Raw genomic sequence first — 100,819 nt, forward strand, 5'->3', positions numbered from 1 at the left:
ATTGCATAGCACGATTGGATATGTGTCACCCTTTGAGTTTGAAAAGCGGTATTATGATAATTTAACCCTGTCAGGCATCGCTGCCTGACTCAAGTAAATCACTCTCCGATAAAGTCGGGGCGGTTCAATATCAAATGGGCTCGAATAGAAGAGGAGGCTTGACAGTCAAAATGATTGAGCTTTATATTACCTTTAAGTTTTTTGACCACTTGTTCTGGTTCTAGAATGTCAGGCAGTGCTTCAATGAATGGATTCCCTTTATAAGAACCAAAGCTTTCTTTATAAACTGCATTAATCATTACTGTCTCCAACATTCTATAATCAGTCATCTTCAGATAAAATATTATGATAAATTGGGAACTTAAGCGCTAGCTCTTCATCATCAAATTCAGTTTGACTTTTCGTGATTTTTTTGGTCGTAGACAGTTGAATTAACTCACCTTTTTTAAACTTATTTCTCTGCCTGTCCTGTCGCTCCTTATCTTTAGCTAACCTTTTGTTATCATTAATATTAGCTAACTGAGCTGACTTACTTTTAAATGCTGTTCGTTTAGCCTTAATAGCTTCTTTTATGATTTTTTCATTTTCTCGTTCAAGGGTTTCTAATGCGAAACTACTTTTAAGCTCCTGATTAGCAGCTGTTTTTTTCTGCTCTTCTTGTATTTGCCACACTTCCCAAAAACTACAGCCTTTAAACTCTCTTGATCTATCGGATAAATGGGCTTTCCAGTAATTGAGGCTATCTTGTTCATAAAAGATAAAAATTGTATTCGCATCTAAAGGATCGTAAGCAACTTTAATCGACTTAGGTCTATTGATTGTGTTTTTCCGATGAAGCCAGCCTTTTTCTCTTATTTCAGCACAAATATAGTAATTACCAAAAAGCTTGACACCTAAATCTGAAATGGTGGCTTTTTTTCGAGGTAATAGCGCTATGTATAAAGCATCCGCTGAGACAGCACGAAGCCTACCCGTTCGATGTTGTAATCCCCAATTCCATAATTCAATAGGAACTAAAGGTAAGTCAGACGGCATATCACTATCTCTATCATAGTGACTTAATTGATGAGCATTGTTATGCATCAAAATTGAATTAATAATAATTTTTTTGAAATCTGAAATTGTCAAAGCAGCATCTAGTCGATAGTCTTTGCCACCTTTTTTCTTCTCTTTAACCTCTGTGACTACTCCTGGCGCAAATGGTTTGAACTTTGCCTGCATCGTTTTAAAGTAACGCTCCACAATAGGTTTTAAGTCGCCACGATAAGGAGGTGTATTCTCTACTCGAACTGAAAAGCTTTTTTCCAAGGTCTCAATTTGATGACCTAGTAACTCTCCTCGATCTGCGAGAATTGCATCTGGCAAGCCTATACATGGCCAATCATCAGCTGTGATATTAAGGCCATAATTTTTACAGTGACTTTGTTTATCCGCTACCGCCATCTCTAAGGCTTGAACACTCGTGACATAGGAAGGATTTTCAAATCCAATATAAAAACCTGCTACCATGCGGCTAAACACATCTGTAACGAAATAAATAACTGGACGACCTACAATACTTTGTCTATCTGAATCAGATACTAGATAAATATCTGCAATAGTAGCATCGATCTCATAGCGTGAGCCAGGTCCAAGAACTTGAGTATTAACAGTCGATCTTAACTGTCTCACATCTTTGTTATAACTAATTTTGTTATGTCTCGCTTTGAGTTTTTGAACAGAAGTAAAGTTCTTGTCATAAAAGTATTTAAACTGCCAGATACTAGGAAAGTCTTCTTCTTTAACATCTGGATTTAAAGAGCGATAGATTGTTTTAAACTTTCGGTAAGCATAGATGACTGTATGCTTGCTATCGTTTAATAAGTACTTATTTATAGTAATTGAGAAGAGCCTTTCTACATCTTCGTTAATAACGGCAGCAACGCCTTCCTTATAAAGCCTAGGCCTACCTAGCTCTTTATCTTTAGCAATACGCTTTTTTCCTTTCGCTCCAGAATTCTTATAGTTCGGAAGTAGAGCATTAGGTACTTGGCCTTTTTGCCAATACCTACGAAGTAACCGATATAGCGTTTGTTTTGTACTTCTTTTAGAGTCAACAATCTCATTAATGAACTTTGCACGTTCCTCTGGAAGGTAATATAAAGGGTGACTTACAATAGGCTTAATAAGCTCATAACTTTCATCTCGTTTTAACTGAGCTTTACTGCCATCTTTTGGAGTTTGTAACAGTAAACTCTGATGAGGGTCGTCAGTGATATAACACACATCCTCTTCAATCAGATTTACTAAATCCTTAATAAGTACAAGTTCAGGCAATGCGGATGTACGATCAATCTCAATCCAAACAACTTGCTCTGGTAAAAGGCTTAGTATTCTATACGTTGAACCTTGATTACTATAAACATCATTGATTCGCAACATATCCAAGCTCCTCAGTCATCAAGTCCCAATAATGAGAGTTACTTATTTGAATGTCGCTACACTTTAGCTTTCTAAAGTCTATGCGAAGGTCGAATATGAAGAACCTTAGCCCTAATAATGTTCTCAACTCATTAAGCGAACTGCCTATCTCACTGAAATATGCAGTATCAATATCTTTGCACACAGCAATAATGCTTTTTTTAGGATATTTGGTAAATTCCTTAGCGTAAAAATTCAGACTGTCTTGAGTATCAATTGACCTATTTAGAGTAGTTTCTGGATATAGCCATTTAATGTTATTTTGAACGGCTATAGGTATGTCTTTTTCAGTGATTATCTGCCACGAAATACCTTTAGAGTGCCAGTATCGACGCTCTATCTCTAGTTTCTCTATAGTTCTGGGCTTCATTAGGTCTTTTGAATATTTTGCCTGCAAAACAAATTGGCTAAGCTCTTTATCAGAGCTCACAACATAAAAGTCTGATGTCATAACATGAGTATTGCCTCTAATAGCAGGGTGCTTTACTTGCATATTCTCTGCAATCTGAAGAGTTTCATCAAATTTAAGAGGAAATTGCTCTCGAATATCTATGATTTCTTGACTCCATTCAAGAAATAGAAATGTTGCTAGCTCTAAATCAGACATTAAATGATGAGTACGTCTTGTTTTGTGACCGAAAACTCTATGGGAGCGACCTGACGACGATATATCAGATATTTTTATCCAAGGTTTATAATCGGCAAACTCCCCCTGACCTCTACCTTCTTTAAGCCACTTTTCTTGTTTTTTTGAAAGCATAAAAAACCCCTTGCTAAAGTTATATAAACTTTAGCAAGGGGTGATAGCGGAGTCAACAGTATGACTCTTTATTACTCAGTATGATTCTTTATTACTTAGTATGTCACTTTATTACTCACGTACAAGGAGCTGTCGTAGAGTAATTCTTCTTATTCTACCGTGACTGATTTTGCCAAATTGCGTGGCTGGTCGACGTCTGTGCCACGCATCACTGCTACATGGTATGACAACAGCTGCACAGGCACGCTGTAGACGATAGGGGCAAGCGTCTCGCAAACATCGGGTACATATACTAAGTGTAGTCTATCTTCCGCGACCATTTGACTGGCTTCGCTAGCGAATACAAATAGCTCGCCATGACGCGCATGCACTTCTTGCATGTTGGCTTTTAATTTATCAAACATACTGTCTTTGGGCGCTAGTACGACGATGGGCATGTCTTTATCGACCAATGCCAATGGACCGTGTTTAAGCTCGCCTGCCGCATAACCTTCTGCATGAATGTAAGAGATTTCTTTTAGCTTTAGCGCGCCTTCTAGCGCAATCGGGAACTGTAGCCCGCGACCTAAGAATAGACAGCTTTTCTTATCTTCAAAGCTTTCACTCATGGTTTTGATAGGAGCATCAAGGTTTAAGCTGGCGTAGAGTTGTCCTGGTAATTGATGTAACTCACTTAATAACGTATTTAACTGCTCGTCAGTCATGCGTTTCTGCGTGACACCAATTTTTAATATCAACAATATCAAGGCCACAAGCTGCGTGGTAAATGCTTTGGTAGAGGCGACGCCAATCTCAGGCCCTGCCAACGTCGGTAAGAAAATATCTGTTTCACGTACCAGCGATGACGTCGGTACATTACATAATGCCAAGCTGACTAAGCCTGCTGGTGTTTGCTTCTGGATATCACGTAATGCTGATAAGGTGTCAGCCGTTTCACCAGATTGAGAAATACAGATGACCAAAGTATTATCGACGACGACAGGATTGCGATAGCGGAATTCGCTGGCAACCTCGACGGAACAAGGTATACGGATAAGGTTCTCAAACCAGTATTTTGCGACCATACCGGCATGATAACTGGTACCACAAGCAATCACTTGTACATGACGAATACCTGACAACAGTGTCTCATGACGCTGTAAAAAATCGTCGCGTAGTTTAGTCGTTTCACCATTGTCCAAAGCCATCTCGATCGTACGAGCGACGGCATCTGGCTGCTCGTAAATTTCTTTGAGCATATAATGCTTGAACTCGCCTTTATCTGCATTATGCTGGGTTGCATCAATCTCATGTATCTGACGTTGGATTTCAACACCATCTGCATAAACTTGAATGCTATTGCGAGTTAATTTGGCGATATCGCCTTCTTCTAGATACATAAAGCGGTTAGTCACTGGCAGCAAAGCCAACTGATCTGATGCGATAAAATTCTCACCGATACCAACACCAATCACTAAAGGTGAGCCTAGACGTACAGTAATGAGCTCATCAGGGCAATCTACGTGTACGATACCCAATGCAAAAGCACCGTGCAGTAACGGGATAATGGTGCGTACTGCTTCTAACAAGTCAGGTGTCTTTTTGTAGATATCATGGATTAGATGCGCCACAACTTCAGTATCTGTCTGTGAAGTAAACACGTAGCCTTTGGCTATTAGCTCTTCTTTTAGTTCAGCGTAGTTTTCGACGATACCGTTATGAACGACCGCAATTTTGCCTGACACGTGTGGATGCGCATTACGTTGTGCTGGCTCGCCATGGGTTGCCCAGCGCGTATGAGCAATACCGATATGACCATCAAAAAACTCTGGATTGATAGCGACGGCATTAACTAGTGCCTGTACTTTACCCACTTGGCGCTCACGGTGTAGTTCACCATCACGAATAACGGTCAGACCAGCCGAATCGTAGCCCCGATATTCTAAACGCTTTAGGCCTTCAAGCAAGATATTCGCAATATTGCGTTCAGCAACGGCGCCTACAATTCCACACATGGCTATTCCTTAGATTTAAATTTTAGTAGTTCAATATATAATGGTGCAAGATCAAAAAATTTGGTTGGTCACTAATGATGAATCATCAACAGATAAATATGATGAAGCAGCACCACAAAGATTGCCGTACTGCTTAGGTTTATTCAAAAATGACTGAGGTTGGCTAAACCACCAATGAGCAATTATTTTTTAGTTGGTCTTTGAAAGTCGTTTTTTTGTACTTGACGCGCACGACCAAACGCTAAGGCACTACAATCAACGTCTTTGGTAATCACAGAACCAGCGGCAACGGTAGCTGTATCGCCAATCGTCACTGGAGCGACTAAGCTAGCATTGGAGCCGATAAAAGCATTGTCTTCAATGATGGTTTGCGATTTATTAGCACCGTCATAATTACAAGTAATGACACCAGCACCGATATTCACGCCTGTACCGACAGTTGCATCACCGACATAGCTTAAGTGATTTACTTTACTGCCTTGACCAATAGTTGATTTTTTAATTTCGACAAAGTTACCAACTTTGCTGTTATCAGATAGTATGGTATCAGGACGCAAATGCGCAAAAGGCCCGATATCAACACCAGCACCAATATCAGCGCGATCGATCACACAGTAAGGTTTGATGTAGCAGGCATTACCAATCTTGGCATTTTTAATAACACAGCCTGCTTCGATATAGACGTTGTCACCTAAGGTACAGTCACCTTCAAATACCACATTAACGTCAATAAATACATCTTGACCAGCGCTTAACGTACCACGGATATCGACACGAGTAGGGTCGGCAAACTGTACGCCAGCTTCTTGTAAGTCAGCAACTAGCTTACGTTGCCAAGTGCGTTCTAGACTAGCAAGCTGTTGACGATTATTAACCCCTTCAATTTCAAACGTATGCTCAGGCTCAATTGTCGCGATAGTAATACCATCGGCAACAGCCATTTTGACGATATCCGTCAGATAATATTCTTGCTGTGCATTGTCGTTAGAAAGCTCAGGCAAATATTTGTGCAGTAATGCATTATCGACGCAGTAGATACCGCTGTTAATTTCTTTAATACTTTGCTCTTCAGCATCGGCATCTTTTTGTTCAACGATGGCTTCAATATTACCTGCTTGGTCGCGTTTAATACGACCCAATCCAAATGGATTATCAACAGTCAATGTCAGCATCGACATACCATCAATATTGGCAGTTTTTAATGCTGTCAATGTCTCACAGCTGACCAATGGCACATCACCGTAAAGAATGAGACTTTGTCCTGATTTAGGTAAATCAGACAGTGTCACCTTGACCGCATGGCCGGTTCCCAATTGCTCAGTTTGAGCAACCCAAGTAATCGATGCTTGTGTATATTGATTGGTAATTTCTGACTTTACTTGATCACCACCAAAGCCATGAACAATGATGGTTTCATCAACAGTAAGCTGATGGCACGTATCTAGTACATGGCCTAATAAAGACTTCCCAGCCAATGTCTGCAATACCTTTGGCTTTGCCGATTGCATACGTGTGCCTTTACCGGCAGCTAAAATAATTACAGAAAGAGGAGATGTCATAATAGGCTCGCAAATGTAACAAAATATAATATTGGATTATAGCGCAAATGTTCAGTTAGAAAAACACTGTGATGTGCAGGCTTTGTAATTTGAATACCAATAACTTAAGTAAGTAAAATCAAATATATAAGACAGCTAAAACTGTAGTAAATATTTCTGTGCGCTAATATCAAAAAGACATGAACATCATCGCAATGACGTAAATAACCAACCAAATGACCGCTGCCATGATGCCTGCAATAATATCATCTAACATTACCCCAAGACCGCCAGCAACTTTTTTGTCTGCCCAGCCAATCGGTGGCGGCTTTAAGATATCAAATACGCGAAATAGGATAAAGGCGGTCGGTAGCCAGCCCCAAAACATAGGCATCATCATTAACGACAATGTATTTTCAGGCTTAGGAAATAAATAAGACAAAATGTAAGATAACGGTAATAAGGTAATCCACATGCCTGCCCATTCATCCCACACAATATGTGGATCATCGTGCACCTGCATTAATTCAGAAGTACGCCCACAGATCCAGATACCAACCAAACAAGATAAAATAGTCAGCAGTAAAAAAGGAATAAAACCTAGACTCATGAGGGGCACGCCCACAATCAGCCCACCAACGGTACCCCAAGTACCAGGTGCACGGCGTGGTAAACCACTACCTAAACCGATACCAAGCCAATAGACTGCACGGTCAAGCATACTGGCACCGACCGGTAGCGGTGGGCAGTCATTTGCTTTACGGATGTCAGGCTTAGATAAGTCGTGATCAGTCATGGATTAGCCTGTAAAGTGTTGGTAACCAGTAAGATTGGGCCACGTTAAAAACGGTGCGGGCTGAGTTGGCGTCACTGGCTGATTTTGATAAAACAGTTCAAGACGTGAGTTATTAGAAGACTTGGTATCTGTCGCTATAGGATCTGCTAATGCAATTACCTCGCCGATACAGGTGACAGGTGTATTGCAAGTAGGAGGTTTGATATGCGCAGGTAAGGTAAATGCCAATTCATAATCATCGCCGCCCGCTAGCTGACCTAATAAGCAATCAGACAAATCGACAGTAGATAATGACTCGCTACTCGGTAGCTTATCTAAATGGATGCGCATGCTGACAGAGCTTTGCTGACAGATATGACCAAGATCTTGATAAAGGCCGTCGGAGATGTCTATCATCGCTGTTGCCCCCATTTTTGCCAATGCTGCACCTAGCGCAATACGCGGCGTCGGCATATGTAGACGATGTGCTAACTCGATACCTTGTGCGCTGTCAGGATGCTGCAAGGCAAAAGCGGCATCACCAAGTGTGCCTGAAACATAAACCTTATCACCCACTTGTGCACCTGAGCGATAAATGGCTGGTGTATCTGCGGATAGCAATCCTTGCGCGCTGATGCTAAGTACTAAACGCTCACTGCGAGTCGTATCACCACCTATCAGCGTCACGCCAAACAGCTGGCATGCATGAAACAGCCCTTTGGCAAACTCAGTGAGCCATGCGTGATTTGCTAAACGTTCAGGTAATGCCAGCGCTAGCATAATGCTATGCGGCGTCGCACCCATAGCAGCGATGTCTGAGACATTAACGGCCACGGTTTTATAGCCAATCGCAAATGCTAATTCGTCGACTCTTTGCCAGTCAGCATGAAAGTGACGACCTTGAACCAGTGTATCAATACAGCTAACCAAGCGTGATCCTGCTGGCAATGCCATCACAGCCGCGTCGTCACCGATACCTTTTTCGATACCAGTTAATGGCGCATGCGTGGCCTGCATCTGTGAGAATATACGCTCAATCAGCTCAAACTCGTTCATGGCTAGTCTTAGTCTTAATCTTTAGTATCGTTAGCGTTTTTCTTGCTCGCCTTAAAGTCACTGATATTTGCACTGGCTTTACTGGCACTACTGCGTTTAACGTTAGCTTTGTTAGCACTGATACGCGGCTTATTTGATGCAGTCGGCTCATCGACGATAGCGCTTTCAGTTTCAGCAGCAGTTTCGATATTATCGGCTGGATTTGCTTCAGACTGTTTAGCCGCCGCTTTTTGTGACGTACGTAGATTGGCATTGGTATCTGCTTGCACCTCTAAAGCGCGCAGCTCACCAGCCATTTTATCCAGTACCGCATTAATCAACTTATGAGCATCAGTCGCCCCAAAGTGATTGTTTAGCTTCATCGCTTCATCAAGCACGACTTTATAAGGAATCTCTACACGGTTTTGCAGCTCATACGCGCCAATCAACAAAATAGCGTGCTCAACCGTATCTAGCTTATCAACCTCACGATCGAGATGCTGACTGATAAGCGCATCGAGTGCTTCAATCTGCTCTGGGATGTCACGCATCATTTCATGATAATAACCGATATGGACGGTATGCATGGCATTGGTTGCACGCGTGCGAGCAGCAATATCGTGCGGAGCATTGGCTTTCCAGCCAAGCTTACCATCTACATCAAAGCGGCGATCAGTGACGAGCCATTCGTATAGGCCTTGCATCGCAAAGCGACGTGCCTTACGGATAGCAGTGTGACTGGTCTTGTAAGAAGACTCACTCATATCGAATGTTTGATCACCCGCACTACTGCTCGCTATACGGGTAGCTTCAGCTTGTCCATCATTGGCTTGTGCGGTTTTCGCAGCGCTAATAGCGCGCTTGAGTTGGTCAGTCATAGGGGGTCTGTACCTAAATTTTTGAGATGATACCCAGTCAAAATATAAATTAGCAAAGTAGTTTTTTAGCTATGCTGATTCAAATCTTTGAAGGGTATAGAAATACGGCGAAAATTCAAAAAATAGCCAATTATTTTGATAGCTGGCTAGTGCTATAAGGTGTTGTTATTACTAAATAGCAGCACCAGTTAAACTAATAAATTTGAGCTTTAAAGCTTACGCTTCATCAATATCATCGATATCAAGTTGTGACAAAACAGCGATCATTTCTAGTACAACCATCGCAGCTTCAGAACCTTTGTTACCCGCTTTAGTACCAGAGCGCTCGATAGCTTGCTCGATGCTATCAGTAGTGATGATACCGTTAGCAACAGGGATATTATAATCCATTGCCACAGCGCTCAAACCTTTGGCAGATTCGCTAGCTACAATATCAAAGTGTGGAGTGCTGCCACGGATGATTGCACCCAGTGCCACAATCGCGTCAAAACGATCTGATTCAGCAGCACGTTGGGCCACAAGTGGTAGCTCAAATGCGCCAGGCACACGAACAACAGTAATGTTGCTACCCAATACACCATGACGGAGTAGGGCATCGATTGCACCATCAACTAATGACTCAACGACAAAACCGTTAAAACGACCAACAACGATACCAATGCGAGCATCAGCGTTTTGATGGAGGTTGCCATCGATATGAGTCACGTCGTTGCGCTGCTGTTGTAAATTCGACATAAAAAATCCTTTGCTTAATAAGCATTCAATTGAAATATAGGCGTCAATAAATAGCTAAATAGTCTGATGCGTTCAATCGACTTGGCCGCCTATTATTTTGGCATTGCCCTAGTTAATTGAACGAAAATAAATGGTTAGCGCTATGATAGCATTTTTTTGGGTTTTATTTGTATATTACGAGCGTACTAAAGACGCATCTGTATCCCTTGTGCTGCCATATACTCTTTGGCCTCCAATACCGTGTACTCACCGAAGTGAAAAATACTGGCGGCAAGTACGGCATCTACGCCGCCTTCTAGTACGCCTTCTGCTAAATGTTGCAGGTTACCAACGCCACCTGAGGCGATAACGGGTACATTGACGCGGCTCGTAATTTGCTTCATCAATGCCAAATCATAGCCTTTTTTGGTGCCATCACCGTCCATCGAGGTGACCAGTAATTCACCAGCGCCCAGCTCTGCCATTTTGCTCGCCCAAGCAACGGCATCGATACCGGTTGGTTTACGACCGCCGTGAGTGAAAATCTCCCAACGCGGTACGACAATACCATCAACATTGATATCAGCGACACGTTTGGCATCGATGGCAACGACGATACACTGGTTGCCAAATTTCTGCGCGGCTTCACCAACGAACTCCGGCGTAAATACGGCTGCTGAGTTAATCGCCACTTTATCCGCGCCCGCATTGAGCAAATTGCGAATATCAGCGATTTTACGCACGCCGCCGCCAACAGTCAGCGGAACGAATACCGTTTCCGCCATGCGCTCAACAGTATGATAAGTGGTATCGCGCTCATCATTGGTCGCAGTAATATCCAAAAAAGTAATCTCATCAGCGCCTTGTTCATTGTAGCGGCGGGCGACTTCGACAGGATCGCCTGCATCTTTGATATCGACAAACTGCACGCCTTTGACCACGCGGCCATTGTCAACGTCCAAGCAAGGAATGATACGCTTTGCTAACATAGGGTCTTTCACCTTATAATCAATTCATAGGCGCTAGTCTAGCAAAATCACTGCTATTTCAGGCAGGTTTTCGCAAGATTATTACGCTTTTTACCATCGTTTGATCATGCGCGGTACAATTGCTGTCATTACCGCAGAAATTTATCCTATTTAACTTCTTATCCAATTGCTATAAGTGAGATGTCATGTCCGTCTATACCCAGTTAACCGATGATCAGTTTGCCGCCTTTTGCCAAAGCTTTGGCGTATCGTTTGCCCGCGCGATTCCGATCACTCAAGGTATCAAAAACTCAAACTGGTTTATTCAAACGACTGACGATGTAGACGGCACCTACTCTTACGTGTTTACTTTATTTGAAGAGCGTCCGCCCGCTGATATCGAAAAAATGGCCGTTATCCTCAATCAGTTAAATGGCAAGTTACCAGTCGCTGCGCCGCTAGCTGTTATTGAATCAACTGGTTCGCAAACGGATGGCGATGATAAACGCTATGTCATCCATTATGAAGACAAAGCGATTACGCTAGTGCCGTGTCTAGCAGGCTCACATCCGGAGCAAACCACGCAAGCAATGTGTCATGATATTGGTGCGGCATTAGCGATGCTGCATGAGACACTCCAAGCACTGCAACCCAGCGAGCAGTACGGCGTGCCTTTGTATCCATGGAGCGAGGTGCGTGACCGTGAAATGCAGTTCATGCCAGGTGACGAAGCCAAGCTGATGAGCGATATTTGGCGCGCTTATTCAGAATTACCACTGGCAACTTTGCCAAAAGGTCTGTGTCATTTAGATATGTTTGCCGACAATACCTTATGGAATCTACAAAAACGCGAAGCGCGTTTGACAGGTCTACTAGACTTCACCGAAGTCAGTGTCGAGCATTACGTGATGGATATTGCCATTACTATCAATGATTTTTGTACCACGTGGGGCGTTGCAGAACAAGGCGAATCCGTTAACTTTGACCGCAGTAAAATGGCAGCGTTCTTACAAGGTTATGAATCGATTCGCCCGCTAAACAGTGATGAAAACCGTGCACTACCTGTTATGCTGGCAAAGGCCGCGGTGATCTTCTGGTTATTACGCCTCAATGTGATTCATTACAACCGTACCGAAGGCCGTACGGGTGATAACATCATGGTCAAAAACCCTGACTTGATGAAACGTCTGGCCGCTTACCATTGGGCGCATGTTGAAAAGTCGCAAAATACCGTATTTGTACTATTAAACAAACCAGACAATCAAATAGTCGGCGTGTTTAGCAGTATCACCCAAGCTGAGCAAGCGCAGGAAACATTAAATAGTAGTGAGTTTGCAATCAAAGAATATACGCTAGATCAATTATCGTAAGCGTTGCTTATTCATTTATTCTAGTACCAATGCTAGTACTAATTTTAGTACCGAAACCTTAGAGGCGACCCCATGACCGATCAAGTTGATAACTGGCACAAACTGGCGCGCTTTGATACCAATATGCAAGGCGAGCTGCATGCCAATCTATTACGTAATAACGGCATAACCGTGTCCTTGCAGCCGCTCAGTGCGATCCCTGGTATGAACTCTGGTATCGTTCTGTGGGTAGAAGACACCGACTTGGCAGAAGCTCAGCGCATTTTGAATACCATCCCAACTGATGGTGCCGCTTTGCTTGATGAGATGAGTGATGCTGACTTTGATGCGCTATCTGCCACTCAAAGCAATGCTACTCAAGGTAACTCAATAATAGACGACAATAACGGCGGTACTTTATAAATGTGTCAACTCTTAGGAATGAACTGTAATACCCCAACGGATATTGGCTTTAGCTTTGCAGGATTTCGCAAGCGCGGCGGGATGACGGACAGTCATGAAGATGGATTTGGTATTGCATTTTTTGAGCGCAGCGAATGCAGCAATAATGACAAAGCTAACGATGAGACGGCAAATGACTCAACGGGTCTGCGTCTGTTTCATGATAATCGTCCAAGCCATCTATCGCCAGTCGCTGACTTGGTCAATAATTACCCAATCAAAGCCATGAATGTCATTGCGCATATTCGCAAGGCGACGCAAGGGCAGAACTGCTTGGCAAATACCCATCCATTCGTCCGCGAAGTCTGGGGCGAGCAGTGGGTATTTGCGCACAATGGACAGATGAATAGCGAATTTATCAAACGCTGTCAGCGCTTGCAGGACAACGGCAATGCCGCGCATTGTCAGCCAGTCGGTTCAACTGATTCTGAAATGGCATTCTGTTATTTGGTTAATCGTCTAAAGAGCAGCTTTAAATCACGTCCTGATGACAAGACGCTGTTTAATTTTTTGACCACGCAATGTCGTTATCTATCGGCCAATGGGCTATTTAATTGCTTAATATCCAATGGCAGGTGGCAACTGGCTTATGCAGGTAGCTTACTGTTTTATCTTACGCGCAAAGCACCATTTGGTGAAGCCAAACTCGCTGATGATGATATGGCGATTAATTTTGGTGATGTGACCACAGACACAGATAAAGTCACTATTTTAGTCACCGTTCCATTGACTGAAAATGAGAAATGGCAACAATTGGCAGTTAATGAATGTTTAATTTTTCAAGATGGTGATGTCATTTATAAAGACAGTCCAAGCCAGCGTAAATTTTTGACCGTTGATGAAGGTATTGCAATTGCACGAGCCGTTGGAGCGAGTGTTTAGCGGTTAATGAATATCCAATACTGTTTAAATATAACTCCCACAACACCGCTTAAACTTCTCACCAGACCCACAAATACACGGTTGCTTTTGGCTAACAGTCATCGCAATCGTCGGATCTAAGAAATACCAGCGCACATCGTTATTAGCCTTGTCTTTTACCTTCACGAAGGTGGACAGCTCATGATGCGCTTGTACTTTTACTGCTAAACCACTTGTTGTTTTCTCAGAACTTTTAAAATAAGCCTTAAACTCAACCTGTGCATGACGTTTACCCAGCTTTGGTTTGTGCGCTACAATCTCTAATCCTGCCCAGTCCGTTTCCTTCGCCCAACTTTCAATCGCTACAACATCAAGTAATGCTTGCTGCGCAGGTACTGTGGTCTTGACGATATAGTCTGGTTTCACGAGTACAAACGCACTATAGCGCGTACGCATGAGCCGTTCGGCTGTCTCCGCTTTTATACCATCTGCTTTGTCAACCTCATCATTATAAAACGCACCATTATAAAAAGCATCATGATAAGGCCGGCAGCAGTCTTGATAGGATAAAGTAGAGCTTGTCGTCTCTGCTGTTGGATTGATCTGGCACGGGCAAGTATCTGGGTAAGATTGCATGTTTTACTCTAATTTTTGTTTGGGCTTATTCGTTTAGGCTCAGTGGTCTTTTGATAACTTTATTGCAGCATGCTTTTTATTAATTCTGGCAATATGCCGACTTTGAGCTGCGCCCATGCTGAAGGATCACTTAGTCGTGACCAAAACATCTCAAAAGGTGGGGCGGCATACACCAGTAGCCCCAGAATAGTATATAAAAGCAGATACCACCATTTGTCTTTTGGCTGATAAAATTTCATTGCCGTGCCCGATGAACGTTTCATTTTCATATTGGACAGATTGACGCTATACAGCTCGTCCAATGATAAGTGCACCATCGCGCCCCCAAATAAAAACAGACCATAAAACCAGCTAGTCGTCAGTGGTAGGTGCAAGCCATAATAACTTAGGCACGTCAGACCCAATCCCAGTATCGCCATATACGGCACAGAGTGGATGACGCCGCGATGCACCGTCATAGTAGTAAAAATATGAAAAACCACGTAGCGCATGAAACCGTAGCCTGCTAGCCACAATACTATCAATGCCAGTAAGCTCAAGTCACTACGCCAATGCATGACCAGACCAAAAGCAAATATGAACGAGGTGATATTAAAACCGAGCTTAATCGGTGTTGAATTATCAGAATCCAAGTCTGGCAGCAATCCACCGATAGTACCAAGCGCTACGCACACCAAAAACCCTGAATCATCAATCAATCCAGCTTTATAAACCGTCAAACTCAGTGTGCCGCTGACCATAAAGGCGACATTTAAGTGGGTATTAAAATTTGCCATAAAACTCATTCATCCATAGCGCTCAAAAAGTCCTTTCGAGCGGTGTATCTAGCAGTAAAAAAGCGCACCATGATACCATAGACCGTCCATACGTCTAATAGAGATAGCCTGTAAGAGAGAGAGCTTCTATGCCTGCCAGTGATTTACCTGCCACACTTAATTCCGTTACTTATACTAAGCAGCTGTCTGTAGTAGAAGGTAAGCTTGATAACAGCTTTGTTGATATTGATTGGCAAGCGCCTTGGTTGTCGCATATTACTCAGTTGAGTTATATCAACAACACGATTGAACGCCTTAGTCGCTCGAAATCACAGAGAAATAGCTTGGATGGTTCGAATGACTCAGAAGGTTTGGATGATGCAAAAAGTCTAAATAAGCACGATATAAATGCTTCTGACATCAATACGCCTGACACGGTTGCCAAAGTCTTAAAAACGGCGATGACGCAGCAGGCTGATCACTTACAACAGCCGTTACCGCATACCAAACCTACTCATGACCACAAATCTCAGAAGCTACAGTTCGTCTCTCAAAATGCACTGCCTGAAGGGGAAGCCTATGAGCATTTCATCGGCACAACTGGCAATATCCCAACGCGTGATAACTTGCATGACTTATTTAACGGCAGTATCTGGCTGACGTTTCCCAAGACCAAAGCGGTGCTGAATTATTACCACATGCTGGAAATCGCCAAACAAGGCATCAGCGAGCATCGAGGGCATGTGCGCGACACTATTACTGTGTTTGATGAGAATGGCGCAGTGCTAGTGACTTCTGATGCTAGTATCGGTGAGGCATTAGTCAATTTTGACTGGCAGGCAAGTTTGGTGAAACCACGTGCTAAATGGGACAACCCAACCCAGCCTGATGACAGTGCTCAAGCCGCAGTTTATATCTTTGGCCATGCATTGCTTGAGCAGTTGGTACACCCACGCAAACCTCTATGCGCTCACAGCATTATCATTCATGTTGCACAAGAATTCTTTACCTTATCGTTAGCTGGACGTATGAGCTATTTGGATGACAAGGTTGCCGAATACATGGACACATTACTGTCAAAGGATGACGTGACACCGCGCCAGCTTGCGCCGCTTCCTATTTTAGGCGTGCCGCATTTTTGGGCAGAAAATACCAATACTGACTTTTATGAAGACAGCTATGTATTTCGCAGTGGACGTCGTCAGAAAAATAAGAAATAAATAGGAATGAGTCACTTAGGATTGGTTAGCCAAACCTTTGTTACGTTTACGATTGTGCCACGATTTGACAACGTCCAGACGTTAACAAAGACTCATATGTTTGTTATGGTAAAAGGACGTTTCTGTTAAACAGGAAAGAGATGGTTATCTCTTTTGTTAACACAGAGTCACATCAGACAGTTTTATTAAACTGCTTTGCTGATTAAAGATATATCGATCATCTATTGAGCCACCCGTTATACATAAACTTATAATAATTTATGTCTAGGATCTATAACAACGATAAGGAAGCTATCATGAGTGATATTTTTAATGTAAAAGACACCCTTTCAGTTGCGGGCAAGGAACATGCCTACTACAGCCTGCCCAAACTTACCGAAACTTACGAGCATATCAAAACGCTACCATTTTGTATGAAGGTCGTGTTAGAGAATCTATTGCGTAACGAAGACGGTGGTCAGTCAGTCGGCAAAAACCATATCGAAGCGGTTGCCAATTGGGATGCAGGCGCTGAGGCGTCAAAAGAAATCGCCTTTATGCCAGCGCGCGTGGTGTTGCAGGATTTCACTGGTGTGCCTTCAGTCGTTGATTTGGCTGCGATGCGTGATGCAGTGGTCGAGCTTGGCGGCAAAGCGGAACAGATTAACCCATTTATCCCTAGTGAGCTGGTCGTCGATCACTCTGTACAGGTTGATGCTTATGGCCGCGAAGATGCGCTAGATTTGAACGAAAAAATTGAATTTAAGCGTAACAATGAGCGCTATGAATTTTTGCATTGGGGCAAGCAAGCCTTTGAAAACTTCGTCGTGGTGCCACCAGCGACAGGTATCGTGCATCAGGTCAACCTTGAGTATCTAGCCCGTGTCGTGATGGCAGCAGACGTCGATGGCGAGCTGACAGCTTATCCAGATACAGTATTTGGTACAGATAGCCATACTACGATGATTAATGGTATTGGCGTGCTTGGTTGGGGTGTGGGCGGTATCGAAGCTGAAGCTGCGATGCTAGGCCAACCGTCATCAATGCTGATTCCACAAGTGGTCGGCTTTGAGCTAAAAGGCAAGCTAACTGAAGGCGTCACGGCAACCGATTTGGTACTACGTGTGGTTGAAATGCTGCGTGCACACGGTGTGGTAGGTAAGTTCGTCGAATTTTATGGCGAAGGCTTACATAGTATGCCGCTAGCGGATCGCGCCACCATTGCCAATATGTCACCAGAGTATGGTGCGACTTGTGGTATTTTCCCAATTGACCAAATGGCGATTGATTACCTGCGTCTATCAGGTCGTGATGAAGAGCAGATTGAGCTGGTTGAAAAGTATGCTAAAGCGCAAGGATTATGGCACGATGCCGATACACCTGCGGCAACTTATTCAAGTAAATTAGAGTTGGATCTGTCTTCAGTACAGCCAGCACTTGCTGGTCCGAACTTGCCACAGCAGCGTATCAATTTGTCTGATATGCATGAGAAGTTTGGTGAAACGCTAGAAAAAATGACCAAAGATCGCAAGTCAGAAGTAGAAGGCAAAGTACGCTTTGATCAAGAAGGCGGCGAGCAAGAGCAAGCTGAACACTTGGCGGCTGAGCCGAATATCGAAGTTGATACTAGTGATGATAATGCAGGTTATGCGCCAGCAAACAATGTCTTCTCAAATGTCAGCATCAATGACAAACAACACAAGTTACGAGACGGGTCGGTAGTTATTGCTGCTATTACTTCTTGTACCAATACTTCCAATCCAGCAGTAATGATTGGTGCAGGTCTAGTGGCCAAAAAAGCTGTTGCCAAAGGTCTTAAAGCCAAGCCTTGGGTTAAGACATCGCTTGCACCGGGTTCTAAAGTGGTCACCGACTATCTTGAGAAAACTCATCTGATGGATGAGCTAGAAAAAACGGGCTTCTATTTAGTAGGTTATGGGTGTACCACGTGTATCGGTAACTCAGGGCCATTATCAGAAGAGATCGAAAAAGGCATTGAAGAAAACGACTTAGTCGCAGCAGCGGTACTGTCTGGTAACCGTAACTTTGAAGGTCGTATTCACTCGCATGTCAAAGCCAGTTACTTAGCCTCACCACCATTGGTCGTTGCCTATGCATTGGCAGGTACTGTTGATATTGACTTGACGACTCATCCGCTCGGACAGGATCAAGATGGCAATGATGTATTCCTAAAAGACATCTGGCCGACTTCGGAAGAAATTAACGAGCTGATTGCCAACAATATCGATGCTGATATGTTCCGCAAAAACTACGGCGAAGTGTTCGACGGTAGTGCAGCGTGGAACGCAATTAGTTCAGCGGATAGCCAACTATATCCATGGGATGAAGGGTCAACGTATATCAAAAACCCACCGTTCTTTGATGGTATGACCATGGAACCAGAAGGTATCCCTGATATCGAAGGCGCGCGTATTCTAGGTCTATTTGGTGATTCAATCACCACTGATCATATCTCACCAGCAGGTAATATCGATCCGGACTCACCAGCAGGTAAGTACTTGCAAGAGCGCGGTGTGATGGAAGCAGACTTCAATAGCTATGGCTCGCGCCGTGGTAACGATGCAGTCATGACTCGTGGTACCTTTGCCAACATCCGTATCAAAAACACCATGATGGGCGGTAAAGAAGGCGGTTATACCTATTACTTCAAAGATGACAGCGCTATGTTACAAGATGGCGAAGAAATGCCTATCTATAACGCAGCGATGAAGTATAAAGAAGATAAGCGTCCGCTCGTCGTACTTGGTGGGGCAGAGTATGGTTCTGGCTCTAGCCGTGACTGGGCAGCTAAAGGTACAATCCTGCTAGGCGTAAAAGCAGTATTGACCAGCTCGTTTGAGCGTATTCACCGTTCAAACCTCGTCGGTATGGGTGTACTGCCATTGACGTTTAAAGATGGTCAAAATGCAGAAACCTACAAACTAGATGGTTCTGAAGTGCTGAGCATCACAGGTCTGGACAATGGTGAGAGTAAAACGGCCACGGTTACGGCTACACGTGCTGATGGTTCGGCAGAAACCTTTGAGGTAAATGTCGGTCTACAAACGCCAAAAGAGCGCGAATATGTGCGTCATGGTGGCGTATTGCACTATGTACTACGTCAATTGGCTGCTGAGAGCAAAGAAGCTGGCTAGTAGTTAGTTAAGCTTTATATGGCAAAAAGCCCAATCCCCTACTTTGCAGGGGATTGGGCTTTTTTATGGAAGACGTTTTTTCTCTTGTTACACTACTCTTTAACCCTTCTCAGTCAACAGCTTAATTCCTAGCCCCATAAATACGACACCACTTATTTTATTCATCATGGATTCAATTTTTGGATTCTCTCTTAGTTTTTTGCTGAACTTTGACGCCAGCAGCGCCAAACTCAAGCACCATATAAAGCCTGTGGTGGCAAAAGTCAGCCCTAACATCAAAAATGACAGCATGCCATAAGCATAACTAGCGTCGATAAACTGAGGGAAGAACGCCAAGAAGAATAAAGCGACTTTTGGGTTAAAAGTATTGGTCAATACACCTTGCTTATATATTTGCCAACCATCTACAGCCTTTCGGCTAGTCACGTTCTGATCTTTGGATAAATTGCTTGCAATCAGGTTAGAGTTTTTGCTCGTCAGCATCTTAAAGCCTAAATAACACAAATAGCTGGCTCCAATATATTTAACAATCATAAAAGCGGTAGGGGAGTTGGTAAGTAATACGGACAATCCTAGCGCTGCCAATAACGTATGTACCAAAATACCCGAAGTAATGCCAAGAACAGAATAAAACCCTGCTGTTTGCCCCTGTGAAATACTACGGGTGATGATGTACATGCTATCCGTACCTGGCGTTAGGTTTAACAAAATAGCTGCCAAGATAAACCCCAGATAATTCTCGATACCAAACATCGCAATCACTTCCCTTTAATCACGCCAAGCCCCATCATTTCTAGTATGGGGTTGTATTTTATCAATACGTCTGTCAGATCGATATTAACGAGTATTAGATAGGTTGGCAATAGTGCTATCAACAGTAAGCTAGCAGCTATTAATAATAAGCTAACGACAATAGAATAGAGGATGTTGAAAAACGACAGACATAAAAAAGCCCAGTCACCGGATGATGACTGGGCTTTTTTATTGTTCGCTTATTAGTCTAACCTGATGCTAAGCAAAAGTGCTAACAAGTGACGCCGAATAGTGGCGTCCCCAGGGGGATTCGAACCCCCGTTACCGCCGTGAAAGGGCGGTGTCCTAGGCCTCTAGACGATGGGGACGCATAGAGTGTTATAACCAGTGGTTACAACGGTACTTCACAATATCAGATAGCTTGTTAAATAAGCATTGCCTAGGTGCTGATATCGTCCTACTAGCGAGTATTTATTATTACGTTTCAGTAATACTGAGCGTTGCTATAAATAAGTATGGTGGAGCTAAACGGAGTCGAACCGTTGACCCCTTGCATGCCATGCAAGTGCTCTACCAACTGAGCTATAGCCCCTCGCTAAGAGTGTGCGTATTTTATGTAAGAGCGACAGTCTTGTCAACACCTATTTCAAAAATAATTCATAAATATGCAAAAAAAAGTGATTTAGCCTATTTTAAAGGCTCAGCAAGCCCAAATTAGCGTGGATTTTGCTTAAGTGCGATCTCTTTGATGGCTTTATCGGTATAAAACTCTTCTTCGCTACCATCAGAAAAAATAATCGCACAGCATTCAGTTGGTATATATTGACCGCCTTTTTCTCGGATCGTTCTTATGCCTTTGACGCCGATGATGTCATATTCGCCCAATTTATCTAGATTATGTTTGGTGTAACCGCAGTAAGTGCTGTATATCCATTTTAAATCTTCGAAGTCTTGGCCCTTGGTCAGGGTCAAAGTTGCATCAAAAAGCTCCTTTACAATGCCATCATAGTATTTCTGTGCTTCTTTTAGGGTATTAAAGACATAATCTTTGCTTTCTATTGTGACGGTTTTGGCGGCCATATTTTTTTCCAATTAAAATATTTAATAAAAGACGTTTAATAATACGAGGGTAGTTGTACTTATTAACAACGAAAAAAGGGCCAGAGATGGCCTGACCCTTTTACATTCGACAAGTTTAGCTAGTTAACTGTTTAGCAGATAAGTTATTCAGCTTCTAAACTACTCAGCAGCAGCCAAAAAATCTGGCAGTTCTGACGCTTGTTTCTCAAGTTTTTTCAGTTTCTTTTTACCGAGGCCGCCTAATACATCAACTGCATGACGCAAGCGAGTCAATGTCATGTCAGCGCCGATAATCGCCATAGAGTTCATGACTGGCGTCGATGAGGTGCTACCAGCGATAGCAATAAAGAACGGCGCCATAAAATCACGCATCTTAATATCAAGATGAGCAGCAAGGCCTTTTAGCGTGGCATAGATGTTTTCTTCTGACCACGTCGGCAAGACTTCTAATTGCCAAAGCGCTAATTGCAGCATCTCGATAATTTGCTCAGGGGTGAGCGATTTATGAGTGAAGCTCTCAGCATTGATGTCAGGTAGGTTTTGGAAGTAGAAACCACCCCAATTAACCGCATCAGACAATAGCTCGATACGTGGCTGAATCGCCGCTGCGATCGCGGTCAGTTTGTCACTGTTGCTGGCCCATTCAAGGATTTTATTCTTTAATTCTTCAGGGCTAAGCGCACGTAGCCATTCTGCATTGAGCCAGTTTAGCTTTTCGATATCGAAGATAGGGCCACCAAGCGACACACGCTGAATATCAAAGTTGGCAATCATTTCTTCTAGCGTAAACTGCTCAGCATCATTGGGCATTGAGTAGCCCATACGACCGAGATAGTTTAACAGCGCTTCAGGTAGCACGCCTGCATCACGATAGTAGGTGATAGAGGTTGGGTTTTTACGCTTAGACAGCTTTGACTTATCAGGGTTGCGTAGGAGCGGCATATGGCAAAGGGTCGGCATCTCCCAACCAAAATAATCATATAGCAGTTGATGCTTAGGCGCAGAGTTCAACCACTCTTCACCACGCATCACATGAGTGATTTCCATCAAGTGGTCATCAACGACGTTGGCTAGATGATAGGTTGGCATGCCGTCTGTTTTTAGCAGTACTTGCATATCGACTTGAGTCCAAGGAATCTCAACGGTGCCACGTAGCATGTCTTGTACCTGACAAGTGCCTTCGGCCGGTACGCGCATACGAATCACGTGCGGTTTGCCCTCGCTTACCAATTGCTCGGTTTTTTCTGGAGCAAGATGAGCACAGCGACCATCATAACGTGGGGTCTCGCCATTGGCCATTTGCTCAGCACGCATAGCGTCTAACTCTTCACTGGTACAAAAACAGCGGAACGCATGGTCTTTTTCTATGAGTATCTCAGCGTGCTTTTTGTAGATATCGCTACGCTCGCTCTGACGATAAGGGGCGTGTGGGCCACCAATATCTGGGCCCTCGCTCCAATCCAGACCAACCCAGCGTAAGGCGTCCAAAATCATTTGTTCTGATTGCTCAGTCGAGCGAGTTTGATCAGTGTCTTCGATACGTAAGATGAATTCGCCGCCGTGAGCTTTGGCAAAGGCCAAGTTAAACAGGGCAATATAGGCAGTGCCTACGTGTGGGAAGCCAGTTGGCGATGGGGCGATACGCGTGCGCACAGGGCGCGTGCTGTCAGTAGAGGTTTGCATGGTAAAAGTCTCAAAGTTTGCTATCGATATAAGCTATTAGTATAAATAGCGATGAAAGATATGAAGTCGATGTTAAGAAATAGCGTAAAATATAGCGCTAGTATAACAGAGACATGTGATATTTTTAATGAAAAGCCCTTCTAGTGCTTGACTACAGGTGTATCCTTGCGATAATAATGCTAAGCAAGTCATAACTTGTTTATTTTCATCTAATTACTGGCCAGTACGGTCGTCATCTATTGAGTTGTTTGTGTCCCTATCAAAGTCTAAGCCAAAATCGAAAGCCAGTCCTTCTGCCGCCGCTGATCTCTCTGAGTCAGTGTCCAATCCTTCTGTTATAAAGGATGCGTCTACGCAAGATGTCGATCTGGATGTTACTCACGCCCGTCATGAGGGCGATATCACGTCTGATGAATTGAGTTTTGTCCATGATGCGGTGCTGCTGCAAGAGACTGTCGCTGCGGTGCTCGGCGTAAAATCCTTGCCCAAGCAAACAGAAGGTGACCAAAATAGCTTAAATATAAGTGGTATCTACGTTGATGCAACTTTTGGCCGTGGTGGCCATAGCCGACTGCTATTAAGTCAACTTGCCGATGACGCCACACTGATTGTCTTTGACAAAGATCCGACAGCCATTAGTGTGGCGCAAGAGCTGGCAAGCAAAGACAGCCGCGTGCGTGTGGTTCACGATAGTTTTGCGACGTTGACCGACAGTCTGGCTGCTATGGGTATCAGTGAAGTTGATGGCTTAATGGCAGATTTGGGTATTTCATCACCGCAGATTGATGATGGTAGTCGCGGCTTTAGTTTTATGCGCGACGGGGCAGTAGACATGCGTATGGACACCAGCCGTGGCCAGTCAGTTGCCGAATGGCTTGAGAAAGTCGATGATGAAACGTTGGCCAATGTGCTTTATGAGTTTGGCGAAGAGCGTCATAGTCGCCGTATTGCCCGCGCTATCAAACAGATGGAGAGCTATGAGTCTACGCTTGAATTGGCAGAAGTGATCAAAGTAGCGCATCCTAACTGGCAACGCGGTAAACATCCAGCGACGCAAAGCTTTCAAGCCATGCGTATTTTTATTAATAATGAGCTGGGCGATGTTGATGACTTTTTAGCGCAAAGCATTCCTATCTTAAGGTCAGGTGGGCAGCTAGCGGTCATTAGTTTTCACTCATTAGAAGATCGCCGTATCAAGCAGTTTTTGCAGCGACATAGCAAAGGGCAGTATCCAGAAGACGAAAACCTGCCAATGCCGCCGAATCGTCCACGCTATTTTAGCAAGCCAAAACGTGTTGGCCCAAGCAAAGCTGAGACTAGTCAAAACCCGCGCGCGCGTAGCGCATGGTTGCGTATGGCAACGCGTACTGACACAGCTTATGAGCAGACAACAGGGTTATAGAAGAACATCACGACGCCACAAGTCATAGTCGAATATGATTAGTGAGTTGCCTGAGGTTGCTAATGTTTGTCTAAATGATGCGCAAATGTCCTAATGGCTACGCCACTGTTAAAAATCTGTAAATATTGTCTGTTAGGCTCAGCAGTTGGTTTTTATCTGCTTAATAGTTGAATGGTTTTATATAGTATAGCCATTCAACGTGTTTGGTTGTGGTATGACATATTGATAGCCATGAGTTGTGATGATTTATGGCTCCTGAGTAAATTGGCTATTGGATGTGTTTTTTACGTTCGTTTTTTAAGTGTGGTTTTTACACTTATAAGTGTCTTTGGTTTTATATTTATCGATGGTATGACCGAATAATGACACGTTCATCTTTCGCAATCCGTTATCTACTCTATCGTTTACGTTCACCTTTTTGAGATCGTCATGGCAATATCTGACAAACCTGCGAATCGCCGCACTGCTACACTTTATAATACCGATGTCGGCGAGCTGTTCGTGCGCCGGTTTAATGTGGTGAGCATTTATGTGGTCGTCCTACTGCTATTGGCAGCCACGATTGTATGGAGTGGTATCAAAACTGCCGAAGAAGTTCAGCAGTATCATCAGGACTACAAAACCTTGCAAGACATGAAAAAACAAGAACGTAAGCTACAAGTAGAGCATCAGCGTCTATTGATTGAGCAGCAAACCTTTAGCGCCACTCCGCAGATTGCCAGTCGAGCGGTTGCTGAATTGGGCATGTATTCACCAACATTAAAGGATAAGCTGATTATCCAGCCTGGTGTCGCTACTGCATTGGTGCCAGTGGTTACGGAAGACTCAGATGAAGATTTGACTGACGTGATTGGGCCACGTGCCTCTACCGACATCTCTCCTGAAGAACCAGCGACGGAGGTAGGACAATGAGTGAAAAAAAGCCTAAATCCACCGCAAAAAATACTAGCAAAAAACCAGCCAGCGGCAAGGTAACCAAACCTCTACGCCGAGCCAGTGCGGCTAAATCTGGTCAGACGAGTAGTAAGCCTGATAAAGCTGCAAGTAATCGTAAGGCCAAATTGTTTGGTCGCATCAAAAAAAGCGATACCCAAGGCGCTTATACCAGTGTAAAAAACCGCAAAAGCAAAATGGTTTTTTCGAGCAAAGCGTCAGGTGCTTCTGCTCTTGGCGGTTTTGAACAAGACAAAAACCGTTTTCGTATGGTCTGGGGTCTAGCGCTGATCATATTAGCGCTACTGATTAGCCGCGCCTATTATATTCAGGTTGCCAACGCACAGTTCTATCAAGACAAAGGCAATGAGCTCATTACCAGTGAGCGTACCCAAAAGTCTTATCGCGGTATGATTACCGATCGTAATAATCTACCGCTTGCAGTCAGTGCGCCGCTCGCGACAGTTTCGTTTAGTCCGCATGATTATTCTCGTGAATATTACGAGCTAAAGCGCATTATCATTACCAATCCTAGCAGTCCACAATTACAGGCGCGTATGCAAAAGCGTCTAGATAATATGGATCTGACAAAGCTAGCCGCTGCTGCCAATATCTCGGTCGATGAGTTGAAAAAAGTCACGGCTATTAATGACAGTATCGATGTGACCGATGAGAAAGCCGTAAAAGCTGCTTTGCCATCTGGCGCAGGATCGCACTATTTGCCACTGCTTAATAAGGTCACACCTGAGATTGCCCAAAGCGTCAGTTCGCTTGATTTCCCTGGCGTCTACGAAAAGAATTTCTTTCAGCGTTATTATCCGCAGCCACAGTCTAATGCGCAGCTGCTGGGCTTTATGGGTCAAAACGCCAAAGATCCTGAAGGCGGTTACGAAGGCCGTGCTGGTATTGAGCGTCAGTACGAAAAAGATCTGGCAGGTGATGATGGAAAAGTTTTAGTTCTAAAAGACGCCAAACAAAACAGCCTAAAAGAAATTAAGCAGATCGAGCCAGAAGTACCTGGCAAAGATGTGGCGTTGACGATTGATTCACGCTTACAGTATTTGCTATATAAAGAGCTAGAAAAGGCTGGGCGTTTGCAAAAAGCACGTTGGTCAACGGGTATGATCGTTGACGTACAAACTGGTGAAGTATTAGCACTATCAACATGGCCGTCGTTTAACTCGAACAACCTCAATGAGATGACGGGTGAAAACCAGCGTAACCGCGCACTGTTAGATGTGTTTGAGCCAGGTTCGGTGATGAAACCGTTTACCGTGGCGGCAGCGCTAGACTCGGGTAAATATACGCCAACAACTTTGATTGATACCAATCCTGGTTCGATTCGTGTACGCGGCTATACCATTCGAGATCATAATAATTTGGGCATGATTAACATGGCCACGCTACTACAGAAATCTAGTAACGTTGCCTCCACCAAGATTGCGCTATCACTGCCAGCCGATGCTATTAGTAATATGCAACGACAGTTTGGCTTTGGCTCAAAAACACCTTTGCAGTTCCCAGGTGAGGGCAGTGGTTTAATCGTCACGCCAAAAGAAAAAGAAACCTCGCGCCGTGCAACGGTTAGTTATGGTTATGGTCTACAAGTGACATTAGCACAGGTTGCACAGGCGTATTCAGCCCTAGCAGCAGGTGGAGTCATGCATCCATTAACTTTAATTAAAGATGACAAGTCGCAGCCAAGCAAACGCATTATGGCGCATGAGCAAGCAATGTCGATTGTACAGATGCTTGAGAGCGTAACTGAGCCCGGTGGTACGGCGAAAGCTGCTGCCATCGATGGATATCGGGTGGCAGGTAAGACAGGTACGTCACGCCGTATCAATCCAGATGGTGGTTATTATACCGACCAGTATCGTAACGTCTTTGCTGGTATGGCACCTGCATCCAATCCAAAGCTGGTGGGCGTGATGCTTATCGAAGACCCGCGCGGTCAGATTTATGCTGGTCTAACGGTTGCCCCTGTCTTCCATAATGTGATGAAAGAAGCATTGCGATTGTATAATGTGCCTTTGGATAAGCCACTAAAAACGGAAGCGCAGTAAGCGTTCAATTATTTTAAATGTCCAGCTCTACTGAGCTGACACGTTTTAACTGTTTAGGATTTATCTATGACTATATCATCGCTAGATAGCGCTACTGTTACTTTACAACAGCTTATAGATGCCAATAAAAGCCAGCAGCAAAAACTGGCTGAGCAGCTTACAGCGATGATAGCAGCATCGATTCAGGAAGCATCCAATCAGGCGGGTTTAGCTCAAGCCCAGTCTATTGCCCATATTCCGTTTCAACAATTTCGCTTGGACAATCGCCAATTGGAAGTGAACGACGTATTTGTCCTGTTAAAAAGCCAAACAGCCAATTCTGAAAAAAGTCGCGATTATTTACTGCAAGCCGCTGAACAAGCCGCGTTTATTCTCTCAGAGATTGACCCTGGTATTTTGCTTAGCGAAGCAACAAATCCCTCAAATACCAGTAGTGAACCGCAGATAGATATTATTGCTAATGCACCTCAGCAACTAGCAGCGTTGCCATGCCCTGTCTTATACGTTTCTAATATTCGCGACTTTTTGGGTAGCTTAATTCAAGCACGCCTTCAATATCAGCAGCAAGTGACTCTACCGACCGTGGTTGCGGTGACTGGTACAAATGGTAAAACAACCATCAGTCAATTAGTAGCACAGCTTACTCAATTGATGGGTCAGAGTAGCGCAGTGATGGGTACGGCAGGTAATGGTAGACTTGGTGCTCTGGTGCAAGCCAGCCATACCACGGGCGATGCGTTAGCTGTCCAGCAGTTCCTATATCAGATGGGAACAGAGCAAGCAGAAATGTTGGCATTAGAGGCCAGCTCTCACGGGTTGGACCAACAACGTCTACAAGGTATGCCAGTCACTGTAGCGATTTATACCAATTTGAGTCGTGACCATTTAGACTATCATGCCGATATGGCAGAATATGCCGCTGCCAAAGCAAAACTGTTTGATAAAGCCCATTTTCCAAATTTGACCCATGCCATTATCAACATCGATGATGAGCACGCTCAGGTTATGTTAGATACGGCAAACGCCAGCGGTTTGACGGTATGGACATACAGTTTGGATTCATCAAAAGCTGCTACTTTCGTTGCCGCTGATATTACGCCAAGTCTGCAAGGCGTCAAAATAAAACTGCGTACTGATTTTGGCGATGAGAAAGCTGACAACATAGAGATTGTTAGTCCACTATTAGGTCGCTTCAATGTAGCCAATTTGCTCGCAGCGATAGCAGCTGTCGTAGCACTTGATGTTGACTTGGCTATGAATATCGAGCGTATTGTGCCTGCTGTTGCACAGTTGCAAGGTGCGGTTGGGCGTATGCAGCGTGTACCATCAAATGATGGCTGCTTTATCGTTGATTATGCGCATACCCCAGATGCGCTAAGCCAAGTGCTAGCAAGTTTAAAAACCCACTGTAAAGGTCAGCTATGGGCAGTATTTGGTTGCGGCGGAGATCGCGATGCAGGCAAGCGACCGTTGATGGCGCAAGCAGGTCTGGCAGGTGCTGATCAAGTTGTTTTGACTGCGGATAATCCACGTACCGAAGATCCCAATATGATTTTGCAAGATATGCAGGCTGGTATGACCGCTGAGCAATATCAACGAACCCATATCGAGCCTGCCCGCCAAACCGCTATTGAATATGCAGTTAGTCACTCAGGTGTAGATGATATCGTTGTCATCGCAGGCAAAGGTCATGAGACCTATCAAGAGATTAACAACGTTCGCTATGATTTCGATGACAGTGTTGTTTTGCAGCAGGCATTGAATCAAGCTGGCCGTGTGTAGTTAATTGGCTTTCGATACATGTATTAGTAAAAATTGATCATTAAATATAAAAATTAAGTAGTCATCATATAAGGTAATCATTATGACAGCCGACACCGATAATACTGCCCAGTCGCAAGGGCTCTATGTCTGGCAAATGGACAATCTGCTCGCAGCGACCACGTCGCTCGATGGGCATTGGCAACTACCACAAGGCCATGCAGCAGAACAGACGGCCTTGTCCAGTAAACGTATAGCCACCGATACCCGTACGATAAAGCCAGGCGATATATTTTTGGCGCTCAGTGGCGATAATTTCGATGGTCACGATTATATCGACACAGCAATATCAAAAGGCGCTGTTGCCGCTGTTGTCTCGCATCCTATTTCGTTGTCCGGCCCAAATGCTATTCCGCAATTGGTGGTCAGCGATACTCGTTTGGCGCTAGGTCAATTGGCAGCATATCGTCGTCAGCAGCACAAAGATTTAACCGTGATTGCTATTACGGGTTCTAGCGGCAAGACCACTTGCAAAGAAATGCTAGGCAGTATTTTTGGTAGATTGGCACCGACCTTAATCACTCGTGGTAACCTCAATAACGATTTGGGTGTGCCAATGATGCTTCTTGAGCTATCAGACCATCATCGCTATGCTATTTTAGAGTTGGGTGCAAACCATATTGGCGAGATTGCTTATACGACTGAAATCGTTCAGCCTGACGTGGCCTGTATCTTAAACATCGGTACAGCCCATTTGGGTGAATTTGGTAGCCGTGAAGGTATCTGCCAAACCAAAGCAGAGATTTACCATACGTTGACGGACGCGCAGTTTGCGATTGTTCCTGATAAGGATGATTTTACCAATCAGCTACGCCGTATCGCTGAAAAGCACACCTCACATGTGATTGGCTTTGGTAATACGGATGTAAGCGCAAGCCATCTAGACGTAGAGCCTGAGCGTAGCGAATTTAAGCTACATATCGGTAACCAAGTCCATGATATCAACTTACCATTGGCAGGTGAACACAATGTCAATAATGCCTTGGCCGCTGCTGCCTGTGCGCATGCGCTGAATATTGAGGTGAGTGATATCGTCATTGGGCTTGAAAATGCGCGTCCTGCTAAAGGTCGTCTAAATAGCCAGATACTTGGTATGCATCGTCTTATTGATGATACTTATAATGCTAACCCGCATTCAGTGCGTGCCGCTGCCAAAGTATTGGCTGCGCAAACAGGTACGCAGGTCATGGTACTGGGCGATATCGGTGAGCTAGGCGAGGCGGCTATCAGTGAGCATCAGAGCTTGGGCCGTACTATTGCGACCACAGGTATCAACGTGCTGCTTTGTGTTGGCGAATATGCCCCTTACACCGTTGCGGGTGCACAAGAAGTGTCTGATATTAGTGCTCACGCTTTCACCGACAAAGACAGTTTATTACAGTATTTACAGCCGTATTTGCAAGCGCAACAAGCTAAGCCTTGTACTGTGTTGTTCAAAGGCTCTCGTTCCATGGGAATGGAAACACTTATTCATGCGCTAGTAGAGGAGTAGGCGGTGTTAGTTTGGTTGTTCGGCTGGCTTGGCCAGTATTATTCGCCGTTTTCTGCGGTTTCTTCGTTGACACTGCGAGCATTGCTTGCCGTTGTTACCGCCCTTGTATTTAGCATGATGTTTGGTGGCCGTGTCATTCGGCACTTACGATCGCTCAAATATGGTCAGGCCATTCGTAATGATGGGCCTCAGTCGCATTTGGCCAAGACTGGTACACCAACCATGGGCGGGGTATTGATCCTAAGTGCGATTGGCATATCGACGCTACTATGGGCACGACTAAACAATCCTTATGTTTGGATTTTGCTCGTGGTTATGGTTATCTTCGGCGCCGTAGGTTGGGCAGATGATTGGCTGAAAATTAAGTACAAAGATCCAAAAGGCTTAATCGCTCGCAAAAAGTATTTTTGGCTATCTATGGGCGCACTGTTTGTCGGTGTGTCTTTGTACTATATCGCCACATTACAACCCGATATCAACACCACGCGTGAGATGCAGGATCTGCTATTGCCAGTATTCAAGGACTGGATGATTCCATTTTCAGCAGTGCCATTTGGTATTGGCTTTATCATCTTTACTTACTTTGTGATTAACGGTGCTTCTAACGCAGTCAATCTAACCGATGGTTTGGATGGTTTGGCGATTTTGCCAGTCGTTCTCGTCGCTGCAGGTTTGGGCGCGATGGCCTATGTATCAGGCGATGTACGCTTTGCTGATTACTTGCATGTGCCTTATATTCCTTATAACTCTGAGGTCATCATCGTCTGTGGCTCAATGGTCGGAGCAGGTCTTGGTTTCTTATGGTTCAACGCACATCCAGCACAAGTATTTATGGGTGATGTTGGCGCACTAGCACTAGGTGCAATGCTAGGTACTATCGCCGTGATGACCCGCCAAGAAATTGCCTTTGCGATTATGGGTGGTTTGTTTGTCGCAGAAGCGCTATCAGTTATGTTGCAGGTTGGCTCGTACAAACTGCGCAAAAAACGCGTCTTTCGTATGGCACCGCTGCATCATCATTTTGAGGAAATTGGCTGGAAAGAAACGCAAGTGGTGGCGAGATTTTGGATCATTGCCATTATCCTTGTCATCCTTGGGCTAATGACGCTAAAACTGCGTTAAGCTATAACCGCCAAATATCTATATGGATATCAATTTGCAAAAATCCAAAAAGCCGTTTCAATCATGATTGAGACGGCTTTTTGTCGCTCAAGGCCCATGAATTTTGTTAAAATGCGAAGCATATTGCTATCACTTTGAGATGCCCGTGTCGTTATTTATTTGTCCACTTTGTCAGTCACCACTACAGCCTGCCGCAGATACTTGGCGCTGTGATGGTAGTTTGCACCCTAAGCAAACTTCACATCCCTTTGATGTGGCGCGTCGAGGCTATGTCAACTTACTACCAGTACAACAGAAAAAGTCTAAAGCCCCCGGGGATAGCCAAGAATCTATCGATGCGCGTAAACGGTTTTTGAATCATGGTCATTATGCACCGCTCCAAAAACTAATTAGCCAAAAAATGACAGAGTTGCTGTCTAACGATGAGTTAATAGATAAGCAAGATAGCAAACCGGTCAATTGGCTTGATATTGGCTGCGGAGAAGGCTACTACACGCAGGCAATGGCACAAATGGGAACGGATGTTATAGACACGTTGATAGCCGCTGACATCAGTAAGCCTGCAGTGGTTGAGTTGGCTAAAGTCAGTAAAATAGCAGGTCGTCTATGGTATCAGCCGCGCAAAGAAGATACTGCCAAGACGACAGCAGTCTATCCATTAGTGACCAGTGCTGCACATCTACCATTACGCCCGCATAGTATGACGGGTATTAGTAGTATTTTTAGCCCTATTTTGCCCGAGGCGTTTGATAATGTATTGATGGATGGTGGCTATCTGATTATTGCCAAACCTGATGTCGGGCACTTGGCAACGATGCGTGATGCGCTGTTTGATGATGTGCGTGAGCATGATTCTGATAAATTTTTGCAAGAATTGGCACCGTATTTTACGTTGGTTGAGACCTGCCTTGTCAGTACAGAACTGACATTATCCGCAGAGGATTTGGCTGATTTGATGACGATGACACCTTATGCGTACCGTGCTCGCAGCGAAAAAAGGCAAGCACTATTGGCTGCCGTAGAAACAGTAGCATTTAGCACAAAGGCAAAGTTTGTGGTTTATATTTTGCAGAAAACGTCTGTTTAGCACATTTAGAGCATAGCAGTCTGGAGTATTGCTATGTTCGCTTTAAACATTAGCCATTAACTTCTAATGAGTTAGGTTTTTCGAATAGCAGAAAGGTCGATACAGAAGTTTTAGCTTAACCGCCTCCGTATTTGCATTTTTCATTAATCAGCTAGTCATTCGCGTTTCTATAAATATCCTGTTTACGATGCTTACCGATAAAGCGTAAATGCGCTGTCATTTAACCAAACATTACGCCAATACCTAACATGCCTTTGATTGTGCATGCCCTCGTAACAATCGCAACCTTTCTTCAAGTTTCATAAATCTACTTAATACTAGAATCATTTATCATTCTCTTTGTCGATAGAGTAAAGCTTTATCACGATAGTTCATTTAACACTAAATGCATTATCTATAACTACTCTAAATATGAATTCAAAGGAATAAAATGATGAAAAAGATACTAGTTAGCTCGATTCTAGCCGTTACTGCTTGTTTGTCGATGGTTGGTCAGGCCAATGCCGCACCTAATTTTGATAAGCATCATACAGCTCAAGTACAGCAACAAAAACACAGCAGCAATAAAGCGAGTAATAACTATAAGCAAGCCAAAGCTAAGGCAGCAAAGTCACATCACAAAGCGAACGTAGTGGCTGCTAAACACAAAGTAACAGCCAAAAATGTCCATGCTAAATACAGCCATGATAAAAACAATCATGACAAAAATAACCATGATCGTCGCTCGTAAAAATACAATCCTACCATCCAAAAATAGCGCCTTAATTAGGCGCTATTTTTTTGTTTTTATATGACACTATTGATCGTTACTAATTGAGCAAATGCTACTGACTGATAAACGTCATTGATTTGGATGTGCCATTTTTACTGGGCTGAGTGAGTGTGACTTTACTACTCAAAACATCGCCTTTGGCATTGATTTTATAGCATTCTGACGAAGTACCTGCAGCATCAGAAGTCAAAAGTAGATTGCCTGAGGTTTCTATACAGAGCCACGCCGTGTTATTTGTATCTTGTGTGAGGGACCAGTCCTGCTTATAGGTGGCGGTTTTCTGACCCATACTGCTGTCAGCATATACGTTTTCAGTGATGAGCTGATTTGAGTCGCCCACCGTAGCTATCTTAGGGATACTTGTCGTTTGGTTAGCGATTGAATACTCACCCGTACTATCCGTAAAACCATGGAACACCAATGGGTTTAGCGTAAAGTAATTGATAGCGACGGACTGATCCGTAATCTGCTGATTCACTGTGTTGATTGTGCTGACTTCTGCGCCTTGTACCATCTTATTATTAAAGCGCATGCTGCCTTTAGGGGTGATTTGAATATCTGCGGCTACGCTTTGTCCGCCGACAGTAGCGACCAGTTTTTCACTACGTTGTTTGGTATAGATATTGAGTAAGGCAGTCTCAACTGGGTATTGAGTGATCACTTTATCAGAGTTGTTATTTTGATTGGTATTACCTGTTGCCATGCCGCCTATGCCAGTCGTGCAAGCACTCAATCCGAGTCCTGCTACGATACACATTCCTAGTGTTTTCATCGTTGTATCCTTTAGTTTATTTAAATAAATACTACCGATATCTACTATAATCCAGTTTTTGGACAATGGCATCTGCCGAGTATCAGTGACTCTACTGTTATTACATTTTTGTACGGTATAGCAATGATGGTAAATATAGATATAAAGCTAGATTGAGCACCACAGAAAAAATCAAAGCCTTTTCGTATAAGGGTTTAGGGATAAAATTAAGCTGATAGTAAAACGAATCGTAATAGAGTATCTACTCATTTAAAGGTAGTTTTATACGGCCAAATACGACTGAAAAAATTATTATAATCTGCACGACTGTAAAAAAATCTATTCAAAAAGAGATAAAGACTAAGTTTGCTAATACGACTCGGCTTTATTCGAATGCGTGAAAATAGGTTACAATAGCTATCCAAGAACATATATCTCTAGTACGTCGTAAATAAGCCACTTTAAGTGGCTTATTTATTTGGTAAAAGTAAAAGAATGCAAAAAGATTAGATGGTTTTTCGCTGTCCAAAAGTTGATAGCGCGTATCAATGCCAACGTCGGTATATCAATACATACTCTCAAAGGGAAAAATAAATGTCAGTTAATGAAGCATTATTAGATGAAGTCAAACAATGGCGCAAACAGATTCATAGCCAGCCTGAGCTTGGATTCAAAGAATTTAAGACCTCTTCATTCATCGTAGATAAATTACAGTCTTTTGGTATTGAAGTTCATCAAGGCTTGGGTGGCACTGGTGTGGTTGGCACTTTAAAGAACGGTGAAGGCCCTACTATCGGTATAAGAGCCGATATTGACGCGTTACCAATCGCAGAACAAAACGACGTTGAGCATAAATCTACCCACGCAAACTGTATGCACGCTTGTGGTCACGATGGTCATACCTCTGTTCTGCTAGGAGCGGCAAAACACTTAAGCCAACATAAAGAGTTTAACGGCACCATTCACTTTATTTTTCAGCCTGCAGAAGAGGTGTTAGGCGGCGCCAAAGCCATGATTGATGATGGCTTATTTGATAAATTTCCGATGGATGCCGTTTATGGCTTGCATAATTGGCCTGGGCTGCCAGTAGGAGAAATCGCTGTAAACAATGGCCCTATGATGGCTTCTTTTGATACTTTTGAGATTACGTTAACCGGCAAAGGCACACATGCTGCCATGCCGCATTTGGGCGCTGACCCTATAGCCGCAGGTGCTGCACTAATCACTAATATCCAATCTATTATCTCTCGCCGCGTCTCGCCATTGCAGTCTGGCGTTATTAGCGTGACGCAAATGAACAGCGGCGATACCACCAACGTGATTCCAGATGTCGCCATCTTAAAAGGTACGGTTCGTAGTTTTGATATGGATGTACGCCAATCTATGCAAGAGATGCTAACAGAAATGGTCGCCACTCTGCCGCCTTTATATGGTGTCAAAGGCGAGATGAATTACCACATTCGTTATCCAGTAACCACCAACGACAGTCAGGCTTACCTTGAGATTAAAGAAGCGGCTACTAAGGCGTTGGGCGTTGATAAAGTCAATACCGATGTAGAACCTTCGATGGCTTCTGAAGACTTCTCATTTATGAGTCAGGTAGTTAAAGGCGCCTATTTTTGGTTGGGCGTTGATGGCAGCATACCTTCTAAGCCGCTGCACAATGCCTCTTATGATTTCAATGATGATGCTATCGAGACCGGTATCAAAGTATGGGTTTCTTTGGTTGAGTCGGAGTTACCAAAGAGTGCTGAATAAAATTTTATTATCGACAGATAAAACTCAACAGACCAAGTTCAATCAATAGAGTCACATCACACTCAAAGGGAATTCATATGAACAACAATAGCGTGCTGTCACCTACTATGACAAAGCACCTGCTTGATTGGAAACTGCATTTATTAGTGATTGCGGTATCGTTATTAGCGGAATGGATAGGCATTATCAAAATCCCTATTGGTATTGGCATTTTGGTGTTACTGCCATTACTTTATGCTTTTATCTTTGCGATTTTATTAAACCCTAATGTCGTGCCTTCGATGAAAGCGGTTATAACCAAACAACGAGCCAAGTTCGCCAGTTATGCCATTCTGTTAAGTATTATGCCTTTCATCGCCAAATTCGGTGTTGGCGTTGGTCCAAATATCGAAGAAATCATTGCTGCCGGTCCAGCACTACTATTGCAAGAGTTAGGTAATGTAGCGACCGTTCTGATTGCCCTACCAGTTGCAGTGCTTGTCTTTGGCATGGGCCGAGAAGCTATCGGTGCCACGCACTCTGTTGCTCGTGAACCCAACGTTGCTTTGATTGCTGATAAATATGGGTTACAAAGCCCAGAAGGAATCGGTGTAATGGGCGTCTATGTCATGGGTACTTTGTTTGGCGCGATTTACTTCTCATTAATGGCCGGTATCATTGCCTCGATGGACATTATGGATGTACGCGCACTTGCTATGGCATGCGGTATTGGTAGTGGTAGTATGATGGGTGCTTGTTCAGCAGCATTGGCAGAGACGGTGCCTGCCCAAGCAGAAACCATTACTGCATTTGCGGCCACTTCTAACCTGCTAACGTATGCCACTGGCTTATTCGTTAGTTTATTTGTGGCGCTGCCTTTTACAGAGTTCTTGTATAAAGTAGTCAGTAAATTTAAGAAGAACCAACAAACAGTCGCTACGACAGAAACCAATTTTGATGCAGTCATGGAAGAGCCTGCCAGTCTTTCAATCATGCAATCTTTTATTTTATTGGCTGTGATTTGCGTGGTCTTGCTACTGAGCAACTGGGTAGGGCAGGGTGTAAATCCATTAACGGCATTACCTGCCATGCTCATTTTGTTTGCCTGTTGCGTAATTGGTATGTTGTTAAAACGATTTATTCCAGTCAATGTACCGGCGATTGCTTGGATATCTATTGTAGCTATTTTAATCTCTCTACCACAGTTTCCATTTAATGCTTATGTTTTGGAGGAAACCGCCAAACTGGGTGTTCTGCAATTATTAACACCAGTACTTGCTTATGCTGGTTTCGCTATCTCGCAAATGGAAGTTGATTTGTTTAAGAAGTCTGGCTTTAAAATCGCCATTGTTGCGATATTAACCTTTACAGGTACCTTCATCGGATCAGCGATGATTGCGCAAGCCATGCTCTAAAAGTTAGGTGGGTATTTGAAGATAATAAAAAACCCCAGTTGACCAACTGGGGTTTTTATTGCTTGCTCTTATAGAAGAGCAGATAGTTATCTTGTGTTATAACTCTTATATGAGTCACTCTCAGTCCATGATACGAGTTTTTGAACTTGGCCAATAAACGTGGTATTCAATTAGATATATAGTTATTAAATCTTATACGACATATGAAATTAAGGCTAAACAGAAATATTTCAGACAGCAGTAGAGGATGAGTATAGACTGAAAGTCTTACTGTTAAACTGTTAAAAGATATAAAGAATATTTAGGAAAGGGTAGAACAGGATGAAAAACAAAGGTTTTGCTTAAGCAGAATAAGATTGGCGGTGAAGGAGGGATTCGAACCCTCGATACGCTATGAACGTATACACACTTTCCAGGCGTGCGGTTTCAGCCACTCACCCACTTCACCGTTTTTTGAACGCCTAAGTATAGCGGATACCATTTAAAATGTCACGACTTGCGCGCTATCTTTCTTTATTGGCAAGCGCCTGCTAGGATAGCAAGTATGTAACGGCAAGTATAAATGGTTGAAAGTTGAATGATAAGTTTTAGTAGGCTTAAGTACGGATGTAAGAATAGTGCGCTGATGGCAGTATTACTTGTCGCGACAGGTATTACCCAAGCACACGCTGATGATTTGACCCAGTGTAGCCAGTCTTTTTATGGGGGTGTTTATCCTGAATTTACCAATACCAAGCTAAAAAAAGACACACAAGCGCTATGCATGGATGGCTTTGCGGTTATGTATTCAGGAGTATCGCGTACACCGCTTTGGTCAGCAGAGCATCTCGATCGCACACGTCTGCAACAAGCTAAGCAGATCGATCGTGAAGATAGCTTTCACGAAGAGAGTAAACTACCAAAGTCAGCACGAGCCTCATTGTCTGATTATTCAGGTTCTGGCTATGATCGAGGTCATTTGGCACCCAATGCCAATATGGCCAATCGCAGCCAGCAGTATGATAGTTTTAGTTTAGCCAATATTGCCCCGCAGTCACCACGTAACAATCGCTACATTTGGCGTAATATTGAATCTGCCACTCGATATTTGACTCAGCAATACGGTGAGGTGTATACCATCACAGGTGTGGCATTTACTAATAAAAAAACCAAGCAGCTCGCTAACCGTGTCCTTGTGCCCAGTCACTTCTTTAAAGCGGTATATATCCCAGCAACCAATCAAGCAGGCGTGTATTACGCCCCAAATGATGAGTCAGAACGCATCGACGTAATTAGTATCGATGAGCTGACTACTGAGATTGGTATCGATGTATTACCTATGCTAGATAGTCAGTCCAAATCTCAAGCGTTTGATTTACCATTGAAGGCGGGTGAGAGCTCAGATACCCCTGAGGCGCCTGTGGAGGAGCCTGAGTGGATGCTGTTTGTCTGGGCTATTTTAGAGTGGTTAATTGCACAATTGCAGGCTTAAGCTGAAAGTAAGCCCCTAAAATATCCACATTTCGAAAAATATAAAATGTTACTGATAATAAGGATAATCAAATGATTGAGCCATTCGCCAACGACCATCAAAGCATGCAGATTGGTGATCTTGTCATTGAAAATCAAAAAGACAAGATTATTATATATGGTGATATTGATCTCACTTTTGACGAATTAGGATACGACCAAGCCCAACAGCTACATGAGCTGTCGGGGAAAATCGTACAAGCATTTGCAGATAAAAATCTATATAGTAAGAATGATGCTAAGTCAAAGGAAAATGATGACCAATTAGATAAAGATATCGACAATCCTTTCCTATAAGTCTTTGATATGGTTTTATTTTTACAGAAATAAGAAACTGTAAAAAAATTACTAGGCAAAACCTAAAAATTGCTTATAATGAGTTAAGACATCGCTTGTATCGCTCGAATCTTTAACCAAAAGCTTATAAGTTGTAATGGTAACTATCATTTAAAAAGGTCGAAACCGTAAAGCTCGTAATGAAAGGTTCTAGCAAAGGATAAGCATAGGACAACAGAAACATAACGTTTCGAGTAATCATTGTATGAAGGGAGTCAATCTATGAAATTATTTACAAAGACCACTTTAGCAGTTGCTGGTATTGGTATTGCTAGCATGGCATTCGCCGCTGACCCATTAGCCAACACTACTTGGCAGACATATGATGAAGGCAAGCCAAAAGGTACGGTAAAGATCACTGAGTCAAATGGTGTGTTGACCGGTACTCTTATTGCTACTAACTCAGCTAAAGGCAAAAAGCACGTTGGTACGACCATTATTAAAGGTCTAAAAGCTGACGGTGGTGGTAAATATAGTGGTGGTACGATTACTGACCCTGAAAAAGGCAAAGACTATCGTATGACTGCAAGCTTAAGCGGCAACACGTTGAAGCTAAAAGGCTATATTGGCCCATTCTCTCGTAGCCAAGAGTGGAAAAAGAAATAAACTAAAAAATTAGTTTCAGCGTAATATATAAAAACCCGCGTTACCGAAAGGTCTCGCGGGTTTTTTGCGCTTTAGGTTCAAGCTTATAGTTTCAATAGGGGAGAGCTTTAAACACTAAAATTATAAACGCCGATACTACAGTGGGTAGTATCAGCGCATTTAACATCAATCTTTAGCTTACTTGAAAGGAGCTTATCTTATAAATTCTGGGTAAGCTTCCATACCACATTCTGCAATATCAGCACCTTCGTATTCGTCTTCTTCAGAGATACGTAGACCGATAACCAGCTTGATGATAGACCAAACCACTAGGCTGGCAATGAATACCCAAGCAAAGATGGTTGCAGCACCCACAATCTGACCGATAAAGGTAGATGCTGGGTTAGTAATAGGTACAATTAGCAGACCAAATAGACCGACCACACCATGAACTGAGATTGCACCAACTGGATCATCAATTTTGATTTTGTCTAAGGCTAAAATAGATAGCACTACAATAATACCGGCGATAACACCAAAAATAGTGGCTTGTAATGCAGAAGGAGTTGAAGGCTCAGCAGTAATGGCAACTAGACCTGCTAGTACACCGTTTAGAAGCATGGTTAGATCCGCTTTACCAAAGATGATGCGGGCTAAGATTAAGGCACCGACAGCACCGCCAGCAGCAGCAGCATTAGTGTTCAAGAATACCATTGCAACAGCATTAGCACTAGCGATGTCGCCTAATTTAAGCACTGAACCACCGTTGAAACCGAACCAACCCATCCACAAGATTAGTGTACCGAGTGCCGCTAATGGTAGGTTGGCACCAGGAATAGCACGTATCTCGCCATTAGGGCCATATTTACCTTTACGTGAGCCTAAGAGCAATACACCTGCTAGAGCTGCTGCAGCACCGGCCATATGTACAATACCAGAGCCTGCAAAGTCAGAGAAGCCCATGTCGCCTAGGTTAAATAGACCAAAGACATCGTTGCCGCCCCATGTCCAGCTACCTTCTAGTGGGTAGATAACACCAGTCATGACCACAGCAAACAACAAGAATGACCACAGTTTCATACGCTCAGCAACGGCACCTGATACGATTGACATACAGGTCGCTACAAAGACGACTTGGAAGAAAAAGTCTGATGCGGCAGAGTAGACAGAGTCGCCACCGAAGCCATTTTCAGCAGAGGCTGCTAGGGCGTCTTCTACTAACGTATCACCGCCTGCAATTCCGCTTAAGAATAGGTCGCCACCATACATAATCGCATAGCCGCATACCATATACATGATACTAGCTGTTGCAAATAGTGCGACGTTTTTGGTTAAGATTTCGACTGTATTTTTTGATCGGACCAGTCCGGCCTCTAACATAGTGAAGCCTGCTGCCATCCACATGACCAACGCACCACATATCAAAAAGTAAAACGTATCGAGCGCATATTGGAGCTCAAAGATTTGACTTTCCATTTAAATTCCCCCTTGAATTTATAATATAGATATCGGCATTACCGATAGATAAAAATACTGTAAGAGTCTGTACCTATAAGTTTATGCCCGTAGGTAGGTCTTCAAATTTAGATAGCGTCAGGTCCCGTTTCACCCGTACGGATGCGGATAACTTGCTCAAGTGCAGTGACGAAAATCTTGCCATCACCAATCTTACCAGTGCTAGCGATACGAGTGATTGCCTCGATAGCAGGCTCAACCATCTCGTCGATCACAGCGACTTCGACTTTTACTTTAGGTAAAAAGTCCACCACGTATTCTGCGCCACGATAGAGCTCTGTATGACCTTTTTGACGACCGAAACCTTTGACTTCAGTGACAGTGACACCTTTAACACCGATGTCGGAAAGCGCTTCACGCACGTCGTCGAGCTTAAACGGTTTTAAGATCGCAGTGATTAGCTTCATAAAAAATTCCTTATTTGTGTGATGCCGCAGATTGATAGAAGTACTATGGTGCATCATCATATCTCTGCCTTGCTTACTGTAAGTTATTCAAGAACTGTGCCAACCTACTCAAGGGGGGAGGTAGAGTTGGCGTTGTTCATTAAAAAGTAATAACAGTAGTAACATAGAGTATGGGTTACTATGCAACGATTAGAGCCATCGCTACAAGCATAATAAAGGTGAATCAATCTTTAGCATTTGGTTAACGAAAACTTTATTATAACCAACTTTTTGAGTGCTTGGGGAGGCTATCCCTTTATTTCATGTGACGATTTGCTAACTTGAGTTTGGTCGTTAGCTTGGCCTTTTCATGCAAGCGTATCAAAGATGAATGGCGGGAAGGTAGAGAGAAAATAGAGATAAGCGTCAGAGCCTAACATAGTAGTCAGACCCCTGCGCTTAGGTAGATAAAGGGTTTGGACGTGTTGATATATATGTCGTTATGCTTTAGGAAATAGTAGATAAGGAGTTTTTGTGCTGACCAATAGCTTTTTAGTGTCGCTACCTTGTAGTAATTCGCGTAGACGAGATTGGCCAAAAGCCCCAGTCATAAGTAAACCGATATCATGTTGGTTTTGATAGTAGTTCAAAGCCGCAGCTACATCACGGCAGTCAAGCAATGTCTTTTTAGATTTGATACCCGCCTGTTTGAGCTTGGCATAGGCTTCACGCAACGCATCACAGTTATCAGAAGTTTCCTTGCCAACCATCACAATATGAACCGTTAGTGCACGCACCAGTGGCGTTTTACACAGCCAATTTAGTAGTTTATGGCACGTTGGACTGTTATCAAACGCAAATAAAGCAGTAGTAGGGGGCAAAAATGGTGCATGTGTCACCAAAATAGGGCAGTGGCTGACTCGAATAAGTTGGCTCAGTGTAGATTTGCAAGTGACATGATGCCCTATAACGATCAATTGTGCTTGGTCATCGACGTAATCAATGCTCTGATTGAGGTTCTCATGACGATGCAATGTATATGTCTTTAGCTTATGGCGCTGCTGCTCACAATACGAGGTAGCTTGAGATAATAGCAGTCGGCCCTGCGCTTTTAGCTCACAATTGCTCAAATGCTCTTTGGATGTGAACTGTTCGAGCAAAGCGTTTTCATCATCAATATTGAGGCAACCAGAATAATTAATGGCGGCTTTTTGCTGCAAGCTTGGCATCGAGTGCAATAAGCCAACAGGCGCGCGCAGGCGAATAGAAGCCCACATACTGGCCTCTAGTACCGCTTGAACATGATCAGGACAGTCCAAGCAAGCAATCACACTATCTGGTTTTAAATTACTCATAAAACGACCACATCATTTTAATAATAAAAATCGGCTATCTCAGTTTATGGTTGGCGTATGCAAAATACATCCAACCCTTTTACTAATATAACTGTCTATTAATATCCGATACATCAGCCATGGACTAAGAATATAGCCATATGGCAACCGCGTAGATTCGCTTAACAGTTTCGCTTAGTCTAACAAGCCAATGTCTCGGCGGTCATGAACAGAGAAGCGATCAATCAGTGTTCGACTCGCATTGTTGAGTCCTACCACTTTGACATCAATACCTTCACGTTGCAAGCGCATCACTAGTTTGTCCAAGGTATCAACAGCGCTAACATCCCAAAAATGTGCTTGGCTTACATCAATCTGAATACTATCTACAGCCTCTTTGGTATCAAAACCATGTAAGAACTGGGTAGTAGAGGCAAAGAATACCTGTCCTTGAACATAATAGTAGCGAGTGTTGCTGCTGTCATCATATTCACTAAAGATGGTTAGGAACTGACCAATTTTATTGGCAAATGCCAAAGCAGATAGTAAGACACCTACGCCGACACCGTAAGCTAAGTTGTGAGTAAAGACGGTAGTCAATACAGTCGCTAGCATAACGATATTAAATGACATTGGATGCGTTTTAAACTCGCGAATAGATTGCCAATTAAACGTACCAATCGATACCATAATCATGACTGCAACCAAGGCTGCCATTGGAATTTGACTGACCCATTCGCTCAAGAACACGACCATAATAAGAAGAACAACACCGGCCATCAAAGTAGACAGACGCGTACGACCACCCGATTTGACGTTAATCATTGACTGGCCAATCATCGCACAGCCTGCCATACCACCAAAGAAACCCGACACGACATTAGCCATACCTTGACCACGACACTCTTTGTTTTTATCACTTGGGGTATCGGTCAATTCATCGACGATCGTTGCTGTCATCATAGACTCTAAAAGACCAACGATGGCAAGCGCGATAGAGTATGGTGCAATAATCAGCAAGGTATTTAGGTTTAATGGAATGTCAGGCAACAAGAATACTGGCAATGAATCTGGCAAATCACCCATGCTGCCAACGTTGCGAATGTCAAGATTCATATACATTGCAACAGCGGTCAAACCTACAATACAAATAAGCGGTGAAGGAACGATGCGACCGATTTTAGGAATAAGGGGAAACAGATAAATAATCGCCAAACCAGCTGCCGTCATGATATAAACGGTCGTGCCAACACGCTCAGTCATGGGGTTCAGTTCTGGTAATTGCGCAGCAAAAATCAGTATTGCTAAAGCATTGACGAAACCGATAACCACTGAGCGAGAAACAAAGCGCATCAAGTTGCCGAGCTTTAGGATGCCCATGACAACCTGAATGGCACCGCATAACAGAGTCGCAGCAAGCAGATACTGCAAGCCATGATCAGCGACCAAATCGACCATTACCAGTGCCATTGCCCCAGTCGCCGCCGAAATCATACCTGGACGACCACCGACAAAACTGATCACTACCGCGATACAAAATGAGGCATATAAGCCAACCTTTGGATCAACACCAGCGATAATGGAAAAGGCAATGGCTTCTGGAATAAGGGCTAGGGCTACAACCAAACCCGATAAAACGTCACCGCGAACATTGGAAAACCACTCGTCACGCAAGTTATCAATAAAAGATGTCATAAGTAAACTACATAGGGTTAGAGGCAAAAAAAGTAATCATTACTCATTTATAAAATGATCGCGTCGCTAATAATAGCTATTCATTTTTCTTTTACTTCAACATGCACTAGGTCATGTTGCTGTGTTGAATTGTGAGAAACTAATAACCAAAATATCTAACTAAGGTCTCTAACTAATAACCAAAGTAGCTACTGATTTTTTTGGTATCAAAAATACGCTCATCAATAATCAATACGATGATAAGGGCAGTAAATTACCTAAAAATATTTTTTAAAAGATTGCTTAAAATAGGCAACTAGATAGATGTACCTACAATAATATATAGAGTCAGCAATCACTTGCTGTAGTAGAAGGTGATATATCACTCGTCAAATTATCAAAATTGTCTGATACACCCTTATTACAACGAGAATCGTTGATGAAGAGACGTGACAATCGCGCGATAAATGTGACAACATGCTAAACTAAAATGCTTGAGCAATGTGCTCAGCAAAATACTGATAAATATTAATCAAGCTGACTATTATAGCATTAGCCACTTAATATAAAAACAGGCGAATAATAGCATAAACTCATAAAAAATCAGTACCGAAATCTGAACGATGGCGTTAAGATGCTGCACATCTTAGCGGTGTCGATTAGAGTCGCTATACAGCAGATTTATTTGATACAACTTTTCTCGTTTAATAGAAGGAATAGATATGACCACTAATACAGCAACAGAAGCCTTACTTCATAAGGGTAGTGGTCTACAAGTCGTGGTCGGTTTGGGGCAGTCTGGATTGTCAGTCGCGCATTATCTGGCCAAGCAAGGCTATCAAGTCGCAGTCACTGATGCTCAAGTTACCCCTAAATTGGCCGATCAGTTGCCAGCCGAGATTGAGATTCGTCAGTTTGGTGCGATAGATGCCGATTTATTGCAGCAAGCGGCACGTATTATTATTAGCCCAGGTATTTCTCTTGAAACTGCCGCAGTAGCTGCTGCTCGCCAAGCCAATATTCCTGTAGTTAGTGATATTCAACTGTTCTGTGAAGCGTGTACCGTACCCATCGTAGCAATTACAGGCTCTAACGCTAAAAGTACGGTCACTACGCTAGTTGGTCAAATGGCGGCAGATGCTGGCGTTAATGTGGGTGTCGGCGGCAATATCGGTGTACCCGCTTTAACATTGCTAGATAATACTGATATGGAGCTTGCGGTGCTTGAGCTGTCTAGCTTCCAATTAGAAACCGTTACCAACTTGGGCGCAAAGGTAGCGACTGTGCTTAATATGTCGCCTGATCATTTAGATCGTCATGGAGATATGCTTGGCTATCATCAAGCCAAACACCGTATCTTCCAAGGTGCCAAGTCGGTAATGATTAACCGCGAAGATGCACTGACTCGTCCATTGGTCGCAGACAACCTACCGAGAATTAGTACGGGTATTCATGCCCCTGATAAAGGTCAGTATGGTCTGATTACCGACACAGAGGGCCAAGCTTATCTTGCTCGTGGTACAGAACGATTACTGTCGGCAGACAAACTGTTGATTAAAGGTCGTCATAATCTATTGAATGCGCAAGCGGCTCTGGCACTTGGTGAGCTTGCAGGATTGCCGCTAGAGAGTATGCTGACCACTTTACAGCAGTTCACAGGTCTTGAACACCGCTGCCAATATGTGGCTAACGCTGCTGGCATTGATTATTTCAATGACTCTAAAGGCACCAATATTGGTTCGACCATGGCCGCTATCGAAGGCTTGGGTGCAGTCTATGCACCAAAAGACGGTAAGCTACTATTGATCTTAGGCGGGCAAGGCAAAGGGCAACAGTTCGGTGAATTAACGCCTTTTATCAATCAATACGTGAGCCAAGTCTTGTTCATTGGTGAAGATGGTCAGAAGATTGAACAACATCTAAGAGCTGCGAAACTGAGTGATGATGTTGCACTACATCAGTGTCAGACATTAGAGAATGCATTTGCGACTATCCAACAAGTCACTACCAGTAGTTTATCGCAAGTACAGGCTGTATTGCTGTCACCTGCCTGCGCCAGCTTTGACCAATATAGTGGTTATGCGGCTCGCGGTGAACACTTTAGCCAACTGGTCAAGCAATTAGACACCGCACAATTAGAAGCTTGATAGGTAGTCGAATATATTAAGCAGCTATATAGGTTGGCATAGCAGATGTCTATTCTCTAGCAACAGCCAGTATTTTCTGGATAAATGATTGTTTTGCTTATAGATTGCTGCTACTGTCAAGCATATAATCTTGATTACTGAAATAGGTGCTAGCTCAGGCGTTTGCCGATGGTTAAGGGCTTTCTATCATCTATCTAGTACGATTTACTTTATGATTTTTTAAACGGTGGCGTTTCATAGACGCCGTGTTTTTTCGTTTGTTAGTGTATATAAAATTATGGCGCTCTCTTCTTTTTTTCGTTCCTCGCCCCAAACCAAGCAAACCTCTGGCTCAGACGGGGTTCTGTCTATGCCGTCAGCGCGTGCAATTTTATTATCAAGCGTCGGCTGTATGATGGTGCTTAGTCTGCTGATGGTTGCTTCTGCTTCTATCCCTTTTGCGCTTAGCCGCGGTATGACAGAGCTGTATTTTTTCAAAAATCAGCTGTTGTATATGACGATTGGCTTAATTGTTGCGGTCATTCCTTATTATGGCGTGTCTTTACGCACCCTATATAAGACCGAGACCCAGTTTGCTTTGTTAGGCATCACAGGGCTATTACTTGTTGCCACACTGTTTAGCACACCAATTAATGGTTCTAAGCGCTGGCTTACGGTAGGCGGTTTTAACTTTCAGGTAGCTGAGTTAGCCAAATTGGTCATGATTGTGTTTGTATCTGACTTTGTGGTGCGTCGATCTTTTGAGGTTCGTAATGGCCTAGATGGTTTCTTACGAATTATGTTGGTAGTGGCGCTGATCACGATACTGCTATTGTCGCAGCCAGACTTTGGTTCTTTTGTCGTCATTATTGGTACGCTGTTCGCGATTTTTTATATCGCTGGGGCACCTTACAAGCACTTCTTAGCCTTGGGTGCTGCTGCTGTTGGCGGTGCAGTGTTGATGGTGACTACGGCAGAGTACCGATTGGTGCGTGTGATGTCGTTTATGGATCCATTTGATGATGTGCAAGATACTGATTATCAGTTGGCACGTAGTTTGATCGCCTTTGGTCGTGGCCAGTTCACAGGTGTCGGCTATGGCGAAAGTGTACAGAAACTGTCGCATTTGCCTGAGGCGCATACGGACTTTTTATTAGCCATTACGGGTGAAGAGTTAGGGTTCGTCGGTGTCAGCATGGTACTGATACTTGAAGCGCTGATCATCGGTAGTGCGATGAGGATCAGTTACAACGCGCTGAAACGTCGTCAAATGCGCATGAGCTATACTGCTTTCGGAATCGGTGTAGTATTTATTGCCCAGACTATTATTAACGCTGCAATGAATATGGGTGCCATTCCAACCAAAGGTCTCACTATGCCATTCTTTAGTTATGGTGGATCGTCTATGTTGATTAGCTTGGTTATGGTTGCGCTATTATTAAAGATATATAAAGAAAGCCCTGAAATCGAGAAAAGCCAATGCCGTTATTACTAATAGGCTTTGCCTATAATTGGCTGAATGTCATGTAACTTTAAAATTTCGGTAAATCATGCCCAGTACGATTGGCATCAAAGCGTCACAAATGGTGGCGTTTTTTATTGTCTATTTATAGCTTTTGAACTCTTATTAATAGGTAAGGTTTAACTGTTGCTTGCCTTGTAGTGGGGTGTTATCCCATTGAGCAATAGTTTGTTTAAGCATATTTTCTGGGGTATCGATATCGACCTTTGGTTGCTGTAATAGCGATAGTGCTTCAGCAATAAGTTGGCTCGGATCTGACGTATCGATTGGTTGAGCAAGGTTCTGCTTAGAGAGCTTTTGGCCATCAGCATTATTAATCAATGGCAGATGATACCATTGGTCAATAGTAGGTAGGCGCGCGGCTTGCATGATACCGATTTGCGCCGTCGTCATAGGTAGAATATCAAGGCCACGCATGATATGAGTAACCTGCTGTAGACCATCATCGAGACTGGCTGCCAGTATGTAATTAATCATACCATCTTGGCGGCGAGCAACCATATCGCCTAATGTCTGCTGCGGATTATCCCATTGTAGTCCTTGAATACCATCATTGAACCCAATCCGATAGTCTGGTAGCTGAATACGTAGCTTATGCTGCTGTCTATCAAGGTCAGCTGCCACACAGCGCCGCGGATAGCGCTGCCGATTTGGCTGTACTTGGCTAATTGATGAAACTTGTTCGTCTAACGATGTCTGGTCGGTCAGCGCAGCTAAGCTAGCAAGACTATGGTTTCTACTTATCCCTTCTTGCGCCCAGTACTGTTCTAAGTCTTTACGGGAGCATTGGCAGCCATAGGTCAACGGCCCTAGGTATGATGATAGATAATCGTTGTAGATATCAATGCGCTCAGACTGATAAATAACATCACCATCCCAATGTAGCCCAAGGGCCTCAAGATCCATCAAAATTTGCTCAGTGAACTGTCTGTCACAACGTTCAGTATCGGTATCTTCCATACGCAACAGCCATTTACCACCGATTGATTTAATATGGCAGAAGCTGGCAAGCGCGGTGGTTAAAGAGCCGAGATGTAACTCACCCGTTGGTGAAGGCGCAAAGCGCCCAATGGGCTGTGATGGTGGCGTTTGAGTCGGCATGGTGGTAGGCATTGTTTTCAAAATAAATGGCTGTCTATAAAAGGTAATAAAGATAGAATAATAAATATGAGTATCAAAAGATATTCATTAAATGAGATTGTTTTGTTAGTACTGTCATTATTCAGGCGATTGTATTTATCAGAGCAAAGTCAGTAACGCAACAAAATAGTGACAGTCTAAAATACAAAAAGCGACCTATTATAAGGTCGCTTCTGCTGACATTTATATCTGTAATATCTGATCTAAGCGCCTTGGTTTTGACGTTCTTTAATTTCAGATAAGGTTTTGCAGTCGATACATTGAGTTGCGGTTGGACGTGCTTCAAGGCGACGTAATCCAATCTCTACACCACAAGTCTCACAAAATCCATAGTCGTCATTTTCAATTTCTAACATAGATTTGTCGATTTTGCGGATAAGTTTGCGCTCACGGTCACGAGTACGTAATGCCAATGCAAACTCTTCTTCTTGAGTGGCACGGTCATTGATGTCTGGCATGGCGCTTGACTCATCTTGGATGTAGTTTTTGGTACGATCCGCTTCGCCAATCAGTTGGTTTTTCCAATCCAATAAAATAGCCTTAAAGTGCTCCAACTGCGCATCAGACATATACTCTTCGTCTTTGGCCGGCACATAAGGAGTAAATTTAACTTCACTCGGATTCGTGGTCAGGGTGCTCATATGGGTATCCTACTTTTTCAAATTAATTCAATAAAACGACGTATCAAAAGACAAGACGTTATTAATGCTACAAACGCTACAATTTGTCCTTTTATCAAACGTTTCACCACTTGGTAATACAAGTAACACAGCTGATCAAATAATATCGTAGACTTTATATCTTGACAGTTATATACCGATTGTTAGATAGGTTGTTATATAAACTTCGGTTTGAATAATACTGTCTAAAGCATGCCGTAGGTCATTGATTGTGAAAACTGAGCTTGTGGTTAATGGGCCATCCTAGCTATCTTGCAGTGGCTTCATATCAGATATTGGGCCACCCTTGCTTTATTTCATAAGTTGTATCATTGTTTGTAATAATAATGAAGTGATTTTTTATATTGAATGCATATTTTATTTGTTTATTACTGTATTTTTTATCAAAAAATATTGGCGTAAGCTATAATTATAAAGGGCTATAGCTTTTACTAGTACCAATAATTCTGGGCATCAAGTATCCAGTCTTTCAACCCAGCTTGCAACTGTTCCATTGTTGGCTAATTGCAACCAGCGATATCCTGGTAAAGCATGCTCATCATAAGAGAAATCATCTTCATAAGGTTTGAACTGATAGCAGGTAGATGGCGTGCTATACACCGTGACGCCTTGGCGCAGTCGAACTTGCTCTTGGTGAGTATGCCCACTGATCACCACTTGTAGCTGTTCAAATGGTGCCATATGCTGCCAAAAACTCTCAGTGTTTTCTGCCATATGGGTATCAATCCAGTCAGAATCAACTGGAACAATATGGTGGTGCAGGGCGATTAATGCTGGCTTATCACAGGTGCTAAGTCTTTCACATAACCAATTGATATCAGTAGGCGTAATCTGGCCTGCGACCTTACCAGAAATAGATGAGTCTAATAACAACAGCTGCCAGTATTCAGTTTCAATGACATGACGACTTAACAAACGTGAGTCAGCAGGCTGAGCGACAAGCTCTCGCTGAAAAAATGGCAAGTCCTTACCATTCTCGTCCGTCACATCGTGATTACCAGCAATACAAGCAAAAGGAATCTGAGTCGCTTGTAATACAGTAAAGATATGATCGTAAATTGAGGACTTTACTCGATTGACCAAGTCACCGGTTACAATAATCAAATCGCAGCGAATATCTTCACTAAGCGCTTGTTGGAGAACCGCTTCAAAGCTACGCTGACAAGTCATGTCATCAGTATAGGTATTACTCTCATCAACAAGGACAGGCGTCGATAAATGCAAATCAGTAATCTGTAAAATATTTATCGTTTTATCAGAGGTGCTTAACTTATTGGCAGGATAGTTTGGCATTGGTTCAGTCCCTTATCGAGTCACAACAATAAGTATTGTTAGCGCGAGTATGGATAAATGAGCTACTATTTTTCACTGGGTCTTTATAATTATTATTAATCTACTATAAAAGAGCACAGCGTTTGCCTTGAGCTTACTTTGACTCTAATCAACGATATTTATACTATCAACTAGCAATAGCAAATTTAAAGTCTAGAGCCACCTTATAGTATTATCGAGCTAAAGTATTCATTATATTAATAAAATAAAGTTGAACAAAAAGATAGCGAAAAACAGTCATGTTTTATTTATTATAACGTATTTACAGCGACGCTAACTAAAGTTTTATCTTTATTAACTTTGAAAAAATGAGTGCAGTAAAAAATAAAGCAGCTAATATCAAGACGATAGAAAGACCTGTTTGAATATCTAGCCAAATACTGCCCCACACACCAAGTGTCACACCCAGTTGAGCGATTATCAACGCTATAATCACCATTTGTTTTGGCGATGCCGACCATAGACGTGCGGTCAGTGCAGGTAGCACTAATAAACCGCTGATTAATAAACTGCCAACCGCTTGTAGTGCAATCGCACAAAACCCTGCCAGTACACCCATAAAAAACAGCCGTTGCCGCGTTGGGTTGATACCTTGAATACGTGCCAATGCTTCATGCGTTGCCAGCTTGATTTGCGCAGGCCAAATGTAGATAAGCAGTCCCAAGCCAGCTAATACGCTACCAGCAAGCAAAGGCAAATCTGCCCAATCGAGATCTAGCAAATTGCCGAATAAAAATCCGAGCACATTGGCCTGTTGGTCAGTCAATTGGGTCAAAGCCAGTAAGCCTAGGCACAGGAGCGACACTGACACGACTGCCAATACAGCATCCACTGGCAGACGCTCATCATCAATCAAGACCAGTCCCAGTACGACCATGACACTGACCAATGCAATGCCGATACCCATTGGTAATTGCCACCACACAGCCAAAGCCACACCTAGCAACGTGCCATGAGCTAAGGCATCGGCGAAAAACGCCATGCGCCGCCACAATACCAAGCAACCTAACGGCGCTGATAATAACGCTAATATACTGCCAGCGATCCAAGCAGGCGCAATGATGGCTAACCAAGCAGTCATAATGAATGTCCGTAAAATTTTTTATAAAAGAGTAAAGCCGTATTATTTATATGTTTAATAGTTTTGGCTTTAATGAGCTGGATTTTGGCGATTTTGAGCCTTGATTACTAACGCTATAACTCGCTTGGTGCATGGTGTTCACAGGCATGGGGCTGATGCACGTATGGCTGCTCATAATGATGACCAAATAGCTTTTGAAATTCAGTACTAATAGCCAGCTCGCTTGGTTGTCCTTCACAGCAAATATGCTTATTCAAACAAATGACACGGCGGCTGCCTTTCATGACCCAATGCAAATCGTGAGACACCACCAGCATGGCGCAACGTAAGAAATCAGGCAGCTCGTCAATAAACTGGTATAGCCAAACTTCAGTATCGGGATCGAGACCCTGCATCGGCTCGTCTAAAATAAGCAAGTTGGGTTTGTCTAGTAGCGCTCTGGCCAATAGTACGCGCTGCGTCTCACCACCTGATAAATGCAACATCTGCCGTGACAGTAGATGGGTTAATGATAAGTTATCAAAGATAAACTGCCGCTGCTCGGGGGTTAAACGTTTCTTATCTGCTTGCCCTAACAAATCGCAGACACGCAGTGGCAATATTGGTGGCACAGCAAATCGCTGCGGTACGTAGCCAAGCTGTAGCGGCTGATGTGCTGTCATAGAGCCATCAGTTGACTCAATTAAACCTAAAATAAGTTTGACTAGCGTTGACTTACCAGCACCATTTGGACCGATAAGACTGACCGTCTCATTAACAGCAATGTCAATATCGATGTGAGAGAGCAGACGTTGAGGCCCAATATGGTAACTGATATTGTTTAAGCTCAATAATTTGTCAGCATTACTCACAGTACTGCTATTCGCAACAGTAGTATTTAACTGATTAGAAGGTAGGGTAGAGATATTCATAATATGACAACGCATAGTTAAATAGACAATCGACGAATCATGCTTAAAACGTTTACACGAACCACAGTAGCCTTACTGACAAGCTTGGCAACGACCGCTAAGCTCAATGACACTACGCTCAACCACAAACCCCACATCTTGCTCGGCAAAGCTCATCATTTCTTGAACGGGTAGGCTGCTGCATTCTTGCACTCGTTGACACTGATCGCAGATCAAAAATGCGGCTGTATGCTGGGCGCGAGGATGACAGCAAGGAACATAAGCATTGATAGAGGTCAACTGATGAATCAACCCTTCACTTAGCAAAAATTCTAAACTGCGATAAACCGTTGGCGGCGCGACATTTTTCGGCGCTTGTTTTTTGGTTGTATTAGTGTCTACTGACAGTGTTGGTGAGCTCGCTACTTTTTGAATATCGCTGTTATCAGGTATAGATAATCGCATTTGCTGCAACTGAGTGATTAGGTCATAAGCGCCGACGGGCTGATCTGCCTCTAAGACCAATTGGTATATCTGCTGACGCAAAGGCGTAAAGCGCGCGCCATTTACACGGCAGTGCTCTTTAGCTGCTGCTAAGCGTTCATGAACATCATGCGGAGTCAGATCTTGCACATCATGCAAATGTTCGCAAATCGATGAAGTAATAGACATGGTACAAGCTCCTAAAAATAGCATGGTAATCGCATGACGTTTTTTATGATAGCGTTTTTTATTGTTATAGTATAACATACTAAAATAAGAACTGAGTTAATTGTCTTATAGTAGTCTTGTATATCTACCCTTTTTACAGGAGTGGGGCAGGACACTATGACTTATACTTTCGTTATCCAACAATGCTATCTAACAATAAAAGAGCTTACTATGAATGCTGTTTTTACTTACTCCGTACGTTCGCTTATCACATTACAGCGCTTGCTAATGACAGGACTGATCGTTCTAGGAACTTTCACACTGAATGCACAAGCTGCAACGGTCAGTGTTAGTAATTATCCGCTATTCTTGTTAAGTGAAGCAGTAACAGAAGGCGCGCCATCAGCCAATCGACTATTGCAAGCGGGGGAGGTAGGACATCATGGTAGTATTAGCCCTGGTGATATCAAGGCAATCAAAGACAGCAAGTTCGTCGTATGGTTCGGTGAGCCGCTAGAAAACAATCTAGCAGCGAGCCTGAAAACAGCCCCAAATGCCATTGCTTTATTTGAGTTCGATGCATTCAATCGTCATCCATTACGTGATGTAAAGGGCGACGCTATCGCGGGTACACTAGATCCACATATTTGGCTAGATCCTGAAAATGCCAAAGCCATTACCCGTGCATTGGCTGTGATTCATAGCCATGCCAATCCACAATATAAGGACTTGTATCAAGCCAACGCGAAAAAATTTGCACAGCAACTAGACAAAGAAGTTACTGCATTTGAGCAAAGCTCTATTAAAAGTGCCTCAAAAACACGACCTTATTGGGCTTATCACGATGCTTATCAGTATATCGAAGACAGCTTACACTTAACGCTCGTTGGCAGCCTTAGCGTGGATCATCACCTATCACCCAAAGCAAGCCAACTACGTTGGTTAAACGAGCAACGCCCAGCTAAGCAAATGTGTTTGGTCAGTCCAAGTGAGCCAGCAAAAGGCTTACTTGCGAAGTTACAACCAGTGAAGAGTACGGTACAGCCAGAAGATATGAGTAGTAGCGATGACTTTATCAGCGGTTGGCAGAATATGGCCAAACAGATATATCAATGTATCTCGTAATGTAGCCAAAAACAGCAATTTGCTAGGATTGTTTGAGTTGGTTGTACAGCTTCGCTTTAAGCATTCATTACAGACTACGTAATATAGTAATCTTAGCAAAATGCGTTAGGTGACTGATAAAAGTCATATTTTACTTGCTTAATAGTTACGCTCTACCTATAATAAGTAGCGTTTTATTTTGGCCGAAAGGTAATGCCTGTAGAGTAAGTCATTCACGGATAAAATTATCATAAGTATGATATATTGTCCCAATGCTGTAAGGGCTATAGGAATACCGATGACCAAGCCTGCCAAACGCACGCAAAAAGACAAGATTGGCATCTATATTAAACGACAAGCATGGATACTATTTATCCTTATTATCATTGCTTGGATAGTAGATACTATTTGGTTACATAGTGAGCTTATGATAGCAAAAAGTGCTGCAATTGGTGCGCTACTAAGTTTTATCACTCAAGCAGTATTTGCGTTTTTTATTTTTTGGTACACCGGATATCGCGCGCGCCAACACATCGTTAGCCAGCTATATCGGGGTCAAATGTCAAAATGGTTATTGACCGTGTTTGGTTTTGCACTAATTTTTATTACCGTACAACCCCTATCTGCGCCAGCGCTGTTTATCGGTTTTATGGTAATGCAAATTAGTCACAGTTGGATGTTGTGGCATATACGCTAGCGCTAATAAATGATCGCTAAACAGATGGTTTATTAATAGTACTGGCAAGTCACCCTGCCGTCCAGCTTCTCTATGACTAGTTCGAAAAGTCGAAGCACAACGCTGTCTTAGGATAGCACCAGTGATTATAAAGACCGCACTATGAGTCTCAATGTTAGACGTAGTATGCAGTGAGAGGGTAGGGGTTATTCAACTATCTGTATCGCTGATAATTAGATTACTGATATCTAATTATGGTTAGTAGCTATATTAGCAAGTAAAACTGGTGGCTAACTTATTCATACAGTGGATAAAAAAATCACAATTGACTTTACACGAATACAACGCTGCATTAATATAGGCGGCTAAATATTTTGCTTATAAGCGTTACATTAAGCGCCGATCGTAAAAAACGGTCAGTGAGCAAGCACATATATAATAATTTTGCGTATAAAAATGCAAGGGCTATTACTGAGTTATCATAAGCCCTTTTTTGATAGCTAAAATTTATCTCACGCTATCAAATACTGCATATTAGTAATAGAACTATGGGTTGGATGTTGTTGGTTACATGAGTGATTTAGTACGGTTTATTTATTTGCTTAATAGCAAGATAGATATCCATACTACACCTCATCAGATGACAACCATATTTTTGGTAGTTGATTAAATCGTTGATTAATAAGAAGCTTACATTATGGCATCCGAGCAAACATCATCAGAATATATCTCTCACCACTTAACGAATTGGACGTATGGCTATCTGCCGGGCGAAGGTTGGAAAGTTGCTCATACTGCTGAAGAAGCAGGAGCAATGGGCTTTAACGCTATCCATCTTGATTCTATGCTATGGTCGATTGGTCTAGGTATCTTATTTTGCGCCGTCTTTTGGATGGTTGCCAAAAAAGTCACTTCAGGCGTGCCTGGAAAAACTCAGGCAGCAGTTGAGATGATCGTTGAGTTTGTTGATAACAACGTTCGCGATTCATACAGTGGTACATCAAAATTGATTGCGCCATTGGCGTTGACCATTTTTGTCTGGATCTTTTTGATGAACTTGATGGATTTGATACCTGTTGATTTCATTCCAGGTATTGCTGGGCAAATCGGTGCCGCTATGGGCCATGATCCACATCATGTTTTCTTTAAGATTGTTCCAACGACTGATCCTAACATCACGCTTGGCATGTCGTTCTCTGTCTTTGCACTGATTATCTTTTATAGCATTAAAGAAAAAGGTTTGGGCGGCTTTATCGGTGAGTTAACACTACATCCGTTTGGCGCCAAAAACCCAATCGTACAAGCGATTTTGATTCCCATCAACTTCATCCTAGAAGCAGTTACTCTAATAGCCAAACCTGTATCACTTGGTTTGCGTCTATTCGGCAACATGTATGCTGGGGAATTGATTTTCATACTGATTGCTCTAATGCCGTTTTGGATTCAATGGGCGTTATCGGTACCGTGGGCTATCTTCCACATCTTAGTTATTACACTTCAAGCGTTCGTATTCATGATGCTGACGATAGTTTACATGTCGCTTGCATCATCAACTGAACATTAATTAGACATTCAATAGGTAAATGAGGATACATCAATGGATCCAGTATTAGGTGGTTACACAGTTATCGCAGTAGCACTACTTATCGGTCTTGGCGCACTTGGCACAGGTATTGGTTTTGCTATTCTAGGTGGAAAATTCTTAGAAGGCGTTGCGCGTCAACCAGAGCTTGGCTCACAATTGCAAACTCGTATGTTCATCGTAGCAGGTCTTCTTGATGCTATTCCGATGATCGGTGTTGGTATTGCTATGCTATTGTTGTTCGCTAACCCTCTAGCAGGTTAATCCGAAAGCTCAGTTGTAAATGTTTGGTATTCGGAGACTTTCTATCAAATATAGTCAAGATTTGACTACCAAACATGATCAATGAAACTGATTTTTCATTAACAAAGAGGTGATCACGTGAATATCAATTTTACCCTCGTCGGTCAAGCCATTGCTTTTGCAATATTTGTGATTTTTTGCATGAAATTCGTGTGGCCACCACTTATCGGTGCCATCAATGAGCGTCAGCGTAAAATTGCTGAAGGTCTGAATGCCGCAGAAAAAGCAAAAGCAGATTTGGCGACCGCGGAGCAAAATGTCCAGCAGGAACTTGATCTTGCAAAGACCAAGGCTGCCGCTCTAATCGAGCAAGCGAACAAGAGTGCCAATCAGCTCGTCGAAGATGCAAAATCGCAAGCCCAAGCGGAAGGCGAGCGCATTCGTCAACAAGCGCAAGCATCTATCGATCAAGAAATCAATCAAGCGCGTGAGTCATTACGTGCCCAAGTTGCTGAACTGGCTGTACTTGGTGCAGAGAAGATTTTGCAAGACAAAGTCGATGTGCAAAAACATGCCAGTATGTTAGACCAACTGGCGGCGAAGCTGTAATTGTGAGGATATAATGGCTGACTTATCAACCTTAGCACGACCGTACGCTAAAGCCGCGTTTGACTATGCCAACGAAAACGGCGCAGTCAACGAGTGGGAAAACTTCTTACTTGTTGCTAGCACTGTTGTCAATGACAAGTCGTTCAGTACTTGGCTAGACAATCCAGCTGTTTCTGCTGAGCATAAGTCAGCTGCTTTGGTCGATCTTTATGATACGCAAGTAGCTAGCGCTAATGATTCTGCTTTTAAGCAGTTATTAAGCGAAGCTCAAGGGACTAGCCTTGACAGTAACGTAAGCTATCCAAAAGTATCAGTAGCACTTAGTAACTTCGTTAAACAGTTATCAGAACAAGAGCGTCTGGCGCTGCTTCCTGAAGTTTATGAGCATTATCGCCGTCACAAGGCAATAAGCTTAAAGCAGCTTGACGCATATGTGACCTCTGCCTACCCATTGACTGATGAACAGCGTCAAACGCTACAAACGCGTCTTGCTGCCTCGCTAAATGCTAGTGTAGTGATTCACGAATCAGTTGATCCAAGTCTATTGGCAGGCGCTACAATCAAAGTCGGTGACAAAGTCATTGATGATTCGATGCGCGGCAAGTTACAACAGTTAAAAACACAGCTAACTGCCTAATGCCAATCATCAATACAGTCAAATATTGACTGTATGATTATAAGAGCAATTAAGTCAGTGGGCGGGTTATCATAAATTAAAGGAAACAAGGCAATGCAACAATTGAATCCAGCGGAAATCAGTAACCTGATTAAGCAGCGTATTCAAGACCTTGATGCGGGTGCAACTGCAAAGAATGAAGGCACGATTGTCAAAGTATCTGACGGTATCGTGCAGATTCATGGTCTTGAAGATGCCATGTACGGCGAAATGATTGAGTTTGAAGGCGAAATCTACGGAATGGCTCTAAACTTAGAGCGTGATTCTGTTGGCGCGGTAGTACTTGGTGATTACCTAAAGCTGCAAGAAGGTCAAAAAGCCTATTGTACTGGTCGTATTCTTGAAGTACCAGTAGGTCCTGAGCTGTTAGGCCGTGTTGTTGATGCTTTGGGTAATCCTATTGATGGCAAAGGTCCTATCGATGCCAAGATGACTGATAAAGTCGAAAAGATCGCTCCAGGCGTTATCGACCGTCAATCAGTAGATCAACCAGTAATGACTGGTTATAAAGCCGTTGATACCATGATTCCAATCGGTCGTGGTCAGCGTGAGCTTATCATTGGTGACCGTCAGACTGGTAAAACAGCGATGGCTATCGATGCGATCATCGCACAGAAAGCTTCAGGCATTAAATGTGTATACGTGGCTATCGGACAGAAACGTTCGACTATCGCTAACGTCGTACGTAAGCTTGAGCAAACTGGTGCACTAGAATATACCACTGTTGTGGTTGCTTCAGCATCAGAGCCTGCAGCACTTCAGTATATCGCACCGTACTCAGGTTGTACGATGGGCGAATACTTCCGTGACCGCGGCGAAGATGCACTGATTGTATTTGATGACTTATCAAAGCAAGCGGTTGCTTATCGTCAGATTTCACTACTATTACGTCGTCCGCCAGGTCGTGAAGCTTATCCTGGTGACGTATTCTATTTACACTCACGCCTACTTGAGCGTGCATCACGTGTAAATGCTGATTATGTAGAAAAATTCACTAACGGTGAAGTGAAAGGTAAAACTGGTTCTTTAACCGCACTACCAATCATTGAAACACAAGCTGGTGATGTATCTGCATTCGTACCAACCAACGTGATTTCGATCACTGATGGTCAGATCTTCCTAGAGTCTAGTTTATTCGCCTCAGGTATCCGTCCAGCAGTAAACGCTGGTATCTCGGTATCTCGTGTTGGTGGTGCCGCTCAGACTAAGATCATCAAAAAGCTATCTGGTGGTATTCGTACCGCTCTAGCTCAATATCGTGAACTAGCAGCATTTGCTCAGTTCGCATCAGATCTTGATGACGCAACTCGCGAACAGCTTGATCATGGTGAGCGTGTGACTGAATTGATGAAGCAGAAGCAGTATCAGCCGATGTCAATCTCTGAGCAAGCAGCCGTTATCTATGCTTCAAACGAAGGCTTCTTAGCTGACGTACCTGTCGAAAAGATTGGTTCTTTCGAAGAAGCGTACCTACGTTATATGCATGATGAGCAAAGTGAATTGATGCGTGAGATTGATGACACTGCGAACTACAATGATGATATCGCAGGTCGTTTAAAGTCATCTCTAGAGACCTTTAAACAAAATCACAGTTATTAATTTAACGGGTTAAGCCGAATTGGTTATAACTGTAGCTTAGAGCTGATAAAGTGGCGCGTTGTCTGACTAGATATTTGCGCCACTGTTTTAACCATTATCGGTATTAGATCGCGTAATGCCACAAGATATAAAATGTTATTCTGTAGGACTGATGTTGTATATCAAACGATTGTCGCATGCGCCAATGCTTTTTAACCCTCTTATATTGGAATCATTATGGCAAGCTTAAAAGAGATACGTGCCAAAGTCACCAGTATTAAAAGCACCCAGAAAATTACTCGTGCTATGCAAATGGTAGCGGCAAGTAAAATGCGCCGTGCGCAAGAGCGCATGGACGTGGGTCGCCCGTATGCTGATAGTATGCGCCGGGTTATTTCACATTTGGTGCATGCCTCATCAGACTATAAACATCCGTATATGGTATCGCGTCCAGTCAATAAGGTTGGCTATATTGTCATTACCTCTGACCGTGGCCTAGCGGGTGGTTTGAATATTAACTTATTCAAAGCCCTAACTAAAAGTATCCAAGATTATCAAGATCAGTCTGTACAGGCTGAGTTTGCAGTCATCGGTGCCAAAGGTGTGAGTTTCTTCAAAAACTTTGGTGGTAAAGTTACGTCGGCTGTGACCGATTATGGCGATAAACCAACGTTTGAACAATTGAATGCACCGGTTCAAGCGATGCTTGAAGACTATAATAACGGCAATATTGACCGTATTTATGTAGTCTATAACCGATTCGTCAATGCAATGACTCAGAAACCAACGGTTAATCAGTTGGTTCCTCTACCAGAGCAGTCATTTGATGATGAAGACAGTGGTCTACAGACAGAACTTAGCTGGGATTATATCTACGAGCCTGACATCAAGACGTTGATTGATGAATTGCTTGGTCGCTATATTGAGTCGATTGTTTATCAAGCGGTAATGGAAAACATTGCCTCTGAGCAGTCTTCACGTATGGTTGCGATGAAAGCGGCAACAGATAATGCTGGTGACCTTATTAACGATTTACAGTTGGTTTATAACAAGCTGCGTCAAGCGGCGATTACCCGAGAAATCTCGGAAATCGTTGGCGGTGCTGCTGCTGTTTCATAATTGACTACACCTATATATAGAAGTTCAAGGAGAACGCAATGAGTAGCGGTCGTATTGTACAGATTATTGGCGCGGTTCTTGACGTTGAGTTCAACCGTAATGAAGTTCCTCAAATTTTTGATGCCTTGCAAGTAGATGGTACCGAAACTACCCTAGAAGTACAGCAACAGCTGGGTGATGGTATCGTACGTACTATTGCAATGGGTTCAACCGAAGGTTTAAAGCGTAACCTACCTGTTACTAATACTGGTGCACCTATTTCTGTGCCTGTAGGTACTGGTACGCTAGGTCGCATCATGGATGTTCTTGGTCGTCCTATCGATGAAGAAGGTCCTGTTGTTGCTGACGAAAAATGGTCTATCCACCGTGAAGCGCCAAGCTACGCGGATCAGTCAAACAGCACTGAGCTACTAGAGACTGGTATTAAAGTAATTGATTTGCTTTGCCCGTTCGCTAAAGGTGGTAAAGTTGGTCTGTTTGGCGGTGCTGGTGTTGGTAAAACCGTTAACATGATGGAGCTGATCAACAATATCGCTCTAAAACATGAAGGTTTGTCAGTATTTGCTGGGGTTGGTGAGCGTACTCGTGAAGGTAACGATTTCTATCACGAAATGCAAGAAGCTGGCGTTGTAAACACTGAAGACTTTAGTAAGTCTAAAGTAGCAATGGTATATGGCCAGATGAATGAGCCACCGGGTAACCGTTTACGTGTTGCACTGTCTGGTTTGACCATGGCTGAGTACTTCCGTGATACCAAAGATCCTGTTACTGGCAAAGGTCGTGACGTACTATTGTTTGTTGATAACATCTACCGCTATACACTAGCGGGTACAGAAGTATCAGCACTACTTGGTCGTATGCCGTCAGCGGTTGGTTATCAGCCAACACTAGCTGAAGAGATGGGCTTACTACAAGAACGTATTACGTCAACTCAGTCAGGCTCTATTACTTCAGTTCAGGCGGTATACGTACCTGCGGATGATTTGACCGATCCATCACCTGCTACAACATTTGCTCACTTGGATGCAACAGTTGTACTAAGCCGTGATATCGCATCACAAGGTATCTATCCTGCGGTTGATCCACTCGATTCAACGTCGCGTCAGTTAGATCCACAAGTAATCGGCGAAGATCATTACAATGTTGCTCGTGGTGTTCAGGAAGTTCTACAGCGTTATAAAGAGCTTAAAGACATCATCGCTATCTTGGGTATGGATGAGTTATCAGAAGAAGATAAACTGGTTGTTTATCGTGCTCGTAAGATTCAGCGCTTCTTGTCTCAGCCATTCCACGTAGCTGAAGTCTTCACTGGTGCACCTGGTAAATACGTACCACTACGCGATACCATTGCTAGCTTTAAAGCAATCATCGCTGGTGAATACGATGACCTACCAGAGCAGGCGTTCTACATGGCTGGTAGCATCGATGAAGTAGTCGCTAAAGCTGAAAAAATGAAGTCTAAGTCAGCGTAAGTTGTATGAGCATAAGCTAACGAGTAGATATAATATAAACCTTGTATCTACTCTTCAGTAACGCATCGCAGTTTTACTGTTTTTTGATCGCGCTTTGATGGTAAGGAATTAAGTATGGCAACGTTACAATGTCGCGTCGTAAGTGCTCGTGAAGAGTTGTATTCAGGCGAAATTAGCATGTTAATAGCTACTGGTACCGAAGGCGAGATTGGTGTATTGCCAGGTCACACACCGCTTATTACTTTGCTAAAGCCAGGTGCAATGCGAGTGCAAACACCAAACGGTGAAGAAGAAGTAATTTACGTCTCAGGTGGTGTACTAGAAGTACAGCCTAAGATGGTTACGGTATTGGCTGATACAGCCATGCGTGCACACAATCTTGACGAAAGCAAAATCGTCGAAGCACGTAAAAAAGCTGAGCAAATGTTAGTTAACCAGTCTGATACGCTACAAACCAATGCGGCTTTGGCCTCACTTGCAGAGTCTGTAGGACAATTACAGACTATTCGTAAGTACAAAAACCGCGCGTAATTTATTACTGATAGCTCTAGCTAATAATTTAGAGTTGTCGCTAGAAATAATGATAAAAAGACAGTCCATTATATGGGCTGTTTTTTTATGCCTATTCATTATGAAATTAACGGTTCTGCATTGAATACACATGGTTATCACTTGGATAATATTTGTGGCAGTTCACTCTATTCTCAGGAAAAATTTTTTATTATCAATGAATCATCGCCTATTGGAATTTTCTTAAAAAGACACTGGCGACAACGGTAATATATGGTTATATTAGACATAACGTATTATAAGTAATGAGCAGTAACTGTACGCAATAATATTGGCTCGATGGTTTGGATAATAAGCAAACGATAGATAATCCAAATTGCAATGTACTAACGAAGTAATTGACGTAATTTCTGGACGCAAACTAAAGTTTTGATAGGGGTAGTTTATAGGTTTTGTTACCGACTATCAGCTATAGTATAGGAAGCTGATAATTTAATAGTATACTGTGCTACCAAGTTTGTAACAGCTATACGAACATCAATTGTGCCACTATATGGTGCTATTAATTTTACCGCTCTTACTTTTACTGCTTTTAAATTAGATGTATTAGAGGATATAACAATGACAACGAATGAAGAAGACAATACCCCCCGAATCTTGATTGTTGAAGATGATGAGCGTCTGGCCATGTTGACTCAAGATTACTTGGTCAAGAATGGTTTAGAAGTGGCAATTGAAACTGATGGTAATCGTGCTATTCGCCGTATCGTCAATGAGCAGCCAGATATGGTTGTACTTGATGTCATGCTACCTGGTAGCGATGGTTTGACCGTATGCCGTGAAGTACGCCCGCATTATCAAAATCCAATTTTGATGTTGACTGCACGTACTGAAGACATGGATCAGGTATTGGGTCTTGAGATGGGTGCTGATGACTATGTTGCCAAGCCTGCTCAGCCACGTGTATTGCTTGCCCGTATTCGTGCGCTACTGCGCCGCTCAGAAAATGCACCATCAGAAGATGTGCCACAACGTCTGGAGTTTGGCGAGTTAGTAATTGATAACGGCGGTCGTTCAGTTAACCTAGGTGATGAGTTGGTTGATTTCACCAGTGCTGAATATGATCTACTATGGTTACTTGCTTCTAATGCAGGTCGCATCTTGTCACGTGAAGATATCTTTGAGCGTCTACGCGGTATTGAGTATGATGGTCAAGATCGTTCAATTGACGTACGTATCTCACGTATTCGTCCAAAAATCGGTGATGATCCAGAAAATCCAAAACGTATTAAGACCGTACGTAGTAAAGGCTATCTATTCGTAAAAGAAGGCAACTAATATTGTTGCTTCTATAGGTTGATTAATTATTAATCACTATTCGAAAAAACCAGCAACGATGCTGGTTTTTTTGTGGCTAAATTTTAATTTTTAAACTTAAATGCAGTGTTATGTGGTTTAATTAACCCATTATTATAGACGCTGACTAAATATATGTCATACATATAAATCTTTGGATGATTGCTGCATATGGATTAAAATGTGGTAATTAAAAGTCAAAGTCTATCTCTATTCGATCATGTTCGATATCATCAAACACATAGCACTATCTATATGTTTGATGAGATTGGCAATCTCTATTTATTAAGTTGGTCACGGCACGTATGTCATTAGTCTCTTCTTTAAAACACAGTATTTTTGTTCGTATCTATGCTGGGCTACTTATAGTCTGTTTGTGTGTGGCACTGTTTGCGCAGTTATTGATGGATACCATCAATAAGGAGCGTGTGCAGTCCTATCGTGAAAATATGGCAAAGGGGGCATTTCATTTGGTGAGTGAAGGAATTGCTCACCAAAATAGCGAAGAAGAACGTGAATATTGGTTATCAGATGCGAGTAGTTTGTTTGGTACCACTTTTAAAGTCTTGCCTATTGATGAAGTAGATTTTAGCGCCAGTGAGTTACGCCGCTTTAAAAATGATAATACCGTTGTACGTTATTTCAACCAGCCTGTATATGCAGATGTTTATTATCGCTTACCGGATAATAAGAATGTATTAACAGCGAGAATCTCTCAAGTCACCGAGCAGCAAGTACGAGCAATTGCGGTATTTCTGTTAGATGATTTGTCTTATCACATGACGCTATCGGACAAACGCGCACGTTTGGCTGAATTGGAGAAAAAGTTTTCTTTCCCTTTAGCATTCAAAGCGGTCAATACGCTTGAGTTAGATTCAGATCAGATGGCTCGTTTGCGTCGTGATGAAGTTGTCATATCGCTGCAAGATACCAACAGTAGTACGAGTAACTCGGCGATTAGAGTAGTGGTACCCTCTGAAATCAATGATATGGCAATTTTGATTGGGCCTATACCGTTATTTAACTGGTTCCCGCTTAACTTAATTATTAGTATGATTCTTATAAGCATGTTCCTAATTAGCCTAGGTGTATATGCGCTCATCTTCCCGCTTGAACGTAAGCTACAATTGATTCAGGTAGGTGTGAATGAGGTCAGCCAAGGTAACCTTGATATTCAAGTACAAGTGATTGGTCAAGATGAAATAGCACGTTTGTCAGCAACTTTTAATTCCATGACCTCGCATATTAAACGTTTGATTGAATCACAGCGAGAGCTTACCCGAGCGGTTTCACATGAGCTTCGTACGCCAGTGGCTCGTATTCGATTTGCCGTAGATATGCTTGCTGATACGGATGACGAAGACTCACGTTTTATGCAGCGTGACTATATTGATGAAGATATTGAATCGCTTAATGGTTTGATTGATGAGATCTTGACCTATGCTAAGCTTGAGGAAGGGTCACCAAAGTTAGATTTAGAACCAGTAAACTTAAGAGAGCTGTTAGAGCAGATCGAGCGCGAAACCAATGCGCTAGGTAAATCTATCAAAATAGTAACCAGTTTACCAAATGCAAAAGTCACAGCAGTTGCGGATAGACGCTACTTACACCGTGTGATTCAGAACCTTGCAGGTAATGCGTTACGCTATGCAGAAACAACCATTATCATTAGTGCAGGTGTCAAAAAAGGCAATGCCTTCGTCAGTGTCGAAGATGATGGACATGGTATTCCTGAAGCAGATCGCGAAAAAGTGTTTATTCCATTCTCACGCTTAGATGACAGCCGTACACGCGCGTCAGGTGGCTATGGTTTAGGCTTGTCTATTGTATCGCGCATTGCCTTTTGGTTTAATGGTAGTATGAAAGTAGATGAGAGTCGTGAGTTAGGCGGTGCAAGGTTTGTGATGACATGGCCTATTAAACCATTGACGCAAATTCTTGCTGCTGATGAATTGACGCAAGAGAAAAGCGAGCGCGACTTTGATACTAAGTTGTCAGATTAGACCAAGTTATAGAGCTAAGCTATAAGAGCAAGCTATCAGACTAAATCATCAGACTAAATCATCAGACTAAATTATCAGGCTAGGCCATAATTATTAGTCATGATACTAAAGATAATCAGCGTCATCTTAGTGGTATAACAGGATACAGCTTTATAGCTGGGTGACGCGCTCGTCGCTATTTTTAAGACAGTTGGACAATGTCATAGGAGGCATAGGATGCCATATTTATTTGGTGGCTTGGTAGTGTTGAATGCGATTACGTTAGGCTATTATCTATTCTTAAAACAGCCGTCAACGACCCAAACACTACAAGCAGCTCAGGCTGAAATCACCCAGCCATTAGCTTTTACTAACAGTGCTGAGTATATCCCGCCGGCTATTGGTAGCAAAGACTAGCGTTGATATCCTTGCTTATTTAGTTTGAAGTTTTATCGCTATTTTGAATCTGGCACCGTACTATCTACCTCAGATACCTCTTCTACGTCAGCCGCTAACATAGTATCTCCAGCGACTTTAGAGAGTAGGGGAATACGTACGCATACTTGTAGCCCACCTTCAGGGTGGTTGATGGCTTCAACAGTACCATGATGTAATCGTGCAATACGATCAACGATCGCAAGACCTAGACCGCTACCTTGAGTAGTCCGTGCCGTCTCTCCACGTTCAAATGGTTGCATAATCCGCTCTAATTGATCGTCAGCGACACCATCACCGCAATCTCGTACACAAATCACTAGTTGTTCTTGAGCTTCTTTGTTCACCATATTTTCGCTGACCACATCCGTATCTTCGTCTTCGACAGTTTCTATGAATGTCGGTACAACCGTTGCCGATAAATAAATTGGTGGTTTTCCATAACGATTGGCATTATTGACCAAGTTGATAATCAGACGCTTGATGGATAATGGACGTACGGGAACGACCTTGTCGCATTCTGACTCATATACAAACTTCATTGGCGCAAACTGCACCATGACTTCATTAAATATAGTGTCTAGGTTGGTCAAGCTGACTGGCTCATCAGAACCATCTTTCATAAACGAGATGAATTGCTCCAAAATAGCATCCATATCCTCAATATCGTAAATCAGCCCTTCACGGAAGAAATCATCTGGTAGCATTTCTGCGGTTAAGCGCATACGTGTCAACGGCGTCCGCAAATCATGTGAGATGCCGGCAAGCATGATTGTTCGCTCTTTTTGCGCTTGGTTTAAGGTCGTAAACAGTCGGTTAAATGCCATATTAACTTGACGTATTTCTGTGGGGCCTTTCTGAGTGGGCAGTGTGGTTGCATGACCGAGACGAATATAGTTAGTAGCTGCCCGCTGTAGGTAGCGTAGCGGGCGATTCAACTGACGGGCTAATAGAATAATCGTTAGTAGCGATAGGATAGGCAGTCCGATCAAAAATAGCACCAGTAACGTCGGGCTATATTGTGAATAGTAAACCACAGGCTCACGCACCCAAAAACTATCATCACGGCTGTCTTGTACCCATAGCTGAGGTGTTGGCTTAAATTTAAAATAGACCTCTACAGGGCGGCCGAGCTGTGCACCGATTTCACGTTGTAATACATCCGTAAAAAAGCTCACGAATGGCTTGTCAGCGACTTCTGGAAAGTCGCTTGGGTTATTCACCACGACGACATGAGAGTGCTGGTAAATCCATTGACGTACTTCGGGACGACCTTGCCAGTCTTTATTGACGCTATTGATCAGCTGTAATTCACTCGTTAAATAACGCGCATGGTTTTTTAACTCTGGCAGATACAGACTGCGCCAAAAGAACAAAATCGATAAGCTCACACTGATAAGCACGATAAAGGCAACCATCAAGGTCGTTAGCCAAGTGTTGGAATAAGAGCGTGGCAGCCAACCTTTACGACGCGGCTTTGGGTTCGGAGAGATCATATGTGTCCAACAGAGTAAAAGAAAAGTTATTGTGATATAGCGTGTAGCTCTTTAAATACGATTGCCTTAAAGCTAGTCCGTGCATCAATCTATAGCGGTATATCATAGAATAGCATAATCAATAAATAGTACTGATACAGTATGCAATCGACGAGCGAGCCAAACAGTTATTGAAATAGATATAAAGTTAAGCTTAAGGATAAATGTATTTAGCAATCATCTATTTTTCAGAGAGAGCGACAGTAATCTATAGAATCTAAAGAAAAACTTTAAAAATAAGCCATTATTATCAGTTATATTTTACTTAGGTCGACATTTAAGCTATTGTTAATAAATAATTAAATATGCACAGTTTATGTTTTCAACAAATAAAGACTGTGATATAATTATGCCCTTTTTGGTATACCTGCGAAAGAGAGAATTCACATGGTTGTTATTCGTTTAGCACGGGGCGGTGCCAAGAAACGCCCATTTTATCAAGTAGTTGTTGCTGATCAACGCCGCGCGCGTGACGGTCGCTATATTGAAAACATCGGCTTTTTTAACCCACTCGCTAAAGAGTCTGAAGAAGCAGTACGCCTAAACATGGAAGCGTACAATGCGTGGATCGCAAAAGGTGCACAACCTTCAGATCGCGTTGCTTCATTAGCAAAAGCTTACAACAAGTCTGCAGCTCAAACTGAAGCAACTGCTTAAGTTTTGGTTGTTACTGAGACGTTCATAGCAAAACTATGACATGACTCAGTAGACTTTAGAATACATAGCGTAACTGGTCTGACCAGGGTGCGCCATTAACTGTTTATCGCTTTTGACGCAATTGTTTTTGCAATTGCTGTTTTAATCATTGTTAGGTTAGCTGCTATGTCATCTGTTCCAAACGCTAGTGCCCTTATGAAAATTGGTCAGCTTAAGAAGCCTTACGGCATTAAAGGCTGGCTTTGGGTATTCAGTGATACGGATGACCGTACAGCAATATTCGACATGAAGCCGTGGTGGATGAAAACTGCCACTGGCATGAAACCTTTGACTGTGAAGGCTTGGCGTGAGCAAGGAACAGGAATTGTGGCTCAATTTGAGCAGATTCCTGATCGTAATGTTGCTGAGACTATGAACGGTGTTACCGTTTGGGTCGAACAAAACGTCCTGCCTGAAACAGCTGAAGACGAATATTATTGGTCGGCTTTGGTCAGTCTGCGCGTGATGAACGAGCAGGATGAGTATCTAGGTAATATCACTGAAATGTTTGAAACCGGTGCCCATGACATCATGCGTGTAACGGCAAATTCAGACAGTTTGGACAATGAAGAACGCCTGATTCCATGGCATAAGCAGACTGTGATAGAAGTCAATATGACTGAAAAAACAGTGCTTGTGGCATGGCCGAGTGATTACTAATAGCGTTTCTGGCTTTTTAGTCAGACATTATTAGTACTTACACCGATTGTTTTAGCCTTAACGCAAGTAGACATCAGATGTATTTTGCCGTAATTAGTATTTTTCCTGAGATGTTTGCCACGATTCGTGAATTTGGAATCACGGGCCGAGCAGTGACTCAAGATCAAGTTACGATTGAATGCATTAATCCACGTGATTATACCACCGATAACTATCGCCGTATTGATGAGCGCCCTTATGGGGGTGGTCCTGGGATGGTGATGATGGCTGAGCCATTATCGAAAGCCATTGAGGATGCACGATTACGTGCCAGTCAACATGGTTGTCGTGTCGATAGTGAGCACTGTCCGGTGATTTATATGTCACCGCAAGGACAGACGCTTAGTGAGAGTAGCGTAGTCAATATGACTGATTACGATGGCATGATTTTATTATGCGGTCGTTATGAAGGTATTGACGAGCGTTTACTATCACAATATGTCGATATGGAAGTATCGTTAGGTGATTACGTGTTGACTGGTGGCGAGTTGCCAGCAATGGTGCTGATGGATAGTGTGATACGTCGTCTGCCCGATATCATGGGTGATGACAAGTCAGCGGAGCAAGACTCTTTTGTCGATGGCTTGCTTGACTGTCCACACTATACTAAGCCGCATGAGTTTGCGGGTATGGCGGTTCCTGAGGTATTACTTTCAGGTCACCATGCCAATATCGCTAAGTGGCGTTTTAGTCAGCAAGTCAGTCGTACGCAAACGCGTCGTCCAGACTTATGGCAAGCGTTTACCCCAACGGTAGAGCAAGCAAAGTGGTTGAAAGCATTGGCCAAAGCAGATAAAAAGTAGGTTTTTAAAATCTGACTTTATCGTTACCAAGTTTGATAAACAGTTAAGAAACAGAATTTTGAGCAATAATAAAACGAGTCATAGCATAGTGGCCGTTGGTTATAACCCATTTACGTTGTGTCTCACTATAAAGAGATGCGATTAATTATTACAAACAGGTGATATGCGTCAAGCCTCTATTATCTAATGTGAGGAGATAACTCTCATGAGCAACAAGCATCCATTGGTTCAGGTCATCGAAAACGCTCAATTGCTTGAGCGCCCAAGCTTTGCACCCGGCGATACCGTTGTGGTACAAGTAAAAGTACGTGAAGGTGAGCGTGAGCGTTTACAGGCTTTTGAAGGCGTTGTAATTGCTAAGCGTAACCGCGGTTTAAACTCAGCGTTTACCGTACGTAAAATCTCAAGCGGCGTTGGCGTTGAGCGTGCATTCCAGTTGCATTCACCAATCATCGATAGCATCGAAGTGAAACGTCGCGGTGCTGTTCGCCGTGCGAAACTGTACTACTTACGTGAGCGTTCTGGTAAATCAGCACGTATCCGCGAAAAACTTGCGCCACGTCCAGCTCAGAAAAAAACTGACGCTGGCGTACCTGATGCAGTTGATACTGCACCTGGTATCTAAGCACAAGTTTGCCGTTTTGAGTTAGTCCTATAATTTTAGTATTGGCTCAAGACAAGGTAATAGTAGATACAAGCCCTTATTCATAGGTTTATTTATAAATAAGCGGGCCATACCAAAAAAGACGAAACCCCAATCTATGCGCAAGCTAGATTGGGGTTTTTGTATGTATAACATTAATAATTTAAGTTTTATCAGCTCTGACAGTGCCAGTTATAAGCTAAAACTTATTGAGCATCAAACGTATCGATGCGGTTGACTTGCTCTTTGGACTTACTGTATTTGCGCAGTCTAATGTATAACGTCTTGGTAACGGTCGCGATTAGCTTTTGCTGCTCATCAACGATGTCGACTTTGTACTCACGAAATACGGCTTTACCCTCTTTTGCCAACTCTTGAATGGTAATGATTTCAGAGCTAGGTATTTTCATGCGTGCAGTGACTTTACTATTGCCAGGCGCAACAAAATCAATGTGTGAGCTTTTGTCCCACACCACATAGTTGCTACCCAATTGATGCATCAGCATAAGCATATAAAAAGGGTCAACCATTGAATATAAGCTACCACCGAACTGAGTACCGACGATATTTTTGTTTAGAGTGTTTAGTCCCATGCTGACTACGCACAAACCCTGATCGAGACTAATATGATCGATTTTGATACCTGCGCCAATGTATGGTGCATAAGTATTAAGGCGTAGCTTTAATAAATGCGGTGTCAGCAATGGCATGATGCTTTGCTTGGCCCGACGTTTCAAGGTCTCAAGGTTGGTAGGTAATACGCTCATAAACTTGTCCTGTTGCCTTTTCTCAATTTTTTGATTGTATCAATAATGCGGTTTTACACAGTATCACTGGTAAATAAATCGATAAAAAGTATTTATCATAATTAAAAAGTACTCAGCCCGCTAGCTCTAAAGCGTAACCGAAATGACATATTTATGCCCACTTACAAGTAACGATCGTTATTTATTATAACTATCTTTGCTATTCATCTATGTGATAAAAATCTACCTAGATGTAAACAATTATCAATAAAATGGTCGTTTATCCTAATTCAAAGTCTATAACAGAGAGATTTTTTACTCATGGTTTTCTATTAAGGTCAATTTTGTCTCAAATAGAAACTTTAGTTTATATATTATAATGAGATACATAGTATCTTTAAATGGTTTTAGGTTCGCATTTCATCAAGTCTTGGCATACAATAGTTCGCAGTTTGTAATAGGCGCTTTGGTCTATGACATTAGAGCAGAGCGTGTGTAGTCAATCAAAGATGTAATCGACACAAGGAAATGTGATGAGTAACCCTCAGACCCCCTCTTCAGGGTCTAATCCGCCGACCTCGAACGTAAACCACGACAGTCAAGTACAAGGCAGTTATGTAGATTTGCATAAGCCCAGTTCTAGTTTCGACAGTCGTGATGCTTATTTAAACCATGAATTACAAATCATGCAGCCGAAACGTTGGCGTCCTAATTTACCATTCCGTGATTACCGTTTTGAATACGAAGATACTATTCCAGCAATGGCCGCGACCATTGGTAAAGTTGTTATGGTGGGCGCCATTGCAGCAACCTTTGCAGGTCCACTCGGCTTAGGTGATGCGTTTGTTCTAGAAAACGTACGCTACGAGCTATTGATCGTCTCCTTCTTTATTATCTTATTTTCGGGATTTTTATTGCCGACGGCCAACCTTGCTGGTACTCACGGTCCACTTATTCCTTTGATTCCTATTGTGGTAGCAGCTGGTGGGCACCCGATGGCCTTTGGTTTGCTTATCGGTGCTTTTGGTCTGCTCCTCGCGATTAGTAAAGGGGGGAGTCTACTAGCCAACTTAACCAGTAAAGGTGTGTGCGGTGGCCTATTGATTTACTTGGGCTTTATCGGTACCACATCACAGGTCAAAAATCTCTTTGCTTGGGCAGAAGGGATTGGCATGTCGCATATCGCTTTCTTTATTATTCTGGCGACTATTCTGCTGTATGCATTGCTTGAGCATTGGCAAAAACGCTGGCTCGCGGTTCCGCTAAGCTGTGTGTTAGGTGGAGGTCTTGCATTTGCATTGGGCGCACCTTTTGAGTTCAAAACAGCGCCAGGTCTACCAAACATGAATCCAATGTATTGGTGGGGCGAAAACACAGGTTGGATGTTAGGTCTGCCGACGATTGAAAGCTTCATTGTAGTACTGCCGTTTGCTATTTTGGCCGTGGCAATGTGGTCGCCAGATTTCTTGGGCCATCAGGTGTTCCAAAAAATCAGCTATCCTAAGCGTACTGAAAAAGTGCTTATGGATATTGATGACACCATGACCAGTGCTTCATTTCGTCAGGTAGTCGGCTCTGTATTGGGCGGCTCCAACTTTGCGTCATCTTGGGGAACGTATATTGTTCCTGCGGCGATTGCTAAACGTCCAATTCCTGCCGGTGCTTTATTGACGGCTCTATTTTGTATTATCGCAGGGGTTTGGGGCTATCCGATGGATTTGGCCATTTGGCAGCCAGTGATGTGTGTGGCCTTGATCGTTGGGGTATTTATTCCATTACTAGAAGCTGGTATGGAGATGACGCGTGAAGGTAAAACCACGCAATCTGCTGCTATCGTGGTATTCGCATCGGCATTGGTCAACCCAGCCTTCGGTTGGTCGCTCACATTGTTGCTTGATAACTTAGGTCTGATCGGCTCTAAAGAACGTAGTGCGAATTTGACTAAGATGAGCCGCTGGATCATACCGGGTATTATGTTCGTGGTACTGACAGGTGTCATGGCTATCGTCGGTATGCTGCCGGGTATCCCAGCACTGATGGCAAACTTCCGTCATTAGTAGTATGTGATTGAATAAACGATAATAGAATAAACTAAGCCGGCGAAAGCTGGCTTTTTTATGGGTAGCGCTGCGATAATAATTGGCTTGTAAAACAATGACTCCCGCCCCATAACTAGCAGTATTACTAAGATTTTTAAGAGCAATAAATTCTATGGTTAATGTCTCAGAATCGAGTCCTGTCGATGATAAAAAAGCCCGTCTTAAGCATCTGATTAAACGCCTGCCTAACTTGCCAGGGGTGTATAAGATGCTGGGTAAGAACGGCGATATATTATACGTTGGTAAAGCTAAGTCGCTAAAAAGCCGAGTAAATAGCTATTTTGCCAAGACGATTGATCATCCAAAGACGCGGGCGCTAGTGGCGCGGATTCATAATATTGAGACTATCATTACGCGTAGTGAGACCGAAGCGCTGTTGCTTGAACAGAATCTAATAAAAGAGCATCGTCCACCTTATAATGTGCTGCTGCGTGATGATAAATCCTATCTGTATGTATTTATCTCAGCCGATAAGCCTTATCCACGTTTGGCTTACGGTCGCGGCAAAGGCAATCATCAAAAAGGTCGATTCTTTGGCCCGTTTCCCTCTGCACATGCGGCAAAAGAAACGTTGGTCTTGATGCAAAAGATGTTTCAAATGCGTCAATGTACCAATACCTTTTTTAAGCAGCGTCAACGTCCTTGCCTTGAGTATCAGATCAAACGTTGCCGTGCGCCCTGTGTCGGTTTGGTATCGCCAGAAGAGTACGCAGAAGATGTGAACAATACCATCCGTTTTTTAAAAGGCGACTCTAGTGACATCCATATTACGCTGATTGAAAAGATGGAAGCGTCAGCTGAAGCGTTAGATTTTGAAAAGGCGGTATTTTATCGCGATCAGCTGTCCATGCTACGTGAAGTACAAGCAAGGCAAGCAGTCTACACAGTACAAGGTGAGGCAGATGTGATTGCGATTGCCAGTCAAGCTGGCATGACCTGTGTGAACGTACTGACGGTACGTGGTGGACGTGTATTGGGTGGAAAAAATTATTTCCCAGATGTGGATAGTAGTGAGTCGCTAGCAGACAATTTATCGGCTTTTATTACCTCATTTTATTTCCAAGTGACCGATGATTTGCCCGCAGAAATTATATTAAGCCATCAGATACCAGATCAGGTGGCAGTAAGCGAAGCATTGGCAACGCACTTTGATAATAAAGTAGTCATCAAGACCAATGTACGCGAGCATCGCTCAGAGTGGCTGGACTTAGCCACATTGAATACCAGTAATGCACTAAAAACCAAGCTTGGCGATTATTTAGAGCTGCATGCACGCTTCGGCGCACTAAAAGACGTATTGGCAACTGTCACCGATCGGACGATTGATCGTATTGAATGTTTTGATATCTCACATACGATGGGTGAGGCGACCATTGGTAGCTGCGTGGTATTTGACCAAGGTGGCTCGCGCCGTCGCGATTACCGTCAGTATGCTATCCATGATATCCAAGGTGGCGACGACTATGCGGCGATGAAACAAGTGCTGACCAGACGTTATAAGAAGCAGCCATTGCCAGATTTACTACTGATTGATGGTGGTAAAGGTCAGCTTGGCATTGCCAAAGAAGTATTAACTGAGTTGAGTATTCTTGGCGATACCTTGCTCATCAGTGTGGCAAAAGGGGAAGGGCGCAAGGCTGGGCTTGAGGTATTGCACTTTATCGATCACGAACCGTTAGATCTACCGATGGATAGCAAAGCATTGCACTTGCTTATGCATATTCGTGATGAGGCGCATCGTTTTGCGATTACTGCTCACCGTAAGAAACGTGATAAGCGTCGCTCGTCATCAGTGCTAGAGGTAATACCTGGGCTGGGTGAGAAACGTCGTCGTGACTTGCTCAATCACTTTGGTGGTATGCAACAGCTACTTGGCGCTTCGCAGCAGGAGTTGGCAGGCGTACAAGGTATCGGACCAGTACTCGCAAAAACGGTTTATAAAGTACTGCATGAGTAAAGAGTTAGATATTATCAAGCATCAGTTTTTATCTTATTAATTGACTATAAATAAGACTGTGTGAAGATTAAAAAAAAGGGGCAGTCTTGGATAATTTTACTTATCCAAGATTGCCCCTTTTTTAATAGGCTTTTACTGCTTATCAGTTTCTACTGTATAAGTGGTAAATTTAAAGCTTAAATCGCTCTTTTCATCATGCATCTGCTCAGATTCGTCTGCTACTTTAAAGCGTTCTGGCAACTCAGGGTAAAAGGCATCGCCGTCAGCAATGTCAGTATCTACATGAGTCAGCTCAATACGGTCCGTATACATCAGAGCGTCACTAAATACTCGCTCGCCGCCAATCACCCAAATCGTATCGAGATGCGCGCCATGAGCAAGGCTAGCTGCTTGTGTCAGAGCATCATCTAGATTGTGTACCACATAAGCATTGCTGCTATCTGCAAGACCTTTCGTCTCAGCATAATCCATCTGTGTCGTAACAATAAAGCTCACACGCTTTGGTAATGGTTTACTACCCATTGACTCAAATGTTTTGCGACCCATGATCACGATACCTTGAATCTTGCTATCGTTTTCTTTGGTCGTCATGCTTTTGAAATGTTGCAAATCTGCTGAGATATGCCACGGTAGCTCATTGTTTTTGCCGATACAGCGATTGCTACTAATAGCAGCGATTTGGGCAACTTCGGTATGGGCATAGCTCATAATATATCCTTTTTATTATATTCTTAAATTTTGCTCTGATTCAGTATAGTTAACCAGACTAACTTTATACGGCAACTTTGGCTTTGATAGCAGGGTGCGACTCATAGTCATTGACGTTAATGTCTTCGTACTCAAACGCAAATATGTCTTTTACTTCAGGGTTCAAAGACAATGTTGGCAGTTTATATAGCGAGCGTGTCAACTGTAGCTCGGCCTGCTCACGGTGGTTTTGATAGATATGGCAATCACCACCTGTCCAGACAAACTCTCCAACTTCTAGACCACATACCTGCGCGACCATATGAGTCAATAGCGCATAGCTCGCAATATTAAAAGGCACGCCTAGGAATATTATAACCCCTAATTTATGCACAAGACGCCTAATAACATAGCCTTAATAGCTATAATAGCATTGTGCACTTTTAATTCTGCACAATATGGGTTATACATACAAGGTTATTATACCTGATTTTAAAATATCACTGCTAATAGAAGGTCTTGTTTATTTCTTTTAGTTGTACTAAGGCATATAAAACGTGATTGCTCCAACATTAAAACTCACCCTAAAGCCCTATCAATCAACGCATCGGTAAGCTGAACCTGTGTCTCTTGAGACTGCTGTAGCTTAACTTTTAACTGATCGCAAATAGCCATTAGTTCATCGACTTTAGCAACGATACGGTGTTGTTCAGCTAGAGGAGGTATAGGAATTAAAAATTTTGATATATTTCCCATGCTAAGATTAGCTCTTGCATTGTCGAGCCTTTCCTAAAAAGTGTGTAACTATCATTTAGATTGTAGAAGTACTTACACGAAATTTAGGAAAGGCTCGTTCATAGACAGTATGAAGGTATTTACTACCTGGCAATCAACAACTTTACAGCAACCTCAAAAAGACACTCATCTTTGATAGTAATACTAACTTTGCCATTATGAGCATTGGCGATAGCTTGCACAATAGATAAGCCTAAGCCTGTTCCTGAATGCATCGTATTCGTTTTATCATGACGATAGAATCGCTCAAACAGTTTATCGGCTTCAATCTGATTTAATGGTTTGTCTAGACGGTTGGTCATAGTTATTCTTAACCAGAGCTGCTCTGGGGATTGAATATCGTCTTTTGGCGCATTAAGCGAGGTGCTTGAAGTGAGGACAGTAGCGGATATCATAATAGTGCTATTACTAGCCGCATAATAAATCGCATTTGACATCAGGTTGGCAAACAGCCGTTGCAATAAGCCTTTATCACCTAGTACTGTTTTAAAATCACCCGATTTTTCAAAGATTATCTCACGATCCTCAGCAATCATCTCATAATAATCTATAAGCTTTGTGATCAAGCTCTCTATATCGACATGACTGATTTGCGAATCACTCAGCTCTTTTTGAGTTTTTGCCAGTAATAACATATCGTTAATCATGGCGGATAACTGCTTTAACGTATCATGCTGATGATGCAATTGCTCAATGTATTCGTCGCTTTCTCTTGGCTTAGTTAACATGACTTGCGTTTGCGTACTCAGCGTCGCTATTGGCGTACGTAGCTCATGGGCGATATTGTCTGAAAACCGTGATAATGATTCAAAGTTACTTTCAAGCTTGACCATCATAGAATTATAAGACTCCGTTAGTGGACGTAATTCTAACGGCATATCGCCAACCACAATTCTTTCATCTAACCTTTGAAGATTAATGCCTTTCATCTTTTGTACGATAGTAGCTAGGGGAGCAAAACCCCAGTGTACACTTAGTGCTGCTACTGAAACCAATAATAAGGTAATGGCGATAAGTATCAAGCTCAGCTGGCGATTAAACTGGATAAGATATTGATGATGCACATCGATAGGTAGAGCAATAAATGCCAAAACCTCTTGATGTGTAATGATAATGGCTCGGTAATGCCTATTATTTATCTTGATCATAAACTGCTGATCGCGATAGTCCTGCAATAGTTGTAACAAGCTAAAATCTGCCGGTAGATCATTGATGAAATTACTGGGATCGCTGGATAATAATTTGCCATTTTTATCTGATACTAAGGTTTTTAAATCATAATCCAGCCAAGAAGAATGTAGATGATTGGCATCAATTAGCGCTTGCGACTTTGATACTGTGAATGGTTCTATGTGATCTTCCAAACTAACCATACGTTTGCGCAGGTTAAAAGCTGCATGAGTAAGGATTTCTGAGTCCAATTGCTCAAAGTGTCCACTCACAGAGCGCTGAACCCATGCGTAGATAATAACCTGAGAGATAATAACGAACAATGTCAGTAAAAAAATAGTTCGCCATAACAGTGACCAACGCCGATTCTTAGATTTATGTCTCATTTGATGTCAGACTGTCTTTATTAATACTATCGTCGCCCATGCCACTATCCACGTCGACAGCCAGTGGCTCTAACTTGTAGCCCATTCCGCGTACCGTATGAATCAGCTTTATATCAAATCCATCATCAATTTTTATCCGCAAGCGCCTTATAGCCACGTCAATGACATTCGTATCACTCTCAAAGTTTATATCCCATACTTGCGAGGCGATCACAGTGCGCGGCAGTACCTCACCTTGACGTTCTAAGAAAAGTTGTAATAAAGCAAACTCTTTAGCAGTCAATTTTATATTAGTGTTGCCTCTATGAACGGTGCGTTTGGCAATATCCATTTTCAGATCAGCTATGTGTATGACCGAGCTTTTATAATCAGATTGATTGGCACGGCGCAATAGGCTTTTTATTCTAACAATCAGTTCAGCAAAAGCAAAAGGCTTGGTCAGATAATCATCGCCACCAATTTCAATACCTTTGATCCGATCGCTTAAATCATCTTTAGCCGTTAAAAATAAAACTGGCGTATGTTTTCCAGCAGCTCGGTAGCGCTGTACCAACTCAAAGCCACTGACGTCAGGTAGCATGACATCCATCAAAACCACACTAAAATCTTCAGTCATTAACGCATGATAGCCATCTAAACCTGTCATGTGATGATCCACGATGAAACCGGCCTCAGTTAAGCCTTTCTTAATATATTCTCCAAGGTTTTTCTCATCTTCTACTAACAGTACTTTCATCGTTGCTTACCTTTATATCATTATAGTTGTCAACAGCGTATCACTAACATTGTTAGCTTATCAGCCATATATTTATCAGGAACCCTTGTTATAACAGTGTTCTTTGGATAGAGACAGATGCTGGTATTTGGTTTTAATGACAAGAAGATGACAATATTATGCTGTTCCTAACGAACATGTAATATCCGTGTCATCTAGCTGTCAGCCACCATTTAGTATTCTAAATCAACTCCGCATATTGGCTTGTCTCTGATACAGACTGCCTCTACGGTAAAGCAATTATCCTACTTAAACAGTTTGTTATTTATCTTTAAAGGGTCTTATATGAAAAATTATAGTTCATTAAAAAAAGCAGCTTTGCTTTCAGTATCGATGTTAGTGGGCATGTCAGCGGCCAATGCGCATACCACAAACTTAGATGCTTCTGTTCTCGGTAATTGTGATGCGCTCACTAGTTTTGCAAGAAACGCAGATCATAATGATGCACAAATGTCCAAAGAGCAAAAGAAAAGTTATGTCGACGCCAGAGTGGCTTGTCAGGTTCAACATCAAGATCAACATTTGCAGTCTGAAAAGTATTTTGTAGAAAAATATGGTAGCGATCGTGATAGTAATGCTGAAGCCATATTAAATGAATATATCGCGCATTAGAATCTAAAGCAGTGAGAATGACAGAATTGTAATCTTAACGTCATCTGCCAGTCAGAATAAATGATGTATCATTTAGGCTGGTTTAACAGCTATTGAACTCAATAACCTTTAATCCAAACAATAGGAATTAATCATGTCACAATTTAAATTACTGTCTAAATCAATCGCAATGACGGTCATCGCTCTTGTCGTATCGACCTCAGCTATGGCGCATGATCCAAAATTGCATGCTAAAAAAGATCAAATGAACTGTGAAAAAATGCAAAAGAATATGCAAATGATGCAAAAAATGGATCATAGCAAGATGGATATGAAAGATCCTGCTATGAAAGCAATGATGGCTAACATGGGTAAAATGAAGCAAATGTACCAAAAAAACTGCGTTACTAACGACAGTAAATCTTAAAAATTTTAGCTCTGCTAAATAGCAGTCAACACTTAACGAAAATAAAGTTTTAGGAAAATATATGAAATTTTTATTGGGTGCGCTCTTTACCGTATTTGTGGCAATCGTTGGCGTGTTTGCGGTTGTTACTAGTGGTGTTGTCAATGTGGGAGCTGACCAAGAGCATAGCCCAATGATGTTTAGCTTTTTGGAAACCGCTCGCAATCGTTCCATAGCAAATGCCAGTAAAGATATTGTGGTACCAGACTTAGAGAAGGTCGATATCAGCTCTGGGGGCGCGGACTATAAGGATATGTGTGCAGGCTGTCACTTGTCTCCGGGAGTGGCACAAACTGACTTTAGTGAGGGCTTATATCCAAAGCCGCCCAACTTTACCAAGGCTGATATTGTCAAACGTTATCAAACAGAAGACGGTGCAAAGCAAGGCTTTTGGGCAATCAAGCACGGTATTATGGCATCTGGAATGCCTACGTGGGGCGCGTCCCATGATGACGCTAGAATGTGGGCAATGGTTGCTTTTATCAGATCGTTACCTGAATTAGATGAAGCTCAGTACACGATGCTAACCACTAGGATAGATGGCGATATGATGGACATGTCATTTGACGGTGATATGAATATGTCGGATGATGGATCTGGAATGCAGCATTAATACTTTCTAGATATGAAAGCCTCCTAACTCACGGTTGTCGCTATCACCAATGTAGTACTGAACAGTGCTGCATTTAATGTTTTTAGTTAAGTACATAAGAATTCAAATATAGGGTGTAAGTTTTTAGAATATCGAGCATAATAATAGACGTTTAGGAGTAATTTAATGAGACATTACACACATGTGCTTTCTAATGGACATAGCTGGTTATCCGGTCGTGTCCTTTTATTGGTGGTGACATCGTCACTCTCGTTAACGCTAGCCGCTTGCAGCCAATCTAATACCAGTGGCTCTGATTCTCAACCAGTAAAGGTTGAACAGTCTGCTACCCAGAATGCACAAGTACAAAATGAAAGTTCTGCTCCTACAAATGCTCCCGTTAACAGCTCGTCATCATTACTCAAAAACGTCTCAGCCACGGTTTATAAAGATGCCAACTGCGGCTGCTGTAAAGAATGGGTAGGCTATGCCGAAGGTCATGGTCTAAGCGCAACTGCGCAAGACGTTACAGATTTATCTTTATTTAAAGAGCGTTATGGCGTACCACAGCAAATGCGCTCTTGTCATACCACCGTTACCACCGACGGTTTTGTCTTTGAAGGGCATGTCCCTGCTAAACACATGGCTGAATTCTTAGCAAATCCTCCTGCACAAGCTATTGGACTTGCCGTACCGAGTATGCCGGTTGGTAGCCCCGGTATGGAGTATGAAGGTAAATTCATGCCTTATAAGGTAATGCAGCTTAATAAAGACGGCACCACAGAAGTCTATGCTGCTATTGAGTCTCCTCAGCAGCAGCTGTAGTTCTATTAATAAGTTATCAGATATATAAGTTCAACTCTCATTTCATGGATTAACTTAGGTCAATATTATGAATAAAAACAGATTTAACCGCAGGCGTTTTTTGACAGGGTCATCCACCTTGCTCGGCGCGTCGATGCTATCCACACTACCGACGATGGCTAATAGTGCTTTAACTAAAAGCCAAAATGTCGTAGTCAATAGTGATAGAGCCGATCACATTGTACCTATACTAACGGGTAATGAATTTGATCTTTATGTCAGTGAGAAGATGATAACGGTCAACGGCAAGTCAAGCATGGCAACGCTGATAAATGACTCACTGCCTGCGCCAACGCTTAAGATGCAAGAAGGCGATACGGTCACCATTCGAGTCCATAATCAGCTGAATGAGTCGACCTCTATTCACTGGCATGGCCTCTTAGTGCCGTTTGAGATGGATGGCGTACCGGGTATCAGCTTTGATGGTATTCCTGCGGGTAGCACCTTCACGTACAAATTTAAACTGATACAGTCAGGCACTTATTGGTATCACTCGCATACTGGCTTCCAAGAACAAACCGGTATGCGCGGGGCCATCGTCATTGAGCCGAAAGGGCGCGAACGTCATCCTATCGAGGAAGACCATGTCATTTTGCTCAGTGATTGGACGCATCGCGATCCGCATAATCTGCTAAAACTACTTAAGCAGCGTGCTGACTTTGATAATTATCATCTGCCAGACTTTAAAAAGCTATTGTCCGATATTGCCGCTACGGATCTTGAGGCGGCTTTTGATAAGCGCAAAACGTGGAATCAGGTGCGGATGATGCCGACAGACTTTACTGATTTATCTGGTGAGACCACGTTTACTTATCTTATGAATGGTAAAACCACAGCGGCTAACTGGACGCAACTTGTCAAGGCTGGACAGCCTGTCAAACTACGTTTTATTAATGGTTCAGCGCAGACGATATTTGATGTACGCATCCCCGGCCTAAAAATGAAAGTCGTCGCGACGGATGGGATTGATGTCAGTCCCGTCGATATCGATGATTTCCGTATTGGGGTGGCCGAGACTTATGATGTCATCGTGACGCCCACTAAAGACGCGCATACCATATTTGCTCAAAACATAGATCGGTCAGGCTATGTTGCGACAACGCTTGCTACCAAAAAAGGTGCTCGTCCTGCGATACCTGCTATGGACAAAATCGAATGGCTGACGATGGCCGACATGATGGGCGCCATGGGATCGAATGGCTATAACGCTAAACATGCCAAAACAGAATATGACTTTAAGTCCGATATGCGCGTTGATAGTCCGCGTATGAACCTTGATGACCCTGGTATTAATCTACGTAACATTGATAGAAAGGTTTTGAATTATAGTCAGTTGCGCTCTGTCGGCGATGAGATAATGGCAGAGCAGCGCAAACCCACCAGAGAGATTGAAATACATCTGACGGGAAACATGGAGCGCTATATTTGGGCTCTAGACGGGGTTATGTTCAAAGATGCCGCACCGGTCAATATTAAGCCGGGTGAGCGCGTACGTATTACCTTAGTCAATGACACCATGATGAATCATCCCATGCATTTGCATGGTATGTGGAGCGATCTGCGGATGCCTTCAGGTGAGTTTCAAGTACGTAAGCATACGATAATGGTACAGCCTGCACAAAAGATAAGCTTTGATGTCACCGGAGAAGCTGGCAGATGGGCATGGCATTGCCACTTGCTCTATCACATGGAAGCAGGGATGTTTAGAGAAGTTGCCGTTGTTTAAGCAAATCTTTGGTTGATAGGTGAGAGATGAGATGAAAATACATAAAGTAGGTTTACGGTTCGCCGGGGTATCATCATTGGTATTATTAGCATCATCATTTGCTAATGCTGCTGACCCGTCCACGGTTAAAAAAGACATGACTATGTCAGATATGGACCATAGTAGTATGGACATGTCGAACATGGATCATGGCAGTATGGACATGTCTGGTATGGATATGTCAGATATGGATCACAGCAGCATGGATATGTCGGGCAATATGTCAGGCGATATGTCAGATATGGACCATAGTGGCATGGATATGTCAGGCGATATGTCGGATATGGATCATAGTGGTATGGATATGTCAGGTGACATGTCAGATATGGATCATAGTGGCATGGATATGTCGGGCGATATGTCAGGTATGGATCATAGTGGCATGGATATGTCGGGCATGGATCATGGCAGTATGGACATGTCAGGAATGCAAGGTGGCGAAGCACCAGCCGATGCTCGAAGCCCTGACTACTCGAACGGTGTTCCCTATGGTCGCTTTGGTAAGCCTGTGATGATGGGTAGCTTACCGTTATGGGGTGTGTCAGTAGAAACTTTGGGCTATCAGTTTGAGAATGACCAAATCGATTTTGAGTTTGATACGTGGTACGGTACTGATAGTAATCGTGTCACTCTACGCAGTGAAGGTAGTGCTCAAACTAACGATGATAAAGAGATCGATAGTCTAAGCTCACTCGCTTATTGGAAGCCGCTCGGTATCCTCTGGAATGGAGAAGCGGGTATTGCTTATAATACTGAAAACGATAAGTCCGCAATCATGGCAGGCATTGCTGGTACGGCGCCGTACTTCGTTGAGACTGACGCAAGAGCTTATCTATATACTGATGGTCAAGTCCAGCTTGATCTTGGGGCAGCGTACGAGTGGCGCTTAGATCAGCGTTGGGTGGTCAGACCAGAGCTGGAGCTGACTGCCTTTAGTAAAGATGATACCGATAACGGTATTACTAAAGGCTTTAATGAGTTTGAAGCTGAAGTTAGGCTGGCTTATGAGACATTCAGTCGTCAGCTCGCGCCTTATGTTGGTTTCAGCTACGAGAGCGCCTTGGGTGATGCGCGAGACTTACGTCGTCAAGAGGACGAAGACGTTGATTCTAATAGTCTGACTGCTGGTGTGATGTTTTGGTTCTAGTGTTAACCATGTAAGTAACAACAGTTTATAACACTAGCTCTAAAAAAAGGCACCTCTTTATTTAGGTGCCTTTTTACTAAATTAAGGACAAGAATATGAATAACCATATGGATAATAAACAGAAGCAAATGAACCCTTATGTAAAGTTCACAATCATGATTTTAACATCCACAGTGGTGATGTTTATCATGATGTATTTTAATACTTATCAATGGGATCACGTTTATTTTAGCGAAACCAGAGCTTATATGGCGTTATATATGGGCGCTATGATGGCTATTATTATGCTCGCCTTTATGACCAATATGTATAAAAAGACTAAGGTCAATCTAATGGTTTATGGGATTAGTGTCGTGCTATTTGCCTTTGGTTTATGGGGCGTTAGATCACAACAAACGGTCGATCAAGTGGATTGGATGCAGGCGATGATACCGCATCACTCGATTGCTATTTTGACCAGTTCGCGTGCTGATATCGAAGATCCACGTGTACGTCAGCTTGCTGATGACATTATCGAAGCACAAAAGCGTGAAATCGGTGAGATGCAAGCACTTATTGATGAGTTGGAATAATATATTATGATACCAATAAGTAAGCTCTTCTTTAAAAACTATTTACTATATCGCGTCTTTTAATTCTAACTATACCTACTCCTTACTTCAAAAATAACCTGTAAAACTGAAGTTCTACGAAGAAATAAATTAAGGTCGAATAAGTATGAAGCAAGATAGAACGACTCGCTATCAGAAGGATAGTTTGACATTATCAGGAACAGTTATGCTAGGTACCGGTGTCATGATCGGTGCTGGTATTTTCGCTCTGACCGGTCAGATGGCTCAGATGACGGGTTCGCTTTTCCCACTTGCTTTTCTAGCCGCCGCAATCGTTGTTTCTTTTAGTGCCTATTCTTATATCAAAATCTCTAACGCTTACCCGTCGGCTGGCGGTGTTGCAATGTACCTGCATCAGGCATACGGAGATCGTTTACCGACTGGATTTAATGCCCTGCTGATGTATTTCTCCATGGTTATAGCGCAGAGCTTTTTGGCCCGGACGTTCGGGTCATACACTATGCAGTTATTCGGTGGCGATGACAGCGGTCGCATGGTATCCATCCTTGGCGCCGCGCTTATTCTTGCTGCGTTCTTTATCAATTTACTTGGTAATCGTTGGATTCAGGGGGTTGCATCGGTTATCGGTATTATAAAAATTGTCGGTATTCTTATATTCGGGTTGGTTGGTATCTGGCTAGCTGATAGCTTTGCAGTTGATTCTTCTACATTAGATGACACTAATACTGTTGGTGACTTTCTTGGCGCAACGGCGCTAGGCATACTGGCATTTAAAGGCTTTACCACGATTACCAACAGTGGCTCGGAAGTAAAAAATCCTCATCGCAACGTCGGCCGTGCCATTGTAATATCAATCGCAATATGCGTAGTTATTTACACTCTAGTCGGTTTCGCGGTGTCTAGTAATCTATCTCTTGCCGAAATCATCGAAACTAAAGATTACTCCTTGGCTGCCGCCGCACGCCCAGCACTTGGCGACTATGGTCTATGGTTCACAGTTGCAATCGCAATGGTAGCTACCGCTGGCGGCCTCCTTGCTAGCATCTTCGCAGTCTCTCGTATGCTTGCTATGTTGACTGAGATGAAGCTGGTGCCTCATCGTCATTTGGGAATGCCGGGAAGCGTTCAAAAACATACGTTGGTCTATACTGTGGTGTTGGGTTTAGCTTTTACGACGTTATTTGACTTATCACGAATTGCAGCGCTTGGCATTGTTTTCTATCTAATTATGGATATCGCCATTCATTGGGGTGTTTTGCGATACCTTCGTCAGGATATAAAGGCGGTGATGTGGGTGCCTATAGTGGCCATACTTCTTGACCTGTTGGTTCTCGGCGGTTTTGTCTGGATTAAACTAAACTCAGATCCATTCGTACTTGGCGTAGCAGTCGTCACTATTGTAGTGATTGCTGTGGCTGAGCAGGTTTACCTGAAATCTTCAGCGAGGAAAAAAGCTATCGAAAAAGATACGCTTGCAGACCATCATTGACAGTAACATCAAAGAGTTTACAGAAAATTGTTTGGTTAAAAATTGCATAGATTTAAGCGTCTGCTTACTATCTTCAAGAATTGATTTCATGCAATACGATATTCATAAAGACAACAGGGAAAGTAAGCTATGAATGAGTCATTTAATCACGCTGGAACTTGGGGTCTCGCACTAATTGTTATTGTTCTGATTTCTTGGTTCTTTTACCGTTATTTCGCACCAAAGAACTGGCGTGAATGGGCGGGTGCTGGTGTAGTTCAGGCTTTCATTATTGCACTTTACGCAGAAATGTATGGCTTTCCGCTCACTATATATTTATTAGTACGGTTTTTTGGTTTGGACAGCCAATATGTCAGCGCTAGCTTATGGTCGACCCTTGTTGGTTTAGGTGAGACAGGCATGATGATCTCAATGCTACTCGGCTATGCTATTGCATTTTTAGGAGTCGGTCTTTTTGCTCAAGGTTGGCGCCAAGTCCACAAAGCACGAGGGGAAAATCGTTTAGTAACTGATGGACTCTATGCCTACGTACGTCATCCTCAGTACACCGGGTTGTTTATTGCACTGTTCGGTGAGGGTGTGGTGCATTGGCCAACTCTGTTTTCAATCGGTCTGTTTCCAGTGATTGTGCTTGTATACACATGGTTAGCTCGACGTGAGGAACGGCATATGTTTGAAGAGTTTGGTAAAGACTACCTTGCTTACAAACAGCAAGTGCCAATGTTTATTCCTCAATGGGGTCAATGGCGTCAACTTGCCGCCGCCGCACGAGTTAAAAAGTAATATCAATACAGGATAAAGCTTTAATTCATACAAATCCTTAGAGTTAGCATGGTTAGATACGATTGGTTATCTTGAGCTTGAACCACATCATACAATAGTGAGGATTACTAAGATGGTCAAATCAAACTTAACAACAAGTACTTTAAGGATTGCCCCTGTTGGCAACAGTGTATCGTTGTTTCTACTCATTAGTTACCTGTTATGCATAGGCTTTGGCTTACTTGCACCCGAACAGATAAGTATGCATGAAGCTTGGGCGCCTCTGCTACCTGGCTTTGAGTGGTTGACGTGGACAGGTTTTCTAATTGGACTTGTAGAATCATATCTTTACGGTTGGTATTTCGCCATCTTGTTCGTGCCACTATATCGTTGGTTCGCAAAATAGGTCGAAGGTATTAGTGTATTAATAGTCAGCAAACCTTTTCAATTTGAGTAAATCGATTGCGCTAGTATTTATTAGTAGAATCAAGTGGATTGGATGCAGGCGATGATACCGCATCACTCGATTGCTATTTTGACCAGTTCGCGTGCTGATATCGAAGATCCACGTGTACGCCAGCTTGCTGATGACATTATCGAAGCACAAAAGCGTGAAATCGGTGAGATGCAAGCGCTTATTGAAGAGTTGGAGTGATCACAGTTTAGACTGAGGAGAAATCATAATGAATGGGTCAATGCATGGCATGATGAACGGCTCAATGATGTATGGCATGGGCTGGGTTATGATGCTTATCTGTTTGTTATTCACCCTACTATTTTTCGCAGTACTAGTACTAACAATCATGGCACTGCTCAAGTATTTGCGTGATAAAAACTAAATTCCAATTGAAAAGTATAGAAATTATTTTTTAGAGGTTTTTAGATTAATGATTAGATGAATAGCAATCGAGGATTGATGATAGTGCTTTAAGAGTTGTACTTATTATCAATATTTATTGTCTTCAAGGAGTGGTTTTATGAAACATATTGCCGATGAAAAATCTATCAAAGGTGGTCAGCACGATAAAGTACCGGAAAATTATAGCGGTACGGTCTATATTTGTCCTATGCATCCAGAAGTAAGAGATGTTGAAAAAAGTGACTGCCCAATATGTGGCATGTTTCTTAAACCTGAAGACGAGGTTGCTGAATCCAACAGTAATGAGGGCAGTCATGCGCATTGTCATAAAGCGGATGCTAATAATAGTACTGAGTTAAAGTCTGTCGAAGGCAATAAGTACGACAAGATACCAGAAAATTATAACGGCACGATTTATATTTGTCCTATGCATCCAGAAGTAAGAGATGTTGAAAAAAGTGACTGCCCAATATGTGGCATGTTTCTTAAACCTGAAGACGAAGTTGCTAAAGATGATAGTCACGCTAGCTGTCATGGAAAGGATACTGATAGTAGCGGAGTAAAATCTGTTAAAGGCGGTAAATACGATAAAGTACCTGCTGATTACGATGGCACGGTATATACCTGTCCTATGCATCCTGAAGTGAGAGACGTTAGAAATAGCGGTTGTCCGATATGTGGTATGGCGCTTGAGCCCGAAACGCTTACTATCGGTGAAGAGGACACCTCAGAGCTTGACGACATGACTCGTCGTTTTTGGATATGTACCGTGTTGACTGTACCGCTATTAATATATGTGATGAGCGGTATGTTTGACTTAAACGTAGTTAATTTTAGTCAGTATGGTATCTCTTCAAAGATCTTACAATGGGCTGAGTTAGTGCTCGCGACCCCTGTAGTGCTTTGGGGCGCCGCCCCGTTTTTCGTCCGTGGCTGGCAGTCTATAAAAAGCCGCAATCTAAATATGTTTACCTTGATTGCGATAGGCGTAGGCGCTGCTTATATTTTTAGTATTGTCGCGACCTTTTTTCCCGATATTTTCCCAGACAGTTTCAGAGATGCCTCTGGTCAAGTCGGAGTCTACTATGAAGCGGCAGCGGTCATTGTGACCTTGGTGCTACTGGGTCAAGTATTAGAGCTCAAAGCTAGAAGTCAAACTTCAGGTGCGATTAGAGCTTTGCTTGAGCTCGCACCACCAACCGCAAGACGTGTCGATGAAAACGGTGAAGAAGTCGAAGTCTCGCTTGATGAGGTCGTCACTGGCGATAAGCTACGGGTTAAACCAGGTGAGAAACTACCCGTAGATGGTACAGTGATCGATGGTAATAGTAATGTTGATGAATCAATGGTGACGGGTGAGCCAATCCCTGTATCAAAAGTAGCAGGAGATACAGTGACTGGTGGTACGGTAAATGGCACCGGAACGCTATTAGTCGAAGCGGTCAATGTTGGAGCAGATTCAGTATTATCTAAAATTGTACAAATGGTTGCTGAAGCCCAGCGTAGCCGCGCACCTATACAGAAATTGGTAGATCAAGTGGCGGGTTGGTTCGTACCTATTGTTATTGTCACCTCTATCATAACCTTTATTGTCTGGGCGATATTCGGCCCTGAGCCCGCTATGACCTATGCTTTGGTTAACGCGATTGCGGTACTGATTATTGCTTGTCCTTGTGCCCTTGGTCTAGCGACGCCGATGTCCATTATGGTTGGTACCGGCAAAGGCGCGCAAAACGGCGTCCTCATCAAAAATGCTGAAGCGTTAGAGAGTATGGAAAAAGTCGATACCATTGTCGTCGACAAGACCGGAACACTGACCGCTGGTAAGCCCGAGCTTACCGCAATTGATGCGCAGGTAGGTCAAGATGAAGACGAGTTCCTCGCATTGGTAGCCTCAGTAGAAAGCGCTAGCGAGCATCCTTTAGCAGAAGCTATCGTTAGAGCAGCTCAAGAAAGATCACTCATTATTCCTAAAGCTACTGACTTTAATTCGACTACTGGCGAAGGCGTACAAGCCGTGGTCGATGGTAAGAAAGTCGCTATTGGTAACTCTAAGCTTATGGAAAGCCTAAATAGTTTTGATAATGAGCTGTCCACTAAAGCAGATGTCCGTAGAAAAGACGGTGAAACGGTAATGTTTGTGGCTATAGACGGTAAAGCTGCTGGTATTATTTCAGTTGCTGACCCTATTAAACCAAGCACTAAAGAGGCTATTTCACTGCTTCATGACGCAGGTTTAAAAGTTGTGATGCTAACCGGTGACAACGAAAAAACCGCGCAGGCAGTCGCCAATAAACTAGGTATTGATGAAGTTCATGCGGATGTCTCACCAGAGGATAAAAACCGTATCGTCAAAGAAATGCAAGACAGCGGTAAATTGGTCGCTATGGCGGGTGATGGTATCAACGACGCACCAGCGCTAGCGCAAGCTAATGTTGGTATCGCTATGGGAACCGGTACCGATGTGGCGATGGAGAGTGCGGGCATTACCCTGCTAAAAGGTGATTTAATGGGCATTGCCAAAGCTTATAAGCTTAGCCGCGCCACCATGCGCAATATCAGACAGAATCTGTTTTTTGCCTTTATCTACAATGCACTTGGTGTTCCTATTGCCGCAGGTGTGCTCTATCCCATATTTGGGCTTCTGCTCAGTCCGATGATAGCAGCGGCAGCGATGAGCTTGTCGTCATTCTCGGTGATTGCTAACGCGCTGCGATTGCGCCGTTTGAAACTATAATTCTGGTACGGTAAAAAGTGTTCTAAAGCACACTGACACATACTGGTCTAAACAAGATCACAAAATATAAGGATACCGTTATGGGCAGCTTTTCTATTACACATTGGCTGATTTTATTGGTCGTAGTGGTGGTCGTATTTGGTACTGCCAAGCTTAAAAATGCAGGTAAAGATTTAGGCGGTGCGGTGAAGGGTTTTAAAGAAGCGGTCAAAGATGAAGAACCCGAGAATGCTCGCAAAAATCATGTGCTTAGCCATGAAAATAGTACGCCAGCTGCAAGTAATGATTTAAATACGCGTGTAGGTAATCAGGCTGATGATATGGAAATCAGCCCTATTTCCACTGATGACCAGCCTAAAGTATGAAGCGCGCCGCTTATAAATAGCGGCACTAAGTAGTCTATTAATATATGTGACTGTTATGTTTGATATTGGGTTTTCCGAATTACTCTTGTTTGGCGTCATTGCTTTAATCGTATTGGGCCCAGAAAAACTGCCGCAAGCCGCACGTACCGCTGGGCAATGGTATGCCAAACTGCGCCGTACAGTATCCACTCTACAATCTGAAATAGAAGCTGAGCTTGATCTAGCTGAAACACGTCAACAAATGCAAAATGAACTTGCGAAAATCCGTCAGACCGAGTCGGATATGAAGCGCGAATTAGCAGAAATGCGTGGCAGTATGCAAAAGTTTGAGCAGTCACAGAACCAAAGCCTAGACGCTTCACATCAGTCAATCACCCCTTATGATAAAGACCATCAACAGAATACTACCTCCTCGTTCATTAAACAGGAGGCGGATCAGTGAGCCTATTTAAACGGCAAAAAAGTCGACAAGAAAAAATAACAGATATAGAGTTTGAGGCGCCAACAGATACAACACAGAATAGTGAGTCTGGAGATACGTTAGGTACGCTTGGCGATATGCCTATTACCGGACATTTAATCGAGCTGCGTACGCACTTAATAAGAATATGCGTGGTCGTCTTAATTATATTCTTAGTATTGGTGGGATTTTCACGCGAGCTTTATAATCTTTTATCAGACCCATTAGTGGCGCAGTTACCCATCAATTCGACCATGATTGCCACTGATATAACGTCAAACTTTATGGCACCCATTCGCTTAACGATATTCGTCGCCGCATTTTTAGCAATGCCTTATATCCTGTATCAAATTTGGTCATTTGTAGCTTCCGGCTTATATAAAAAAGAGAAGAAAATTGCCATTCCTGTACTGCTATCTTCGATATTTCTATTTTATGCTGGTGTTGCTTTTTCCTACTTTGTCGTACTCAAAGGGGTATTGAAATTTTTTATTATGTTCGCTCCGCAGAACGTTATACCAATGACCGATATTGACAGTTATCTGAGCTTTGCCCTCAAGCTATTTATGGTGTTTGGACTGACTTTTGAGATTCCAGTGGTTACCTTATTGCTGATAATGGCCGGAATCGTTTCTACTCAAAGTTTAGAAGATAAGCGTCGTTATATCATAGTTGGCTGTTTTGGGATCGCCGCGGTAGTGACACCGCCTGATGGTGTATCAATGCTGTTGTTGGCGATTCCTATGTGGCTATTGTTTGAGCTGGGTTTACTCTTAGCAAAGATATTAATTAAAAATGAACGAAATAATGATTTAGTCTCAGGGAATGAAACATTAGAAAGTAGCTAGCACTACTTAAACACGCCAAGTACCTTTTTTACTTTTTACTAGAGTATGTCAGCGTGAGTACTCTACTTAGCGACGGACTCTAAATGGAACACCTAACCAGCAACAACGAGAAAAATGACGGTCTTGCAAATCGACTTAACCAAGAGTGCTACTGCATTACCCTTGATCGTAAAGCGCTTAATACAAGCCTTCAAGATCAATTGGTAGAAACTAGAAACAATCCAATAGGAGCGAACGAGCTTAATAAGCTTTTTTCAGCAACACCCGTGTTCGTTCCCAAAACAGAGATAGAGGCGATGGAGCGAATCGTCAGGGCTATCGAGTCAGCTGCCGAACTGCCATTGTATCAAGAGCAAGTGCTGTCGTGGGCACCCAATATCGCGGCTTTCGATCCGGGGCCAATAGGGGCCTTTATGGGTTATGACTTTCACTTAGGGAGCGATGACCCCAAGCTTATTGAGATCAATACCAATGCTGGAGGCGCATTTTTAAACGTAGCACTTGCCCGCGCACAAAAACACTGCTGTCGCCCCTCAGAGCAAAGCGCTGCAACCAATCAAATGCTAGATAGGTTCGAGGAAGCAGTGTTTGACATGTTCAAACAGGAATGGCAGCGACAGTCCGCTGTTGCTATGCCCAATCGGATAGCCATTGTGGACAATGACCCCGAGAGTCAGTTCATGTTCTTAGAGTTTGAGTTAGCCTGTCAACTGCTCCAAGCTAGAGGCATTGATACTGTGATACTTGATCCCTCTGAACTCGAGTATATCGACGGTACGTTAACAGCCCATGGCCAGAAAATCGATATGATTTACAATCGGCTTGTCGACTTTGCATTTGAGGACCCTGACCATGTATTGCTTAAGCAGGCTTATTTAGAGGGTGCTGTGGTAGTGACACCCAATCCCCGCGTACATGCTATGTTGGCCAATAAGCAAAACCTGACATTGCTATCAGACTCCCAAATATTGCGCTCTTGGGGTCTGGATGAGGCTGCAGTGGAGTGCCTCGAAAGGTCTGTACCGAGGACTAAGATTGTATCAAGAGACGATGCAGCAGAGTTGTGGCTTACTCGGCGGCAACTGTTTTTTAAGCCAGTTGCTGGTCATGGAAGCAAAGGCGTTTATCGCGGTAGCAAACTGACTCGACGCGTCTTCGAAAACATTCTGGATGAAGATTATATCGCACAGACCTTTGTCCCTGCAGGAGAGAGATCACTCAAAATTGATGACATCGTAACAACAAGAAAGGTAGATATACGTCTTTATACGTATGGCGGAAAACTGTTACTACCTGCTGCGCGTGTGTATCAAGGTCAGGTGACTAACTTCCGTACGCCAGGCGGTGGATTCGCGCCTGTCTTTCAGGTGTGATCGTCTAGGTCTTATTTAGATGGCATTAGGCTGTTATAAGTCCGGTTAACTAATTGGTGGTGTGTCAAAAAGTATGCTGATTAAAACTTGAACAATTTTTGAAGCCTTGAAAGCCCTATAGAATCAGAGAACTTAGCATAGATTTCTTATTGACTTCTATCGCCAGCATACTTTTTAGAACACCACCAGATATCCATATAGCGTCTGATTATATTCAAAGTTTATTTGGTAATATCCAATCGCTAATTGAATCAAATGATATTGTAGAAATCAAAAAAATATAGCTGTATTCGGAGTTATGATGAAGTATTCTTCAAATTAACATAGAGACTTAGAAAGCTAACATAAAAATGGGAGCTCTAAGCTCCTATTTTTTGAGTGAACCGTACCGGGTTTGGAGACCCTCCGACATAGTGTCGTCTAGCCCTGCTTTAACACCCGATAAACCGTAGCTACCCCAACACCAACCGCCTTAGCGATCTCCTCTTTTGTCATATTGTTTTGACTGGCTAATTCTTTAATACGATTGTGTTTCGTTGTATTAGGCTTCTTACCAGTGGGCTTATAACCACTGTTCGCCAACCCCTGCTTAATACGCTCTCTACGCTTATCGTTATCAAGCTTTGCCATCGTTGCTAATAAGTCGATCAGCATATGGTTAATCACTGTTAGGATCTCACCTGTCATGCCTTTACTTACCGTATGCGTAGTTGGTAGATCAGCCACCACCAATCGCAAGCCCTTGTCTTTGATGCGCTGCTTTAGAATTGCAAAATCATCTTGAGATAGCCTGCTTAATCTATCCACACTTTCGACCAACAGAATATCGCCTTCCTCAGCGTCATTGAGTAACAGAGTGAGTACTGGTCTATCAAGCTTCGTACCACTGAAATGCTCAACGTACTCAACATGCTTATCATCATAGCTTTGGCTAAAGCTAATCAAGTCAGACAAGGCTCTCTTAGCGTCTTGATCCTTAGTACTGGCTCTCACATAAATACGAACAGTCATAACGCCACCCCTATCACTTAGACTTAATAATTAATGTTCATTGATAATAGACAGATATTACTATCATTTAATATTAGAAACAAGTCTACTGATAGATAAATTATCGTTTAGAGGATTTACGTTTTAGGTATAGGCTAATGATAGGAAAAAAGCACAGCAACCAGTCCTATAATTCTAAAGTCTGTTATAGATGGTTCCATATTAACAGTCTATTATGAGTGGTCTATTAATGGGTTTGAGGGGTGAAATAACTGGTTCCCTTGGGGTATAGCTTTTGAAACCATTCTTCTTTATATTGTCACTTAGACAGGCTGGGCATTTGATGTATAGTGTCATTTGCATTTCACTATTTATCAATTTCTCAGCCTGTTTTTTTCCAGCCTACTTTTTGAACCACCACCCGGATATAAATGTAGCTATGAATAAAACAACTTTTAAAATATCGAAGATGGACTGCCCTTCGGAGGAAAACCTAATCCGAATGAAATTAGAGGGCCACTCGAATATTGAACATCTTGAGTTCGACATTCCTAACCGTCAATTAACTGTGTTTCATCATGACAATATAGAAGGGATAGAGACTGCTATTCATGACCTAAAATTAGGAGACACCCTACTCTCGACCGAAACCATTGACCCCTCTGATCCCAACAATAATTTTAAAATTGATGCTGATTCTAGTCACAAAAAAGATGCTGAGCAAAGAAAGCTACTATGGATAGTGCTGGTCATTAACTTTGCTTTCTTTATTATTGAAATGAGCACGGGACTGATTTCTCGTTCGATGGGGTTGGTCGCCGACAGCTTAGATATGTTAGCAGATAGCTTCGTGTACGGAATTAGCTTATTTGCGGTCGGTGGAACGGTCATTAAGAAAAAACGGATTGCTAGAATTGCCGGATATTTTCAAATTACGCTAGCGATTCTTGGTTTTTTAGAAGTACTAAGACGTTTCTTTGGCAATGAGCAGTTACCTGACTTTTCTACCATGATAGTCATATCGATTCTTGCGCTAATTGCAAACTCGATTTGCCTCTATTTACTACAAAAATCGAAAAGCAAAGAAGAAGCCCATATGCAAGCCAGTATGATTTTCACTTCAAACGATGTGATTATCAATTTAGGGGTAATTGTTGCAGGGATTTTGGTTAATTGGTTACACTCTAGTACGCCTGATTTGATTATTGGTAGCATCGTATTTGCTTTAGTTATTCAGGGCGCCTTTAGAATATTGAAGTTGAGTAAGTAGCCAAGCCTAATAACTGAAGCAAATAGCTCAAGTAAGTAGCTTAATTAAACCGCTAAGTGTAAAGTAACTGGGTTTGAAGCAAATAAACATCATAAGGATATGAGACTTCAAGCAATGATTGAACAAACTTTAAATCTAGTCACCACCAAAGACCATCAGCAAGTTGCCGTTTGGCGAATAATAGATGATGAAGTCTTTGATAAGAATCTGGGAGACCTTCCTAAATTTTGTGTAAGCATTTAATCTAAACGGCAGTTACACAGAATCTGGGATGGTCTCTTCAAGTCCTCACTAGCGCACCGATCATAGATAGAATATCTATGGTAAGTACATCATGAAGTACACTGTGGCTATCTCAGCAAGTTGAAACCTTAATACCATTAGCTCACAGCCAAAGATTCAAGTCCTCACTAGGGAACCGCGCATTCTGCGCATAAAGGTACATTATGGTAAATGGTTTTAGATAGAATGATTCGGTTTCATTGGATCCATTGGGGCATAGCCTGTTGATAAGTTATTAAGACAATTAGTTGTTACGAACAGGTTTGTACAATTGAGCCTTGAAACTTTATAATGCTCAATGAAATCAAAAGGTAAAATGTATTGTCCACGCAGTTCAACAAAAATCACCTTTTGAGATAAGTTTGTAGTCCAACTAAGGTTATTGAATGAAACAGTATCTAGATTTATGTCAACGTATAGTTGATGAGGGTGTATGGGTCGAGAATGAACGGACTGGAAAACGCTGCTTAACCGTTATTAATGCTGATTTAAACTACAATGTAGGAGCTAATGAGTTTCCCTTAGTAACTACTCGAAAGAGTTATTGGAAAGCAGCTATCGCAGAATTATTAGGGTATCTACGTGGTTATGATAGCGCAGCTCAGTTTCGAGCTATTGGATGTAATACATGGAACGCTAATGCCAATGAAAATGAAGCTTGGTTAGCTAATCCTTATCGTAAAGGTAAGGATGATATGGGCCGAGTTTATGGTGTACAGGGGCGCAGGTGGCGTAATTCAGTAGGAGAGGAGTTTGACCAGCTTCATAAGATCTATGATAACTTGCGAAACGGTATTGATGACCGAGGTGAAGTTCTAACCTTCTACAATCCAGGTGAGTTTCATATGGGATGTTTACGTCCTTGTATGCATACCCATACGTTTTCGTTGTTAGGTGGCAAGCTTTATTTGACTTCATCACAACGTTCATGTGATGTACCATTAGGTCAAAATTTTAATCAGATTCAAGTGTTTACCTTACTAGCTCTCATGGCTCAAATTACGGGCCACGAGGCCGGAAAAGCTTATCATAAGATCGTAAATGCACATATTTATGAAGATCAATTACAATTAATGCGTGACGTGCAATTAAAACGCGAACCTTATCCGGCACCTAAGCTTCATATTAACCCTGAAATTAAGTCTCTCGAAGATATTGAAACATGGGTAACATTGGATGATTTTAGAGTTGAAGGATACCAGTATCATGAGTCTATTGCCTATCCATTCTCAGTTTGATATCAGCATAAAGTGAAAGCTGAGAAAAGTGATAAATTTCTATTAGGCATAAAGTATCAGTATATGTGATTTATGCTATAGGGTATATGCTTATTAGCTAAGCTCTTGCTAGCTCTTAAGTACAAGGAAATTAAGTTTATACTTTTATAACAAAGGTGGTCTCGATAGATTAGTGCATCAGCTGGTTCGGTGTTGCATCTTTTAAAGCTAACATTTGTCTCAGTTTTTTAATCTCCTGTCTAGCTTCTAATAACGACCTTTTATCTGTATCAGATTGTTTTTTATAATAATCTCGTGACTCTTTCATTTTTTGTAACCGTTTATCTGAGTGTTGAGCGACTCTTTTTATATCTTGATATTCATTAAACCAGTAGATAACCTCATTTTGTGCTTGAATCATCTTTGCTTCAAGCACATTCTTAACATCAGCGTTATCTATAGCTTTTTTTTCTTTACGCGATTTCTCTTCAGCTTTTCTGATATCTTTGATCTGGTTTAGCTTTTGGACAGGCCAACCACGGTTTGTAATAGTATTTCGATGAATACCAGTCATCTTCGAAAGTTGCGCTATAGTGGGTTTTAGTTTTTTGTTATTTTGAAGATCTATTAAGGCAATATTTAGAGCAGAAGTTATTGCTTCATAGTCGTCATTATTTTTTTGATCATAAGCTTCATTACTCATAGTTCGATTGCCTCACCAAGATTTTCTAACACCATTTTTGCTTCGTTCATTGCTGATAGAATTTGCTCTCGATTGTCTGAATATTCTGGTTTATTGAGGTTGGTTTTATTTAACATGTAAACTTCACGCCATTTAGGAGCATGCTTGGTAGTTACAACGGCTTGTTTGCATCGAGCTGGGTTACAACGTAGTGAACCAATACATGGTAGGCTTGAGTCATACTCTTCTGCTCTACCACCATAGCAAAGCCCTTGTCCCATATAGACCATGGCAACCCCTTGATCTACCATAGCCTCATAAATCTCATCCTCTGTGTATCCTTCAGCCATATATCCACTAAACGTCTTGATCAGACCTTTTTTATGCTCACTCGCTTTACCACCATAATATGTACCATTTGGATTATGGGCAGTTTTAATAGCATCTAATTCAGCTGCTCGGCGCAGTGATTTCGTATCACCTTTTCGGTTGCCGTCTTTTGACAGCATCTCACCTATATCACCGTAGCCTAACGTAACTGACGAGGTAGCGCCAGTAGATGTGTACTTAGAGATGCTCTCTACAAAATGTTTCAATTGAAACGATATAAGAGGGGTAACCCTCCCAAACTTAAGACACCTAATAAATAGAATTAAGCTGCCTGATTGAGTTTCTGTATCGGTGTAAAACCGCCATTGCCCATGTTTGGGCGCTTATGATTATAATGGTATAACCAGTTTT

The 100,819-nt window shown here is 42.7% G+C and carries 91 protein-coding genes, 3 tRNA genes and 5 pseudogenes; 59 read left to right on the plus strand and 40 right to left on the minus strand.

Features of this window, described 5'->3' with window-relative positions:
- Positions 1 to 98: 98 nt before the first annotated feature.
- The 10 genes from JMX07_RS09505 to hisF form a co-directional block, all read right to left on the minus strand.
- Positions 99 to 299, minus strand: a complete 201-nt coding sequence (locus JMX07_RS09505; protein WP_201607632.1) for a hypothetical protein — start codon at positions 297 to 299, stop codon at positions 99 to 101.
- A gap of 22 nt (positions 300 to 321) precedes the next feature.
- Positions 322 to 2,421 (minus strand): Mu transposase C-terminal domain-containing protein, encoded by a 2,100-nt coding sequence (locus JMX07_RS09510; protein WP_201607634.1) that lies wholly within the window; start codon positions 2,419 to 2,421, stop codon positions 322 to 324.
- On the minus strand, positions 2,405 to 3,220 hold the full coding sequence (locus tag JMX07_RS09515) for a TnsA endonuclease N-terminal domain-containing protein (RefSeq protein WP_201607637.1): 816 nt from the start codon (positions 3,218 to 3,220) through the stop codon (positions 2,405 to 2,407). The genes JMX07_RS09510 and JMX07_RS09515 overlap by 17 nt, the downstream gene beginning before the upstream one ends.
- Before the next feature lie 149 nt (positions 3,221 to 3,369).
- Positions 3,370 to 5,214, minus strand: a complete 1,845-nt coding sequence (glmS, locus tag JMX07_RS09520) for a glutamine--fructose-6-phosphate transaminase (isomerizing) (protein WP_201607639.1) — start codon at positions 5,212 to 5,214, stop codon at positions 3,370 to 3,372.
- Between the two features lie 182 nt (positions 5,215 to 5,396).
- Positions 5,397 to 6,773: a bifunctional UDP-N-acetylglucosamine diphosphorylase/glucosamine-1-phosphate N-acetyltransferase GlmU gene (glmU, locus tag JMX07_RS09525; protein WP_201607642.1), complete on the minus strand. Its 1,377-nt coding sequence runs from the start codon at positions 6,771 to 6,773 to the stop codon at positions 5,397 to 5,399.
- A gap of 169 nt (positions 6,774 to 6,942) precedes the next feature.
- A complete protein-coding gene (locus JMX07_RS09530) occupies positions 6,943 to 7,548 on the minus strand; it encodes a phosphatidylglycerophosphatase A (RefSeq protein ID WP_201607644.1) in 606 nt (201 codons plus the stop codon).
- A gap of 3 nt (positions 7,549 to 7,551) precedes the next feature.
- On the minus strand, positions 7,552 to 8,583 hold the full coding sequence (gene thiL, locus JMX07_RS09535) for a thiamine-phosphate kinase (RefSeq protein ID WP_201607646.1): 1,032 nt from the start codon (positions 8,581 to 8,583) through the stop codon (positions 7,552 to 7,554).
- A 14-nt stretch (positions 8,584 to 8,597) separates the two neighbouring features.
- Complete coding sequence (nusB, locus tag JMX07_RS09540; RefSeq protein ID WP_227684760.1) at positions 8,598 to 9,440, minus strand: transcription antitermination factor NusB; 843 nt, start codon at positions 9,438 to 9,440, stop codon at positions 8,598 to 8,600.
- Positions 9,441 to 9,656: 216 nt separating this feature from the next.
- Complete coding sequence (ribE, locus tag JMX07_RS09545; RefSeq protein WP_160021469.1) at positions 9,657 to 10,175, minus strand: 6,7-dimethyl-8-ribityllumazine synthase; 519 nt, start codon at positions 10,173 to 10,175, stop codon at positions 9,657 to 9,659.
- A 185-nt stretch (positions 10,176 to 10,360) separates the two neighbouring features.
- Positions 10,361 to 11,143, minus strand: a complete 783-nt coding sequence (gene hisF / locus JMX07_RS09550) for an imidazole glycerol phosphate synthase subunit HisF (protein ID WP_201607648.1) — start codon at positions 11,141 to 11,143, stop codon at positions 10,361 to 10,363.
- A gap of 185 nt (positions 11,144 to 11,328) precedes the next feature.
- On the opposite strand from hisF, the gene JMX07_RS09555 reads away from it, so the two are divergent.
- From JMX07_RS09555 to JMX07_RS09565, 3 genes are all read left to right on the plus strand, one after another.
- On the plus strand, positions 11,329 to 12,492 hold the full coding sequence (locus JMX07_RS09555; protein ID WP_201607650.1) for a homoserine kinase: 1,164 nt from the start codon (positions 11,329 to 11,331) through the stop codon (positions 12,490 to 12,492).
- Between the two features lie 72 nt (positions 12,493 to 12,564).
- Complete coding sequence (locus JMX07_RS09560) at positions 12,565 to 12,894, plus strand: DUF2007 domain-containing protein (protein ID WP_227684762.1); 330 nt, start codon at positions 12,565 to 12,567, stop codon at positions 12,892 to 12,894.
- On the plus strand, positions 12,895 to 13,815 hold the full coding sequence (locus tag JMX07_RS09565) for a class II glutamine amidotransferase (protein ID WP_201607652.1): 921 nt from the start codon (positions 12,895 to 12,897) through the stop codon (positions 13,813 to 13,815).
- Positions 13,816 to 13,839: 24 nt separating this feature from the next.
- Here the strand turns inward: JMX07_RS09565 and JMX07_RS09570 are convergent, their stop codons facing one another.
- Entirely contained in the window at positions 13,840 to 14,430 is a 591-nt protein-coding gene (locus tag JMX07_RS09570; protein ID WP_201607654.1) for a YchJ family protein, read from the minus strand.
- Positions 14,431 to 14,489: 59 nt separating this feature from the next.
- Positions 14,490 to 15,206 (minus strand): metal-dependent hydrolase, encoded by a 717-nt coding sequence (locus JMX07_RS09575; protein ID WP_179799584.1) that lies wholly within the window; start codon positions 15,204 to 15,206, stop codon positions 14,490 to 14,492.
- Between the two features lie 128 nt (positions 15,207 to 15,334).
- Between JMX07_RS09575 and JMX07_RS09580 the strand changes: the two genes are divergently transcribed.
- Both JMX07_RS09580 and JMX07_RS09585 read left to right on the plus strand, forming a co-directional pair.
- Entirely contained in the window at positions 15,335 to 16,405 is a 1,071-nt protein-coding gene (locus JMX07_RS09580) for a DUF3025 domain-containing protein (RefSeq protein ID WP_201607656.1), read from the plus strand.
- 296 nt (positions 16,406 to 16,701) lie between these two features.
- A complete protein-coding gene (locus JMX07_RS09585) occupies positions 16,702 to 19,539 on the plus strand; it encodes an aconitate hydratase (RefSeq protein WP_201607658.1) in 2,838 nt (945 codons plus the stop codon).
- 99 nt (positions 19,540 to 19,638) lie between these two features.
- On the opposite strand, the gene JMX07_RS09590 is transcribed toward JMX07_RS09585, so the two are convergent.
- From JMX07_RS09590 to gltX, 5 genes are all read right to left on the minus strand, one after another.
- Positions 19,639 to 20,292: a LysE family translocator gene (locus JMX07_RS09590; RefSeq protein ID WP_201607660.1), complete on the minus strand. Its 654-nt coding sequence runs from the start codon at positions 20,290 to 20,292 to the stop codon at positions 19,639 to 19,641.
- Between the two features lie 292 nt (positions 20,293 to 20,584).
- A tRNA-Glu gene (locus JMX07_RS09595) sits at positions 20,585 to 20,660 on the minus strand.
- A gap of 148 nt (positions 20,661 to 20,808) precedes the next feature.
- Positions 20,809 to 20,884 (minus strand) — tRNA-Ala (locus tag JMX07_RS09600).
- A 122-nt stretch (positions 20,885 to 21,006) separates the two neighbouring features.
- On the minus strand, positions 21,007 to 21,372 hold the full coding sequence (locus JMX07_RS09605; protein ID WP_201607662.1) for a hypothetical protein: 366 nt from the start codon (positions 21,370 to 21,372) through the stop codon (positions 21,007 to 21,009).
- 159 nt (positions 21,373 to 21,531) lie between these two features.
- On the minus strand, positions 21,532 to 23,055 hold the full coding sequence (gene gltX / locus JMX07_RS09610; protein ID WP_201607664.1) for a glutamate--tRNA ligase: 1,524 nt from the start codon (positions 23,053 to 23,055) through the stop codon (positions 21,532 to 21,534).
- A 400-nt stretch (positions 23,056 to 23,455) separates the two neighbouring features.
- On the opposite strand from gltX, the gene rsmH reads away from it, so the two are divergent.
- The 8 genes from rsmH (at position 23,456) to JMX07_RS09650 (ending at position 33,708) form a co-directional block, all read left to right on the plus strand.
- Complete coding sequence (gene rsmH, locus JMX07_RS09615) at positions 23,456 to 24,457, plus strand: 16S rRNA (cytosine(1402)-N(4))-methyltransferase RsmH (protein WP_227684769.1); 1,002 nt, start codon at positions 23,456 to 23,458, stop codon at positions 24,455 to 24,457.
- Positions 24,458 to 24,886: 429 nt separating this feature from the next.
- Positions 24,887 to 25,369 (plus strand): cell division protein FtsL, encoded by a 483-nt coding sequence (locus JMX07_RS09620; protein WP_201607668.1) that lies wholly within the window; start codon positions 24,887 to 24,889, stop codon positions 25,367 to 25,369.
- Positions 25,366 to 27,456, plus strand: coding sequence for a peptidoglycan D,D-transpeptidase FtsI family protein (locus JMX07_RS09625; RefSeq protein WP_201607670.1), 2,091 nt, complete (start codon positions 25,366 to 25,368; stop codon positions 27,454 to 27,456). The genes JMX07_RS09620 and JMX07_RS09625 overlap by 4 nt, the downstream gene beginning before the upstream one ends.
- Positions 27,457 to 27,522: 66 nt before the next feature.
- Positions 27,523 to 29,238, plus strand: coding sequence for a UDP-N-acetylmuramoyl-L-alanyl-D-glutamate--2,6-diaminopimelate ligase (locus tag JMX07_RS09630; protein ID WP_201607671.1), 1,716 nt, complete (start codon positions 27,523 to 27,525; stop codon positions 29,236 to 29,238).
- A gap of 82 nt (positions 29,239 to 29,320) precedes the next feature.
- Positions 29,321 to 30,769 carry a UDP-N-acetylmuramoyl-tripeptide--D-alanyl-D-alanine ligase gene (locus tag JMX07_RS09635; RefSeq protein WP_201607672.1) on the plus strand — a complete coding sequence of 483 codons (1,449 nt, stop codon included), beginning with the start codon at positions 29,321 to 29,323 and terminating at the stop codon, positions 30,767 to 30,769.
- 3 nt (positions 30,770 to 30,772) lie between these two features.
- Positions 30,773 to 31,891: a phospho-N-acetylmuramoyl-pentapeptide-transferase gene (gene mraY / locus JMX07_RS09640; protein ID WP_179799575.1), complete on the plus strand. Its 1,119-nt coding sequence runs from the start codon at positions 30,773 to 30,775 to the stop codon at positions 31,889 to 31,891.
- A gap of 139 nt (positions 31,892 to 32,030) precedes the next feature.
- Positions 32,031 to 32,978 (plus strand): putative RNA methyltransferase, encoded by a 948-nt coding sequence (locus tag JMX07_RS09645; RefSeq protein ID WP_201607716.1) that lies wholly within the window; start codon positions 32,031 to 32,033, stop codon positions 32,976 to 32,978.
- A 430-nt stretch (positions 32,979 to 33,408) separates the two neighbouring features.
- Positions 33,409 to 33,708, plus strand: a complete 300-nt coding sequence (locus tag JMX07_RS09650) for a hypothetical protein (protein ID WP_201607673.1) — start codon at positions 33,409 to 33,411, stop codon at positions 33,706 to 33,708.
- A gap of 94 nt (positions 33,709 to 33,802) precedes the next feature.
- On the opposite strand, the gene JMX07_RS09655 is transcribed toward JMX07_RS09650, so the two are convergent.
- A complete protein-coding gene (locus tag JMX07_RS09655) occupies positions 33,803 to 34,522 on the minus strand; it encodes a hypothetical protein (RefSeq protein WP_201607674.1) in 720 nt (239 codons plus the stop codon).
- Between the two features lie 573 nt (positions 34,523 to 35,095).
- Here JMX07_RS09655 and JMX07_RS09660 point away from each other — a divergent pair.
- The gene (locus tag JMX07_RS09660) at positions 35,096 to 36,259 is read left to right on the plus strand and encodes a M20 aminoacylase family protein (RefSeq protein WP_201607675.1); all 1,164 of its coding nucleotides are present in this window, start codon (positions 35,096 to 35,098) and stop codon (positions 36,257 to 36,259) included.
- Positions 36,260 to 36,336: 77 nt separating this feature from the next.
- On the plus strand, positions 36,337 to 37,653 hold the full coding sequence (locus JMX07_RS09665; RefSeq protein ID WP_201607676.1) for a DUF3100 domain-containing protein: 1,317 nt from the start codon (positions 36,337 to 36,339) through the stop codon (positions 37,651 to 37,653).
- 357 nt (positions 37,654 to 38,010) lie between these two features.
- On the opposite strand, the gene JMX07_RS09670 is transcribed toward JMX07_RS09665, so the two are convergent.
- Positions 38,011 to 38,101, minus strand: a tRNA-Ser gene (locus JMX07_RS09670).
- A gap of 177 nt (positions 38,102 to 38,278) precedes the next feature.
- On the opposite strand from JMX07_RS09670, the gene JMX07_RS09675 reads away from it, so the two are divergent.
- The 3 genes from JMX07_RS09675 to JMX07_RS09685 all read left to right on the plus strand — a co-directional run bounded on the left by JMX07_RS09675 (position 38,279) and on the right by JMX07_RS09685 (position 40,104).
- Positions 38,279 to 39,124, plus strand: a complete 846-nt coding sequence (locus tag JMX07_RS09675) for a DNA/RNA non-specific endonuclease (protein WP_201579519.1) — start codon at positions 38,279 to 38,281, stop codon at positions 39,122 to 39,124.
- A 71-nt stretch (positions 39,125 to 39,195) separates the two neighbouring features.
- Positions 39,196 to 39,459, plus strand: a complete 264-nt coding sequence (locus JMX07_RS09680) for a hypothetical protein (protein WP_102092103.1) — start codon at positions 39,196 to 39,198, stop codon at positions 39,457 to 39,459.
- A 261-nt stretch (positions 39,460 to 39,720) separates the two neighbouring features.
- Positions 39,721 to 40,104, plus strand: coding sequence for a DUF2147 domain-containing protein (locus JMX07_RS09685; RefSeq protein ID WP_101205965.1), 384 nt, complete (start codon positions 39,721 to 39,723; stop codon positions 40,102 to 40,104).
- Positions 40,105 to 40,296: 192 nt separating this feature from the next.
- Here JMX07_RS09685 and JMX07_RS09690 read toward each other — a convergent pair whose 3' ends face one another.
- The 4 genes from JMX07_RS09690 to JMX07_RS09705 form a co-directional block, all read right to left on the minus strand.
- Complete coding sequence (locus JMX07_RS09690) at positions 40,297 to 41,559, minus strand: ammonium transporter (protein WP_101205964.1); 1,263 nt, start codon at positions 41,557 to 41,559, stop codon at positions 40,297 to 40,299.
- Positions 41,560 to 41,666: 107 nt separating this feature from the next.
- Complete coding sequence (locus JMX07_RS09695) at positions 41,667 to 42,005, minus strand: P-II family nitrogen regulator (protein ID WP_010197981.1); 339 nt, start codon at positions 42,003 to 42,005, stop codon at positions 41,667 to 41,669.
- Positions 42,006 to 42,484: 479 nt separating this feature from the next.
- The gene (locus JMX07_RS09700; protein WP_102092102.1) at positions 42,485 to 43,339 is read right to left on the minus strand and encodes a universal stress protein; all 855 of its coding nucleotides are present in this window, start codon (positions 43,337 to 43,339) and stop codon (positions 42,485 to 42,487) included.
- Between the two features lie 174 nt (positions 43,340 to 43,513).
- Positions 43,514 to 45,013 carry a SulP family inorganic anion transporter gene (locus tag JMX07_RS09705; protein ID WP_201607677.1) on the minus strand — a complete coding sequence of 500 codons (1,500 nt, stop codon included), beginning with the start codon at positions 45,011 to 45,013 and terminating at the stop codon, positions 43,514 to 43,516.
- Between the two features lie 701 nt (positions 45,014 to 45,714).
- Here JMX07_RS09705 and murD point away from each other — a divergent pair.
- Both murD and JMX07_RS09715 read left to right on the plus strand, forming a co-directional pair.
- Positions 45,715 to 47,139 carry a UDP-N-acetylmuramoyl-L-alanine--D-glutamate ligase gene (gene murD, locus JMX07_RS09710; RefSeq protein WP_201607678.1) on the plus strand — a complete coding sequence of 475 codons (1,425 nt, stop codon included), beginning with the start codon at positions 45,715 to 45,717 and terminating at the stop codon, positions 47,137 to 47,139.
- A 277-nt stretch (positions 47,140 to 47,416) separates the two neighbouring features.
- Positions 47,417 to 48,613, plus strand: a complete 1,197-nt coding sequence (locus JMX07_RS09715; protein ID WP_182176715.1) for an FtsW/RodA/SpoVE family cell cycle protein — start codon at positions 47,417 to 47,419, stop codon at positions 48,611 to 48,613.
- 132 nt (positions 48,614 to 48,745) lie between these two features.
- Here JMX07_RS09715 and gluQRS read toward each other — a convergent pair whose 3' ends face one another.
- From gluQRS to JMX07_RS09745, 6 genes are all read right to left on the minus strand, one after another.
- The gene (gene gluQRS / locus JMX07_RS09720) at positions 48,746 to 49,753 is read right to left on the minus strand and encodes a tRNA glutamyl-Q(34) synthetase GluQRS (RefSeq protein ID WP_227684771.1); all 1,008 of its coding nucleotides are present in this window, start codon (positions 49,751 to 49,753) and stop codon (positions 48,746 to 48,748) included.
- Between the two features lie 230 nt (positions 49,754 to 49,983).
- Positions 49,984 to 50,421 carry an RNA polymerase-binding protein DksA gene (dksA, locus tag JMX07_RS09725; RefSeq protein WP_057762021.1) on the minus strand — a complete coding sequence of 146 codons (438 nt, stop codon included), beginning with the start codon at positions 50,419 to 50,421 and terminating at the stop codon, positions 49,984 to 49,986.
- Between the two features lie 492 nt (positions 50,422 to 50,913).
- A complete protein-coding gene (locus tag JMX07_RS09730) occupies positions 50,914 to 51,753 on the minus strand; it encodes a metallophosphoesterase (RefSeq protein ID WP_201607679.1) in 840 nt (279 codons plus the stop codon).
- A gap of 316 nt (positions 51,754 to 52,069) precedes the next feature.
- Positions 52,070 to 52,873 (minus strand): metal ABC transporter permease, encoded by an 804-nt coding sequence (locus tag JMX07_RS09735; protein ID WP_101205961.1) that lies wholly within the window; start codon positions 52,871 to 52,873, stop codon positions 52,070 to 52,072.
- A gap of 113 nt (positions 52,874 to 52,986) precedes the next feature.
- Positions 52,987 to 53,784 carry a metal ABC transporter ATP-binding protein gene (locus JMX07_RS09740; protein ID WP_201607681.1) on the minus strand — a complete coding sequence of 266 codons (798 nt, stop codon included), beginning with the start codon at positions 53,782 to 53,784 and terminating at the stop codon, positions 52,987 to 52,989.
- A gap of 72 nt (positions 53,785 to 53,856) precedes the next feature.
- Positions 53,857 to 54,435 carry a Fur family transcriptional regulator gene (locus tag JMX07_RS09745; protein ID WP_201607683.1) on the minus strand — a complete coding sequence of 193 codons (579 nt, stop codon included), beginning with the start codon at positions 54,433 to 54,435 and terminating at the stop codon, positions 53,857 to 53,859.
- A gap of 210 nt (positions 54,436 to 54,645) precedes the next feature.
- Between JMX07_RS09745 and JMX07_RS09750 the strand changes: the two genes are divergently transcribed.
- From JMX07_RS09750 to JMX07_RS09810, 13 genes are all read left to right on the plus strand, one after another.
- Entirely contained in the window at positions 54,646 to 55,539 is an 894-nt protein-coding gene (locus tag JMX07_RS09750) for a metal ABC transporter solute-binding protein, Zn/Mn family (protein WP_227684765.1), read from the plus strand.
- Between the two features lie 277 nt (positions 55,540 to 55,816).
- Complete coding sequence (locus tag JMX07_RS09755) at positions 55,817 to 56,215, plus strand: ATP synthase subunit I (RefSeq protein WP_201607692.1); 399 nt, start codon at positions 55,817 to 55,819, stop codon at positions 56,213 to 56,215.
- 676 nt (positions 56,216 to 56,891) lie between these two features.
- A complete protein-coding gene (atpB, locus tag JMX07_RS09760) occupies positions 56,892 to 57,758 on the plus strand; it encodes a F0F1 ATP synthase subunit A (RefSeq protein WP_101205957.1) in 867 nt (288 codons plus the stop codon).
- Between the two features lie 33 nt (positions 57,759 to 57,791).
- A complete protein-coding gene (atpE, locus tag JMX07_RS09765; RefSeq protein WP_010197960.1) occupies positions 57,792 to 58,040 on the plus strand; it encodes a F0F1 ATP synthase subunit C in 249 nt (82 codons plus the stop codon).
- 117 nt (positions 58,041 to 58,157) lie between these two features.
- Positions 58,158 to 58,628: a F0F1 ATP synthase subunit B gene (locus JMX07_RS09770; protein WP_101205956.1), complete on the plus strand. Its 471-nt coding sequence runs from the start codon at positions 58,158 to 58,160 to the stop codon at positions 58,626 to 58,628.
- Positions 58,629 to 58,641: 13 nt separating this feature from the next.
- Entirely contained in the window at positions 58,642 to 59,265 is a 624-nt protein-coding gene (locus JMX07_RS09775; RefSeq protein WP_057762004.1) for a F0F1 ATP synthase subunit delta, read from the plus strand.
- Positions 59,266 to 59,358: 93 nt separating this feature from the next.
- Complete coding sequence (gene atpA / locus JMX07_RS09780; RefSeq protein WP_057762002.1) at positions 59,359 to 60,903, plus strand: F0F1 ATP synthase subunit alpha; 1,545 nt, start codon at positions 59,359 to 59,361, stop codon at positions 60,901 to 60,903.
- A gap of 216 nt (positions 60,904 to 61,119) precedes the next feature.
- A complete protein-coding gene (gene atpG / locus JMX07_RS09785; RefSeq protein WP_101205955.1) occupies positions 61,120 to 62,001 on the plus strand; it encodes a F0F1 ATP synthase subunit gamma in 882 nt (293 codons plus the stop codon).
- A gap of 38 nt (positions 62,002 to 62,039) precedes the next feature.
- Positions 62,040 to 63,473 carry a F0F1 ATP synthase subunit beta gene (atpD, locus tag JMX07_RS09790; protein ID WP_057761998.1) on the plus strand — a complete coding sequence of 478 codons (1,434 nt, stop codon included), beginning with the start codon at positions 62,040 to 62,042 and terminating at the stop codon, positions 63,471 to 63,473.
- Positions 63,474 to 63,587: 114 nt separating this feature from the next.
- The gene (locus tag JMX07_RS09795; RefSeq protein WP_057761996.1) at positions 63,588 to 64,004 is read left to right on the plus strand and encodes a F0F1 ATP synthase subunit epsilon; all 417 of its coding nucleotides are present in this window, start codon (positions 63,588 to 63,590) and stop codon (positions 64,002 to 64,004) included.
- A 600-nt stretch (positions 64,005 to 64,604) separates the two neighbouring features.
- Positions 64,605 to 65,321 (plus strand): response regulator, encoded by a 717-nt coding sequence (locus JMX07_RS09800; RefSeq protein ID WP_057761994.1) that lies wholly within the window; start codon positions 64,605 to 64,607, stop codon positions 65,319 to 65,321.
- Between the two features lie 323 nt (positions 65,322 to 65,644).
- A complete protein-coding gene (locus JMX07_RS09805) occupies positions 65,645 to 67,342 on the plus strand; it encodes an ATP-binding protein (protein ID WP_201607695.1) in 1,698 nt (565 codons plus the stop codon).
- 216 nt (positions 67,343 to 67,558) lie between these two features.
- Entirely contained in the window at positions 67,559 to 67,738 is a 180-nt protein-coding gene (locus JMX07_RS09810) for a hypothetical protein (RefSeq protein WP_201548390.1), read from the plus strand.
- Between the two features lie 38 nt (positions 67,739 to 67,776).
- On the opposite strand, the gene JMX07_RS09815 is transcribed toward JMX07_RS09810, so the two are convergent.
- Positions 67,777 to 69,252, minus strand: coding sequence for an ATP-binding protein (locus JMX07_RS09815; RefSeq protein WP_201607698.1), 1,476 nt, complete (start codon positions 69,250 to 69,252; stop codon positions 67,777 to 67,779).
- Between the two features lie 426 nt (positions 69,253 to 69,678).
- Between JMX07_RS09815 and rpsP the strand changes: the two genes are divergently transcribed.
- The 4 genes from rpsP (at position 69,679) to rplS (ending at position 72,114) form a co-directional block, all read left to right on the plus strand.
- On the plus strand, positions 69,679 to 69,948 hold the full coding sequence (rpsP, locus tag JMX07_RS09820) for a 30S ribosomal protein S16 (protein ID WP_021812802.1): 270 nt from the start codon (positions 69,679 to 69,681) through the stop codon (positions 69,946 to 69,948).
- A 165-nt stretch (positions 69,949 to 70,113) separates the two neighbouring features.
- Positions 70,114 to 70,647 carry a ribosome maturation factor RimM gene (gene rimM, locus JMX07_RS09825; protein WP_201607700.1) on the plus strand — a complete coding sequence of 178 codons (534 nt, stop codon included), beginning with the start codon at positions 70,114 to 70,116 and terminating at the stop codon, positions 70,645 to 70,647.
- A gap of 77 nt (positions 70,648 to 70,724) precedes the next feature.
- On the plus strand, positions 70,725 to 71,489 hold the full coding sequence (trmD, locus tag JMX07_RS09830; RefSeq protein ID WP_201607702.1) for a tRNA (guanosine(37)-N1)-methyltransferase TrmD: 765 nt from the start codon (positions 70,725 to 70,727) through the stop codon (positions 71,487 to 71,489).
- A 205-nt stretch (positions 71,490 to 71,694) separates the two neighbouring features.
- On the plus strand, positions 71,695 to 72,114 hold the full coding sequence (rplS, locus tag JMX07_RS09835; protein ID WP_165598205.1) for a 50S ribosomal protein L19: 420 nt from the start codon (positions 71,695 to 71,697) through the stop codon (positions 72,112 to 72,114).
- Between the two features lie 224 nt (positions 72,115 to 72,338).
- Here rplS and JMX07_RS09840 read toward each other — a convergent pair whose 3' ends face one another.
- Positions 72,339 to 72,899 (minus strand): DUF4442 domain-containing protein, encoded by a 561-nt coding sequence (locus tag JMX07_RS09840; RefSeq protein WP_201607703.1) that lies wholly within the window; start codon positions 72,897 to 72,899, stop codon positions 72,339 to 72,341.
- Between the two features lie 512 nt (positions 72,900 to 73,411).
- On the opposite strand from JMX07_RS09840, the gene JMX07_RS09845 reads away from it, so the two are divergent.
- Positions 73,412 to 74,935: a DUF3360 family protein gene (locus JMX07_RS09845; protein ID WP_179799115.1), complete on the plus strand. Its 1,524-nt coding sequence runs from the start codon at positions 73,412 to 73,414 to the stop codon at positions 74,933 to 74,935.
- Between the two features lie 154 nt (positions 74,936 to 75,089).
- Positions 75,090 to 76,934, plus strand: coding sequence for an excinuclease ABC subunit UvrC (gene uvrC, locus JMX07_RS09850; protein ID WP_201607704.1), 1,845 nt, complete (start codon positions 75,090 to 75,092; stop codon positions 76,932 to 76,934).
- A 132-nt stretch (positions 76,935 to 77,066) separates the two neighbouring features.
- On the opposite strand, the gene JMX07_RS09855 is transcribed toward uvrC, so the two are convergent.
- From JMX07_RS09855 to JMX07_RS09875, 5 genes and pseudogenes are all read right to left on the minus strand, one after another.
- Complete coding sequence (locus JMX07_RS09855) at positions 77,067 to 77,642, minus strand: dihydrofolate reductase (RefSeq protein ID WP_201607705.1); 576 nt, start codon at positions 77,640 to 77,642, stop codon at positions 77,067 to 77,069.
- Positions 77,643 to 77,706: 64 nt separating this feature from the next.
- Positions 77,707 to 77,994, minus strand: a pseudogene (gene thyA, locus JMX07_RS09860) (thymidylate synthase); the annotation flags it as partial.
- Positions 77,995 to 78,200: 206 nt separating this feature from the next.
- A pseudogene (locus JMX07_RS09865) lies at positions 78,201 to 78,380 on the minus strand (restriction endonuclease subunit S); the annotation flags it as partial.
- Positions 78,381 to 78,499: 119 nt separating this feature from the next.
- The gene (locus JMX07_RS09870) at positions 78,500 to 79,972 is read right to left on the minus strand and encodes an ATP-binding protein (RefSeq protein WP_201607707.1); all 1,473 of its coding nucleotides are present in this window, start codon (positions 79,970 to 79,972) and stop codon (positions 78,500 to 78,502) included.
- A complete protein-coding gene (locus tag JMX07_RS09875; protein WP_045448100.1) occupies positions 79,962 to 80,708 on the minus strand; it encodes a heavy metal response regulator transcription factor in 747 nt (248 codons plus the stop codon). Before JMX07_RS09875 ends, JMX07_RS09870 begins: the two co-directional genes overlap by 11 nt.
- Before the next feature lie 324 nt (positions 80,709 to 81,032).
- Between JMX07_RS09875 and JMX07_RS09880 the strand changes: the two genes are divergently transcribed.
- The 18 genes and pseudogenes from JMX07_RS09880 to JMX07_RS09960 form a co-directional block, all read left to right on the plus strand.
- Positions 81,033 to 81,359, plus strand: a complete 327-nt coding sequence (locus tag JMX07_RS09880) for a hypothetical protein (protein WP_165596721.1) — start codon at positions 81,033 to 81,035, stop codon at positions 81,357 to 81,359.
- A gap of 133 nt (positions 81,360 to 81,492) precedes the next feature.
- Complete coding sequence (locus JMX07_RS09885; RefSeq protein ID WP_101205939.1) at positions 81,493 to 81,765, plus strand: hypothetical protein; 273 nt, start codon at positions 81,493 to 81,495, stop codon at positions 81,763 to 81,765.
- A gap of 61 nt (positions 81,766 to 81,826) precedes the next feature.
- On the plus strand, positions 81,827 to 82,417 hold the full coding sequence (locus tag JMX07_RS09890; RefSeq protein WP_101205938.1) for a c-type cytochrome: 591 nt from the start codon (positions 81,827 to 81,829) through the stop codon (positions 82,415 to 82,417).
- Between the two features lie 165 nt (positions 82,418 to 82,582).
- Complete coding sequence (locus tag JMX07_RS09895; protein WP_101205937.1) at positions 82,583 to 83,221, plus strand: DUF411 domain-containing protein; 639 nt, start codon at positions 82,583 to 82,585, stop codon at positions 83,219 to 83,221.
- A 67-nt stretch (positions 83,222 to 83,288) separates the two neighbouring features.
- Complete coding sequence (locus JMX07_RS09900; protein ID WP_201607708.1) at positions 83,289 to 84,986, plus strand: copper resistance system multicopper oxidase; 1,698 nt, start codon at positions 83,289 to 83,291, stop codon at positions 84,984 to 84,986.
- 31 nt (positions 84,987 to 85,017) lie between these two features.
- Complete coding sequence (locus JMX07_RS09905; protein ID WP_201551693.1) at positions 85,018 to 86,172, plus strand: copper resistance protein B; 1,155 nt, start codon at positions 85,018 to 85,020, stop codon at positions 86,170 to 86,172.
- A 95-nt stretch (positions 86,173 to 86,267) separates the two neighbouring features.
- Positions 86,268 to 86,744: a DUF305 domain-containing protein gene (locus JMX07_RS09910; RefSeq protein ID WP_037059145.1), complete on the plus strand. Its 477-nt coding sequence runs from the start codon at positions 86,268 to 86,270 to the stop codon at positions 86,742 to 86,744.
- Between the two features lie 145 nt (positions 86,745 to 86,889).
- Entirely contained in the window at positions 86,890 to 88,233 is a 1,344-nt protein-coding gene (locus JMX07_RS09915; RefSeq protein WP_068037337.1) for an APC family permease, read from the plus strand.
- Positions 88,234 to 88,362: 129 nt separating this feature from the next.
- The gene (locus JMX07_RS09920) at positions 88,363 to 89,016 is read left to right on the plus strand and encodes a methyltransferase family protein (RefSeq protein WP_068037334.1); all 654 of its coding nucleotides are present in this window, start codon (positions 88,363 to 88,365) and stop codon (positions 89,014 to 89,016) included.
- A gap of 112 nt (positions 89,017 to 89,128) precedes the next feature.
- Positions 89,129 to 89,401, plus strand: coding sequence for a DUF5676 family membrane protein (locus JMX07_RS13730; RefSeq protein WP_227674518.1), 273 nt, complete (start codon positions 89,129 to 89,131; stop codon positions 89,399 to 89,401).
- A gap of 78 nt (positions 89,402 to 89,479) precedes the next feature.
- A pseudogene (locus JMX07_RS09925) lies at positions 89,480 to 89,650 on the plus strand (DUF305 domain-containing protein); the annotation flags it as partial.
- A 28-nt stretch (positions 89,651 to 89,678) separates the two neighbouring features.
- A complete protein-coding gene (locus tag JMX07_RS09930; RefSeq protein WP_156770962.1) occupies positions 89,679 to 89,834 on the plus strand; it encodes a hypothetical protein in 156 nt (51 codons plus the stop codon).
- Between the two features lie 138 nt (positions 89,835 to 89,972).
- Positions 89,973 to 92,591: a copper-transporting P-type ATPase gene (locus JMX07_RS09935; protein WP_201607710.1), complete on the plus strand. Its 2,619-nt coding sequence runs from the start codon at positions 89,973 to 89,975 to the stop codon at positions 92,589 to 92,591.
- Between the two features lie 80 nt (positions 92,592 to 92,671).
- Positions 92,672 to 92,956, plus strand: a complete 285-nt coding sequence (gene tatA, locus JMX07_RS09940) for a Sec-independent protein translocase subunit TatA (protein WP_011959992.1) — start codon at positions 92,672 to 92,674, stop codon at positions 92,954 to 92,956.
- A 55-nt stretch (positions 92,957 to 93,011) separates the two neighbouring features.
- Positions 93,012 to 93,398, plus strand: a complete 387-nt coding sequence (tatB, locus tag JMX07_RS09945) for a Sec-independent protein translocase protein TatB (RefSeq protein WP_036599454.1) — start codon at positions 93,012 to 93,014, stop codon at positions 93,396 to 93,398.
- On the plus strand, positions 93,395 to 94,264 hold the full coding sequence (gene tatC / locus JMX07_RS09950) for a twin-arginine translocase subunit TatC (RefSeq protein ID WP_068037325.1): 870 nt from the start codon (positions 93,395 to 93,397) through the stop codon (positions 94,262 to 94,264). Before tatB ends, tatC begins: the two co-directional genes overlap by 4 nt.
- A gap of 83 nt (positions 94,265 to 94,347) precedes the next feature.
- The gene (locus JMX07_RS09955) at positions 94,348 to 95,637 is read left to right on the plus strand and encodes a hypothetical protein (protein WP_201607712.1); all 1,290 of its coding nucleotides are present in this window, start codon (positions 94,348 to 94,350) and stop codon (positions 95,635 to 95,637) included.
- A gap of 188 nt (positions 95,638 to 95,825) precedes the next feature.
- Positions 95,826 to 95,921: pseudogene (locus tag JMX07_RS09960) on the plus strand (antibiotic biosynthesis monooxygenase); the annotation flags it as partial.
- 136 nt (positions 95,922 to 96,057) lie between these two features.
- On the opposite strand, the gene JMX07_RS09965 reads toward JMX07_RS09960, so the two are convergent.
- Together JMX07_RS09965 and JMX07_RS09970 are read right to left on the minus strand one after the other, a co-directional pair.
- The gene (locus JMX07_RS09965; RefSeq protein ID WP_189586930.1) at positions 96,058 to 96,648 is read right to left on the minus strand and encodes a recombinase family protein; all 591 of its coding nucleotides are present in this window, start codon (positions 96,646 to 96,648) and stop codon (positions 96,058 to 96,060) included.
- Between the two features lie 267 nt (positions 96,649 to 96,915).
- A pseudogene (locus JMX07_RS09970) lies at positions 96,916 to 96,990 on the minus strand (IS1 family transposase); the annotation flags it as partial.
- A 76-nt stretch (positions 96,991 to 97,066) separates the two neighbouring features.
- Here JMX07_RS09970 and JMX07_RS09975 point away from each other — a divergent pair.
- On the plus strand, positions 97,067 to 97,897 hold the full coding sequence (locus JMX07_RS09975) for a cation transporter (protein WP_087814222.1): 831 nt from the start codon (positions 97,067 to 97,069) through the stop codon (positions 97,895 to 97,897).
- 668 nt (positions 97,898 to 98,565) lie between these two features.
- Positions 98,566 to 99,417 (plus strand): thymidylate synthase, encoded by an 852-nt coding sequence (locus JMX07_RS09980; RefSeq protein ID WP_201607714.1) that lies wholly within the window; start codon positions 98,566 to 98,568, stop codon positions 99,415 to 99,417.
- 169 nt (positions 99,418 to 99,586) lie between these two features.
- Here JMX07_RS09980 and JMX07_RS09985 read toward each other — a convergent pair whose 3' ends face one another.
- Positions 99,587 to 100,099 (minus strand): hypothetical protein, encoded by a 513-nt coding sequence (locus JMX07_RS09985; RefSeq protein WP_201607715.1) that lies wholly within the window; start codon positions 100,097 to 100,099, stop codon positions 99,587 to 99,589.
- Positions 100,096 to 100,674: a hypothetical protein gene (locus tag JMX07_RS09990; RefSeq protein WP_227684767.1), complete on the minus strand. Its 579-nt coding sequence runs from the start codon at positions 100,672 to 100,674 to the stop codon at positions 100,096 to 100,098. Before JMX07_RS09990 ends, JMX07_RS09985 begins: the two co-directional genes overlap by 4 nt.
- Between the last annotated feature and the right edge of the window lie 145 nt (positions 100,675 to 100,819).

The organism is Psychrobacter immobilis (genome assembly GCF_904846235.1).
Taxonomy (GTDB): Bacteria; Pseudomonadota; Gammaproteobacteria; order Pseudomonadales; family Moraxellaceae; genus Psychrobacter; species Psychrobacter immobilis_C.

Bases quoted from the DNA above. Each gene is read 5' to 3' on its own strand.
- JMX07_RS09885 (WP_101205939.1), top strand. From the start codon at position 81,493: ATGTCACAATTTAAATTACTGTCTAAATCAATCGCAATGACGGTCATC.
- gltX (WP_201607664.1), bottom strand. From the start codon at position 23,055: ATGCAAACCTCTACTGACAGCACGCGCCCTGTGCGCACGCGTATCGCC.
- JMX07_RS09795 (WP_057761996.1), top strand. From the start codon at position 63,588: ATGGCAACGTTACAATGTCGCGTCGTAAGTGCTCGTGAAGAGTTGTAT.
- JMX07_RS09930 (WP_156770962.1), top strand. From the start codon at position 89,679: ATGAATGGGTCAATGCATGGCATGATGAACGGCTCAATGATGTATGGC.
- rpsP (WP_021812802.1), top strand. From the start codon at position 69,679: ATGGTTGTTATTCGTTTAGCACGGGGCGGTGCCAAGAAACGCCCATTT.
- JMX07_RS09965 (WP_189586930.1), bottom strand. From the start codon at position 96,648: ATGACTGTTCGTATTTATGTGAGAGCCAGTACTAAGGATCAAGACGCT.
- JMX07_RS09715 (WP_182176715.1), top strand. From the start codon at position 47,417: ATGGCGCTCTCTTCTTTTTTTCGTTCCTCGCCCCAAACCAAGCAAACC.
- JMX07_RS09980 (WP_201607714.1), top strand. From the start codon at position 98,566: ATGAAACAGTATCTAGATTTATGTCAACGTATAGTTGATGAGGGTGTA.
- JMX07_RS09580 (WP_201607656.1), top strand. From the start codon at position 15,335: ATGCCTGCCAGTGATTTACCTGCCACACTTAATTCCGTTACTTATACT.
- JMX07_RS09745 (WP_201607683.1), bottom strand. From the start codon at position 54,435: ATGTCTATTACTTCATCGATTTGCGAACATTTGCATGATGTGCAAGAT.
- atpE (WP_010197960.1), top strand. From the start codon at position 57,792: ATGGATCCAGTATTAGGTGGTTACACAGTTATCGCAGTAGCACTACTT.
- trmD (WP_201607702.1), top strand. From the start codon at position 70,725: ATGTATTTTGCCGTAATTAGTATTTTTCCTGAGATGTTTGCCACGATT.
- JMX07_RS09910 (WP_037059145.1), top strand. From the start codon at position 86,268: ATGAATAACCATATGGATAATAAACAGAAGCAAATGAACCCTTATGTA.
- JMX07_RS09565 (WP_201607652.1), top strand. From the start codon at position 12,895: ATGTGTCAACTCTTAGGAATGAACTGTAATACCCCAACGGATATTGGC.
- JMX07_RS09515 (WP_201607637.1), bottom strand. From the start codon at position 3,220: ATGCTTTCAAAAAAACAAGAAAAGTGGCTTAAAGAAGGTAGAGGTCAG.
- tatB (WP_036599454.1), top strand. From the start codon at position 93,012: ATGTTTGATATTGGGTTTTCCGAATTACTCTTGTTTGGCGTCATTGCT.
- JMX07_RS09840 (WP_201607703.1), bottom strand. From the start codon at position 72,899: ATGAGCGTATTACCTACCAACCTTGAGACCTTGAAACGTCGGGCCAAG.
- JMX07_RS09845 (WP_179799115.1), top strand. From the start codon at position 73,412: ATGAGTAACCCTCAGACCCCCTCTTCAGGGTCTAATCCGCCGACCTCG.
- JMX07_RS09735 (WP_101205961.1), bottom strand. From the start codon at position 52,873: ATGACTGCTTGGTTAGCCATCATTGCGCCTGCTTGGATCGCTGGCAGT.
- JMX07_RS09810 (WP_201548390.1), top strand. From the start codon at position 67,559: ATGCCATATTTATTTGGTGGCTTGGTAGTGTTGAATGCGATTACGTTA.
- JMX07_RS09855 (WP_201607705.1), bottom strand. From the start codon at position 77,642: ATGAGCTATGCCCATACCGAAGTTGCCCAAATCGCTGCTATTAGTAGC.
- tatA (WP_011959992.1), top strand. From the start codon at position 92,672: ATGGGCAGCTTTTCTATTACACATTGGCTGATTTTATTGGTCGTAGTG.
- JMX07_RS09905 (WP_201551693.1), top strand. From the start codon at position 85,018: ATGAAAATACATAAAGTAGGTTTACGGTTCGCCGGGGTATCATCATTG.
- JMX07_RS09685 (WP_101205965.1), top strand. From the start codon at position 39,721: ATGAAATTATTTACAAAGACCACTTTAGCAGTTGCTGGTATTGGTATT.
- JMX07_RS09730 (WP_201607679.1), bottom strand. From the start codon at position 51,753: ATGCCAAACTATCCTGCCAATAAGTTAAGCACCTCTGATAAAACGATA.
- hisF (WP_201607648.1), bottom strand. From the start codon at position 11,143: ATGTTAGCAAAGCGTATCATTCCTTGCTTGGACGTTGACAATGGCCGC.
- JMX07_RS09705 (WP_201607677.1), bottom strand. From the start codon at position 45,013: ATGACATCTTTTATTGATAACTTGCGTGACGAGTGGTTTTCCAATGTT.
- JMX07_RS09605 (WP_201607662.1), bottom strand. From the start codon at position 21,372: ATGGCCGCCAAAACCGTCACAATAGAAAGCAAAGATTATGTCTTTAAT.
- rimM (WP_201607700.1), top strand. From the start codon at position 70,114: ATGTCATCTGTTCCAAACGCTAGTGCCCTTATGAAAATTGGTCAGCTT.
- uvrC (WP_201607704.1), top strand. From the start codon at position 75,090: ATGGTTAATGTCTCAGAATCGAGTCCTGTCGATGATAAAAAAGCCCGT.
- JMX07_RS09870 (WP_201607707.1), bottom strand. From the start codon at position 79,972: ATGAGACATAAATCTAAGAATCGGCGTTGGTCACTGTTATGGCGAACT.
- JMX07_RS09815 (WP_201607698.1), bottom strand. From the start codon at position 69,252: ATGATCTCTCCGAACCCAAAGCCGCGTCGTAAAGGTTGGCTGCCACGC.
- JMX07_RS13730 (WP_227674518.1), top strand. From the start codon at position 89,129: ATGGTCAAATCAAACTTAACAACAAGTACTTTAAGGATTGCCCCTGTT.
- JMX07_RS09915 (WP_068037337.1), top strand. From the start codon at position 86,890: ATGAAGCAAGATAGAACGACTCGCTATCAGAAGGATAGTTTGACATTA.
- atpB (WP_101205957.1), top strand. From the start codon at position 56,892: ATGGCATCCGAGCAAACATCATCAGAATATATCTCTCACCACTTAACG.
- JMX07_RS09750 (WP_227684765.1), top strand. From the start codon at position 54,646: ATGAATGCTGTTTTTACTTACTCCGTACGTTCGCTTATCACATTACAG.
- atpD (WP_057761998.1), top strand. From the start codon at position 62,040: ATGAGTAGCGGTCGTATTGTACAGATTATTGGCGCGGTTCTTGACGTT.
- JMX07_RS09695 (WP_010197981.1), bottom strand. From the start codon at position 42,005: ATGAAGCTAATCACTGCGATCTTAAAACCGTTTAAGCTCGACGACGTG.
- JMX07_RS09800 (WP_057761994.1), top strand. From the start codon at position 64,605: ATGACAACGAATGAAGAAGACAATACCCCCCGAATCTTGATTGTTGAA.
- JMX07_RS09660 (WP_201607675.1), top strand. From the start codon at position 35,096: ATGTCAGTTAATGAAGCATTATTAGATGAAGTCAAACAATGGCGCAAA.
- JMX07_RS09560 (WP_227684762.1), top strand. From the start codon at position 12,565: ATGACCGATCAAGTTGATAACTGGCACAAACTGGCGCGCTTTGATACC.
- JMX07_RS09645 (WP_201607716.1), top strand. From the start codon at position 32,031: ATGCCCGTGTCGTTATTTATTTGTCCACTTTGTCAGTCACCACTACAG.
- JMX07_RS09620 (WP_201607668.1), top strand. From the start codon at position 24,887: ATGGCAATATCTGACAAACCTGCGAATCGCCGCACTGCTACACTTTAT.
- ribE (WP_160021469.1), bottom strand. From the start codon at position 10,175: ATGTCGAATTTACAACAGCAGCGCAACGACGTGACTCATATCGATGGC.
- JMX07_RS09935 (WP_201607710.1), top strand. From the start codon at position 89,973: ATGAAACATATTGCCGATGAAAAATCTATCAAAGGTGGTCAGCACGAT.
- glmS (WP_201607639.1), bottom strand. From the start codon at position 5,214: ATGTGTGGAATTGTAGGCGCCGTTGCTGAACGCAATATTGCGAATATC.
- glmU (WP_201607642.1), bottom strand. From the start codon at position 6,773: ATGACATCTCCTCTTTCTGTAATTATTTTAGCTGCCGGTAAAGGCACA.
- JMX07_RS09505 (WP_201607632.1), bottom strand. From the start codon at position 299: ATGATTAATGCAGTTTATAAAGAAAGCTTTGGTTCTTATAAAGGGAAT.
- atpG (WP_101205955.1), top strand. From the start codon at position 61,120: ATGGCAAGCTTAAAAGAGATACGTGCCAAAGTCACCAGTATTAAAAGC.
- JMX07_RS09920 (WP_068037334.1), top strand. From the start codon at position 88,363: ATGAATGAGTCATTTAATCACGCTGGAACTTGGGGTCTCGCACTAATT.
- murD (WP_201607678.1), top strand. From the start codon at position 45,715: ATGACCACTAATACAGCAACAGAAGCCTTACTTCATAAGGGTAGTGGT.
- gluQRS (WP_227684771.1), bottom strand. From the start codon at position 49,753: ATGCCTACCACCATGCCGACTCAAACGCCACCATCACAGCCCATTGGG.
- JMX07_RS09755 (WP_201607692.1), top strand. From the start codon at position 55,817: ATGACCAAGCCTGCCAAACGCACGCAAAAAGACAAGATTGGCATCTAT.
- JMX07_RS09975 (WP_087814222.1), top strand. From the start codon at position 97,067: ATGAATAAAACAACTTTTAAAATATCGAAGATGGACTGCCCTTCGGAG.
- JMX07_RS09575 (WP_179799584.1), bottom strand. From the start codon at position 15,206: ATGGCAAATTTTAATACCCACTTAAATGTCGCCTTTATGGTCAGCGGC.
- JMX07_RS09875 (WP_045448100.1), bottom strand. From the start codon at position 80,708: ATGAAAGTACTGTTAGTAGAAGATGAGAAAAACCTTGGAGAATATATT.
- nusB (WP_227684760.1), bottom strand. From the start codon at position 9,440: ATGACTGACCAACTCAAGCGCGCTATTAGCGCTGCGAAAACCGCACAA.
- JMX07_RS09895 (WP_101205937.1), top strand. From the start codon at position 82,583: ATGAGACATTACACACATGTGCTTTCTAATGGACATAGCTGGTTATCC.
- thiL (WP_201607646.1), bottom strand. From the start codon at position 8,583: ATGAACGAGTTTGAGCTGATTGAGCGTATATTCTCACAGATGCAGGCC.
- JMX07_RS09740 (WP_201607681.1), bottom strand. From the start codon at position 53,784: ATGAATATCTCTACCCTACCTTCTAATCAGTTAAATACTACTGTTGCG.
- JMX07_RS09665 (WP_201607676.1), top strand. From the start codon at position 36,337: ATGAACAACAATAGCGTGCTGTCACCTACTATGACAAAGCACCTGCTT.
- rplS (WP_165598205.1), top strand. From the start codon at position 71,695: ATGAGCAACAAGCATCCATTGGTTCAGGTCATCGAAAACGCTCAATTG.
- JMX07_RS09890 (WP_101205938.1), top strand. From the start codon at position 81,827: ATGAAATTTTTATTGGGTGCGCTCTTTACCGTATTTGTGGCAATCGTT.
- atpA (WP_057762002.1), top strand. From the start codon at position 59,359: ATGCAACAATTGAATCCAGCGGAAATCAGTAACCTGATTAAGCAGCGT.
- JMX07_RS09530 (WP_201607644.1), bottom strand. From the start codon at position 7,548: ATGACTGATCACGACTTATCTAAGCCTGACATCCGTAAAGCAAATGAC.
- JMX07_RS09585 (WP_201607658.1), top strand. From the start codon at position 16,702: ATGAGTGATATTTTTAATGTAAAAGACACCCTTTCAGTTGCGGGCAAG.
- JMX07_RS09570 (WP_201607654.1), bottom strand. From the start codon at position 14,430: ATGCAATCTTACCCAGATACTTGCCCGTGCCAGATCAATCCAACAGCA.
- JMX07_RS09655 (WP_201607674.1), bottom strand. From the start codon at position 34,522: ATGAAAACACTAGGAATGTGTATCGTAGCAGGACTCGGATTGAGTGCT.
- JMX07_RS09675 (WP_201579519.1), top strand. From the start codon at position 38,279: ATGGCAGTATTACTTGTCGCGACAGGTATTACCCAAGCACACGCTGAT.
- JMX07_RS09510 (WP_201607634.1), bottom strand. From the start codon at position 2,421: ATGTTGCGAATCAATGATGTTTATAGTAATCAAGGTTCAACGTATAGA.
- JMX07_RS09630 (WP_201607671.1), top strand. From the start codon at position 27,523: ATGACTATATCATCGCTAGATAGCGCTACTGTTACTTTACAACAGCTT.
- JMX07_RS09700 (WP_102092102.1), bottom strand. From the start codon at position 43,339: ATGAGTAATTTAAAACCAGATAGTGTGATTGCTTGCTTGGACTGTCCT.
- JMX07_RS09625 (WP_201607670.1), top strand. From the start codon at position 25,366: ATGAGTGAAAAAAAGCCTAAATCCACCGCAAAAAATACTAGCAAAAAA.
- JMX07_RS09805 (WP_201607695.1), top strand. From the start codon at position 65,645: ATGTCATTAGTCTCTTCTTTAAAACACAGTATTTTTGTTCGTATCTAT.
- JMX07_RS09880 (WP_165596721.1), top strand. From the start codon at position 81,033: ATGAAAAATTATAGTTCATTAAAAAAAGCAGCTTTGCTTTCAGTATCG.
- JMX07_RS09635 (WP_201607672.1), top strand. From the start codon at position 29,321: ATGACAGCCGACACCGATAATACTGCCCAGTCGCAAGGGCTCTATGTC.
- JMX07_RS09680 (WP_102092103.1), top strand. From the start codon at position 39,196: ATGATTGAGCCATTCGCCAACGACCATCAAAGCATGCAGATTGGTGAT.
- JMX07_RS09955 (WP_201607712.1), top strand. From the start codon at position 94,348: ATGGAACACCTAACCAGCAACAACGAGAAAAATGACGGTCTTGCAAAT.
- JMX07_RS09690 (WP_101205964.1), bottom strand. From the start codon at position 41,559: ATGGAAAGTCAAATCTTTGAGCTCCAATATGCGCTCGATACGTTTTAC.
- JMX07_RS09775 (WP_057762004.1), top strand. From the start codon at position 58,642: ATGGCTGACTTATCAACCTTAGCACGACCGTACGCTAAAGCCGCGTTT.
- JMX07_RS09555 (WP_201607650.1), top strand. From the start codon at position 11,329: ATGTCCGTCTATACCCAGTTAACCGATGATCAGTTTGCCGCCTTTTGC.
- JMX07_RS09590 (WP_201607660.1), bottom strand. From the start codon at position 20,292: ATGTTTGGTATCGAGAATTATCTGGGGTTTATCTTGGCAGCTATTTTG.
- JMX07_RS09985 (WP_201607715.1), bottom strand. From the start codon at position 100,099: ATGAGTAATGAAGCTTATGATCAAAAAAATAATGACGACTATGAAGCA.
- dksA (WP_057762021.1), bottom strand. From the start codon at position 50,421: ATGAGCACCCTGACCACGAATCCGAGTGAAGTTAAATTTACTCCTTAT.
- JMX07_RS09900 (WP_201607708.1), top strand. From the start codon at position 83,289: ATGAATAAAAACAGATTTAACCGCAGGCGTTTTTTGACAGGGTCATCC.
- JMX07_RS09650 (WP_201607673.1), top strand. From the start codon at position 33,409: ATGATGAAAAAGATACTAGTTAGCTCGATTCTAGCCGTTACTGCTTGT.